The sequence below is a fragment of the Stieleria maiorica genome, from assembly GCF_008035925.1.
Lineage (GTDB): Bacteria > Planctomycetota > Planctomycetia > Pirellulales > Pirellulaceae > Stieleria > Stieleria maiorica.
Genome location: NZ_CP036264.1, coordinates 9,318,958 through 9,434,300, shown reverse-complemented (window position 1 = coordinate 9,434,300; position 115,343 = coordinate 9,318,958). Strand labels below are relative to the sequence as shown.

At 60.8% G+C, this 115,343-nt stretch carries 68 protein-coding genes (1 of these 68 running past the window's edge); 39 read left to right on the top strand and 29 right to left on the bottom strand.

The features are described from left to right. Positions 1-739, top strand: the 3' portion of a protein-coding gene (gene holA / locus Mal15_RS32225; RefSeq protein WP_147871483.1) for a DNA polymerase III subunit delta. 308 nt of this gene lie to the left of the window's left edge; 739 of the gene's 1,047 nt are visible here — the last part of the coding sequence; its start codon lies off the left edge, out of view; it ends in the stop codon at positions 737-739. Here the strand turns inward: holA and Mal15_RS32220 are convergent. From Mal15_RS32220 to Mal15_RS32205, 4 genes are all read right to left on the bottom strand, one after another. Beyond that, a complete protein-coding gene (locus tag Mal15_RS32220; RefSeq protein WP_147871482.1) occupies positions 736-3,147 on the bottom strand; it encodes a suppressor of fused domain protein in 2,412 nt (803 codons plus the stop codon). The genes holA and Mal15_RS32220 overlap by 4 nt on opposite strands. Positions 3,148-3,276: 129 nt before the next feature. Then, positions 3,277-4,215 (bottom strand): ABC transporter ATP-binding protein, encoded by a 939-nt coding sequence (locus Mal15_RS32215; RefSeq protein ID WP_147871481.1) that lies wholly within the window; start codon positions 4,213-4,215, stop codon positions 3,277-3,279. Between the two features lie 44 nt (positions 4,216-4,259). Further along, positions 4,260-6,578, bottom strand: a complete 2,319-nt coding sequence (locus Mal15_RS32210; RefSeq protein ID WP_147871480.1) for a hypothetical protein — start codon at positions 6,576-6,578, stop codon at positions 4,260-4,262. Then, entirely contained in the window at positions 6,575-6,892 is a 318-nt protein-coding gene (locus Mal15_RS32205; protein ID WP_095737597.1) for a MazG nucleotide pyrophosphohydrolase domain-containing protein, read from the bottom strand. Before Mal15_RS32205 ends, Mal15_RS32210 begins: the two co-directional genes overlap by 4 nt. A 160-nt stretch (positions 6,893-7,052) precedes the next feature. Here Mal15_RS32205 and Mal15_RS32200 point away from each other — a divergent pair, with 160 nt between their 5' ends. After that, on the top strand, positions 7,053-8,318 hold the full coding sequence (locus tag Mal15_RS32200) for a sulfotransferase family protein (RefSeq protein WP_233903159.1): 1,266 nt from the start codon (positions 7,053-7,055) through the stop codon (positions 8,316-8,318). A 103-nt stretch (positions 8,319-8,421) separates the two neighbouring features. Beyond that, a complete protein-coding gene (locus Mal15_RS32195) occupies positions 8,422-9,726 on the top strand; it encodes a 3-keto-disaccharide hydrolase (protein ID WP_147871479.1) in 1,305 nt (434 codons plus the stop codon). Between the two features lie 300 nt (positions 9,727-10,026). Here Mal15_RS32195 and ispH read toward each other — a convergent pair whose 3' ends face one another. Next, the gene (ispH, locus tag Mal15_RS32190) at positions 10,027-10,965 is read right to left on the bottom strand and encodes a 4-hydroxy-3-methylbut-2-enyl diphosphate reductase (RefSeq protein ID WP_147871478.1); all 939 of its coding nucleotides are present in this window, start codon (positions 10,963-10,965) and stop codon (positions 10,027-10,029) included. Positions 10,966-10,979: 14 nt separating this feature from the next. Between ispH and hpnC the strand changes: the two genes are divergently transcribed. The 4 genes from hpnC to Mal15_RS32170 all read left to right on the top strand — a co-directional run bounded on the left by hpnC (position 10,980) and on the right by Mal15_RS32170 (position 16,898). Further along, a complete protein-coding gene (gene hpnC / locus Mal15_RS32185; RefSeq protein ID WP_147871477.1) occupies positions 10,980-11,852 on the top strand; it encodes a squalene synthase HpnC in 873 nt (290 codons plus the stop codon). A 2-nt stretch (positions 11,853-11,854) separates the two neighbouring features. Further along, positions 11,855-12,835, top strand: a complete 981-nt coding sequence (locus Mal15_RS32180; protein ID WP_147871476.1) for a phytoene/squalene synthase family protein — start codon at positions 11,855-11,857, stop codon at positions 12,833-12,835. Further along, the gene (gene hpnE / locus Mal15_RS32175; RefSeq protein ID WP_147871475.1) at positions 12,832-14,295 is read left to right on the top strand and encodes a hydroxysqualene dehydroxylase HpnE; all 1,464 of its coding nucleotides are present in this window, start codon (positions 12,832-12,834) and stop codon (positions 14,293-14,295) included. The genes Mal15_RS32180 and hpnE overlap by 4 nt, the downstream gene beginning before the upstream one ends. 152 nt (positions 14,296-14,447) lie before the next feature. Further along, complete coding sequence (locus tag Mal15_RS32170) at positions 14,448-16,898, top strand: FAD-dependent oxidoreductase (protein WP_233903158.1); 2,451 nt, start codon at positions 14,448-14,450, stop codon at positions 16,896-16,898. Here Mal15_RS32170 and Mal15_RS32165 read toward each other — a convergent pair. Both Mal15_RS32165 and Mal15_RS32160 read right to left on the bottom strand, forming a co-directional pair. Then, positions 16,882-17,445, bottom strand: a complete 564-nt coding sequence (locus Mal15_RS32165; RefSeq protein WP_147871474.1) for a peroxiredoxin — start codon at positions 17,443-17,445, stop codon at positions 16,882-16,884. The two genes, Mal15_RS32170 and Mal15_RS32165, sit on opposite strands and share 17 nt — an antisense overlap. Positions 17,446-17,676: 231 nt before the next feature. Further along, positions 17,677-19,143: a sulfatase gene (locus tag Mal15_RS32160; RefSeq protein ID WP_147871473.1), complete on the bottom strand. Its 1,467-nt coding sequence runs from the start codon at positions 19,141-19,143 to the stop codon at positions 17,677-17,679. Positions 19,144-19,344: 201 nt separating this feature from the next. Here Mal15_RS32160 and Mal15_RS32155 point away from each other — a divergent pair, with 201 nt between their 5' ends. The 3 genes from Mal15_RS32155 to Mal15_RS32145 all read left to right on the top strand — a co-directional run bounded on the left by Mal15_RS32155 (position 19,345) and on the right by Mal15_RS32145 (position 25,129). Further along, positions 19,345-20,718 carry a hypothetical protein gene (locus Mal15_RS32155; RefSeq protein ID WP_199773774.1) on the top strand — a complete coding sequence of 458 codons (1,374 nt, stop codon included), beginning with the start codon at positions 19,345-19,347 and terminating at the stop codon, positions 20,716-20,718. A 136-nt stretch (positions 20,719-20,854) separates the two neighbouring features. Further along, positions 20,855-23,824, top strand: a complete 2,970-nt coding sequence (locus Mal15_RS32150) for a PVC-type heme-binding CxxCH protein (RefSeq protein WP_147871472.1) — start codon at positions 20,855-20,857, stop codon at positions 23,822-23,824. 333 nt (positions 23,825-24,157) lie between these two features. Further along, positions 24,158-25,129 (top strand): Gfo/Idh/MocA family protein, encoded by a 972-nt coding sequence (locus tag Mal15_RS32145; protein ID WP_147871471.1) that lies wholly within the window; start codon positions 24,158-24,160, stop codon positions 25,127-25,129. 104 nt (positions 25,130-25,233) lie between these two features. Here Mal15_RS32145 and Mal15_RS32140 read toward each other — a convergent pair whose 3' ends face one another. From Mal15_RS32140 to metH, 4 genes are all read right to left on the bottom strand, one after another. Beyond that, positions 25,234-25,608, bottom strand: a complete 375-nt coding sequence (locus Mal15_RS32140; protein WP_147871470.1) for a hypothetical protein — start codon at positions 25,606-25,608, stop codon at positions 25,234-25,236. Positions 25,609-25,805: 197 nt separating this feature from the next. Then, positions 25,806-25,973: a hypothetical protein gene (locus tag Mal15_RS34325; protein ID WP_167547180.1), complete on the bottom strand. Its 168-nt coding sequence runs from the start codon at positions 25,971-25,973 to the stop codon at positions 25,806-25,808. Between the two features lie 61 nt (positions 25,974-26,034). Next, entirely contained in the window at positions 26,035-27,294 is a 1,260-nt protein-coding gene (locus tag Mal15_RS32135) for a DUF1559 domain-containing protein (protein WP_261344579.1), read from the bottom strand. Between the two features lie 613 nt (positions 27,295-27,907). Continuing rightward, positions 27,908-31,609 (bottom strand): methionine synthase, encoded by a 3,702-nt coding sequence (gene metH / locus Mal15_RS32130; protein WP_147871468.1) that lies wholly within the window; start codon positions 31,607-31,609, stop codon positions 27,908-27,910. A gap of 296 nt (positions 31,610-31,905) precedes the next feature. Between metH and Mal15_RS32125 the strand changes: the two genes are divergently transcribed. Together Mal15_RS32125 and Mal15_RS32120 are read left to right on the top strand one after the other, a co-directional pair. Further along, positions 31,906-33,078: a hypothetical protein gene (locus Mal15_RS32125; protein WP_147871467.1), complete on the top strand. Its 1,173-nt coding sequence runs from the start codon at positions 31,906-31,908 to the stop codon at positions 33,076-33,078. Positions 33,079-33,166: 88 nt separating this feature from the next. Beyond that, entirely contained in the window at positions 33,167-34,591 is a 1,425-nt protein-coding gene (locus Mal15_RS32120) for a P-loop NTPase (RefSeq protein ID WP_147871466.1), read from the top strand. A 174-nt stretch (positions 34,592-34,765) separates the two neighbouring features. Here the strand turns inward: Mal15_RS32120 and Mal15_RS34320 are convergent, their stop codons facing one another. Next, a complete protein-coding gene (locus Mal15_RS34320; protein WP_167547179.1) occupies positions 34,766-37,345 on the bottom strand; it encodes a protein kinase domain-containing protein in 2,580 nt (859 codons plus the stop codon). A 219-nt stretch (positions 37,346-37,564) separates the two neighbouring features. On the opposite strand from Mal15_RS34320, the gene Mal15_RS32110 reads away from it, so the two are divergent. Beyond that, complete coding sequence (locus Mal15_RS32110; RefSeq protein ID WP_147871465.1) at positions 37,565-38,173, top strand: RNA polymerase sigma factor; 609 nt, start codon at positions 37,565-37,567, stop codon at positions 38,171-38,173. 351 nt (positions 38,174-38,524) lie between these two features. Further along, the gene (locus Mal15_RS32105) at positions 38,525-39,226 is read left to right on the top strand and encodes a hypothetical protein (protein WP_233903156.1); all 702 of its coding nucleotides are present in this window, start codon (positions 38,525-38,527) and stop codon (positions 39,224-39,226) included. A gap of 147 nt (positions 39,227-39,373) precedes the next feature. Here the strand turns inward: Mal15_RS32105 and Mal15_RS32100 are convergent, their stop codons facing one another. Beyond that, entirely contained in the window at positions 39,374-40,339 is a 966-nt protein-coding gene (locus Mal15_RS32100; protein ID WP_147871464.1) for a bile acid:sodium symporter family protein, read from the bottom strand. 15 nt (positions 40,340-40,354) lie between these two features. Next, positions 40,355-41,785, bottom strand: a complete 1,431-nt coding sequence (locus Mal15_RS32095; RefSeq protein WP_147871463.1) for a sulfatase — start codon at positions 41,783-41,785, stop codon at positions 40,355-40,357. Positions 41,786-42,198: 413 nt separating this feature from the next. Between Mal15_RS32095 and Mal15_RS32090 the strand changes: the two genes are divergently transcribed. Next, positions 42,199-44,169, top strand: coding sequence for a sulfatase-like hydrolase/transferase (locus Mal15_RS32090; RefSeq protein ID WP_233903155.1), 1,971 nt, complete (start codon positions 42,199-42,201; stop codon positions 44,167-44,169). A gap of 224 nt (positions 44,170-44,393) precedes the next feature. On the opposite strand, the gene Mal15_RS32085 is transcribed toward Mal15_RS32090, so the two are convergent. After that, positions 44,394-44,933 carry a Uma2 family endonuclease gene (locus Mal15_RS32085; protein WP_147871462.1) on the bottom strand — a complete coding sequence of 180 codons (540 nt, stop codon included), beginning with the start codon at positions 44,931-44,933 and terminating at the stop codon, positions 44,394-44,396. Positions 44,934-45,383: 450 nt separating this feature from the next. Next, on the bottom strand, positions 45,384-45,779 hold the full coding sequence (locus Mal15_RS32080) for a VOC family protein (protein WP_147871461.1): 396 nt from the start codon (positions 45,777-45,779) through the stop codon (positions 45,384-45,386). Between the two features lie 90 nt (positions 45,780-45,869). On the opposite strand from Mal15_RS32080, the gene Mal15_RS32075 reads away from it, so the two are divergent. Continuing rightward, on the top strand, positions 45,870-46,610 hold the full coding sequence (locus Mal15_RS32075; protein ID WP_147871460.1) for a GxxExxY protein: 741 nt from the start codon (positions 45,870-45,872) through the stop codon (positions 46,608-46,610). A gap of 297 nt (positions 46,611-46,907) precedes the next feature. On the opposite strand, the gene Mal15_RS32070 is transcribed toward Mal15_RS32075, so the two are convergent. Next, positions 46,908-48,062, bottom strand: a complete 1,155-nt coding sequence (locus Mal15_RS32070; protein WP_233903154.1) for a methyltransferase domain-containing protein — start codon at positions 48,060-48,062, stop codon at positions 46,908-46,910. 37 nt (positions 48,063-48,099) lie between these two features. Further along, positions 48,100-49,131, bottom strand: coding sequence for an arsenosugar biosynthesis radical SAM (seleno)protein ArsS (gene arsS / locus Mal15_RS32065; RefSeq protein WP_147871459.1), 1,032 nt, complete (start codon positions 49,129-49,131; stop codon positions 48,100-48,102). Between the two features lie 185 nt (positions 49,132-49,316). On the opposite strand from arsS, the gene Mal15_RS32060 reads away from it, so the two are divergent. The 16 genes from Mal15_RS32060 (at position 49,317) to Mal15_RS31985 (ending at position 72,243) form a co-directional block, all read left to right on the top strand. Then, a complete protein-coding gene (locus tag Mal15_RS32060) occupies positions 49,317-50,786 on the top strand; it encodes an ArnT family glycosyltransferase (protein WP_147871458.1) in 1,470 nt (489 codons plus the stop codon). After that, entirely contained in the window at positions 50,783-52,054 is a 1,272-nt protein-coding gene (locus Mal15_RS32055; protein ID WP_147871457.1) for a glycosyltransferase family 2 protein, read from the top strand. The genes Mal15_RS32060 and Mal15_RS32055 overlap by 4 nt, the downstream gene beginning before the upstream one ends. After that, the gene (locus tag Mal15_RS32050; protein WP_167547178.1) at positions 52,051-52,755 is read left to right on the top strand and encodes a class I SAM-dependent methyltransferase; all 705 of its coding nucleotides are present in this window, start codon (positions 52,051-52,053) and stop codon (positions 52,753-52,755) included. Before Mal15_RS32055 ends, Mal15_RS32050 begins: the two co-directional genes overlap by 4 nt. Continuing rightward, the gene (locus Mal15_RS32045) at positions 52,752-54,179 is read left to right on the top strand and encodes an aldehyde dehydrogenase family protein (RefSeq protein WP_167547177.1); all 1,428 of its coding nucleotides are present in this window, start codon (positions 52,752-52,754) and stop codon (positions 54,177-54,179) included. The genes Mal15_RS32050 and Mal15_RS32045 overlap by 4 nt, the downstream gene beginning before the upstream one ends. Before the next feature lie 165 nt (positions 54,180-54,344). Continuing rightward, positions 54,345-56,615, top strand: coding sequence for a ribonuclease R family protein (locus tag Mal15_RS32040; protein WP_147871454.1), 2,271 nt, complete (start codon positions 54,345-54,347; stop codon positions 56,613-56,615). Positions 56,616-56,877: 262 nt separating this feature from the next. Next, on the top strand, positions 56,878-58,014 hold the full coding sequence (gene gcvT / locus Mal15_RS32035) for a glycine cleavage system aminomethyltransferase GcvT (protein ID WP_147871453.1): 1,137 nt from the start codon (positions 56,878-56,880) through the stop codon (positions 58,012-58,014). A gap of 159 nt (positions 58,015-58,173) precedes the next feature. Beyond that, positions 58,174-58,575 (top strand): glycine cleavage system protein GcvH, encoded by a 402-nt coding sequence (gcvH, locus tag Mal15_RS32030; protein ID WP_147871452.1) that lies wholly within the window; start codon positions 58,174-58,176, stop codon positions 58,573-58,575. A gap of 4 nt (positions 58,576-58,579) precedes the next feature. After that, entirely contained in the window at positions 58,580-59,344 is a 765-nt protein-coding gene (locus Mal15_RS32025; protein WP_147871451.1) for a lipoate--protein ligase family protein, read from the top strand. 346 nt (positions 59,345-59,690) lie between these two features. Then, positions 59,691-60,404 carry an FHA domain-containing protein gene (locus Mal15_RS32020; RefSeq protein WP_147871450.1) on the top strand — a complete coding sequence of 238 codons (714 nt, stop codon included), beginning with the start codon at positions 59,691-59,693 and terminating at the stop codon, positions 60,402-60,404. Between the two features lie 4 nt (positions 60,405-60,408). After that, positions 60,409-61,077, top strand: a complete 669-nt coding sequence (locus Mal15_RS32015; protein WP_147871449.1) for an RNA polymerase sigma factor — start codon at positions 60,409-60,411, stop codon at positions 61,075-61,077. Next, positions 61,074-61,754, top strand: coding sequence for a hypothetical protein (locus Mal15_RS32010; RefSeq protein ID WP_147871448.1), 681 nt, complete (start codon positions 61,074-61,076; stop codon positions 61,752-61,754). The genes Mal15_RS32015 and Mal15_RS32010 overlap by 4 nt, the downstream gene beginning before the upstream one ends. Before the next feature lie 353 nt (positions 61,755-62,107). Then, positions 62,108-64,531 carry a carboxylesterase family protein gene (locus Mal15_RS32005; protein ID WP_147871447.1) on the top strand — a complete coding sequence of 808 codons (2,424 nt, stop codon included), beginning with the start codon at positions 62,108-62,110 and terminating at the stop codon, positions 64,529-64,531. Between the two features lie 711 nt (positions 64,532-65,242). Continuing rightward, positions 65,243-65,980 carry a hypothetical protein gene (locus tag Mal15_RS32000; RefSeq protein WP_147871446.1) on the top strand — a complete coding sequence of 246 codons (738 nt, stop codon included), beginning with the start codon at positions 65,243-65,245 and terminating at the stop codon, positions 65,978-65,980. Between the two features lie 524 nt (positions 65,981-66,504). Then, positions 66,505-67,929, top strand: coding sequence for a magnesium chelatase (locus tag Mal15_RS31995; RefSeq protein ID WP_147871445.1), 1,425 nt, complete (start codon positions 66,505-66,507; stop codon positions 67,927-67,929). A 5-nt stretch (positions 67,930-67,934) separates the two neighbouring features. After that, positions 67,935-69,644 (top strand): vWA domain-containing protein, encoded by a 1,710-nt coding sequence (locus tag Mal15_RS31990; protein WP_147871444.1) that lies wholly within the window; start codon positions 67,935-67,937, stop codon positions 69,642-69,644. Positions 69,645-70,317: 673 nt separating this feature from the next. Further along, entirely contained in the window at positions 70,318-72,243 is a 1,926-nt protein-coding gene (locus Mal15_RS31985; protein WP_147871443.1) for a hypothetical protein, read from the top strand. A 133-nt stretch (positions 72,244-72,376) separates the two neighbouring features. Here Mal15_RS31985 and Mal15_RS31980 read toward each other — a convergent pair whose 3' ends face one another. From Mal15_RS31980 to Mal15_RS31945, 7 genes are all read right to left on the bottom strand, one after another. Next, a complete protein-coding gene (locus tag Mal15_RS31980; protein ID WP_147871442.1) occupies positions 72,377-72,763 on the bottom strand; it encodes a hypothetical protein in 387 nt (128 codons plus the stop codon). Further along, positions 72,760-73,383 carry an RNA polymerase sigma factor gene (locus tag Mal15_RS31975; protein WP_199773773.1) on the bottom strand — a complete coding sequence of 208 codons (624 nt, stop codon included), beginning with the start codon at positions 73,381-73,383 and terminating at the stop codon, positions 72,760-72,762. Before Mal15_RS31975 ends, Mal15_RS31980 begins: the two co-directional genes overlap by 4 nt. Positions 73,384-73,917: 534 nt before the next feature. After that, complete coding sequence (locus Mal15_RS31965; protein ID WP_147871440.1) at positions 73,918-75,216, bottom strand: esterase/lipase family protein; 1,299 nt, start codon at positions 75,214-75,216, stop codon at positions 73,918-73,920. A 10-nt stretch (positions 75,217-75,226) separates the two neighbouring features. Then, positions 75,227-77,488, bottom strand: a complete 2,262-nt coding sequence (locus tag Mal15_RS31960; RefSeq protein WP_147871439.1) for a hypothetical protein — start codon at positions 77,486-77,488, stop codon at positions 75,227-75,229. Positions 77,489-77,533: 45 nt separating this feature from the next. Beyond that, on the bottom strand, positions 77,534-78,310 hold the full coding sequence (locus Mal15_RS31955; RefSeq protein ID WP_233903153.1) for a hypothetical protein: 777 nt from the start codon (positions 78,308-78,310) through the stop codon (positions 77,534-77,536). Between the two features lie 389 nt (positions 78,311-78,699). Next, positions 78,700-80,310: a glycine--tRNA ligase gene (locus tag Mal15_RS31950; protein WP_147871437.1), complete on the bottom strand. Its 1,611-nt coding sequence runs from the start codon at positions 80,308-80,310 to the stop codon at positions 78,700-78,702. Between the two features lie 376 nt (positions 80,311-80,686). Next, on the bottom strand, positions 80,687-81,484 hold the full coding sequence (locus Mal15_RS31945) for a tetratricopeptide repeat protein (protein ID WP_147871436.1): 798 nt from the start codon (positions 81,482-81,484) through the stop codon (positions 80,687-80,689). A gap of 465 nt (positions 81,485-81,949) precedes the next feature. Between Mal15_RS31945 and Mal15_RS31940 the strand changes: the two genes are divergently transcribed. From Mal15_RS31940 to Mal15_RS31920, 5 genes are all read left to right on the top strand, one after another. Further along, positions 81,950-97,783 (top strand): GEVED domain-containing protein, encoded by a 15,834-nt coding sequence (locus tag Mal15_RS31940; protein WP_147871435.1) that lies wholly within the window; start codon positions 81,950-81,952, stop codon positions 97,781-97,783. Positions 97,784-98,599: 816 nt separating this feature from the next. Further along, positions 98,600-101,152 (top strand): dockerin type I domain-containing protein, encoded by a 2,553-nt coding sequence (locus Mal15_RS31935; protein WP_167547176.1) that lies wholly within the window; start codon positions 98,600-98,602, stop codon positions 101,150-101,152. 263 nt (positions 101,153-101,415) lie between these two features. Beyond that, on the top strand, positions 101,416-105,735 hold the full coding sequence (locus tag Mal15_RS31930) for a cadherin-like domain-containing protein (protein WP_147871433.1): 4,320 nt from the start codon (positions 101,416-101,418) through the stop codon (positions 105,733-105,735). 97 nt (positions 105,736-105,832) lie between these two features. After that, positions 105,833-106,243, top strand: coding sequence for a hypothetical protein (locus Mal15_RS31925; protein ID WP_147871432.1), 411 nt, complete (start codon positions 105,833-105,835; stop codon positions 106,241-106,243). 226 nt (positions 106,244-106,469) lie between these two features. Continuing rightward, entirely contained in the window at positions 106,470-107,858 is a 1,389-nt protein-coding gene (locus Mal15_RS31920) for a VWA domain-containing protein (RefSeq protein WP_167547175.1), read from the top strand. A gap of 298 nt (positions 107,859-108,156) precedes the next feature. On the opposite strand, the gene Mal15_RS31915 is transcribed toward Mal15_RS31920, so the two are convergent. From Mal15_RS31915 to Mal15_RS31900, 4 genes are all read right to left on the bottom strand, one after another. After that, complete coding sequence (locus Mal15_RS31915) at positions 108,157-109,200, bottom strand: hypothetical protein (protein ID WP_147871430.1); 1,044 nt, start codon at positions 109,198-109,200, stop codon at positions 108,157-108,159. After that, on the bottom strand, positions 109,197-110,198 hold the full coding sequence (locus tag Mal15_RS31910; RefSeq protein WP_147871429.1) for a hypothetical protein: 1,002 nt from the start codon (positions 110,196-110,198) through the stop codon (positions 109,197-109,199). The genes Mal15_RS31915 and Mal15_RS31910 overlap by 4 nt, the downstream gene beginning before the upstream one ends. Before the next feature lie 391 nt (positions 110,199-110,589). Next, positions 110,590-110,937, bottom strand: a complete 348-nt coding sequence (locus Mal15_RS31905; protein ID WP_147871428.1) for a hypothetical protein — start codon at positions 110,935-110,937, stop codon at positions 110,590-110,592. A gap of 76 nt (positions 110,938-111,013) precedes the next feature. Then, positions 111,014-111,997 (bottom strand): YheT family hydrolase, encoded by a 984-nt coding sequence (locus Mal15_RS31900; RefSeq protein ID WP_147871427.1) that lies wholly within the window; start codon positions 111,995-111,997, stop codon positions 111,014-111,016. Between the two features lie 35 nt (positions 111,998-112,032). Here Mal15_RS31900 and thpR point away from each other — a divergent pair, with 35 nt between their 5' ends. Together thpR and Mal15_RS31890 are read left to right on the top strand one after the other, a co-directional pair. Continuing rightward, positions 112,033-112,605 (top strand): RNA 2',3'-cyclic phosphodiesterase, encoded by a 573-nt coding sequence (gene thpR / locus Mal15_RS31895; protein ID WP_147871426.1) that lies wholly within the window; start codon positions 112,033-112,035, stop codon positions 112,603-112,605. A 573-nt stretch (positions 112,606-113,178) separates the two neighbouring features. Then, on the top strand, positions 113,179-115,179 hold the full coding sequence (locus Mal15_RS31890; RefSeq protein ID WP_147871425.1) for a LamG-like jellyroll fold domain-containing protein: 2,001 nt from the start codon (positions 113,179-113,181) through the stop codon (positions 115,177-115,179). The last annotated feature ends 164 nt before the right edge of the window (positions 115,180-115,343 follow it).

The window sequence follows — 115,343 nt, the reverse complement described above, 5'->3', positions numbered from 1 at the left end:
GGCGGCGCGGCTGGTGCTGCAGTTCGAATCACTGGCATCCAACACCAAGGTCTACAAGGCACTCGACAAGTCCCACGTGCTGGTTTGTTGCAGCGGCGAAACAGGGCAAAAGACCGGCGCGACGGCGGCCAGCCGGCGCAAGTTCTTGACCCAGTACGTGGCCTCACGCCATCAAACCAAGCTCAACGGCGCGGCGGCCGACGCCTTGATCGAAATGCTCGGCGAGGACATCGGGTTTCTAGACACCGAGATCGCCAAACTCGCCCTCTACCTGCCGCCGGGTGAAACCATCGAAGAGCCGCTGGTGCGAGACGTCGTGGCCGGTTGGCAAGGCAAGACGATTTGGCAGATCACCGACGCGATCTCCTCGGGCAACGCCGCCGAGGCGATCAAGCAACTCGACAAGTTGATCTCCGGCGGGCAACCGGCGATCGCCCTGCTGCCACAAATCGCGTGGTCGCTGCGACGCCTGGGTCTGGCCGCGTCGGCCCACGTGGCGGCCGAACGGGCCGGCAAGCGTCAGACACTGGAAGACTCGCTGGCGCAAGCCGGCGTGCATCGCCCGGCAGAGATCGCGCGTGCGATCGCCGACATGAAACGCATGAAACGCGAGAAAGCGGTCCAGTTGCTCGCCTGGTTGCTGGACGCCGACTTGCGGCTGAAAGGAACCCACAGCGCCGACGGCCGCGACCGGTTCATGTTGGAACAATTCGTGATGCGTCTGGCCAGTGTCGCCTAGCGCCGGAACCAGCGTTTCCGTTTCACATAGCACTCGCGCATCGGGTCAAAGAACACCGCGTGGCTGTTCTTTTCCAGCAGCGAGAGGAACTTGTGGATTCCGCCGGTGTCAATCAGCTTGCGCTCCGCCTCGGTAATCGTCATCAACCAGAACAACTGGATCACGCCGCCGATGCCTGCTTCGGCTTGGATCGGTTTGGAGTCCGATTCGATCACCGGCAACATATAGACACAGTCCTTTTGTTGGCTGTCGGGCAGCAGATCGTGCAGGCCGTCGAGCGACCCGGTGGTGCCGATCGATAGCCCTTTCTTTTTGCGATAGGGTTCTTTGGCCGCTCCGCGGAGGATCTGGATGGCCAAGTCATCCAGGTGGGTGACGTAGAGCAACAATTCGGCCCGCACACTGCGCTGTCCGTTCGGCATCGGAATCGGATAGTCGCTCATCCCGCTGGTCACCAGCGTCATAAAGTCACGATTGCCTTCGGGGGAATGGACCGAGACATCGACGCGCATCGCGGGGTCTTCGTCGACGTCGTAGCGACAGCACGGTCCGAAGCGTTCCTCGAACGCCGCTCGGCGCAGTGGATTCAGCTCCGCGTCGGACGCCGGGCCACCGGGGGCGACCGCCACGTTGCCCTCGGATTCCGCCGCATGAGAAACGCCGTCGTAGTGCGGCAGCTCCGAAGGCAGAATCTCCGACGGCAAACGATCCCGTCGCGCGACATCCGACTCCTGCGATTCATCGTGCCCCATCGATGCATCCTCGGGCTCCGCAAACGCGGACGCTCCGCCGCCCGAATCCGCCGCTTCCTCGTCGGATCGAACGGCTTGGGCCAGTTCGTGTTCATCGCGCGCCGTCAACGGCGCATAGCGAGGGTCGTCGTTGACGGCCAATTCGTAGGCGTCGGCCCGTTCATCCGTTCGCCCCAAAACATCCTCCCAGGATGACGGTGCGGCATCGGCGTCGTGGTCGCGTGATTCGTCCGCCTCGACCATGGCGGGCGGGGGAGTGTCGTCAGGATCATCGTCGGTCGAGGATACATCGCGCCACTCTGTCGTGGCCTGCTCCGGCGTGACCAACTCATGTTCGGGTTCCGGCTGAACAGCAGGCTCTGGGATGACCGACGAAGCGGGTTGCACGGCAATGTCCAGTTCGCGGCGAGTCAGTTCATTTTCGCGACGCATCAAGTCTTCTTCCCGCTGCGACAGGGATGCCTGACGGGCGGCGAATTCTTGCAGCAATTTCCGTTTCTCCCGGAGAATCGACTCGGCCGTTGCGTCGGTGACTTCCGCCGCGTCCGTCGGGCGAGTCGACGGATCCGGGACATCCGCCGGCGGCGCGTTCTGCGCCGACTCTGCGACCTGTTCCGCTTGACGAGCGACCTGATCGCGCATCGCCTCCACCTCACGTTGCAACTGCATCACTTCGGCATGGCGACCGTCGATCTCCGTCTCACGCTCCGCTTGTGAGCTCGCTTGTTCCTGCAACGACACTTCGCGCCGGCCAACGGCTTGCTCACGCTCGACCAGTTCCTGTTCGCGTTGATCCAGTTCGATCGCACGCTGGTCCAACTGCTGTGTTCGCCCGTCGAGCTCCTCCCGCTCGGCCTCCTGTCGACTGTCCGCTTGCCGGACTTCGTCGCTCCGCGCCGCAAGCTGCGACTCGCGCTGTTCCAAATCGGCGCGTCGGGCTTCGCATTCGGCTTGTTGTTCGGCCAACCGTGATCGGTCATCGGCAAGCAATTGCTCCTGGTCCTTCAGCGACGCGGCCTGTTGGGCGGACTGTGAATCCAGACCTTCGCGCTGCTGTTCCAATTCCCCACGCTGCTGTTCCAATTCCCCACGCTGCTGTTCCAGTTCCTCTCGCAGCAATTCGAGCTCCTTGCCTTTGGAATCCAGTTGCTCCTGTCGCGTTTGAAGGCCTTCCTCGCGACGGTCCAGCTCACCGCCACGGGCGTCCAGCTCACTGCCACGGGCGTCCAGCTCACTGCCACGGGCGTCAAGCTCACTGCCACGGGCGTCCAGCGTCTTCGCCAAAACATCGAGCTTCTGTTCCAGCGATTTCAGTTCTGCGGTCCGCCGCTGGTGATCGTCGTCGTCGGCGCGCGTCTGATCGGGCGCGGCGTCGTCTTTTGTTTGGGCGGCACCTTGGGGATCGGCAGCCGCATGATCACTCCCCGGTGATACCGTCCGATGGGCCGCACGCAGTTTGGCAATCGCTTCGGCGGGGAATGTCAGCCCTTTGACCGTTGCCGCCGCGACCCACGGGCCCTGCCCGTCTCTCAGTCCGGCGTTGGGCAGAATCGCGCCGGCATCCACATACCGCTGCAACTTCTCGATCGGATAGGGGCCACGCTCTCCATTGGTGGTCTTGATGTACCACTGGCCGGGTGTCCGCGGGTCTGGCATCAGATGTACTTGGGGGGAGAAGAGTTTTGTCGGCATCAGAGGCAACGGGGAATCGCGATCGCCACCTCGCGTCTCACAATCCTAGCACGCAGCAAGCGTCGCCGGACAACGTCGTCGCCCCCCCAGATGCTACATCCGGGTGCTGGTCCCTTTGGTCAGCGCCATAAAGGCCGACTCCAGATCGAGCTCTTCCTCGGAGAAACGCTTCAAGTCGATGTTGTTTTCGATCAACAGCTTCGGCAGCTCGCTGTACTGATCGACCTCCGGTTTCAAAATCACCCGAACGGCCGCATCGCCCAGCTCACAGTTCTGCACTTTGTCGTGCCCGGCCAACAAGTCGATGATCGCGTTTAATTGTTCCGGCTTGTTGGGTTGGATCACCAAAACGACGTGCTCTCGCACCATGCGAATCACTTCGGTGACCTCGGCATTTTGTTTCAGTTCACCGCGGTCGATGATGCCGACCTTGTTACACACGTCGGCCAGTTCGGGCAGAATGTGGCTGCTGACGATGATCGTTTTCCCCATTTCACCCAATTTGCGCAACAGGTTCCGCATTTCGATTCGCGCCCGGGGATCCAGCCCCGACAGGGGCTCGTCCAGCAATAGAACCTGGGGGTCATGCAACAGCGTCCGCGCAAGGCCTAAGCGTTGCGTCTGTCCCCGCGAGAGCGTGTTGGCGAAGGCGTCGCGTTTGAATTCCAGGTCAACGATTTCCAGCATTTCGTTGACCCGCTCTCGTCGTTGCTGGCCGTTGATCCGATACGCGGCGGCGAAGAATTCCAGGTACTCCACGACGGTCATGTCGTCATAGACGCCGAAGAAGTCGGGCATGTACCCGACCAGTCGTCGGATCTCTTTGGGGGCGGTGTGGACCGAATGGTCGCACACGTAGGCTTCGCCCCAACTCGGTTCAAGCAACGTAGCGATGATCCGCATCGTCGTCGTTTTCCCCGCCCCGTTGGGGCCGATAAACCCGAACAGATCGCCTGCCTTCAGATCCAGATCGATGCTGCGAATCGCGAAGGCATCGCCATACTTTTTGGTCAAATCGACGGTTTTGATCACGGGAGTTCTTTCTCGTAACGTTCTGGCGGATCAGTTCTGGCGGATCAGTTCAAGCGAGTCTCGCGGACGGGCATGACCACGCGGACCATCGACAACACCCGGCCGCCGGGTCGGACGAACCCCTCGGAATCATGCGCCGTGTCTTGGACATCGAACTCGAACAGCGGCGTTTCGGTCCGCCCCATCAACAGGCAGCGATCTTCGACCAGCAACCCGGACAGGTCCAGGTCACCGATCACGTCGTGGCGGAGTCCGGTGTAGAGCTCTCCGCCGGCGGCGCGATGAAACAGAATCATTTCGGCGACGCGTTTGGCATCGGAAAAATCGCTCGGCGTCCACGACGTCGTCGTGCTCGCGCTGTCCTCGGCCGACCGTTGCCGCGTCAATCGCCAGCGAAAATTCTTCTGCCTCAATTCACTCAACTCCGGCACACTCGACCCGGCTGGAACACGCGTCGGCAACAGATACACCCAGTTTCCATAAACCAAAACGCCGTCCAGGATGTCATACGGCAACGGATTGACGAACTTCCCCCGCAACAACTCGCTTCCGGGGCGTCGCGTCACGGGCACGGTCTCGTGCGTCTCGACGGCAAACGTCGCCCGCGTGGCGATCGACTTGCTGCTCCGCGGGGCGATCGTCAATCCACGGACCTCCGTCGCCACCCCTTGCTCACGATCGCTACCGATCGATGCGGGCACCACTGAATAATCGGCGAACACCGTGTTCTCACCGGCCAACTGAATCCCACCGAATTCCCGACCGGGGTACCCCATCGGAAAGACAAATGAACGTGGCGGGGCGGCGTCCGGCGATGGATCGGACGCCGGCGCAAGCGGTAACGAGTTTTCTCCGGCGGAATAACGAACGTCCACGCGGGCCGGATGGTGCGAGTACAGCGAGCACCACGCGAATCCGCGACCGGCGCCGTCGATCAAGTCGATGTCAGTGACTTGAAATTGATTCGCCCGCAACAACGTCGATGTCGGCGACGAGGTCGATGCGGTGTCGGGGATCACCTTGGGCGCCGCCTGAACGACCAAGAACACCGAAAGCGCGACGGCGACCAGAGGAAACGAAACCCAGCCCAACAACGGCTTGCCCCAAACCCGGTTGATCAAGAAATAATCCAGCGGCCCGATCGCGGCGATCAACAGCATCACGATCAACGAAACGACCGAAAAGCTGAATCGCGGCTTGATCGCGAACTGGTCCAAGACGCCGCGCATCTGGCCGGCCAAGTCTGCAAACGCCGTCGATCCCGTCCGATTGTCGCGCTCTGAGGTTTGCTCCTGCAGCAATTCGCCGACGACTTCTTTGACCAAATCCAGTCGTTCCGGCCAAGCTGCAAACGTCGGATCATCCAAGTCCGCCGTGACGACCGTCAGGCGGCCCAATCCGACGACATAGTCCGCGCCCAACACGGCGGCAACACGCCGCGTCGTCCGCCCGGAAATCAGCGTGCGGCCCTCGCGTCGCGGCAGCTTGATGCCACGAAAAATGTCCAGTGGCGTCTGACTGGATGTAAACGTCTCCAGCGCCGCGGGGTCATAACGCGACAACGTGACCTCCTCGACCGGCAACAGGGAAACCAGCCACGGCGCCGCCTGCACCGTCCGCTCGGTCGCTTCGCCCAAACAGACAAACAGATGTCCGCCACGACGCAGCCACGACACCAGCGCCCCCTGCTGAGTCTCCGTCATCGCCTCGAGCACCGGCACACCGGTCGCGTTGATCATCACCATGTCCACGCCGTCATAGCCGAGCGGCTGAAACGGCATACGGCCGGCAATGTCAATTTTTGTCACGGCGATGTTGGCCGCTTTGTCCAGCAACACGTTGGACGCGCCGATCTGGTCCACCCCCAGTGGATCCCCGATCGCGACCACCCAGGGCATTCCGGCAGGGATCATCGACGGACCACGTGACGGGACGCCGGCCGCGGGAAACCGGGTCTTGGCGACGACTTGTGTGCCGGATTCGCCGGTCCGATGAATCTCCAGTGGCGCCGCTTCGGACCCCGGGACCACATACCCCAGCTCGCCCGAGTGAGTCTGGCCGGGCAACGCGGGATAAGCCCCGAATCGCACCTCCACGCCGTCACCGTCGAGCGTGTGCAGCGTAAAATCGGATCGTGACGCATCCTCGGGTAGCGTCGAACGGACCGATTCGCCCAACCGGACCGCGGTGCAGTGGCCGACCCGGTAGTGCCCGTTGATGCCGACGATGACCGCATCTGCCGCGGCATCGGCGACAGTCGATTCGGCGTCCGCGCTCGGTGCGGAGTCCTGTGCAGAGACCGGTGATCCCAACAGCAGCAAGAGGACCGCAGTGGTGGCCGCGAACTTGACGTGATCGGTCATGGTTTTTCTGAATCGGGACACTCGCAGACCAATTTGCCACAACCGGGACATCCGCCGCCGTATTTCGCGACCAGGGCCGCATTGAGGTCGATTTCGGCAACGTTGGCAATCGTCGTCAGCCAAGCAATCACGTCGGCGAATTCTTCGGCCAAATTGGCCCGATCGTCACCCCGCAAGGCGGACGACAACTCCCCGACCTCCTCCATCAACCACATGAACGTGCCCTCCACCCCCCTGGCAACGTCCTTCTCGTGGTACATCTGACGGATGTGCCGCTGAAGATCCGCAAACGATAATTCAGTAGAATCACTCATGTTGGCAGATTGTAGCGCGTGGGTGGCGCTTTCGCGATCGGGGTGGGCTGAGTTAGATTAGGGTTTAGCCATTCGTACAGTCTGCCCAACCATTTGGTTCAGTGTCCCCGATCATTATCCTGCCTTTCGAATCTCTCATTTAACCCCGCAGCGTCCTTCGTTGACTGATACCGAGCACCGCCGGCCGGCCGTCCCCGCCGATACCGCGAACCTTGCCGACAAAGCAACGCCGGCCGACCGAACCAAACGCAACGACAAAGCAGCGGTCAAACCGCAGGCGGAGTTTCACCGCTACCCGTTCTATGCGCCACGGTTCTGGCACGGCATGCGCCCGCGAACCTGGTGGGGGCTGTTGCGTCAGGGACGATTTCGGATCCACCCGAGCCGTTTGCCCAACCTGCTGGGCGTCTCGCTGGCGACCCCCTGGAACACGGTCCTGGCGTGGATTCAGCAGCTGTTTTTCCGCAAACGCCTTGCCGAAGCCGAATTGCACGGCCCCCCGGTGTTTATCATCGGCCACTGGCGCAGCGGCACGACGTTGTTGCACGAACTGTTGGTGCTGGACGAGCGTTACAGCAGCCCGACGACGTTCCAGTGTTTTGCCCCCCATCACTTCCTGGTCACCGAGTGGATCTTCCAACGGTTTTTCGGCTGGCTGCTGCCGGGCAAACGCCCGATGGACAACATGGCGGCCGGCTGGGAACGTCCCCAAGAAGACGAATTCGCGCTGATGAACCTGGGGCTGCCGTCGCCTTACCGGCACATCGCGTTTCCCTGTGAACCGCCCGTCGATCTGAATTACTTGGATTTCCAAGACGTCTCGCCAACCGATCTGCAACGTTGGCTCCGCGCCCTGCGTCGTTTCCTGCTCGGCGTCAGCACGGTCACCGGACGGCCGCTGGTGATCAAAAGCCCCACCCACACCGGACGCATCGCCGCACTGGCCAAAGAATTCCCCGACGCAAGGTTCATCCACGTCACCCGCGATCCCCGCGCACTGTTCCCGTCGACCTGCCGACTGTGGGCCGGACTGGCCGAAGCCCAAGGCATGCAGGTGGCCCGAGATCCGGCAGACGATCCGACCGCGCCGGGAGGCGACGACCAGAAACTGAACCCCGAAAAACAGTACGTCGTCGATTGTCTGCGCCGCATGTACGACGCCTTCCTCCGCGATCGCCCCAATCTCGACCCCAATCGGATCGTCGACATCCGCTACGAAGACCTGGTCGCCGATCCGGTGGCGATCCTGGAAACGGTCTACCGCTCGTTAAAACTGAGCGATTTCGACTCGGTCCGCCCGGTCATCGAATCCTGGGCCGCCAGCGAACATCGCTCCTACCGGACCAATCGCCACCAATTGTCCGACCAAGACGAAGCGACCATCCGATCGGCCTGGAAACACTATTTCGAAACCTATGGGTACTAGCCGCATGAACCCGCGCATCAACGACTCGCTTTGCCACCCTTCGCGACGCACCGACAGGCTGAACTCGCGTCCTTCCGGTCGTCCGAGAGCGAAGCACGGGTGGATGGATTTGACATGCGTCGCCATCCTCTTGCTGGCCACATCGCTCTCGTTGACCGGATGCAACCGAGAGACCTCCGAAACACCGACCGCCCAACAGCCGGCCGCAGAACCGGCCGAGAAATTCCAGCAGGCGACTGCTCCGTCCGAACCTGCGTCAGCTTCGCTGGCATCACAGTCCTACTCGGCCAGCGCCGACGAATTGCTGGCCGCCCGATTGAGCGATGAAGAAGCGGCGGCCGGTTGGGTGCGTCTGTTCGACGGACACACACTGTTCGGATGGGAGATCACCGGCGATGCCAACTTTCACGTCCAGGACGGTGCGATCGTCGTCGACCAGGGCGACCAATGCCTGATGTGCACCTCCTCGACTTGGGGTGACTTTGAATTGACCTTCGATTTCAAGGCAGACGAAAACACCAACAGCGGCGTGTTCGTCCGCACCCCGTTTCGACCGGCAGACATCACGCGTGATTGTTACGAAATCAACATCGCTCCTGATGACAACCCGTTCCCCACCGGCAGCGTCGTCAAACGGCAAAAGGTCGATGCGGAGGCCGCAGGCCCGCAAACGCCCGGCCAGTGGCGAAACATGTCCGTCATCGCCGATGGCAACGATGTCACCGTCTCGCTGGAGGGCAACGTCGTGTGCCGATACACCGACCCGGCCGACTTGGCGCCCCATCGCATCGGGCTGCAACACAACTCCGGTCGCGTGGAATTTAAAGACATCAAAATCCGACCGCTGGGATTGAAACCGATGCTCGATGCGGAACTGTCACAGTGGAAGAAGTACCCGGAAATGCCTGGGACCTTCACGATCAACGACGACGGCGACCTGCATGTCCGTGGCGGCAAAACACAGCTGGAAACCAAACAGTCCTACGGCGATTTCTTCCTGTTGGCTCAATACAAGATCGACGACCCGGAAATGAATTCCGGGATCTTCTTTCGCTGCATCCCCGGCGATGAAATGATGGGTTATGAATGCCAGATCAACAACGGATTCAAAGACGGCAACCGTTTGACGCCTTTGGATTGCGGCACCGGAGGGATCTTTCGCCGCCAAGACGCCCGGGTGATCGCCGGAGAAAACGCGGCCTGGTCAACGGTGCTGCTGCACGCCAGTGGCAACAAGATCGCCGCCTGGGTCGGCGGGGTGCAAGTCAGTGACTGGGAAGACACCCGCGAAGCACACGAAAACCCTCGCAAAGGGAAACGCATCGAAGCGGGAACGATCATGATTCAAGGTCACGACCCGGCAACCGATGTGCTGTTCCGCGGCCTGCAGATCGCCGAGCTGGAGTAAGGGGGAAGAAAGATTGGCAGAATGATTCGGGGCAGAATGATGAAGCGAGCTGGGGGAGGGGGCAAAACGATGGGGGCAAAACAATTTTAGTGCCCGAGCTGCCAAGGCCGCTCCATCGCGTCCCCAACCACCCCATCATCCAACCACCCCATCATCCTGCCTTCTCATCGTTTTGCCCCCATCGTTTTGCCCCGTCTCATCCAGCCACTCCTTCACTCCTTCACTCCTTCACTCCTTCACTCCTTCACTCCTTCACTCCTTCACTCCTTCACTCCTTCACTCCTTCACTCCTTCACTCCTTCACTGCGCCACCGAAATCGCCCGCAACGGTTTCGGCAACGGAAACTCCACCGATTCCTCGCGCACGGTCGCCGTTTCCACCTCGGCCTCGAACTCACGTTGAAGCCACGCGATCGTCTCTTGCACCACCGACTCGGGCGCGCTCGCACCGGCGGTGATCAACACGGTATCGGACTCACTAAAATCATCGCGTTTCAGATCCCCGGGTCCATCGACCAGGAACGCCCGCTTGCCTCGGTCGGCGGCCAGTTCACGTAACCGCGCGCTGTTGCTGCTGTTCTGGCTGCCGAGCACGACGACGACGTCGGCATCTTGGGAGAGAGCTTTGACGGCGTCTTGGCGGTTTTGGGTGGCGTAACAGATGTCGCCTTTGGGCGGGCTTTGGATGGCCGGGAAACGTTCCCGCAACTTGGTGATGATCCGATTGGCGTCGTCGACGCTGAGCGTGGTTTGGGTCAGCAGTGCCAGCTTGGATTCATCGGCGACCTGCAACCGCTCGACGTCCGCTTCATCCTCGACCAACACGATCGCTTCGGGCGCTTCGCCCATCGTGCCGATCACTTCGTCATGCCCTTGGTGCCCGATCAGGACGATGGTGTAGCCCAATTTGGCATACTTGATCGCTTCCAGGTGCACCTTGGTGACCAGCGGACAGGTGGCATCCAGGGCGGTCAGGTTGCGTTGTTTGGCTGCGGCACGGATTTCCGGCGACACCCCGTGTGCGGAAAACATCAGCACACTTCCTTCGGGGACTTCATCGACCGAATCGACAAACACGGCCCCCTTCTGCTTGAACGTGTCGACGACGTACTGATTGTGTACGATCTCGTGATAAACGTAGACCGGAGCACCGAAATGTTTCAGCGTCAACTCCAACGAGTCGACGGCCATGTTGACCCCCGCACAAAATCCCCGGGGGGCGGCCAGCACAATCTTCATCAAATCTATCCTGAATGTCGTCCGGAACCACGTCGCCGATCGAGTTAAAACAAAGCGAGCAGTTTTGCCGTCGGCTCGCCACAGGGCACTACGAGAATTTCCTGGTCGCTTCTATTTTACTGCCGCGACGCATGCGACAACCGTTTTACAACATTTATGCGTTTTGTCGTACCGCCGACGACCTGGCCGACGAATCCGCCAGCGACACGATCGCCCTGCACGAGCTGGACGCCTTGCAACAGCAAATCGACCGGCTGTTTCGCGGCCAATCCCCGGCAGAAGGGCTGTTTCCCGCCTTGGCCGACACGATTGCGAGGTTTCAATTGGACAAACAACCCTTTGACGACCTGCTGTCGGCCTTTCGACAAGACCAACGGATCAAACAATACGAATCGATGCCCCAGTTGTTGGACTATTGTTCGCGCTCGGCCAATCCGGTCGGACGCTTGGTCCTGCAACTGGCCGATGCGCTGACCCCCACGACGGCCGCGTTTTCGGACCAGATTTGCACGGGGCTGCAATTGGCCAATTTTTGGCAGGACGTTTCTCGCGACCATGCGATCGGGCGGGTGTACCTGCCCGGCGACCTCCGCCGACGATTCGGTGTCACCCCGACGATGTTGTCCCAGCCGTCCAGCCCCCCTGCCCTGCGTGAAATGCTGGCGTTCCTTTGTGACCAGGCCGAAGACTGCTTTCGACAGGGATTGCCGTTGGCCGATCATGTCCCGAGGTGGCTGCGGAACGATCTCCTGTTGTTCGCCCATGGCGGCCTGGCGACACTCCAGGCGATTCGAGACATTGACTTCGATGTCCTGAGGGTTCGCCCGACGGTGGGAAAGTTCAAACAGGGGTTGCTGGTCGGCCGCGCGTTTCTGGGCACACTTTAACCATGCCATCTTCCTCGCTCACGAACGACAGCTACCGACGGGTCCGGCGGATTGCTCGCCGAAGCGGCAGCAACTTCTATCGTTCGTTCTGGCTGTTGCCGCGTGAGAAACGGCGGGCGATGTACGCGTTGTACGCCTTTGCGCGGATCACCGATGACATCGGCGACTGCAACGAACCGGCAGCCCTGCGGACCCGTTGGCTGGACTGGTGGCGACAAACCACGGCGCTGAACCTGATCAGTGACGCGCCGATCGACCGAGTGCAGCTCTCCCCGGGGCTGGCCGACGACACCGCGGATTGGCCGATCGATCTGATCCGTCGCGCCCAAGAAATCATGCCGGCCTTGCGCGACTGTACGCGACGTTTTCAAATCCCCACACGCTACCTTTTGGAAATCGTCGACGGGGTCCTGGCCGACCAACAAAAGACGCGTTTCGACACCTACGAGCAACTGGAACATTACTGCTACCTGGTCGCTTCGGCCGTCGGATTGGCTTGCTTGCACATCTGGGGATTCAAGGGGCCGTTGCCGATGCGCGCGGCCATCGATTGCGGGCTGGCGTTCCAATTGACCAACATCCTTCGTGACATCTCCGAAGACGCCGGGCGGGGTCGGATCTATTTGCCGCGACAGCACTTTGCCCAACACGGTTTGTGTGAAGACGACTTGCTGCAACCGCGACCGGACGACCGACTGGTCTGCTTGATCGAAGACGAAATCCGCCGTGCCAAGACGCTTTACGTCAGCGGTTGGAACGTCTGGGATTCCCTCGACCGCGACGGACGCCCGATGTTTTCCATGATGTGGCGAACCTACCGCCGGCTGCTCGATCGCATCGCGGAAAATCCTCGCGCGGTCGCCTCACGACGGGTTCAATTGAGCCCGGGTGAAAAAATCGGGATCGTTTCCCAACACTTCGTCAAACCGATCTTCCATCGGCTGCCCGTCCCGCCGACCGAAGTCACCGAGGTCGGGACGTGACTAGGCCTGTGACCGCGCCGGGACACGTCGTGATCGTCGGCGCCGGATTGGCCGGCATGTCGGCCGCCGAAACACTCTCTCGCGTCCACCCCGAGCTGCGGCTGACGCTGCTGGAATCCAAGCGACTGCCCGGCGGCCGAGCCGGTTCGTACGTCGATCCCCAGTCCGGCAGCGAAGTCGATTATTGCCAACACGCGGCGATGGGATGTTGCACCAACTTGATCGACATGCTGCACGCGTGTGGTTTGGACCAACATCTGCGACGCGATCGATCGCTCACGTTCTTGCATCCCGATCATCCGCCCAGCCGGTTCGCCCCGAGCCGCTGGCTGCCGCCGCCGCTGCACCTGCTGCGGACGGTTCATGCGCAACGTTATCTTTCGCCGCGGCAAAAACGTGAGCTCCGATCCGGGCTGTGGAAACTGATGCGGACGCCGCCGGAGGCATTGCGCGCAAGCCGAGCCCGCCGTTGGCTCACGGACGCACAGCAGAGCGATGACACCGTGCGAGATTTTTGGGACGTCATTCTGGTCAGCGCCTTGGGTGAACACACCGGCCGCGTTTCGATGGCCGCCGCCCGCAAGGTGTTGATCGACGGATTCGCCGCCGCTCGCGGCGCCAGCGACGTGCTGGTTCCGATCGTCCCGCTGGCCGACCTGTTTGGGCGACAGCTGGCGGGCGAACTGACGCGGCGCGGCGTGGAGATTCGGACCGGAGAAATGGTGCGGCAGATCACGCCCGAGGCACGAGTGATCACGTCGACGCAGCCACTGGAGGCCGACGCTGTGATCTGCGCCGTCCCCTGGCATCGGATCGCCGAACTGTTTGATCAGTGGCCCGACGGCCAGCACGACGCGTTGCCAGACCTGCCTGCGATTTCAGCTATTCCGTCTTCGCCGATCACGGGGCTGCACCTCTGGTTCGATTCGCCGATTACCCCGCTGGACCATGCAGTGATGGTCGGCACGGTCGCCCAATGGCTGTTCCGCGCGCCGTTCGGTTCGCAGGAAAAACAGCACTACTATCAAGTCGTGATCAGTGCGTCCCAGGCAGAAGTCTCGGAATCCAAGCAAACGCTTGTCGACACCGTCCTGGGCGAACTTCGCCACGCGTTTCCGGCCGCCCGCGATGCGACGCTCTTGCGTCACCGGCTGGTCACCGATCCCAACAGCGTGTTTTCACTTCGCCCCGAAGTCGATGCGATCCGACCGGCGGCCGCCACTGCGGTTCCCTGGCTGTCGTTGGCAGGGGATTGGACACAAACCGACTGGCCGGCCACGATGGAAGGCGCCGTGATCAGCGGCCGTCTGGCAGCCGCAGCGGCGGTGAACCATCTGCAACGCGACGCTGCTCCACCGTCGCTGGCCCCCGACCGCTTCCTCACCGCCGGCCTGCCCCCCGGACGGCTCGCCCGCCTGTTGATCCGGTCCGATCAACGAGACGGCGATGCGTTGACGTAGCTACGCTCGCCAGAGCGTGGAAATTCACAGCGTGAAACCTTGCACAACCGCCTTCTGGCGAAGGCAGCTACGATTGCCAGCCCTGCTGAACGTTTGACTTTCGCGTACGATGCACGCGGAAAAGCCCAGTTCACCAATGGAGACCAGAACGCTTGGACATCGCGCTGCCCCAACACATCGCCGAGCGTCTTCGTTGGCTCGCGTCGCCCGACCGGGGGGCGTACGAGCCCGGTCAATTCGTGTTGTACTGGATGCACAATGCATTGCGTGCGCACGAAAACCCTGCATTGGACGCCGCGCTTTGCCTGGCCCGTCAAAATGGTCTGCCGCTGCTGGTCTACCACGGGCTTAGTGAAGATTACCCGTACGCCTCCGACCGACTGCACGCCTTCATGCTCCAGGGGCATCGCGACGTGCAACGCGAATTGTCCGACCGCGGCATCGTGGCGGCGTTTCATTTGCAACGTCAGGGCCGACGCGGCCCGTACCTGCGTAACCTGACGCGTGCGGCGGCCTGCCTGGTCACCGAAGAGATGCCGGTGCAGCCGCTGGTCGGATGGCTGGATCGATTGGTCACGACCTGCCGCACCCCGGTGGCGACCGTCGACTGCTCCTGCGTCGCTCCGGTCACGTTGCTCGGTCAAACCTGTACCTCGGCCGCCGAGTTTCGCCGCCACGCCAAACCGCTGTACGACGCGCGATTGAACCTGCCGTATCCCGAGCAGTTCGTTGACGTGCCAATGTGTGACGTCGATGACCTGACCGCTTCGCTGGGATTGGAACCGATCTGCTTGCAAGACGTCGATCTGGCATCATTGATCGGACAGTGTCGCATCGATCACTCGGTCGCCCCGGTCACGGACACGCCCGGTGGATCCCGCGCCGGTTACGCACGCTGGAATCACTTCAAAGAAAATGGCCTGGAACACTACAAACAAGCTCGAAACGATCCGCTGGCCGATGGGAGCGCCAGCCGCATGAGCGCGTACCTGCACTACGGGATGGTCAGCCCGCTTCGGATCGCACGTGAAGCGTCACAGCGAAACGCGAAAAAGTTTCTTGACGAATTGCTGACGTGGCGCGAGTTGGCGTTCCACTACTGCTTTCACAACCGCGACATCGTTGACAGTCTGGACGCGCTGCCCGATTGGGCCCAGGAGTCGCTGCGCCGGCACGGGGACGACCCGCGGGAAGCGGATTGCAGTTGGGAAACCCTGGCGCGGGCCAACACGGGACGCCCGCTCTGGGATGCCGCCCAACGCAGCTTGCTGAAACATGGCGAGCTGCACAACAACGTCCGGATGACGTGGGGTAAAGCGATGCTGCCCTGGCTGGAATCTCCCCATCGCGCGTTACAGCTGACGTTGGATTTGAACCACCGCTACGCACTCGACGGTCGCAACCCCGCGTCCTACGGCGGCGTGCTGTGGTGCTATGGCCAATTCGATCGTCCGTTCACACCCGAGCAGCCGGTGATCGGCAAGATCCGCCCGCGCTGCAGCGACGAGCATGCGCAGCGGATAGATCTGGACGCCTACCGCCGGCATGTCGATCGCCCGATCGCCGCCTCGCTGCCCCGCGTGGCGATGATCGGCGCCGGCATCGGGGGATTGGCGGCCGCTCGGACGCTGACCGATCACGGCATCGACGTGGTGGTGTTCGACAAATCACGCGGCGTAGGCGGACGAACGGCCACGCGACGCGCGACGTCTCCCAACGGTGCCGGCGAGTTGCGATTTGACCACGGAGCCCAGTACTTCACCGCCCGAGACGCGCGGTTTTGCAGACTGGTCAGCAGTTGGATCCACGACGGCTTGGTCGAACCCTGGATGGGACGAATCGTTCACCTGAGCAATCGCGGCAAACTGCTCGGCGAAAAGAACGACATGCCCCGCTACATCGGCATTCCGGGGATGAACGCCGTCGCCAAACACCTGGCAAACGATCTCACAGTCCATCTCGGGAATCCGATCACTCGCCTGATCAAGCGATCGGGACAATGGCTGATCGAAAACGGCGACCGAGAAGTGCACGGTCCCTTCGATGTGGTGCTGTGCAATTGTCCGCCGCCGCAAACACTTGGCTTGATCGACGGCCACACCGAATTGGCTCACGATGTACGCTCGGTCACGATGCGTCCCTGCTGGGCACTGATGCTTGCCGACCCGTCTCTGCCGACGGCCGCCTTTGACGGTGCGTTTGTCGACAACAGCCCGATCGCGTGGATTGCCCGCAACGATCAGAAACCGGGACGGACCACGCCCAACACCTGGGTCGTTCACGCGTCCGCCGATTGGTCGCAGGCACACGTCGAAGACGATCCCGCCGACGTGGCTGCGGCCTTGCAGTCGGCGCTGGCGTCGTTGCTGGGCACAACGATCACACGGCCTGAAGTGGCAACCGCGCACCGCTGGCGATACGCCGTGCCCGCCCGACCGCTCAGCCAAGAATGTCTGTTTGATCCCACCACGGGGATCGGGGCCTGCGGTGACTGGTGCGGCGGTTCGCGCGTCGAGGCGGCTTACCTGAGCGGCATCGCCCTGGCGGGAACGCTGCTGCGCCGTTACACGATCGACCGCACCCCAATCACTTCAGCGATTTGACCACGTCTGCGATCTTCGTCGGATCTTGTTTCGCATTGACCGCCGAATCCTTGTAGGCGATTTTGCCGTCCAAACCGATCACAAAGGTCCAGCGTTTTGCCGTGGCCGTGCGCAACAATTCCGTTTCGATTCCTTCAATCTCCTTGATCACCGTCTTCTCACCCAGCGCGACGGGGACGCCGAACGCTTTGGCGACCTTGCCGTCAGTGTCGGCCAACAAGGTAAAGTTCAACTGGTGTGCTTTCTTGAAGATGCGATGGTTCTTGGCCGAATCGCCGCTGACCCCGACAACCTCGACCCCATCGGCGGTGAATGATTCCATCTTGTCGCGATACCCGCAAGCCTGTGCCGTGCAGCCGCCGGTCATGTCAGCGGGATAGAAGTAAACGACCAAGATTTTCTTACCGACGTGATCGGCCGACTTCCACGTCGCGTCGGTTTCGTCGACCGCTTCAAACGACGGCGCCTTGTCGCCGACATCAACCGCCATCGCGTCGGAGGCAACGAACGAAAGCAACAGACAGGACAGAATCATGAAGGAACGCATCTCAGTGAGACCCTTTTGCTTTTTTTAGATTGAGGTGGGACAACAGGCAGGACACGCCATTGTAAAGGATTCAGCAATCGTTGGTGTTCAGCCTTTACGCGACCCGTTGGTGTTTAGCCTTTAGGCGATTCCCCCTCGCTGCGATCGCAGCGACCCCGGGGCGGCCAAAGCCTTCACACCAACTCGCATGCCGGTGCCGTCCGCATATTTTAGTTGAGCGCCGCCGGGAAACTATTTCGCTAGAAAATACTCGTTGGTCGGGTAACTGTTGTACTTCGTCGGCGAAGCGTCGTGTTTTGGCAATGCGGCCGACAGCTGGTCGATGACGTCTTTCATCGCCGGATCCGACGCGAGGTTCTTCCATTCGTTCGCGTCGACCTGATGATCGTATAACTCCATCGATCCGTCTTCGTAGCGATAAAACCGATAACGTTCGGTCTGGATCGCGTGATTTCCCTTTCCATAGGTGGTCAGGGTGGGCGCCGGCCACGATTGATTCGGGTCGTCCACCAGGGGCACGATCGAACGCCCTTCGTTCATCGGATTGGCCGGCAGACCACACAGGTCCAACAGCGTCGGGTACAAATCGATCAACCCGACCGGTTTTTTGCAGACCTTGCCACCCTCGCGACCGGCGGCGGCAACGATCAACGGCACGCGATTGGCGCGATCCCAAAGAGCTTGCTTGGCAAATCGGTTCTTTTCGCCGACGTGATAACCATGGTCGGACCACAGCACGACGATCGTGTTGTCGGCGTATCGGCTGCCGTCCAACGCATCGAGCACCTTGCCGACCTGGGCATCGACGAAAGTGGTGCAGGCCAAGTACGCCTGCACGATGTTTTTCCACTCATTCTCTTTGATCGCCCACTCGGTCGTCGGCATCGCCGGCAACTCGTTGACCCGTCGCGAAAGCTCCGGGACGTCCTCCAGATCGTTCTTCAAGTACGGCGGCAACTGGATTTGATCGACCGGATGCTTGTCAAACCACTCCTGAGGGCAATACCACGGCACGTGCGGTCGCATGAATCCGACCGCCAGGAAAAACGGCTGGTCATGGGACTTGGAAAGCTGGTCCACTCCATAAGCGGCGATGTGGTAATCCGGCATCAAGTCGTCCGACTCGGGAAACACGCCCCAATCCGTCTGGGTGCCGCCGATCTTTTCGGGAAACCAAGCGGGATCGTACTTGAATCGCTGTTTCGGTTTCGGGCCGAAACTGGAATGCCCGCCGTAGTCGTCGAACACTTTGGCGGCGTCGCCGTTATGAAACAACTTGCCACAGGCCAACGTCGTGTAGCCGTGCCGTTCGAAATAATCGGGCATTAACGTCACCTTGCCGGTGATTTCACTTGCCTGCGGAATCAGTTTGTCTTTGATTTGGGCGTAGATTCCCGACGTCGATGGCAACAGCCCGGTAAACAGGCTCGCCCGACTGGGGCCACAAATCGGCGCCTGGCAATGGGCGTTGGAAAACAACACGCCACGTGCGGCCAATCGGTCGATGTTGGGCGTCAACGCGTTGGGGTGCCCGCCGAGACAGCCGACCCAATCGTTCAGGTCATCGATGGCGATGAACAGCACGTTGGGTGGTGCGGTCGATTGCCGGGACGGTTTCTCTTGGGCCGTCGCGAGATTCGGTATCGCACCGACGACCAATGCGATCAAACAAACTGCGACAAAACGGTGGCGACGCATCAAACGTGTTTCCGGTGAAGTGACAGGCTATGATGGGGAGCCCGATTGTAACCGGATTCCCGCCCAGAGGACTGTATGCCAACCGATCATCATCATCCCCACCAAACGAAACAGCGTGACTCGAACGTAGCTACGCTCGCCAGAGCGTGGAAATCCCTGCGGATCCATCTTCTGGCGAAGGTAGCTACGTTTGACCTGTCGATGACTCTCTTGCTCGCCGTTTTCCTGCTCGGCTGGCTTCCGATCGGAAACGTCGAAGGATTCGCCGCGGAACCCGGTTCGATCCAAGTCGCGACCTTTGATCTGGATGTCACGCCACCGGTCGGTTCGATGATGGCGTACGATCCCGTTCGACGTCACGATGAACTGGGGCTGCGTTGCCGCGGCTTGGTGATCGTCGGAGCCGGTCAACCGATCGTGTTGTGCGCGGTCGATTGGATCGGGATCGCCAACGGTGCCCACGACGCCTTCCGCGATGCCTTGGCTACCGCCGCCGAAACTACGCCCGATCGCGTTGCCGTGCATTGCCTGCATCAACACGACGCGCCTCGCTCCGACTTCACCGCCGAACAGATTCTGCACCACGCCGGGGCGACAGACCTGGGCGGGTTTGAAAGCTCCTTCCAACGCGACGTCCTCCAGCGGCTCAGCCAAACCGTCACCGCCGCCGTTCCCCACGCCCAGACGATCACGCACGCCGGATTCGGCACCGCAACCGTCGAAAAAGTCGCCTCGAACCGACGCCTGCTCGGCCCCGACGGCAAAGTCAAAGCGACACGATACACCGCATGCGGCGACCCCGAACTGCGCGCCGAACCGGAAGGCACCATCGACCCAGAACTCAGTTGCCTGGTGTTCTACAACGGCACCAAAGCGATCGCTTCGCTGACGTACTACGCCTGTCATCCGCAAAGCTACTACCGCACCGGCGTCCCCAGCCCCGACTTTCCCGGGATCGCTCGGATCATCCGCGGCCAAGACGTCCCCGAAACGATGCACATCCACTTCAACGGCGCCGGGGGAAACATCGGCGCCGGCAAGTACAACGACGGCAACAAGGCGAACCGTTTAGTGCTGGCCGCCCGAGTTGCCGACGCCATGAAGCGGGCCTTTGATTCCGCCGAGCGGTTTCCGATCACCGCCGATTTAATTTCCTGGTCCGTCGCCCCCGTCGCCCTGCCGCCGGCCCCGCATTTGGATCGCGATCAGTTGCAAGCGACTTTGGAAAACCCCTCGTCACCCGAAGCTCAATCCGCTCCGGCCAATCTGGCGTGGCTGGGTCGCTGCCAATCCGGTCACAAGATCGACCTGGCGTGTCTGGGTGTCGGCAACGTACGTGTCCTGCACATGCCGGGCGAACTGTTCGTCGAATACCAATTGGCTGCGAAAAAGATGCGTGACGACCTGCACGTCGCGATGGCCGCCTACGGTGACTACGGCCCGGGATACATCGGCACCGAAATCGCCTACGGACAAGGCGGCTATGAAACCAGTCAGCGAGCCTCACGCGTCGACAAAAGCTGCGAACACGTCCTGATGGACAGCATCGCGCTGCTACTCGGAAAGGCCGAATAGCAGACGCATGAAACCCACGGACGAAACACCCCACACCACACCACATCCGTGGGTACGCTCTGCCATCCGTGGGCCCGATCGACTCCCCTCCCCTGCTCTCCCCTACCCTACCTGCCCTCCCCAAAACCGATACCCCATGATCCGTCTGTCCCACCGTTTGTTCCCTCCCTGCCTGGCCGCCCTGCTCTTTTGCACAGTTTCTCCCGCGGCCGACTTTGCCGATCAACTGCCACGGATCGCACCGACCGAACCGGGCGAGACGTTGGACGACTTCCGAATCGCCGACGGCTACCAGATCCAACTCGTCGCCGCCGAACCGTTGGTCAACAGCCCCGTGGCAATCCAGTGGGATGCCGAAGGGGCATTGTTCGTTTGCGAGATGCGCGGCTACAGCGAAGACCGTGATGACCAGCTTTCACGGATCACGCGATTGATCGATACCGACAACGACGGCGTCTTCGATCGACACACCGTTTATGCCGACAAGCTGCTGTGGCCGACGGCGTTGTTTCCTTACGACGGAGGACTATTCGTCGCCGATGCGCCCGACATCTTTTATCTGAAAGACAACGACGGCGATGGCGTCGCCGATTCAAAGCAAGTCGTGTTCACCGGTTTCTCCATCAGCAACGTCCAGGGTCTATTGAATTCGTTCCACTGGGGCTTGGACAACCGCATCCATCTGGCATGTGGCACCGTCGGCGGCAAGGTGCGACGGGCCGACCAAGATGCATCGGCAGCCGTGGAAGTCCGCGGACACGACATGGCGTTTGATCCGAAAACGTACGAATTCACCTTGACCAGCGGCGGCGCCCAACACGGGATGTGCTTCGACGACTGGGGACGCAAATTCGTTTCCTCCAATAGCGACCACCTGCAACAAGTGATGTACGAAGACCGCTACATCCGCCGCAATCCGTTGCTGGTCGCCCCCTCAGCCCGCCAATCGATCGCCGCCGATGGGCCGCAAGCGGAAGTGTTTCGGATCAGCCCGGTCGAACCATGGCGGATCGTCCGAACCCGGCTCCGCGTCGCAGGCTTGGTGGGCGGCCCGGTCGAAGGCGGCGGACGCGCCGCAGGGTACTTTACCGGCGCGACCGGCGTGACGATCTATCGCGGTGATGCCTGGCCGCAAACCGATCACTCCTTGGCCATCGTCGGCGACGTCGGCAGCAACCTGGTCCACCGCAAACGCCTGACGCCATCGGGAGTCCAATTAGTCGGAGAGCGCATCGACCCCAAATCTGAATTCGTCGCGTCGACCGACAATTGGTTCCGTCCGGCCCAATTCGAGTGCGGACCCGATGGTGCTTTGTCGATCATCGATGTTTACCGCGAAGTCATCGAGCACCCCGCAAGTCTGCCGCCGGAAATCAAGCAGCATTTGGACCTGACCTCCGGCCGCAATCGCGGGCGAATCTATCGTGTCGTTCCCGATGGGTATCAACATCGCCCGACGCCCGATTTGAACACGTTCGATTCCGAGTCGCTGGCGGGTCTGCTGCAGCACGCCAACGCTTGGCACCGCGAAACCGCGGCCCGATTGATCTACCAGCGTCAGGACAAAGCGATCGCCGCGACGTTGCGGCGGCAACTGGAACAGAGCCCGACGCCGCAGGGACGACTGCATTCACTTTACGCGCTGTCCGGTTTGGGCTTGCTGACTGCCGACGATGTGATCGGTCGTTTTGATGACGATCATCCCCAGGTCGTCCGCCATGCGGTCCGGCTGGCCGAACAGTTTGCTTCCGACCAAGCCGTCATCGGATCTCTGAAACCGCTTGTAGGCCACGCCTCCATCGACGTTCGTTATCAACTGGCGTTTTCGCTCGGCGAGTATGACTTTGATGCCAAACCACAGTGGCTCGCGGAATTGCTGCTCAATGCCCCCGGCGACCATGCCCCCGGCGACCATGCCCCCGGCGACCGCTGGATCCAATCCGCCGTCTCGAGTTCCACCGGCGGCCAAACAGATCAATTGTTTGCGGCGCTATTGAATTCTGATTCGGTTGGCCGGCTCGCTCCGTTTGTGCTGGAACTTGCGACACAAATCGACCGCGGCGATTCCGGCGACCAACGCCGTCGTTCGCTCGCCGCGTTGGTCGATGCGACGCCGCCCCCCAGTCTGTTGCCGGCGATCGGACGTTTGCATCGGTCGGATCGACGAGCGGACATCGGCAAGGATCTTTACAACCGCGCCGAGTCGCTTGCCGCCGATTTGATCCCGATCGCGTTGGACCAGGTCGCCGATACAAAGCGTACCGATTCCGACCGGATTCGGGCGATCGGATGGCTGACCGATGCCCCGATCGACCAAGTCTTTCCGACGCTGGTGAAGGTCTTGCGTCAAAGCGAATCGTCCGAGTTACAAAGCGCCGTGATCGGCGCGATGGGCCGCAGCGATTCACCCGAATTGATCGACATTCTGCTGGAACCGTGGCCGACCTGGAGTCCTCGGCTTCGAAGTGCCGCCGGGGATGTTCTGTTCGCGACGGCCGAACGATCGACCGCGGTGTTGGACGCGATCGATGCGGGGACGATCGATGCCGCCGACATTTCATTGACGCGTTGGAACACACTCGCATCGAGTCGCGATCCGGAACTGCGAAAGCGCGCCCAAGGCTTCTTGGAGACGACGAAAGGACCCTCGCGCGAATCGATCATCGAGCGGTACCAAGAAACGTTTCAGTTGACCGGTGATGTGGAGCGTGGAGCCGAAGTTTTCAAGACGCAGTGTGCCGGATGTCATCAATCGGGCGATGTCGGACATGCGATCGGTCCCAGCTTGGCCGCCGCGGCAACACGCGGAGGAGAGTCGATTCTGACAAACGTGCTGGATCCCAATCGTGAAGTCAATCCGCAATACGTCAATTACGTCGTGTTGACGACCGACGGCCGAACGATCGCGGGGATGATCGCATCGGAGAACGCCAACAGCATCACGCTGCGTCGTGCGGAAAACGTCTCCGACACCATCTTGCGACAGGACATCGAATTGCTGCGAAACACCAACCAATCGATCATGCCCGAAGGTTTCGAAAAAGCGATCCCGCCCCAAGCCATGGCCGACCTGATCGAGTACCTGATCAAGAGTCTGAACCGCTAATGCCAGCGGGACGCGTCACGGCCTGTTGGTTTAATTCGATCACACGTGGGATCAGCCGTTTCGCGCAAGCGTACGGGCCTCCAACACCAAGAAAAACGCACTGTCGCCCGTAGGCTCGCGCCAAACGGCTGATTTAATCAACAGACCGGTCAGCGAGCGGCCCGCGTTCACCCAATCACCAACGCCCGCCACTGGCTTACGGGACTTTTTCCGAATCTGAGCTGCGGCTCCGGATCAACACACTTGACAGTTCCCACCCCAAAAGCGATCAAGAAGTCAGGGTGACACTGTCACTGGCAACCGACGACTTTTCTAGGAAAACTGAAGAACATCATGACGATACGCTGGGGATTGCTGGGGTGCGGCGATATCGCCAGCAAACGGGTTGCCGACGCGATCATCGCCGACGAAAGGTCAGAGCTGGTGGCCGCGTGCCGGCGAACCGAACACCTGCTTCAGGACTTCGCAGACCGGTTCAACATCCCGACGCGATTGACGTCCGCCGAGCAATTGTTTGCCCGCGAAGACTTGGACGCCATCTACATCGCCACACCGGTGTTCCGGCACTGTGCCCAGACCATTGCCGCGGCCGAGGCCGGGAAACACGTGCTGGTGGAAAAGCCGATGGCGTATTCGACGGCGGAGTGCCAGCGGATGATCACCGCCTGCTCCACGGCTAAAGTGACGTTGGGGGTCGCTTATTACCGGCGTTTCTACCCCGTCGTGTTGCGTCTGGCGGAATTGATCGCCGACGGATCGCTGGGGCGTCCGCTTTCGATCCTGGCGACCACGGGAAACCCGAAGCGGTTTCCGACCGAAGACTGGCGCGTGGTCAAGGCGCTCGGTGGCGGCGGCCCGCTGATGGACATCGGCAGCCACCGCTTGGACTTGTTCCTGCAATTGTTCGGACGACCGCGGCATGTCCAAGCGGCTTGTGCGCCGTCGCCGGAACATGACACCGAAGACATGGCGTCGCTGTTGATCGAATTCGAAAACGGCTGCCACGGCGTCTTGCAGTGCTACTTCGGCACGCTCGACACCCCGGACCGTTTGGAAGTGATCGGCACCGACGGTCGGGCCACGACCGAAGACCTTAACGCCGGCGACTTGACGATCATCACCGCCGACGGTCGCCGCACCGAGTCGCATCCGCCACACGCCAACCTGCACGCCCCGCTGATCAGCGACTTCAGCGACGCGATTGTTTCCGGCCGCCCACCAATCGTGACCGGCGAACTCGGCATGGCGACCAACGAAATGATGGCCATCGCCTACCGCGAATCCTCGGGCAACCGACGGCAGTAAGCCCACCGATGGCAGCGCGTCCCCACGGATGTCTTGCAGCCTGTTATCCGTGGGTACGCTTTGCCATCCGTGGGTTGTCTGCAGCGAGGAACCCCGCAGCTAAATCACCACCACTTCGTCCACGCGGCCCTGCACATCACAACCGTGATGACAAACAGCAGCAACGACGAATCGACTTCAATCAATAACTGCGGCACAGCGGCGACCGGCACGATTAGCAGCCCAACGATCCATCCGCTGATCGCTCCTTTGCTACTCGCCAGAACGTAGCCAATGGCCGACCCGGCGAATCCACCGATCAGGCACCAGGTCCACGACGGAGGATACAGGTAGATCAACGGATAGACAAAAAAGGCCAGCGCACAGCAAGTCGTGACGTAGATCAGCTTGCCAATGGTGAGCCGCTCCTCAATGCGAAATCGATGGCTCACGCGGGCGTGATCGTGGCAAACTTCCGATCCATCGGGTAGATCGAGCATCGGTCACTCCTTAGCAAGTCTTGTCTATGGTCGTTGGCCAAACCGATTGTGCACGATCCGAAAACCAAGGGCGTTGCCCTAGGCTAGGGATGTGAACGGCCTTTGGCCGATCCAATCCGATCAACGGACGAGATTACCGAATTGACACCGTAAATCATTGGCCAACGGCCATGCCCAGCGATTCCCCGGCGCAGATTCTACTGCGCGTCCGGATCGACTTCTTCGGGCTCGGGGTTCTCGTCGACCCACTGCGCCAACTCGTCATGCTCGGCGGTCGTCTCCACTTGCTCTGAAGAACCCGCACACCCGACGCACATCGTAACGGCAAACGTCATCACCATCACACACGAAACCCACTTCTTCATCGCAATCCTCAACGGGAAAAAAGAGACACTGACTCATCAACCGCAAACCCGTCACCGCAACCTAGAACTCCGCGGAGATGACTTCCGACGACGCGCGTGTGCCGAGCGCTCCCCACAGACCGAACGGACTTGGTCTGCCCGGTGAGACCATGTTTGCATCGATTCCGACTTGGGCACTGGTCTGATCTCCCGCCTCGATCGAATCGGTGATGAAGCGGACCGAACCATCGGCCAACAGGATGTGGCAGCCTCCCTGGTGTCGGCTGCTGGGCGGCAAGATGCCCGCGTTAAAATTATTCCAGTCCGTGCAGAGTGGAGAATTCGGGGGCGAAATCGTGGTGAACATCCCCCACAACGATCGGCTGTGTGCCCAGCGGAACCCCCGTTTCTGTTCCGGGTGGCCGCCGGGCCCGTGAGGGTTGGTGAACGTGGCGGTGGCCAACCAAAACCGAGGCCGATCCGGATCGATGTAGATGTCGCATTCCTGCACGCCGCCTTCCAGCCAGATCGTGTCGCGACCGCTCGGTGCCAGCGCGGCGCGCGTGCGGACATCGTTGTCGCCCAAGCTGGTCGCGATCTCGCCGGCAGCGATCGTGTTGGACAAACCGTCCAGGATGTCGCGGATTTTCGAATCGAAACGATGAACAAACACTCCGCGGCACGATGCCTGTCGATGCTGCGGACCGTTTGCGCCAAAATCGGTCCCGTTGTCGCGACGACCTCCATGCCAGCTCCTCATCGAATCGCCGACACACGCGATGTAGTTGGTTCGCCCTTGCGCCGGCAATCCGACGCCGGGATCACTCGGACAGCGAAACATCGGGATCTCCGTCAGCCACGGTTCGTACCGCGCGTTGGCGTGCTGGGCAAGCGAGCGGCGAGGGCACGGCCCCATCGGAGGAAACACCGCTCCGGTGCTCGCGTCGGTCAGCGGATTGCCGATGCGGTCCCAAAGCCCCTGCTGCTCGACGTAGGGCAACATCGAAACCAACCAGCTGACTTCCAAACGATTACTTGAGCCGGCCGAAGTGCCGGGGTTGGGCGCCTCCGGGTTTCCACCGTTCCCGCTGGGCGTTCCCGTGCCGTGCTTGGGCAACTGCTTGAACGCCGAATGATAGTTGTGAAGCCCGATCCCGATCTGCTTGAAGTTGTTGCTGCAACTCATCCGGCGAGCCGCCTCACGCGCCGCCTGGACCGCGGGCAACAACAGCCCGACCAGGATTCCGATGATCGCGATCACGACCAACAGTTCGACCAAGGTGAACCCCGACCGTTTGGAAAAACGACGGGATCTTTCGGAACGATTCTCTCTAGCAACCACAACACTACCCCCTGAGACCCGTGAAAACCGAACGCCAGCGCATCCTCTTGCGGTGGCTTCTGAAGACACCAAGGGAATATAGCGGGGCCTGAAACACCCCTGCTGAAAAAACATGCGAAATATTCGCATAAAGAAAACCTTCGTACCTCAATCGCCGGTCAAACGTAGCTACCTTCGCCAGAAGGTGGATCCCCGGGGTTTCCACGCTCGCATCGAGCGGAGCTAAGTCTTCGAGGCGCGATCCATCGAGAATCCAGCGCGCTGGTGTACAGGCTTCAGCCGCCCCGGGGCGCTGTGGGGGAAGTCGATTGTATAAGTGACGGATTTGATCGTAGCGGAAGCACTGGCGCCCGTAGGCTCGCGCCAAACGGCTGATTCAATCAACCGGCCGTTGACGAGTTCCGCTACACCATTGATTCAATCGATCCTCTTCGTGCATCAACGCCGGCGGCGGATTTGTAACGCGGGCCCCCTCTGGCGTTTGCGTGCTGCGCAAACGCCGTCTCTCCCAGAGGGAGAGAATCTAAACTGGTTGCCAAGAGCCGCAGTAATACGTTCGACGTCCCGAGTAGCGAGGGGAGTCGCCTGAAGGCTAGACACCAGCGCGTCGCGTCTACTCTGGTTCGTAGGCCAGGTTGGGCATCAGCCACTTTTCGATCTCGGCGACCGGCTTGCCCTTGCGTCGGGCGTAGTCTTCGATCTGGTCCTTGGTGACGCGATCGACGGTGAAGTACCGGGCGTCGGGGTGGGCGAAGTACAAACCGCTGACCGCCGCGCCAGGTGTCATCGCATACGAACTGGTCAATTCCACCGACGCGTTGGCTTCGGCGTCAAGCAAGTCGAACAACGTCCGCTTCTCGGTGTGGTCGGGGCACGCCGGGTAGCCGGCGGCCGGGCGGATGCCACGATAGGCTTCGTCGATCAGCTGTTCGGTGGACAATGATTCTTCGGCACCGTAGGACCAATCGCGACGCGCCTGCTGGTGAAGCATCTCCGCCAGCGCCTCGGCACAACGATCGGCGACCGCTTGAACCATGATGGCGTTGTAATCGTCGTGCTTGGCCCTGTAACTGGCCGCCAACTCCGCCGCACCGATCCCTGCCGTGACGGCAAAGCCGCCGATGTAGTCCTTCCGTCCGCTATCGACCGGAGCGACGTAGTCGGCCAGACTGCGGAAGTCCTTTTGCCCCTTTCGCTCCCATTGCTGGCGGAGGAAATGGAAACGCGTCAGTTCGGTTTGACGGGTTTCATCGGTGTACAAGATCACGTCGTCACCGTCGCTGGCGGCCGGCCAAAATCCGTACACCGCACGGGCCTTCAAACTGCCGTCGGCGATGATTTGGTCGAGCAGTTTGTTGGCATCGTCAAAGATCTTCTTCGCCTCTTCACCGACCACGTCGTCGTCAAAAATCTTGGGATACTTGCCTTTCAATTCCCAAGTCATGAAGAACGGTGACCAGTCGATGTAGTCACGAATCTCGGTCAGCGGCACATCCTGCAAGACGCGGATTCCGGTGAACGAGGGCTGGTCGATGCGGACGTTTTCCCAATCGGTTGCGAAGCGTTTTTCGAGCGCCTCGGTATACGGCACCAGCTTTTGTTTTCGTTCCTTGAAACTGGCGACCAGCTTGACCTGTTCCTGGGCGTTCTTTTCGATGAAGTCATCGCGCAGTTCATCGCTGAGCAAGCGTTCGACGACACCGACGCTGCGGCTGGCATCGACGACGTGCACGACGGGCGGATCATAAGCCGGTGCGATCTTCACGGCGGTGTGCTTGGCGCTGGTGGTTGCCCCGCCGATCAACAGTGGCACCGTCAGGCCGCGACGCTTCATCTCGCGGGCGACGTTGATCATTTCGTCCAAGCTGGGCGTGATCAATCCGGACAGCCCGATGATGTCGGCGTTGTGCTTGGCCGCTTCGTCCAGGATTTCGTCGGCGTTGACCATCACGCCAAGATCGACGACTTCAAAGTTGTTGCACTGCAACACGACGCCGACGATGTTTTTACCGATGTCGTGCACGTCGCCCTTGACCGTGGCGATCAGGAACTTTCCGCGCGCCGAAGCGTTTTCCAATCCCGCGACACGTTTCTCTTCCTCCATGAACGGTTCCAGGTAGGCGACCGCCTTCTTCATCACGCGCGCCGATTTGACGACTTGGGGCAGGAACATCTTTCCTTCGCCGAATAGGTCACCGACGACTTGCATGCCGTCCATCAAGGGGCCTTCGATCACTTGCAGACACCGGTCAAAGCTCTGTCTGGCCTCTTCGGCGTCCTCTTCGATGAACTTGTCGATGCCCTTGATCAACGCATGTTTCATCCGCTCTGCCACGGGCGCGTCACGCCAGGCCAATTCCTCGCCGGCCTTCTTCTTGCCGGTTCCCTTGAACGTTTCGGCCAGTTCCAACAAGCGGTCGGTCGCATCGCTGCGACGGTTCAGCAGCACGTCTTCGACGTGTTCGAGCAAATCCTTGGGGATTTCTTCGTAAACTTCCAACTGACCGGCGTTGACGATGCCCATGTCCAAACCGGCTTCGATGGCGTGGAACAGGAACGCGCTGTGCATCGCTTCACGGACGCGGTCGTTGCCGCGAAAGGAGAAGCTGATGTTGCTGACACCACCGCTGGTTTTCGCCCCCGGGCATTCTTGCTTGATCCGGCGGATCGCGTTGATGAAGTCGACGGCGTAGTTGTCGTGCTCGGAGATGCCCGTGGCGACGGTCAGGATGTTGGGGTCAAAGATGATGTCTTCGGGAGGGAAACCGACTTGGTTGACCAGGATTTCGTAGGCGCGTTTGGAAATCCGCACCTTCTCGTCTTCGGTCGCCGCTTGGCCGTGTTCGTCGAAGGCCATCACGACGGCCGCGGCACCGTACTGACGCACCAAATTGGCTCGCTCGATGAACGCTTCTTCGCCATCCTTCAGCGAGATCGAATTGACGATCGCTTTGCCCTGGACGTTTTGCAGCCCCGCCTCGATGACTTCCCATTTACTGCTGTCGATCATCACCGGCACCGACGCGGTCACGTCGTCACCCGAGATCAAACGCAGAAAACGGACCATCGCCGCCGCACCGTCCAACAGCGCGTCGTCGAAGTTGATGTCGATGATCGTCGCGCCGTTTTCGACCTGTTCACGGGCGATTTCGACCGCGGTGTCGTAGTCTTCGTCGCGAATCAGTCGAGCGAACTTGCGGCTTCCGGTCACATTGGTCCGTTCGCCGATCATCGTGAACGGCACTTCGGGCCGCATCACCATCGGCAACAAACCGGACAGACGGGTGTAGACCGGACCAGGCGTTTCCTGCTTCGGTTTCAGCCCTGCGACGCGATCGGACATCGCGCGGATGTGGTCGGGCGTGGTGCCACAGCATCCGCCCAGGATATTGATCCAGCCGTTGTCGGCAAATTCGCCGACGATGTCCGCCATCGCTTTGGGGCCGAGATCGAATTGGCCCATTTCGTTGGGCAAACCGGCGTTGGGGTGACAGCTGATCGGGACTCCCGCGACGTGAGACAACTCTTCGATGTGGGGACGCATCACATCGGGTCCGAGGGCGCAGTTCATTCCGACCGACAACATCGGGAAATGCTCCAGCGCTGTGAAAAAGGCCTCGACCGATTGTCCGCTGACGAACGTCCGGCCGCCCTTGTCAAAGGTGCCGCTGACCATCACCGGCACGCGGCGTCCGCCGGCATTGAAAAAGTCCTGGATCGCGAACAAACACGACTTCAAGTTCAGCGTGTCGATCGCCGTTTCCGGTAGCAGAATATCGACGCCGGCGTTCACCAGCGATTCGACTTGGGCGCGATAGCTGGCTCGCATTGCTTCGAAGGTCGTCGGGCGAAACGACGGATCGTCGACTTTGGTGCTGATGGCCAGCTGCATCGTCGTCGGCCCGATCGAACCGGCTACGAACCGCGGCTTGTCGGGCGTCCGTTCGGTCCACTCATCGGCGGCTTTTCGCGCGCACGCGACCGCGGCCCGGTTGATCTCATCGACCAACTCCAGCGGCAGATCGAACTCCACCATCCCCACCGGCGACGCGCCGAACGAGTTGGTTTCGACAATGTCCGATCCGGCTTCGTAATAGGCTCGGTGGATGTCGGTGATCTTTTCGGGGTGCGTCAGACACAGGATGTCCGAAAAGTTTTTCAGGTCCTTGTGGTGATCGGCGAAACGCTCTCCACGCACCCCGGCTTCATCTAGCCCCAATCGCTGGATCATCGTCCCCATCGCCCCATCGAGCAGTAGGATGCGTTCACGGACGAGTTCGGACAGCAGGTCGGCGGTCGAATTGGCTTGCAGCATTCTCAAAATCGCAATGTTTAGGTTGGGTTCGACGAGGGTGTATTGTCCTAGTCCCGTGGAAAATCACAAGGCGAACCACGAAAGTGCGCCACAACACCACATTCAGCCTTGCTGTAACCGGCCAAGTTTCGCTATTCCGCAAAAGCCTGAAGACAGACACAGTTAAACACCGATGAACCCTTCCAGGGCCGGTCGGTGGTCCCCATGGGAAACGGATCCACGGATGGGTCAATTCCGGGGACTTTTTTGACGTTCTTGCCCAAACAGGCGTGGAAACTCGCTGCGGAAGATCACTGATGGACCAGGAACCAGACACGACGAATCACGCTCGAAGTTCGCGACCGGGACGGTTTCGACCCGAAAAACCCACCACGCGCGGTACATCGGCCAGCGACGCACCCCAGGGCACCCCCGAAGGATCTGCCAGCGCCAGCGGGCCCGGCAACGAACACCACCACAGCGGGGGCTTCCATGAAATCCCCGCCCCGGCGACCGACCGAGTCGATCCGGAAACCGAGGCCTTGCCGACCCTGTTCGAATTACCCGACCGAACGCCGGAGGGATTGCAGCGCAAGCGACAATCCGACCCGTTCTTCATCCACGACGCCCACAACGGTCCTCCGGCCAGCCACGTCGATCCGCCCTCGGGAAACCATAGCTACCTCAGTCACCCCGAACCGTTCTCGCCGGTCGGTTCGGATTCCGCATTGCCTGGCGGTGCCGATCACGGATCCGATCACGGACAGGGTTACATCAGTTCACCTGCGGAAGCAGCAGCCCCCACGGAGGAATCACGCGTCGCAGCTTTCCATGGCGAGCCGATGAAGTGGGCCACGGCCAAGGCGTCGTGGGCCACACGTTCGGCGATCGTGATGTTGGTGTTGCTGTTGGTCAGCGTGGCCTTCCTGTTCGGGCGAAGTTCCAATTCACCCAGCGATCCGACGCAGCTGACCGATGTTGATGGCGACGACCTGGGCGAAACGGTCGTCGTGATCACCGAGGACTTCGACATCAGCGACGATCCGTCGTCGAGTGATCCGATCCAGCAGATCGCCGCGACAGACGACATCGTGACGCCCGAGGTTGCCACCCAAGAAAACCAAACACCGTCGACCGAGGCTCTTCCCAGCTACATCGCCGAAGCCCCGACACCGTCGGGCGGACTGGGCGAACCGTCGGCATCGTTGCCAGCCGAATCGCTGCCAGAGGAAATCGCACAAGCACTCCTGGATACTCCCGGTCCTTTGGCGACCGACGACATTCCCGAAGTTCCGCCGAGTCTGGATTCCAACCAGTCCGTCGTCGCCTACCGCTCGTCCGAAACGGACGCAGTCTCCGACCCGCTGCCGGCAGGCATGGAAGATCGGTTGCGACTGGAGGATGGTCTGCGTTACAGCGACACCCCCTACGCGATCGGCAACTTCTTGGAGATTCTGAAAGCCTGGGAAGAATCGGCGACGCCACAGTAAAGCCGCGTTGCCCATCAACAGCATTGATCGCGGCATTCTCATTGTCGCAGCGCCCCTGTTTGTCACTTGTATTAATAACAGCAGAACCATGAAGACCGACCAGACGTTCATCGGCGCTTACACACGCAACCGCCGTCGCGCAGGCATGCAACCAACGGCTGCGTCCGCGCCCGATGCCACGGTCGATTCAACGGCCGGGCAGGTCACCGAGAAACGCCTCGACCGGATGACCGAACAGGTCACCGAACCAGTCACGGAACAGCCCACCGAACAGGTCGCTGACCGGGCGCACCCGTCGCCCCCGCCATCGCACCTGCACCCGACGCCCGTCGATCGAGCGAAAGTGGTCGAGCAATTGCTCGGCCAATCGATGACAATTTCTGACACCTTTGTCGAGCTCCGTGAAGTCTGGAGCGAACAGCCAGCCGGACAGGTTTTGCGCATCGATCGCCCCGTGACGACGCCGGTCGAAACGAAATCTGCCGCGCCGACACAGCCGGTTGCGAACACGGAAACGATCACCAACGCCGATCCGCCCCAGCCGGGAACTGACGTTCGTGAAATGGAGGCGATCGCCGACAAGATTGACGAATTGTCCGTTGCGATCGACGCGTTGGCGGAACCCCCTGCGAACGCGGAATCAAATCCTGCCGCGACAAAACCGACGCATCAGGTTCAAACGCCGACGCCACCGGCCGCACCCATCGAATCGCCTGCCCCGGTTCAGACGCCTGCCCCGGTCGAGTCCGACACGGCGATCGAGTCCGCTGCGGCGATCCAGATTCAAGCCTCACCGGCCCCTCAAGCTGCCGCCCAATCACGAGCGACAGTCGAGCCCCAGGCTACTTCGCCCGAGCCGCCCGCCCCGCGTTGGGCCGGCGCGACCTGGGAAGTCGACGCGTTCGATCTTCCCTCCACCGTCGCGGAACTGTTTTTCGACGAAGCCTTCTTTCGCTCGATCGCCGAACACCTCGGTCAATCGGTTCGCGAAGGACTGCGCAGCGTCCTGGTCACCAGCCTGTCCGCCGGCGAAGGGCGTTCGACGGTCGCGATCGGAACCGCGATCGCCGCGGCCGCCACGGGAATCCGTGTGGCACTGATCGACATCGATCTGCACACGCCCAGCCAAGCGGACTTGTTGCGGTTGGAAGTCGAAGCCGACTGGGTGACCGCGATCCGTCAGGGCACGCGGATCGAAGACGCCGCGATCGCATCGATCGAAGACGGCGTGACACTGTTGCCGTTGGTGCTGTCACAGCATCGCGGCATGCCGATCACCGCGACCGAAATCGATCGGCTGTTGGAACAACTCGACGGCTGTTTCGATCTGCTGTTGTTCGACGGCCCGGTCGCCGCCGCGTGGGCGACCCCGCAAATCGCGTCGGCCGTCGATTCCAGCCTGATCGTCCGCGATGCCCGAACGACCAGCAAACACGCCGTCGCAACGGCCGCCGTCAAGCTCCGCCGCCAAGGCGTTCAAGGCATCGGCGTAGTCGACAACTTCTGCGGGTGATGCAGAGACAGGTGACAGAAAAATAGCGGGCAGAAAAATGAACGGTCCGCCTGTCAGTGTTCGGGGTACGACGGCCCTTCCGGGCTGTCGCCTGTCGCTGCGCGGCAGCGACGGGGAGATCGCCTAAAGGCTAGACACCAACGACGCCATTTTTCTGTCATCCCCGGCAATCCCTCAACGATCAATCACTTCGCCGCCGTCGCGGGTGATCAGCTTCTTGAGCAGGTCGCGATCGAGATTCTCGGTCATCCGCGTGCTGCCGTCGGCCATCAGGTACGTCACCGGATCAAAGTACTCGATGTCATCACTCCAGGTCAGGTCCTCCGGCTTGGTCCACGGCACGCTGTTTTTGGTTTCAATCAACAGCAACGTGTTGCTGGTGCCGTCACGGAATTCGCTGAGTCCGACGCCGCCTTCGGTTCCGAGTGCGCTATTGCCGGCCGTGAATCCCAGGTAGTTCGTGTGACCGCTGGGCTGATCCTCCGGCGCGCTCGGGCTGCGGTAGATCTCAGGCATTTGATCGAGCAGCTTGAGGTTGTTTTCGCTGTCCCATGGTTCGTCGAACCTGTACCGCTCGTACAACGCAGCTCCTTCGACAAACGGCAAAATCGCGACGCGCCAGCTGAAGGGATAGATCTGTTTCTTTCCCGCCCGCATGGCGCCTTCGAGCACGTTGGCCGAACCGGGGAACTTGCGATAGACCGACTGGAAGTTGTGGAAGGCGAGTCCGATCTGGCGGAGGTTGTTCACCGAACCCTGTGGCGCCACCGGTACAGCCGACTTGCCATCGCGTCGCTTGTGATATTGTCCGCGTTGTTTGAGATACTCTTCGACGCCCAGTATTTTCATCATCCGAATCATCGAAAGAGCCTTGGCCTCATCCGAACCAGGACCTCCCGGCGGTGTTTGATCGATCTCGGAGAATGCCCCCAACTTTTTGAATCGATAGACAACCTGTCCCTCTTCATTTGGCAGCCCGCCTTGAAACGGCATCTGGGCAATCCGCAAAAAGGGATCGAATTGAAACAACATGGTGGATTCATCGGGGAACTGGCAGACGACTGGAATGGTATTGCCCGTCACTTCGTCGTACGCGGTCAGATACAGTTCGGGGCGACCCTTCTGAAATCTCGTGAACTTGCCGGCTGAGACCTGCCAGTCCGTCTGGGCGTTTTGTTTCGTCACGGCATAGAATTCAGTCTGGTCGATGGCCAGCAGCATGCCGTCAGGCAGGATGCTGTTAGGTTGTTTGTATCCGACCAACAGCCAGATCCCCGACAGTTTTTCGAGCACTTCGTTGTGCCGTGCCATCGCCCGCTCGGCCAACGTTTCCTTGGCGGCCGGCGGGGCGACGTCTGCCGCTTTCTGATCCTGGACGCCTGCATCGTCACCCTCGACGACTTCGATTTTCGCCCCATCCAGTGGTGCTTGAAACACCGTTCCATCGGGGAACGTGATCTTGATGAACAGGCCCATCAGCAGCCCGATGAAGATGCCCAACAGCCCAGATGCGATCGCGATGGTCAACGGGACCGAACGCCGGTACCACGGACGAGTTTGCGCCGACGTCGAGGGCGGCAGGGGTTGCGTTTGTGCTTCGGCGGCGGACGCTGCTTGTACCAAACGCACCAAGTCATGCCCGGAGCCCCAGGTCGCCAAGGCGGCCGCGACATCGCTGGGCGATTGCGGGCGTTTGGCGGGATCCTTGGCCAACATCGAATCGACCAACCGCACCAACGCAGACGGGCACTCCGCGGCGCGTTCGCCAAGACTCGGCGGAGGTTCGGACACGTGCGCGGTCATCTTGGCAAACACGGTCTGATGCGATTGATCGTCGAAGGGCGCGTTGCCAGAGAGCAGTTTGAACAGCGTGCATCCGAGCGAATAAATGTCGGACCGACAGTCCACCTCGCGGCCATCGGTCACCTGTTCTGGCGAAACATAATCGGCGGTCCCGATCGCCTGCCCCGCGGCGGTCAATTCCTGCTCTGGTCCAGATTGGTAGCGTGCCAGTCCCAGATCCAACAACTTCACTTCGCCGTTGCGGCTGACCATGATGTTGGACGGTTTGACGTCGCGATGCACGAAGCCTTGATCGCTGGTGTACTGAAGCGCCGCGGCGACTTTGAGAATGATCTCGCAGGCGTCAGCGATCCCCAGCGGTCCGGTCCGCGCCACCAACTCGCCCAGATCCAATCCGTCGATGTACTCGGTGACCAAGACCGCTGTGCCGTCGATTTCGCGGGCATCGTGCGCGGTGACGATGTTCGGATGGCTCAATTGTCCGACGGCACGCATCTCGGCGTCAAACCGGTCACGCATGCGTTGGTCGGCCAAACGATGCCGCGACAACAATTTCACGGCGACCTCGCGCCCGAGCTTGGTGTGCCGAGCGAGCAAGACTTTGCCCATCCCGCCGCGGCCGAGCAGGCGTACGATTTCGTATTCACCGATCGTGCGTGGGATGGCGTGCATCCCGGTCTCGGAGAGTTCATCGGAGGCCGCGAGAGCGCCGAGCGCCTTGGCCATCGCGAGCTTGCAATCGGGTTCCTCGAACAGGCCGGCGTGGGGATCGCGCTGGCGGAGCTCGCTGATCAGCGAATCCTCGGCATCATCGACGGTTTCCAGTTCCGCCTGGCAACTGGAACAGGAGCGCAGGTGCTGAAAAAGTTCGTCGTTTTCGGCGTCGGGAAGCCGCCCGAGCGAATACGCTCTCAATCGTTCCACGGTCGGGCACTCGGTCGCTGTCATCATCGCATTCTCCTTGGGTTTCGGATCAGGTTCAAGCAGTTTGTGGGAGCGGAGTCATGCCAGTCATGCCAGCGGGAAGCGTCAGCGAGCGGCCCGTGGGCTCACCCCACCACCAACGCCCGCCACTGGCTCACGCCACCTGCTGTCATTCGGCCTCCACTCAGATAAACGCAGACGTCTGACACCACTTTTTCCCAAGAAGATTCGGTTAGACTTTTCCCTATGAATGCCACCCCCGACGACCGACGCCGCCCCGAGCACCCGACGCTGTCCCACCCGTTTCTCGAGGGCGTCAAGCAGAACGATCCGGCCCAGTGGAGTCGGCTGGTGGAAACGTTCGGGCCGATCGTGTACCGCTGGTGCCGAACCTCGGGTGTCGCCGAAAGCGACGCAGCGGACGTCGTCCAGGACATCTTCGCTTCGCTCGCGCGAGGCATTTCCGGATTTGAACGCCAAAAGGAATCGGGCAGCTTTCGCAGCTGGCTGGCTACGATCACCCGCAACCGTGTCCGAGACCACTTTCGTCGACTCGCCGATCGACAACCGGCCGAAGGCGGCACGGAGGCGTTGACGCGATTGCAACAACAAGCTGACTCATTGGATCAATCGATCGATGGCGATTCGATCCACAGCCCGCTGGTCCGTCAGGTCCTGAAGTCGGTGGAGGCCGAGTTCGAACCGACGACCTGGGACGCGTTTTGGTTGACGACGATCGAAAGCCAACCGGCGTCGCTGGTGGCCGAAACGACCGGTCTGTCGGTGGCGAGCGTTTATCAGTCCAAATCGCGAGTGCTGCGTAAACTGAGACGGCGGCTGAGCGAATTGCCGTGAAGGAAAACGGGTAAGAAGATTTTGGAGGTAAGAAAATGATGAAATGCATCATCCGTTCGAGTCGACAAATTTTCCTACCTTCAAAATCTTCCTACCTCTCCCAGCGGCCTAGGCCTCTCAATCGCGGAACCCTCGAAGCGATGGCAGAATGATACGGGGGCAGAATGATGGCCCCTGTCTACATGATGCCCCGTTGTGCTGGTGCCAGACGGCTGATCTCACGAAGATCGATGGGATTCTTCGCCTACGCAGGATTGCCAGCAGCGATTGACCCCGCCCCGCCCCATTTGCTAGGGATGATCGTGAAATCATTCCCCCGTCCATCGCCAACGAGAGTTCCGAGACTGCATCGTGATCCCCAAGCAAGCCCCCGCTCTGATGCTGGCGATCTGTGTCGCCGTGATCACGCAGAGTGGCTGCGCGCTGCCGACGGGGATTTTGCGTTCGCGTTGGGCCATGGACGACCCCGAATACGCCGAAAAATACTGTGACGGGGCGGAAAAAAGCGACCCGTTGGGGAAACTGAAGCAGGCCGTCGACGCGCGCTTTCTCGAAGACGCCGACGGCATCTTCGTCTCCGGCGGCTACACCCAACGCGCGGATGCCGACAACGGCCTGTTCGCGATCGACATCGGTGCGGAAACCTACTTCGCCAGCTACCTGACGGGCCGGGCCTCGTTGATGGGCATGGGCAACGGCGAGGACTGGTTCACCGGCATCGACACCGGATTGCGATTGCAGACGCCCAGTCGATTGGCGCCGTTCGTCGGCGCGGGTGTCTACGGCGGGTTCGCCAAAGAAGTCGTGTCGGCCGATGATGACTGGAAAGACAACGACGACGACGGCTTCATCGACGAACACGGTGAAGACGAAGAACGCATCTCCGGCGCGTTGGCGGCGTTCTATCCCGAAGTCGGCGGGCACTTTTGGTGGACGCCCCAAATCCGTTTGACCAGCTACGGACGCTACATGATCTCGACCGAAGGCCGCGACGCAGACGACTGGATCTTCGGCGTCGGATTGGCCATGTTCACCAACCCCAGTCGCCCCTAGTATTCCGCCGCAGCTTGGCTTAACGGTAGCGGAACTCGCCAAGAGTTTCGCATGGGTGCGGCGACGCCGCACCGGAGGGCCGAAAGCCTTGGCGGCTTCCGCTACGACACGAACCCAAACATTGAGCTGCGAAAAACCACTGCTCCCCTATCCCACGTTTCTTCTCCCCGCCCAAGCGGCGGCCAGCACGGTGCCGGTCAACATGCAGCCGAACGTGTACGCGGCCGTCGGAATCTGTGCCGCTGAATCCGCTCCCAACAGCGTGGCCGCCAGCATCGTCCCCAGCCCCGCGTTCTGCATGCCGACCTCCAAGGTCAGCGCACGGCGCATCGCTTCGGGCATCCGCGCAACCCGGCCGACCGTGTAGCCACTGAAATAGCCGAGCAGGTTCATCACCAGCAACCCGGCCAGCAGACTGATCGCGACCTGCGACAAACGATCCCGATTGCCGGCGACGACCGACGCAATGATCCACAACAACGCAACGGTGGCCACCGGCGGCGCGAGCACCGGTGCATGGTTCCGCACGAACAAATTAAGTCGTTTCACCCAATAACCGGCGATCACGGGAACCACCACGGTCAACAACAAAGTCACCGCCATCTTGGCCGGCTTGAACACTTCGTATCCCGTTTCCAAACCGGAAACCACCATCAACGCAGCCGGAACAGTGACGGGCGACAGCAACGTGGCCACGGAGGTCAAACTGACGCTGTAGCTGACGTTTCCTCGCGCGGTCATCGTCAACACATTGGACGCCATCGCTCCGGGAACACACCCACACAATAAAACGCCATAGGCCAAGGGGCCTTCAAGTGCCAACACACGCACCACCAACCACGCCAGGACTGGCATCGCGGTGCATTGAACGACCACCCCCAGAAACACGGTCAGGGGACGTTGTCGCAGCTCCGTCAATTCATCCTGCCGGACGACCAAACCCAAACAGAACATCGTGACGACGACCAACCCCGAGAGTGCATCGGGATTCAAACGGAACGGGTCAAACGTCTCCGTGAAAACCGGCCAGAAAAACGCCAGGGTCGAGCTGACCACCAGCGCCGCCAGGACACCGGCACCGCCGAATCTCGATTGGGACTGCGTGCTGGGCATCAACCGACTCAAGGCTCAGTTTGAATTGGGCAGACGCTGATTGATCATCCCGATCAACTCCTGGATCAACGCGTCGGGGCGATCCTCCGACGTCGCCACGTTGACCGTTTCGGCGTCCGGATTCCGATGGTCGTACAACTCGACAAACCCGTCGTTGTGCACGGTCAGTCGATGTGTGTCGGTGCGAATCGTTCTCGCATTGTTGCGATAGGCGATCGCCGGATGCCCCGCCGCCGATTCGTCTTCCAACAACGGCCGCAGCGACTGGCCTTGCACGAAGTCCGGGATCGGCACGCCGGTCAAATCACACAGCGTGGGAAAAACGTCCAGGGTTTCGACAACGCCATCGGTCGATTCTCCGGCCCGATTCATTTCCGGGTAGCGGATGATCAACGGAGACCGCAACGATTCTTCGAACAGACAGTGCTTTCCCCAAATCGCGTGCTCACCGAGATTCCAGCCGTGGTCGCCCCACAACACCACGATCGTGTTGTCCACTTGTCCGGTTTCTTCGAGTCGCGACAGCACCCGCCCGACCTGTGCGTCGGCATAGGTGACACAGGCGGCGTAGTGCCGACGGACTTCGGTGGCGAACGCGTCGTCCTTGTTCGGATCACGTCCCCAGCGGTTGTACTTCATGAACTCGCCGGAAGAATGCCAGGTCGTTTTCCCTTGCGGTTTTTCGGGATGTGGAATCGGCGGCAACTGCACATCGGTGTATGGTTTCATGTACTTGGCCGGCGCACCGAACGGCAAATGGGGACGCAGAATTCCGACGGCCAAAAAGAACGGCGGCTGATCCGGGGCGGTCAACTGATCCAATTGACGAAGTGCTTCGTCGACCGAGATTCCGTCAGGATAGATCGAATCATCACCGACGACCGACTGGTACACGTCCATGTCTTTGGCGTTTTTACGGATCTCGCCGTGTGCCAGCCCGTGCATCCATCCGCGCGGATGCTGCCAGGGTCCGGCCGGCAACACGTGCCGATCCCATGACTCCGGCATTTCGGGCATCGCTTCGTCGTCCCAGTCCGGACCGCCGCGGCCGCCGGGATGATGCGACACCTTGCCGACCGAAACCGTCCGATAGCCGTGCTTGCGAAACCACGCGGGCATGCTTGGGGGCACGGCTTCCGCATTCCGCTGCATTTGTTTCGCGCGAGCAAACAACGCTCCGTTGCTGGGCGGACCATACAAACCGGTTAGCAAGGTGTAGCGAGACGCGCCGCACGTCGGGGCTTGGACATAGTGCCGATGAAACGCACGCCCCGATGCCGCGAGCTGATCGATGTTCGGCGATTTGATATACGACTTGCCGAAACAATTCAGCTCCGGGCGAAGATCGTCGACACAAATCAGCAGAACGTTGGGACGGTCGGCCGACAGGGTGGATGCCGTGAGCAGTAAAACGACGAGGGCGGAAATGAATCGGAAGCGGTGCATCGATTTGGGGAATTTCGCGTGCGGGGGAAGTTCGGGCTGGGACTATGGTAGCCGGAGAGCGGGTCAAAAAATGGGGAGGTCAAAAAATGGGTCCCGAGAAATGGTGGGCATTCGATGGAGGTCAGCTCAGATCAGCGGCTCCGGCGTGGGACTGCGGGGGGAATGATCTGACCGGATGGGAGTGGCGGAAAACGGACCACGGATGGCAAAGCGTACCCACGGATGCCAGCGAACGAATCCGGGTCCGCACGATTTCTGATATTTTTTGACCACCCCATTATTTGACCAACTTCTCCCCACGCCCTGACAATAGATCAAAGCAACAATACGCCTGATTGCATGGCACCTGCAACGACAACAGGCTGTAATGGAGCGTCTCGCTCCCATCCATCTCTCTTCCCCACACGGCGCCGATGAACACCCGCCCCAGCTTTTTCTCCCTGAGACTATGGTTCTTGCTCGTCGTTGCGCTGACCGCCGCAACTGCACCGGCCGAGCGGCCCAACGTGTTGATGATCTTGGTCGACGACTTGAAACCGGCGCTGGGGTGCTACGGCGACCCGATCGCCAAGACACCGAACTTGGACGCCCTGGCGGCACGGGGCATGCGGTTCGACGCGGCCTATTGCAACCAAGCCGTCTGCGCGCCGTCGCGTTTCACGCTGATGCTCGGTTCGCACTCCACGTCGACGGGGCTTTATGGTCTGGGCAGCCAGCTGCGTCAGGTGATGCCCAATGCGGTCACGCTACCGCAACACTTCGCCGATCACGGTTACCGCACCGAATCGCTGGGCAAGATCTTTCACATCGGCCATGGCAATCACGGCGATCCCGAGTCGTTTTCGGTCGAACACTTCAAAGAGAAAGTGATCGAGTATGTCGATCCGGAAAGCACCGACGGCGGACAACTGACGCGTGAAGAAGCCTACTTTACGAATCAACAACTCGACCGGATCAAGTCGCTCCCGCGCGGCGCGGCCTATGAATCGCCTGTGGTTGACGACGAAGCCTATGCCGACGGACGCGTCGCCGCCGAAACGATTCGCCGCCTGCGTGCTGCCAAACAACGGCGTGATGCCGAGGGGACTCCGTTCCTGATCGCAGCCGGTTTCGCTCGCCCCCACTTGCCGTTTTCTGCACCCCAGCGGTACTGGGACCTGTACGATCCAGACTCGTTGCCGATGCCGATCCACGAGGACCTGCCCAACGACTCACCGACCGTTGCCCACAAACGTGGCGGCGAAATCACGAACTACAAACCCGTCCCCGAGGATCGCGATGCGGAGTACCCTGACGAACTGAAACAAAACCTGATTCATGGATACTATGCCAGCGCCAGTTATGTCGACGCACAGATCGGCAAAGTGATCGATGCGTTGGATGACCTTCAACTTGCCGACAACACGATCATCGTGCTGTGGGGAGACCACGGCTTTCACCTCGGTGATCTCGGCATCTGGACCAAGCACACCAATTACGAACAAGCCAATCGGATTCCGATCTTTATCATCGCGCCGGGAACGACGCAGCCGAATCAGTCGACCGGCCAGCCCGCCGAGAGCGTCGATATTTACCCGACGCTCGCCGAGTTGGCCGGATTGCCCCAGCCCAGCGGTCCCCAACCGATCGACGGCGTCAGCCTGGTACCGGTGCTGAAAAACGCCGACGCCCGCGTGCGGGGCCACGCCTACCACGCCTACCCCAAACGCAAGATGGGCCGAGCGATTCGCACCGATCGTTACCGGTTGGTCGAGTGGAAGACTCCGGGAGAAAACTCGAAAGACGCCGAGTACGAACTGTACGACTATCAAACCGATCCGCACGAAACACAGAATCTGGCGGAATCGAAACCAGACGTCATGGCAAAACTGAAAGCGATCCTTGCGACTTATCCCGAGGCCGTTCAGAAAGACCGTCGCGCGCCGTCACGATCAGCCCAGAAGAACCTGCCTGTCATCAAGACGCCTCCGATCGCGAATCGAACGTTGACGATCAAAGCGACCATCAAAGGTCCCAAACCGCACGGCGTGGTCGTGGCGCAAGGTGGACGCGAGCACGGCTACGCGCTGCACCTGATCGACGGCGAACCCGTGTTCGATATCCGGCGGTCCGGCACGGTGACGCGTCTGAAATCGAACCTCAAAGTCAGCGGACAAAGTCGTTTGGTTGCCACGCTCGACGGCCAATCGATCAGCCTGTCGATCAACGGCGGAACGCCGACCACGCTGCCTTCGCCCGGCTTGATTTCGGTGCAACCCAAAGACGGACTCTCGGTCGGCTCGGACGACCTCTCAGCCGCCGGAGACTACGAAGCCCCCAACGCCTTCACCGCAACGATCGTCGCCTGCGACGTCACGACCGGCACCTCAGCTCACTCACACTGAAATGTAGCCCTGCCTCCCCAGCATTCTGCCTCCCCATCGTTCTGCCTCTCCATCGTTCTGCCTCTCCATCATTCTGCCTCTCCATCATTCTGCCTCTCCATCATTCTGCCTCTCCATCATTCTGCCTCTCCATCATTCTGCCTCTTCATCGTTCTGCCTCTTCATCGTTTTGCCCCCATCGTTTTGCCCCCATCGTTTTGCCCCCATCGTTTTGCCCCGCCTCATTAACGCAACATGCGTTTCACATCGAGAGACAATCGGCAGTCACTGCAGATTTTAACGGCGAGGGATTCGGTTGTGGGAACCGACTGATAGCTTCCGTCGGCGTCAAGCGACCACGCTAACAGGCTGTTCGCCTCGGGGTCGATGACCAGATACCAACGGACGCCTTGGTCGCGATACAGGCCTTTCTTTTCTCGGACATCGCGACTGCGGGTCGCATCCGAAAGAACTTCCGCGATGAGCGCGGGCGGCTGTTCGACATGCCTGATCGGGACGTCTCCACAAACCACGGACACATCGGGTCGCACGACCGTATCGTTAGAAATGATCCAGTCAATCTCGGCGAGCACCGCGGCCTCGCATCCGCTCTGCTCGACCGCAAGCTCCAGTTGGGTTGCGATGCGAACGAGCAACTGAGCGTGCCGACCGAAAGGGCTGGGGCTCATCGAAACAGGCATCCCATCCCAAAGCTCCCACTCGCCTTCCCATCGCGCATAGTCCTCCACGGTGTAGGTCGGACGGTATCGAGGCGCGGAACTCATGCGAATACGGACGTACAAGGGAAAAGCGGCCGGATGCCCTCAGTTTATCTGCCTCAGCGAGTGGACGCCAATTGACTTCAATATGGCGTCCGCTTTCATCCGGTGCCACCACCAGTCGCGGCGTCGACGACGCACCACCCGATCGCCAACGGGTCAACGCCGCTAACCCCTCGTGGGATCAGCCGTTTGGCGCCAGCCTACGGGCCTCCATCCACGGTTGGGCCCGAACGCTGCTTGGGCCCGAACGCTTGCGCGAATCGGCTGATGTCACTCGTGTTTCGTCGCCCGATGGCAGCTGTGAGTCGACCATCCATCGCGAAATGATCTCGCTTGAACTCTAAACCACCGCAGAATCCAGGATTTGCGCAGCCCCGCTCTCCCATCATTCTGACTCCCCATCGTTTTGCCCCCATCGTTTTGCCCCTCCTCCATCCACCACGTCGAACTCCCTTAACCTCCCATCGGCGAACAGATCTCGACCAAGAAGCCGTTGTTGTCGCGGACATAGGATACGGTTTGTCCCCACGGCTTTGTTTTTGGCGGTGACACGGCGAGGGCGCCGTTGTCGATCGCGCGATCGTAACCGGCTTGCACATCCTCGGTCGTCAGCGCGATTTCAAACGCCGCGGCGGGGCCATCCGGACGCGTCTCGGCATAGTCGAAGCCATGCGATTTGGCCAAGGCATGGGAGACAAAACCGAGTGTCACCGCACCGGTATCCAGTTCGCCATACGCCTGGTCACCCTCGGTGTGAATGAATTTGCGAGCAAAACCGAAAGCGGCCTCGTAGAACTCCAGCGTTTGTTCAACGTCGGCGACATAAAGCAGCGTGTATCCAAATTGCATTGAAACTCCCAGGGCAACGTGTCGGATGATCGAAGACTGCGAGAATTCTATAAAATGCGATCCTCTTCTGCGCGATAAAAAGGATTGCCCATGCCCATTTCATGCCCGCTGTCGATTCGTAGTCCCTCCACAGATGATTTCCGTGAATTTGACTACGCGGTCATGCGACATGCATTTGAGACCCATAAAAACCTCGGACGCCTGGCAGACGAATCAGTCTGCCAAAATTATTTTGCACAGCACTTAAGAGAGTCAAGATTCAGGGTTCACCGAGAGATCCCGATCGACGTTCTCTACGAGACGTTTCATAAACAATACCTCGTCGACATGGTTATCAATCACTTCGGTGTTTATGAAGTGAAAATGGCGAGCGAACTGACAATGGAACACGAGATGCAGCTATTAAACTATCTGTTGCTGCTTGACGTTTCACGCGGCAAACTGATCAACTTTCGCCCACAGTCGGTGCAATTCAAATTTGTCAATGCGCCGGCACGCAGGGAAACACGCAAGCAATTTAAGGTCTCGGTCGACCGATGGACCGATCAGTCGTGCTTGAGATCAAAAACACTTGGCGTGCTCCGTGACTGGGGTACGGGTCTCGCGTTACCGCTTTACACCCAGGCGGCAACTCATTTTCTTGGTGGCGAATTGCATGCGATTCGAAATGTCCCAATGGATCGTGATGGGCATCCGCTCGGCAGACAAAGATTTCACATGACCAGCGAGAATGAAGCGTTTCGTATCACGGCTCTGACGAAAGGACTTGATGAATACAGATCGAGCCTTCGCAAATTGCTCCGGCACAGTGCCCTGACTGCGATTCATTGAATCAATATTACGCTTTCCGAAGTGACGCTTATGTCGGTGGAATAGTGGCTGGGAGGGTAGGAAGATTTTGAGGGTAAGAAAATTGAGTATGCCCGAAGAGATCCCCGCCGATCGAACTTCCCCGCCCCAAAATCTTCCTACCCCAAAATCCTCCTACCCCAAAATCTTCCTACCCCAAAATCTTCCTACCCCAAAATCTTCCTACCCCGAAACCTTCCTACCCCGAAATCTTCCTACCCCGAAATCTTCCTACCCCGAAATCTTCCTACCCCGAAATCTTCCTACCTCAATCGCCCCTCAGCAACACCCGCCTTCCCCGCAGCAATCTTCGGCCGGTTTTACCGTCCTGCCGCCGGCTTTGGTGACGCTTGGCGGGCGTAGGACTTGACCGCCGGTGCAGTTATAAAGCGCAGCATCTTCGGGCTGGATTTCGGTCGCCGGGGAGATGCCGAGGAAGTCCTGGGCGTAGGGCTCGCTCTGCATCTTCTCGAACGTTTTGCGGCACACCGCGGCTCGGACGCCGCGGGTGAACTCGTGGCCGTCGTCATCTTTCACACTGGCATAGGGTCCGCGGTACAGGACCGCTTCGTTGTGTTCGTAGCAAGGTGTCTCGGGGTACTTGTAGGCGATGACGGTGACCGATCGGAACTCGATCCCCTCGACGATCTGCCAGGGTTCCATCTGATAAACCGGCATTTGGGCCCCTTGAAAGCCGGCCCGAACGAACGCATCGATGAAGTCCTTTTCCTGCAGCGCCCCGCTGATGCATCCACTCCACAGCTCGCCGTCCTGCTGCAGGTGCGACGGCACCGGTTCGTCGCTGACGATGTCGCTGATCACCGCCCTGCCGCCGGGACGCAAAACGCGAAAGATCTCGGCGAACAGCTTCCCCTTCTCCGCCGCGTCGACCAGATTCAACACACAATTGCTGACCACCACGTCGACCGAGTTGTCGGGAATCATCGGATTCTGCACGCGCATCTCGGCCAGAAACGCCTCCAAGCGTTGCAATGCGGCTTCGCTATCGACGGGGTTCTCGCTCAAGTATGCATCGACACGATCGCGATCGATCTGCATGTCTTGGATCTTGCCTTTGCAGAACCGGATGTTGTCGTACCCGATCCGCTGGGCAACGACCGGTTGGCTTCTGCGCGCCAACGCCAGCATGTCGTCGTTCATGTCGACGCCGATCACGGCGCCGGATTCCCCGACGACTTGCGACGCGATGAAGCAGATTTTTCCGCCACCGCTGCCGAGATCCAACACCGTCTCGCCCGGGCGGACATACTTCGACGGGTCGCCGCAACCGTAATCGCGATCGATCACTTCCTGGGGGATCACTTTCAAGTAGCTGCGGTCATAATCAACCGGACAGCACAAGGCGGGTTCACGAGCCTCGGCGGCCGATGAATAGCGCCTGCGAACGGCGGATTCGGTGTTCAAGGTCGACATGTCGGGCGAAGGATGATCGGGGTAAAGATGGAATGAATTACAACAACGCACCGCTGCAGCTGCTGCCTGCGCCGGCCGTGCAGCCGTAGCAATGGTCTGCGGTAGCGATTTTGCGGTTGGCAAACTGGTGCAGCGAATCGGTGTTCCAGACCGTGGGCGGCTGAGACACGTCGCGATGGGCGGCCAGTCCGCCGGCGGGCAGGTCGATCATTTGATTGAAATCGCAATCGTAGATCGTTCCGTCCCAGGCGATCGACAACAATGATCGACACATCACCGCCTCGGCCGCATCAGAATTAAAGTTCGCCTCCAGCAGGTGCATGTACTGTTCCAAGCGTTCCTTCTTTGCCAAGAACATCGCGTAGCGTTTGATCGGAATGTTCGTGATCGTCAGCAGGCGATTGAAACGAATCTCGTAGCGGGCGAACAGTTCTCGTTTGTAGTCCGCCTGCAAACTCGCCTGGTCCGGCGGCAGCGAGGGTCCGGTGGGGTTGTAGACCAGGTCCAATCGCAGCGGAGAGTGTTCGTCGCCGTAGCCCAGATCGTTCAGCTGGCGCAGCGCATCGATACTTTGACGAAACACTCCTTCGCCGCGTTGGCCGTCCACGTTTTGCTCCAAGTAGCACGGCAACGAAGCGACCACGTCGACGCCTTGTTCGGCCAAGAACGGCGCGGCCCATTCATACCCGGGCTGTTGCAAAATCGTCAGATTACAACGATCGATCACGCGGATCCCACGGCCTCGAAACTCGCGGACCAGGTCTCGAAAATTCGGGTTCATTTCCGGCGCACCGCCGGTCAGGTCGACGGCATGCAGGCTGAGACAATCGCGCGACAACTCGACCACGCGTGCCGCCGTCTTGGCGTCCATGTTTTCGCGTTTTTTCGTCGGCCCGGCTTCGACGTGACAGTGGGTGCAGGTCTGATTGCACAGTTTGCCCAAATTGATTTGCAATTGTTCCACCGCGGCGCGCCGCATCGGAGACGCATCGCGGGCCACGCGGGCCGCGAAGGGTTGAACCAGATTGGTCGGCAAACCGGTGTTGATCACCGGCAACAGGGACTTCATAGACGCAGCAAACTTGGGAGCAACGGACGAGGGAGAGAGTTTCAAGGATAAGATAATGTTCACGCCGCGTGTGCAACCGCCAGGGAGGTTTTGCGGCCGATCACGGGAGAGAACATTCCCGGCCCCCGCGGCGTAGCATTCGCCAAACGCACCTCGCCCCTCCATTGTTGACCGATTCGACGAAATTGTCTTTGCCGCGCAAACTGGCGTTCACCCTGCTTGTTTTCCTCTTGATCGCCAAGGTCGTGGGTGTTGTGTTGCGTGGGCCCAGCCCGCTGGTCTTGGACGCCGCGGGCTACTGGGAACTGGGTGGGTTGGTCGCCGAGGGCGATTGGCTGATGATGCAGCGTCCGATCGCGTATCGCACGCCGGCCTATCCGTGGTTGATCGGGTTGTTCCGAGCTGTTTTCGACAATCCGCTGCCGGCACTGGTCTGCTTCCAAAGTCTGCTTTGGATCGCCACGATCGGATTGATTGCGGCGCTGGCCGCGGAACTGTCGCGGCGACGGCAGGCCGCTTGGATCGTCGTGATCTTGGCGATCCCGATGCTTTCGTCGGTTGTGTACGTTGCGACCGTGCTGACGGAAACCCTGTTCGTCTTTTCGCTCGTCCTGCACCTGTGGTCGGTCGCCCGGCTGACCCGACGGCCTTCGGTTTGGGGCGGGTTGTTCGTCGGATTGACGCTGGGATTGGCGATCCTGACCCGTCCGGTGGCGATGTTGGTGTGGATCGCCGATCTGATTTACGTGATCACCTGTTGGTACTGGATCCCGACTCGGTCGGCGAGCGTGATCTGTCGTCGGCGTGGCTGGATCAGCGTTGCATTGGCGGGGATCGTCACGGTGGGCTGTGTCAGTCCCTGGCTGGCCCGCAATCAGGCGTTGTTTGGCAAAGCGATGTTGACCGAATTCGTGGGCCGCAACATCTGGATCGTCACCTTTCAAGACGGCAGCGGTGCCGGATTGGATCTGCCCGAATCGGCTGCTGCGGCACAGTTAAAATCGCAATTGGGAGATCAGGCGTGGGAACAACTTTCCGCCGACGGACGTTGGCGGGAGACCTGGACCGTTTCCAAGGCACTGGCGGCGTCGGGGATGGACGACCCCTCGGGGGACCGGCTAATGAAGGCGGTGGCGGCCGATGCGATCGCTGCATCACCACTCGCCTTTGGCAAAAAAACCCTCCGTCGCTGGGTCAACTTTTGGCGGACACGGGCAACCGAACTGCCGGACCAGGTGGCGGATCTTGAGTCGGGGCGAGAAGGGTCGCGTGAAAAACTCTCCGCAGACCTGTTTGCGAGACAGACGGTCTGGGGCGTTAAAGTCGCGCCCGTCGCTACAGCCCTCCGCCATCGGTGGAGCAATTCGCTGGCGGGCAACACGTTCCTGATGTTTGTCACGATCGCCTCAACGATGCTGCTGGTGTGGCGGCGACCGACACGCGCGGCGGGTCTTTGGCTGGCAGCGATCACCGGTTATTTTTGCACCGTCACGGCGGTGCTGGAAATCCCAGCGTATCGTTATCGATTGGTCGTCGAACCGATCGTGCTGCTGGCCATCGCGTCGGCAATGGCCCCGTTCCTGTTCCCCAACGCCGATATCAATGCCGCCAATCTCAATGACGCCGCCCCCGAGGAATTGACCGAGCCCGCATGAGCAGTCCAAAGGTGAACGGTTCGGATGCATCCGGACCGATTGAGTTGTCGGTTGTCATGCCGTGTTTGAATGAAGCCGATACGGTGGCGATCTGTGTCGAGAAAGCTGTCCGGGCGATGACCGAAGCGGGGATCGTCGGTGAGGTGGTCGTCGCCGACAACGGCAGCACCGACGGGTCACAGGACTTGGCACTCGGGCAAGGTGCACGCGTCGTCGACGTCCCGCAGCGAGGCTATGGTGCGGCATTGATGCACGGCATCGAAGCCAGCCGTGGCACATATGTGCTGATGGGCGACGCCGACGACAGCTATGACTTTTTGGAGATACCCAAGTTCGTCGACTCGTTGCGCGAGGGACACGACCTGGTCCAGGGCTGCCGTCTGCCCCGGGGCGGCGGGAGGGTCCTGCCCGGGGCGATGCCGTTTTTGCACCGCTGGTTCGGCAATCCCGTACTCAGCTGGCTCGTCCGACTGATGTTTCGCATCCCGATCAATGACATCTATTGCGGGATGCGAGGTTTCACACGCAAACACTATGACCAATTGGACCTGCGTTCGCCGGGGATGGAATTTGCGACGGAAATGATCATCAAGAGCGGGCTGCACCGGGATTCCCATGGCACGTCATGGAGTCAGGTTCCGATCACGCTGCATCCCGACGGCCGCCAAGCACACCCGCCACACCTGCGGACGTTTCGCGACGGCTGGCGGACACTGCGATTGTTTTTGGCCTTCAGCCCCAACTGGACCTTCTTTCGTCCCGGGTTAGTTTTGCTGGGGATCGGATTGGTCGGCTACGCATTGGCGCTTCCCCAAGTGAAGGTGTTCGGCGCGGCGTTGGACGTGCACACGCTGTTGGTCGCCAGTTTGTTCGTGTTGATGGGATGGCAGTGCGTGTTGTTGGCGACGCTGGCCAGGATTTTCACCGGCCGGGAAGGCATGATGCCGCCGCACGAGAAACTGGAACATGTCACCGTCGAACGCGGATTGGCGTTCGGCATCGCCGCCGGAGTCCTCGGGGCGGCGATGATCGGCGCGGTGGTTTGGCGATGGTCGCAACAAGATTTCGGAGCACTCGACTACCCACAGACGATGCGATGGGTCGTGCCCGGTGTCACGCTGGTGGCGATCGGATTCCAGACGGCGATGGCATCGCTGATGAGCGGTGTGTTGATGATGCAACGTTCGCGGCGACTCGACCGCCCCGTCGTGACGATGCCCGATGGCGCCCCGATGCCCGCCCACCGGTCACAGGAGGTTTCGCCATGAATGCCCCGGTGCAACCGCCCATCATCCGTCACGTCGCCGCGGGACAACTGTGTTGCGACCCGGTTTGGGAAGCCGCGTACAAGCGGTTTGAGACTCCGGAGCAAGAGATCACAAAATTCATTGCCCGGCTGCGGCGGTTCGGTTTCGAATCGCTTGATCGCAACAGCCGGATCGTGGAAATCTTCTGCGGCCGAGGCAACGGACTGGTCGCCCTGGAGCAGATGGGGTTCAACAATCTCGAAGGCGTCGATCTGAGCGACAGTCTGCTGGAGGAGTATCACGGGCCGGCACAACTTCATCTGGCCGATTGCGTGGATCTGCCGCTGGAAAGCGACGCCTACGATGTCGTGATCGTTCAAGGCGGCCTGCATCATCTGCCGGACATGCCGACCGATCTGGACGGCTCGCTCGCCGGAGTCCGCCGCATCCTGAAACCCACCGGCACGTTTTACGTCATCGAACCGTGGAGGACACCGTTTTTGGTCTTTGCCCACGCCGTCACCGATCGATCCATCGTGCGAAAGCTGTACGCCAAAGGGGACGCATTGGCGGTCATGACAGAGCGGGAACGTGTGACTTATGATCAGTGGCTGGGGATGCCCGAAGTGATCCGCGAGACGTTTGACCGACACTTTGACATCCGATCCTGGACGACGTCTTGGGGAAAACTTGCCGCCATCGGATCACCGAGAAAACCTTGAACCAACCCACCATCGATCACTGGATCGGAGGCACGCACCACGCCTCGCAATCCGACCGCACGTTCCAGTCGCTCGACCCCGAAGACGACTCGGTGATCGCCCGGGCCGCCCGCGGTGATGCCCGCGATGTGGCACTTGCCGTCGATTCGGCTGCCGCGGCCTTTGCAGCCTTTCGAGAAACCAGCCCGTCACAGCGGGAATCCATTTTGCTGCGTGCGGCAGAACTGCTGCAGCAGCGATCGGCGGAGTTTCGCGACCTGCTGATTCGTGAAATCGGATCGCCCGTCGCAAAAGCCATGATGGAAATCGGGATCGCGACGCGGGTGCTAAAGGCGAACGCGGCGATGGCCCGGCGGATGACCGGACGGACCTACAAGAGCGACGTGCCGGGGCGTTGGAGTCTGGGGTTTCGCAAGCCGATCGGTGTGGTCGCCAGCATCACGCCGTTCAACGTCCCGCTGGTCAAGGGCATCAAACACAGCAGCATGCCGCTGGCCACCGGCAACACCGTCGTCTGGCTTCCCTCGGAACAGACTCCCCAGATCGCCGACGCGATCGCGCGGTTGTACCACGACGCGGGATTGCCTGCGGGAGCATTGAACGTGGTGCAGGGACGGGGGGCGGAGATCGGCGACGACTTGGTCAGCGCGGCGCCGATCCGTGCGGTCAGCTTCACCGGATCGGCGGCGGTCGGACGGCACGTGCAATCGCTGTGCGGCAGTCTCGGAAAACGGGCGACGCTGGAACTCGGTGGCAAGAATCCCCTGATCGTGCTCGCCGATGCGGACCTGGATGCAGCGGTCGGCGCGGCCGTTCGTGGTGGGTTCATCTATCAAGGTCAGATCTGCATGGCGTCCAGCCGCGTGATCGTCGACCAGTCGCTGGCCGATGCGTTCACCGCGCGGTTCGTCGCCGCGGCACAGGCGCTGGGGAGGGGCGATCTGACCGATCCGACGACCATGATCGGTCCGATCATCAGTGCCAAAGCGCGGCAGCGAATCCGTGACCATTTGGCAGACGCCGTCGATGGCGGGGCAAGAATCTTGTGCGGAAACAGCTGGACCGGAAATCGAGTGAACCCCACCATCGTTTCCGGTGTCACGTCTGCCATGAAGCTGTTTCGCGAAGAAACCTTCGGGCCGGTCGTCTCGGTCGAAACCGCAAACGATCGCCATCACGCATTGGAACTCGCCAATGCCTCCCCCGGCATGCTCTCAGCCGCCGTCTTCACCAACGATCTTGATGCGGCGATGATCTTCGCCGACTCGCTGGACACAGCGATGGTTCACGTCAATGACATGACGATCCAGCAGGAACCCGAGGTCCCCTTCGGAGGCGACGGCCCCGCCGGCTTCGGCCGCGAAGGCATGGAAACCGGGATCGAAGACTTCACGACCTGGAAATGGGTCACACTGCGGAGATAGCATTCCCGGTCCTGGTTTCTGAGAGTTGCGATTCAAGGGCCAGAATTCGCTGACGGCAACCGGATCCTTGGATGCCGTTTTGTTGCATCGTTCGCACTGCCGCCAGGAAGGTGAATTCAGAACCCACAACTTGGAACTTAAATCCATCCCCGTTACCTTCACGATATGGAAATCTCACAAGACCTTGCCGACCGCGTGATGCGGTTGGTCGTTTCGGCGGAATACCGGCCGAGCAAACCCAAACAGATCGCCGCCATTTTGAACCTCGGTCCGGATGATTACCGGGAACTGCGGCGAACGATCAAACAACTCGTCTTAGAAGGCCGGTTGATTTATGCGTCCAACCACCTGGTGATCAGCACGGGGGCCATCGGCGGCCCCCTGGACCGCATTCGCGGCGTATTTCGGATGGCCGCTGGCGGCCAATTCGGATTCGTCCGCCCCGGGGACTCCGGTGACGGAGCGGTCAGCGAAGACCTGTTCATCCCGCCGGGACAGACCGGCGGGGCGTTCGAAGGCGACCTGGTCGAAGTCAAGGTTCGGCCGAGTCGTCGCGGCGGAAGCGAAGGCAGCGTGTGCCGAATCATCGAGCGATCGCGGCGCCAATTCACCGGCACGTTCACCCCGGTCAACGGCCGCCCGGCGGTCTACTTGGACGGCACCCCGCACGACGCCCCGGTCTTTATCGGCGACATCCAAGGCTTGCCGATCGAGAAAGACGACAAAGTGTTCGTCGAAGTGGTGACGTTCCCGGGCGAAAACGGCAAGGGCGGCGAAGCGGTCCTGTTGGAACGACTCGGCAGCACCAACAACCCCGGAATCGACACGCTGACCATCATGCGGCAATTCGGTTTGCCCGATGAGTTCCCCGAAGCGGTGATCGCCGAAGCGAGGCAGCGTGCCGATGAATTCGACGAAGACAATCCGCCGGCCGATCGGCTGGATCTGACCGGACATCTGACGCTGACGATCGACCCCTATGACGCGCGTGACTTTGACGACGCGATTTCACTGGTTCGTGAAGACCAAGGCCGCTGGCGATTGTGGGTGCACATCGCCGACGTCGGCTACTTCATTCATCCCGGCGGCCAGCTGGACCAGGAGGCTCGTCAGCGGGCAACGAGTGTTTATCTGCCCGACCGCGTGATCCCGATGGTGCCCGAAATCATCAGCAATCACTTGGCCAGTCTTCAGCCGGAAAAGGTCCGCTTGGCCAAATCGGTCGAGATCGAAATGACCGACGACGGCACCGTGATCCACACCGAAGTTCACAACAGCGTGATCCGCAGTGACATGCGGTTGCACTATCAGTTGGTCGACCAGTTCTTGGAGAGCCCCGACAAGTATCGCGAGAAATGGGGCGATGCGATTTGCGACATGTTAGGCGACATGCACGCGTTGGCGATGACGATCCGCAAGCGACGATTTAAACGCGGCGCGATCTCGATGGACATGCCCGAAGTCAAATTGCAACTCGATCGCAGCGGTAAGGTCAAAGGCGCCTACCGAACGGAGAACACCGAGAGTCATCAATTGATCGAAGAGTTCATGCTGGCGGCCAATCAGGCCGTTGCGACCTGGCTGGATGATGCCGGGTTGAACTTCCTGCACCGCATCCACCCGCCACCGGAACGACGCAAGCTGCGTCAACTGTCGCACTTTGTTCGCGACCTGCGACTGGGGATCGATTCGGTCGAAAGCCGTTTCGAAATCCAGCACGTCCTGGACCGTGTGGCCGGCACGCCGCTGGAAGACGCCGTCAATTTCGCGGTGCTCAAGAGCATGAACAAAGCCGTCTATGGCCCTCAGACCGACGGCCACTACGCACTCGACATGCAGCACTACTGCCACTTCACCAGTCCGATCCGTCGCTACCCGGATTTGACAGTGCACCGTCTGATCGATCGGCTTCGCGACGGCGAAAAGACTCCGGACGAATCGGTCGGTGCGTTGCTAAAACTGGGGCACCATTGCAGCGACATGGAACGCAACGCGGCCCAAGCCGAACGCGAATTGACCGAACTGAAGCTGCTGCACTACTTGAAGAAACACGTCGGTGACACCATGACCGCCGTCATCAGCCGGGTCTTTGCCGACGGTTTTCTGGCCCGTTGCATCAAGCTGCCCGTCGACGGTTATGTCAGCGTGGACCAGCTGCCATCGGACCAGTATCGATTCGAACGCCGCGGCCAAATGCTGGTCGGATTCAAGGCCCATCACCGCTATCGTCTGGGTGATCAATTGACGGTCAAAATCAGCCGCGTCGATCTGATCCAGCGTGAGCTGTTCCTCGAGCCGGTCAAAAACCACTCGGTCGGCAAGAGCAACCCCAACGCCCGCAGCGGGAAATCCGCCACGAACCACCGCGGCAAGTCGACGCACAAAGCCAAACGCAAAAAGGACCGCCGACAAAAAGGCAAACGCAAACGACGCTGATCAACATCAACAGGCCGCAAAGGGGACGACAGCCCCAAACGGGGACGGGGGTCTTATTTCGCAATCAGACAGCGAATCCAAATAAAACCCCCGTCCCCGTTTTCGATCGTCCTGGAACGTCGTTCGTTATTCGGTACACTTTCGGCCGGGCGGACGCCGTGGGAGCTCTCTCGGCGTGTTGTTCCTCGCGCCCCAACCGATCATTGACATCTTCGCCCCGCTTTCTGAGCGACCACGCCATCACCCATTTTACGAGTGACGCATGAGTCAGGCCGATCCTTCATCCCAAACCTACGCGCAAACTCCACTCGACGCCTGGCATCGATCGGCGGGGGCCAAGATGGTCCCGTTCGCCGGATACGAAATGCCGATTCAATACGAATCGATCGTCAGCGAACACCAGGCCTGCCGAAACGCCGCAGCCCTGTTTGACGTCTCGCACATGGGGCGGTTGCGATTCGACGGCGAGGGCAGCGAAGACCTGTTGGACCGCTTGCTGACGCGGCGTGTGACGGACCTGCCGATCGGCGGCGTGCGATACGGCATGGTTTGCAACGAGGAAGGCGGCATTCTGGACGACGTTCTGGTTTCCCACCTGAAAACGCCCAGCGAATCACGTTACCACCTGCTGGTCGTCAACGCCTCCAACCGGGCGAAGATCGTCGAGTGGATCAAACCCCACCTCGACGATTTCCCCAAGGTCACGTTTTCCGATCGCACCGAGCTGACGGCGATGATCGCGGTCCAGGGGCCGCTGGCGATGGAGACGTGCAAGAAACTGTTCTCGTTCGACCCCAGTCGGCTGAAATACTACCAGGCGCGGATCACCGACCAGTTTTCCAAACCGGCCATCGTCAGCCGCACCGGATACACGGGCGAAGACGGGTTCGAATTGGTCGTGCGGGCCGAAGAAGCGACGCGAATCTGGGAAAACATTCTGCTGGCCGGTCGCGACGCCGGTTTCGCTCCGGCCGGCCTGGGTGCCCGCGACACGTTGCGGATGGAAGCCGCGATGCCGCTATACGGGCATGAACTGGACGAATCGGTCGACCCGATTTCCGCCGGTTTAGGTTTCGCCTGCAACCTGGACGATCGAGAGTTCATCGGTCGCGATGCGATCTCGGCGGTCAAATCCGCCGGCCCCGCCCGCGTCCGCATCGGATTGCTGCCCGAAGGCCGCCGACCGGCCCGCGAAGGATGCGACGTGCTGTCGACCCATGGGCAAGTCGTCGGCAAGATCACCAGCGGTGGCCCCTCCCCCACGCTCGGACATCCGATCGCGATGGCGATGGTCGATGTCAAGCATGCCGAGGCAACCGAATTCGAAATCGATATCCGCGGAAAACGATCGCCCGCGACCCGCACCAAGTTGCCGTTTTACCGGCGTGCCAAGAAGTAACGTCATCTGTCATACTAGTATTCCGTCTCGCCTTAAGATTCGGGTCAACGGTAGTGGACGACGCGAGGAGTCCTCGCGGCTGGCAATCCGAAAGGACTCGTCGCCTCGCCCACTACCCCGAAAACCATTCCAAAACCACTTCAAAGGGAATCCACCACCGTGTCACGCGACAAGAGCAAGCTTCTGTATGCCGAGACCCATGAGTGGGTCGATGTTGCCGAACAAGGCGGTCAGAAGATCGCGACGATCGGCATCTCGGGCTTTGCACTCGAACAACTCAACGACCTGGTCTACATGGAACTTCCCGAAGTGGGAAAGACGATCGACGCCGGGGAGGAATTCGGTGAAGTCGAATCGGTCAAGGCGGTCAGTCCGCTGTACAGCCCCGTCGGTGGCGAAGTCGTCGAGGTGCACGCGGAACTGCCGGACAATCTGGAAAAGCTCAACGACGACCCGTATGACTTCGGCTGGATCGTCAAACTGAAGATCGATGATGAATCGGCGCTGGGAAATCTGATGGATTTCGCGGCTTACGAAAAACAGTGCGCCGAATCCGGTTGAGCCGATGACAGCCCCGACCGCCGGACGCTTGCTGTTTCACCGCGATGGCGAATCGGCCTGGAACATGGCGGTGGATCAGGCGATCGCCGAATCCGTCGGCGACGCCGCGGCCTCGGATGCCGCACCGCCGTACACGTTGCGGTTTTACACCTGGGCCGAACCGACCTTGTCGCTGGGATACTTCCAGTCCAGCCGCGATGCCTCGCCACGTTTCGACGGTGTGCGACGCGTGCGACGCAGCACCGGGGGCGGTGCAATCGTGCACCATCATGAATTGACGTACAGTTTGACCGTGCCCACGCGAGCAGGCGAGCACGGCGCTCGAACGGATCTGTACCGTGGATTCCATGCGGCGGTCATCCACGCGCTGCACCGACACGGGATCGATGCCCGGCCGAACCATTTGGACCCGTCGGGCGCCGACAGCGATGAAGCGTTCCTGTGCTTTGGGCGCCGCACCGACGAGGACCTGATCGTCAGCGGATACAAAGTCCTGGGCAGCGCCCAGCGGCGTGCCAAACGTTCGATCCTGCAACACGGCAGCCTGCTGCTGCGTGCCAGTGGTCACGCCAGCGAATTGCCCGGGATCGAGGACTTGACCTCCGTCTCGCTGCAATGCGATGCCCTGCTGAAGCGAATCGTTGACGAATTCACCGCCATGACGGGCATCGAGTTCCAGACCGATGCGCTATCGAACCAGGAACTGACGCGGGCCGAGAGCATCGCGGAGCGCCGCTTTAACCGGGACGATTGGTGGCAGCGTCGTTAGAAATCGCCGGGTTCGATCCGGAACCGAGCGACTCCGCGCCTAGAAATCGGCTATCCTTTGACCAGCACACGGCGGTTCGAACTCCGTGGGAAAAGCGAATTCGAGGCTGAGTTGCAGCTGCGCAAACTCGCCAGCCCCCTTCCAAGGGCGGGTATCGACGAGTCTGTGGGTTGATGCAAAACGCCCATTACGACATTTTCCCAGCCAGCACAACCGTCTACAATGCAACACCGGCGTGTCAGCAGCGGTCGCGCGTTTTCCGCGATCCCACCACTTTTCAGCCGCTGACGGGTCATAATGCTCCAACCGTGATGAATGCGGAAGACAAGATAGGAACAGGTGCCGTATGCAAGTGAAGCTCAGGGTGATGACGGGGAGTCACGAGGGAACGGAAATCCCTATCAGCGGCGAGAAGTTCCTGATCGGTCGAAGCGAGTCTTGTCAGCTGCGTCCCAAGAGCGATTCGATCAGCCGAAAGCATTGCATTCTGGTCATCCGAGACGGTCGCCTGTTGATCCAGGACCTGAAGAGCCGCAACGGAACGTATGTCAATGAGAAACGCTTGCCCAGCGATCGCGCCAAAATCCTCTCCGCCGGCGATTCGCTGAAAATCGGCAAGTTGCTGTTCGAGGTCGTCATCGAACACGGGCTGAAGGGGCAGAAAAAACCGCAGGTCGCCGACGTGGGTGAGGCCGCCGCACGAACCGTCCAGGACAGCGACAGCCGATTCGAAGAGGTCGACGTGACCGGCTGGTTGGACGAAGCCGACCAAATCGACCGCGTCCGCAAGCTCGCCGACCCCGACACCCGCCAGTTCCGGATCGACGACCTCAAACGCGCCGAACAGGAAGAGGAAGAGGAAGACAGCGAGGAAGACTCCAAAGATACCTCCGGCGACAGCACCGAGCTTTCGGTCAATGACAGCTCCCTGCTGGAACGTTTGCGTGAACAAAAGAAAGCCAAAAAAGGCAAACTTCCCGAAGGCTTCAAAAAGGCGATGACGGACAGTTCCAAAGCCGCCGCCGACGACGCTTTGAAACGTTTCTTCAGCGGACGTTAACGTTTTGTCGCGTCGCCACAACCAGCCGACGCGCGGCCGATCCGACGCCGCCGACCTGCAACGCTCGATCACCAGCTCCGGCGGTGCGGTCCTGGAATCCGATGCCTCGCTCGCACGTCGCATCTTGGCCCAAGAAAGCGGCGCCTTCGCCGTCCTGGTCGACCGCTATCACGATTTCGTCTTTCGAATCTGTTTCGCGATCCTGCGTCATCGCCAAGACGCCGAAGACGCCACCCAAGACACCTTCAGCCGCGTCGCCCGGTACCTGGACCGTTGGGACCCGCGACGACCGCTGCAACCCTGGCTGGCCACGGTCGCCGGCAACCGCTCGCGCAGCCAGCTGGCCCGCCGCAAAGTCTACGCGCCGTTGAGCGCCGCCGCCGAACCACAATCGCTGGCGACCCGCCAAAACCATGCGGCCGATGCGATGCGTGAAGAAATCGTGTTGGCCCTGGGAAATTTGCCGGAGCGACAACGAATCGCGTTTGAGTGTTTTCATGAACACGCGATGCCCTATGCCCAAATCGCCCGGCAGATGCACTGTCCGATCGGAACGGTCAAGACGCTCGTCCACCGCGCCCGGCTTTCCCTGATCGAACAACTCCGTCAGCGAGAGGTTGTTCCAGGTGAATCAGCCGACACCCCGCCGCAGCCCAAAGGAGCCTCGCAATGAGATGCGACCAATTTCAAGATCGTTTGGATCTTCTGTTGGACCGGCGCGCCGATGTCCGCCGAGACGCCTTGCTGCGTGACCACGCCCACAAGTGCCCGACCTGTCACGACAGCCTGCAGATCTGGTGCACGATCGACGAACACATCAGCCCTGCCGCCGAACCTGATCGCGACGGGGCGTCCCACCCCAGGCCCCTCCCCTTTTCGAACACGGCAATCTGGGCCGTGGCCTGTGCGGCCGTCCTCATCGTCTGCGTCGGCCTGGCCGGTCTCTGGCGATCCTCCTCCCCATCAAACGACCGACTGATCGCGTCGACGAACCTCGGGCAACCCGTCGACCTTGGCCACGGCATCGACCCTGCCGATGACAAGCCTGCTGACGAAAACGTCGCTTCAACGCCCGATCCATTGCCCCCCTCGGCGGCCCTCAGCTGGCAGACCAGTCAATGGTGGAGTGCGATGTCGGACGAACCCTGGGTGGACCACACCCTTCCAGCCGTTAACTCCGTTCGAATCGGAGTCGCGCCGATCGGTCGTTCGATGAAACAGGCGATGGCGATCCTGATGATCCAAACCCAGGCGACTACGATCGACGCATCCAGCCTGGCACCGTCGGTCCAAGCCAAACCGTTCCAAGAACAAACCTCGACGGTCGCCCCCGAAACCGGACTCGCCTAGTCAGCCCGTAGCGGAAGTCGCCAACGGCTTATGGGTTTAATCGGATCACAGGAGGGGTCAGCCGTTTCGCGCAAGCGTACGGGTATCCGGCTATCCGGCATGAAGATGACTCACCAGTGCCCGCAGGCCCCGCGCCCAATGCCACCTACCCGATGAGCCGACGGCGCTAGCCGCGGGCCTTGGAGACGGCGCTAGCCGCGGGCCTTGGATTGCCCTTCCAGCTCCGTAAGGCCCGAGGCTAGCGCCGACGGCTCAGTTTGTGATCGAAAGGCGGATTCAATCAACAAACCGTTGGCGAGTCCCGCGACGCTACAATGAAGAGACGAAAACACATTCGCCGAGGCCATCCCACGATGACGCGACACTTGCCGCAACGACGCCATTCTCGCTGGACGACCACCGCCTGCGCTTTGGCAGCCGTCCTTGCGCTCAGCTCCATTGCCGACGCCGACCAGCGGATCGTGCTCAAGAGCGGGATCGCGTTGGAAGGCCTGTTCGCCGAGATCGCCTCGCTGAACGAAAACCCGTTCCAAGCCGGTGGTCAGGGCCAACCCAAATCACGCCCCATCCTGCTGGTCGACGATGGGTTGCGGCGTATTTACATCCACGAGCGAGGGATGGTCGCCGGTCCGCCGCAAGACGTTCGGGGGATCGAACGAACGATCGAATTCAAACAATCCGTTCCGCTGGGCGGCAGCCCGATCCAGGGCATCGGCGACATCCTGGGCGTGTCGGATTTCAATGAATACGGACGGAGGACGATCACGATCCGCGGCCCGACCGGCGAAGCGATCGACATCGTTCAAGGCATCACGGAGCTGAACTCGCGCTACGCCAAGGTCGAGGCGCTCAAGGCAAAACCGTCGTACGTGTGGGACATGCGGGTCGCGACCAGCTCGATCATGTCCGAAACGCTGCAAAACATCTTCCGTCAACGGATCGACCAATCCGATGTCAACGAGCGACTGACCGTCGTCCGTTTCTTCATCGAAGCCGAACGGTTTCGCGCCGCCGAAGAGGAACTGACGCGAACGATCCGTGCGTTCCCCGAACTGAAAGACATGAACACCCAATTGATCGGCATCGTCAATCGACAAGCCAATCAATTGATCGACGAAGCGGCACTGCGGGCCAGCGTGGGTCAGGAACAGTATGCCCGCAGCGTCTATCAACGCTTCCCGATGGACGCCGTCGGACGGATCACGCGCGAGAAAGTCAAAATCGCGGTGGAGAAACTGAGCGAAACCGACCGCCAAGTCAAAGAGCTGGTTGACGCCTTGCGCACGGACCTGGAGCAACTTCCCGAAGGCCAACGCGAGTCGCTGCAAAGCGTTTTTGCAGAGATCGAAAATGGCCTCAGCTCGGCAACCCTGCCCCGGCTGAACGATTACTCACGGTTGCGAAAGTCCGACACGGTGTCGCTGGATGAACGGGTCGCACTGGCAGTGGCCGGTTGGTTGATGGGGCCGGGATCGGGCGAACAGAACCTGGTCGTGGCGACGTCCTTGGTCAAAGTCCGCGATCTGGTCGCCGAATACCTGGGGCCGGCCGATCTGGTCCGACGGCCACAGATCCTGGAGGAATTGCGAACGATCGAAGGCGCACAAATCGAGTACGTCGCGCGGCTGCTGCCACAACTGCTGCCGGTCAAGTCATGGCCCGAGGGTTCGGCCGATCCGGACATCCCCGGCCTGTTTCGGATCGGCAGCACTGCCGCCACGGAGGCCGCAGAGCAGTCGCTGATTGACACTCCCGACTATGTGGTTCAGTTGCCGCCGGAATACGATCCGCTGCGCGAGTATCCGTGTTTGGTCGTGCTGGCACCGCCGGGCGCGCCGCCGGAATTAGAACTGGCATGGTGGGCCGGCGATTTTGCCCCGTCGCTGAATGCTCGGATCGGCCATGCGACGCGGAACGGTTACATCGTCGTCGCGCCGAAATGGGGACGCGATACCCAGCGAACCTATGAATACACGCCGCGCGAACACCATGCGGTGCTCTCCTCGCTGCGTCATGCGATGCGCCGCGCGTCGATCGATGCCGATCGAGTCTTTTTGGCCGGACACGGTGACGGCGCGACGGCCGCCTGGGACATCGCATTGTCCCATCCGGACCATTGGGCGGGCATGGTCAGCATCAACGGCGAACCGTCCAAAACGATTCAACATTACTTTCCCAACGCAGAACACATCCCGCTGTACTTTGTGATGGGCGAAGCGTCCGGCCCCAAACCGCCCTTGATTCGCATGGGCGCGGTCTTGGACGACTACATGAACGCGCGAAACGATGCCACCGTGGTGATGTACCGGGGGCGCGCTCGAGAGGATTTTTATGAAGAGATCCCCAAACTGTTCGAGTGGCTGAATGTTGCCACGCACGTTCGCAAACCCATGCCCCAGGACATCGACGCCCGCACCATGCGCAAGGGCGACCAGTACTTTTGGTGGTTGGAATTGGGACCACTGAAACCACTGGTGGAAATCAACCCGGTGCTCTGGGACCAGGCCGAACGCAAACGGGCCGGGACGGTCAATGCGTCGGTCGGCGGCGGAAACCAAGTCCGCATCGACGGCCCCAGCGACTCCTACATGCTCTGTCTGCGCCCGGAAATGGGAGTCGACCTGAACGAGCAAGTCGTCATTCGGCGCTCCCGAGATCGCGTCCCGGACTACTTTCGGTTTGACGGCGAACTGGAGACCATCCTGGAAGACACCCGGCGCCGCGCCGACCGCAAACGCCCCTTTTGGGCCAGAGTCCCCGTTCCCCTGAATGACTAGCCGGGAGCGGAAGCCACCAAGGCGTTCCCAGTCCGGTTGATGCCAGCGGGAAGCGTCACGGCCTGTTGATGTAATCAGCCGTTTGGCGCGAGCCTACGGGCGACAGTGCATTTTCTTGGTATTGGAGGCCCGTACGCTTGCGCGAAACGGCTGATCCCACGTGTGATCGAATAAAATCAACAGGCCGGTCAGCGAGCGGCCCGTCGATCACCCCGCGACCAAACAGTGGCCACTCGCTCACGCATCGTGCTAGCATGGATTTTGACGCGGCGATCAACCCGCCAAGCCGCGGCGGGTTTCGCGGACCAATTGCGGCAATCCACAACGGGGGGAAACTTGGGCAACCGAATTCGCTAAGGCCCTGATCCGCACCCTGTCGGGGCTGTGAAGGCGAGACCGATCACTCGCGGACAAAAAACTGGACGAACCTATTCCCGCCACCGACAATATGGCACTAAATCTGTCGAATTGCGTTTCAGAAAAAAGGGTGCATCCTTGACCGCGAACCGTTTCCCGGTTGTGGGGCTCCCTGTAAGTGAAGGCGATTGCCTTCTGCGTCGGCGGTGCCGCCCAGCGATCACCATGCTGCGAACACCGCCCCCACCATCCCATCAGTTGCCCACCTCAAAGATCGTCCCCTTCACCGGTCTTCCAACGACTCGGCGAGCGGCCTGTGCGGCAATCTGATTTCCTTACAACGCGACTGTCATTTTGTGCAAATCGGCTGAATTCGAATTCCTTTCCCCACCGGTCGGCGACGCCGACGCGGCGGATGATGTGGTGACATTGGGTCCCGATGATTTTCAACGAATCGGGATCCAACCCAAGGAAACTCGGCTTGCGGTGATCCGACGCGCGGCCAGCCGCGCCGCCGAATCATTGGCCAAACGACAGCTCCATGCCCCCAACGCGTTGACCGAGCAGCAACTTTCTCGGATCGCCGTTTCCACGTACCGATTGCTGGACCCGCGTCAGCGAACCGACCAGCATTCCCGCGCCCATGTCGGTCGAATTCGCCCGGCGGCCTTGTATCGAGCCGGTCGTGCGGAATTCGCCGACGGCCGGATTTTGATTCAGTCCTGTGAATCGTGCGAGACCTCGGTGGCAACCCACCACATCGACGAGGTCTGCAACCGACGCCCCCACGCGATCACCCCGCCGCCCTTGGAATGCCCGTTGCCGTCGGCCAAGCAATCGTTGACGCGACAACCGGTTGAAGGGAACTTGGTGGGTGCGAATCCGACCGGCCAGCCCGCCGATGGCGAGCTTCTGGATCGCGCCGTCGCACCCCGCGGATGGATCAACCGGCTGCGTCACCAGTGCACCCGCCCGGGTTTGATTGTGACCATGATCGTGGCCTTGTTGCTGACCGCCGGCGCGGTTTGGAATTGGGGACACAATCTGAACGCCTGGCCAGGAAGATCGCTGCCCTCGGCAAGTAGTCGTTGACACAGCAGCCGTTCCGACCTGTTGATTTAGTCATCGAATTCCAGAAGACACCCTCCCTGGAAGAGGTCGTGCGGTTTTTAACCTTAGAGATACTAGGCGTTTACACGCCCCCCCCTTGGCAGGAAGATTGCTTTGAGGTGGTGCGTTCAGGCAGGCTGTCTGAAGAATCGAAAAGGCCCACGGATAGCAGCGCGAACCCACGGATGTGATACGGCCTGGGATCCGTGGGTTCGCGCTGCTATCCGTGGGCAATCGACCTCCATGTGGTTCAGGGCAGCCGGAGAAATTTGGAAAAACCCCTTGGGATGAAGGACTTGTAAACCGCACGACCTCTGCAAGGGAGGGTGGCCTCCATCGCTTGAGACGCGAAGCCTTCACTTGATGCGTATGGGGTTTCGCCCTGACTTAGCGTGCTTGGCGTGGATGCCCCGTCGATCAGGCTTGAAGCGTGGCGGTCTTTGCAGCAGGTTACAATCAGACGCAGACAGAAGACTCGCTTCTTAACTTCATACGGACGATGGTGAATGAACGTCGCGACGGCAACGCCCACCGCTACGACTTTAAAAGAGTTGATCGAGAGCGGTTGGGAATCGAAAACAGTCAAGCAAGAGATCCGCGATAACTTCACGCGAATGCTTGCCGGCGGCGAGGAGCTGTTTCCGGGAATCGTCGGCTATGACGACACCGTGATCCCCGAGATCAATCTGGCCCTGCTGGCCGGCCACGACATGCTGTTTCTGGGAGAGAAGGGGCAAGCAAAAAGCCGCATCATGCGGATGCTGACGCGTTTCTTGGACGAGTGGATTCCCTACATCGATCACCCCGACCTGCCCGTCCACGAAGCCCCCACCCATCCGGTCACATCGCTGGGCAAACAACTGGTCCACACACTGGACCCCGACGAGATCAAGATCGCTTGGTGGCATCGTGACCACCGCTACTCCGAACGGTTGTCGCCGGGAACGAAGTTTGCCGACATCATCGGTGAAATCGATCCGGCCAAACTGACCGGCGGGGTCAGCATGAGTGCCGAAGAGGCGTTGTCGTTCGGGCTGATCCCGCGGATGCACCGCGGCATCTTTGCCATGAACGAATTGCCCGAGCTGGACGATCTGGTTCAAGTCGGCTTGTTTAATATTCTCGAAGAACGTGACGTCCAAATCCGCGGCTATCCGATCCGATTCGACCTGGACATCATGATCCTGTTCTCGGCCAACCCGGCGACCTACAACCGCAGCGGCAAGGTGATCCCGCAATTGAAGGACCGAATCGGGACGATCGTCCAGACACATTATCCGACCGAGCGCGATCAAGGAATTGACATCCTACGCCAAGAGATCGGTGAGGACTTAGGCGGCGAGTATCCGGTCCAAGTGCCCTACTTTATGTTTCAGTTGATCGAAGAGATCACCGAACAGGCGCGGCGCAGCAAGTTCATCGACCAGGCCTCAGGCGTTTCGGCACGATTCTCGCTCGCCAATTTTCGCACCATGATCGCCTCGGCCCGCCAACGCGGCATCCTGCACAACGAACGACCGGCCGTGCCACGGATCAGCGACTTGGGGCATCTGTACTCCAGTTCTCTGGGGAAACTGGAATTGGATCTGATGGGGACGCACCAGATGAGCGAACGGCAAGTCCTGGACGCCGTCGTCGCCAAAGCGGTCTCGGTGATCTTCGCTGAATACGTCGAAAAGCACGGGCTGGGCGAGATCGCGGAGATCTTCCGCAGCGGCGTCCGGGTCGAAGTCGGCGATCTGTTGCCCAGCAGCCAGTACGCCGAGCGATTGCAAAGTGTCCCACCGGCATGGGATCTGGCTTTTGAGGTCAACGCCAGTGAAAACGAAGCCGTTCGCGCCAGTTGCGTCGAGTTCGTTTTGGCGGGACTGTATAGCATGGATCGCATCAGCCGCGCCCAACGCCACGGCAAAATCGAATACGAAATCTAATTGCAATGAACCAGCAACGCGGCGGCCGAATCGGCGGCATCATCCACGCCTACCAAAAGTACGATCCGGCCACGTTCCCGCCGCCGAGCGAGCCGCCGCCGGATTTGGTCTCGCCCGCCTTCGAACAAGCGTTGATGTACGGCGAATTCCGTGAATTGAGCGAAGAGGAACTCGCCCGCGCGGTCCGTTTGGACCCCAGCCAGATCCAAGGACTCGGCCCGAGCATCGATTTTCTCAAGGCGATGCTGGAAGAGCGCAAACGCAAGATCTTGGAAACGTACGAAGCGAGGTCGGTCCAAAAGAAGGCCCGCAAGGCGTTTCACTCAGCCGCCAAGGATGTGCGCGTCCCCCGAAAGCTTGCCGAAACCTACCGCCAAGCGATCAACCGCGAACAACCCTACCTGCTGGAATCGCTCTGGTATCGCGCCGAAGACCACGGCGGTTCGCTGTCGACCGACCTGCTGAAAGTCGCCGCACGGATGGGTGACAAACACAACATCGAAGAACTGGCCAGCAAGTACGAGTTCACCGGCAACGAATCGATGTCGGTCCCCAAGGCACTGGAAATCAAGGAAGAACTCGAAAAAATCGACGAGCTGCTCAAACAACTCGAAGAGGCAGCCAAGTCGGCCCAGATCGGGCTGATCGATATGGACATGCTGGGCGAGTTCGCTCAACCGGGCGACATGGAACAACTCGAAGAGATGCGGCGGCAGGTCGAAAACCTGATCCGCGAAGAAGCCGAACGCCAAGGGTTGCAGCGTGATTCGGCCGGACAATTTCGCCTCACGCCCCATGCCTACAAGCTGTTCCAAGGCCGACTACTGGAGCGGATCTTCAGCGAACTCGCCCCCTCGCGAACCGGACGACATCAAGGCCCGGTCGTCGGCGAAGGTGTGGTGGAACTGCAGCAGACCAAACCGTACGAATTCGGTGATTCGGTCACCAACATGGACATCCCGCAGACGGTCATCAACGCCCTGCTCCGCCAAGGCGACCAGCGGCCCCTGCGGCTCCGCAGCGACGACATCGAAATCCACAAGACACGCAATCACCCCAAGTGTGCCACCTGCGTGATCATGGACATGAGCGGGTCGATGCGCTACGACGGCCAGTACATGAACGTCAAACGCATGGCGCTGGCCCTGCAGGGATTGATTCAATCGGAGTACCCCGGCGATTTTTTGCGTTTCATCGAAATGTACACCTTCGCCAAATTGAGGGCCCCCGGAGAAATCATCAATCTGATGCCCAAATCGGTGACGATCCACGACCCTTGGGTGCGATTGAAAGCCGACCTCAGCGATCCCGAAATCAGCGAAGCACAAATCCATCCCCACTTCACCAACATCCAACGATCGCTGCAATTGGCCCGCCAAAATCTGGTCAATTGCGACACCCCCAACCGTCAGATCGTGCTGATCACCGACGGATTGCCGACCGCGCATTGCGAAGGCGAATGGCTGTACATGCTGTACCCGCCGGACCCGCAAACCGAGCAAGCCACGATGCGTGAAGCCATGTTGTGCAGCAAAGACGGCATCACGATCAACATCTTCCTGGTGCCCAGTTGGTCCCAATCCGAAGAAGACATCCGGTTCGCCAACCGGCTGGCGCAATCCACCTCCGGACGCGTGTTCTTCACCAGCGGAAACAACCTGGATCGATTCGTCCTCTGGGACTACGTCCAAAACAAACGCGAAATCATCGCCTGATGCTAGGTGCGACGCGTCAGCCAGTGGCCGGCGCAGGCGGTGGTGTCGACTGCCCGGCCGCTCGCTGACCGGTCTGTTGATTTAGTCCGATCACACGTGGGATCAGCCGTTTCGCGCGAGCGTACGGGCTTCCAATACCAAGAAAACGCAGTGGCGCCCGTAGGCTCGCGCCAAACGGCTGATTAAATCGACAGGCCGTGACGCTTCCCGATGGCATGGATTGCCAGCACGTGGCGTCAGCCAGTGGCCCGCGCTGGCGGTGGCGTTGACTGACCGGCCGCTCGCTCACGCGTCGCACCTAGCATAGACAGTCTCCGTCCTCTCCGAGGTCCACGCGGAGCAGAGCTCCGCTTTTTCGAGCACGCCGAGTTCGGAGAACACGGCGCCCCTCCAAATGCATTGCCAAGGATGCAAATTGAGCCGAGGCGGGCGGTTAGTGTATCCCCCATACCCAACCCGCCATCGACTCAGGTTTGACATTGCTGGTCATCGGGCAGATTTTGTATTGAAAGTTCTGAATTGCGTTAAAGCCGTTGACGGGACGTCGAACTGACGTCACCGATCACGAAAAAACCTAATGAATTGGACCTGCGAGGCACGGATGCGCTCGGCGAGACACAGAGACGACAGCCAGAAATATTCCGCTCACGCTGCATCTCATGCGGCCGTCTGCATGACCGCCATCGCGACGATCAGTCTGGCGCTGTCGGGGTGTCGGAGCGGAAACCCGATCCGTTCGACCGTCCAAGTGACCGAGGATCCGACAGCCGTAGTCAGCGATTTGCAGGCGCCGGAGCAACGACTGGCCACGTCGACCACCGGCAAGGAACGGGGACTGGTCAAGGTCACCCGCGATTCGACCAAGGCGAACTTGGCCAGTAACGTTCAGAAAAAGCCCAGTGATGCTGCGGTCAAACCGCCGGCGCGGCAAGAAACATCTTCGCCCCACGCGAAGGCCGGGGCTCCGCAGACACAGATGAGTCTGACAGATGCGTCGCCCCAGAAGCGTGCAACCCACCCGACGCGTGCAACCGACGTCGATGTCTCCGACGCCGGTCTCGTCTCGGCGTCCCTGAGCGATCTGAGCGCGACGCACCAATCCAATCGGCCGAGCGATTCCGAAGCGACAGTCGGCGCGCGTCCTGTAGCGAGCCCCCGAGAACTCGCCAACGTATCGTCGCAGCGGCGAGCTGCCACGCAGCGACAGACCTTCAACCAGACCGAGCTTCCCCATGCGTTGACCGCAGCAATCGAACAATCGCTGAACGAACTTCCTGCGTTGCCCGATTCGCGGATGGTCGCAGGCGACCTGACCCCGGTACGTCTGGGAACCGGCGCCGACCAATTGGCACAGCTGGACGACCTGAGACCCGAACCCCAATCCGAACCGCGGGACAAAATTGCCGAAACATCGATCAATGACGCCCCTGTCGACGATCTGGTGGCAAGCCCATCCGCAGTTGCTGCGAACAATACCGCTGCGAACAATACCGCAGCGAACAATACCGCTGCGAACAATACCACAGCGAACCACTCTCAAGCCGGCAAACCCGCGTCCGGCAAACCGGATACGAATGAGCCGGTCGCCAATGAGCCCCTCGTCAGCGAAGCGGTCGCCAAGGTGCCCGTGACCGCTGACTCGTTGGCCAGCCAACCTGCGGTCGGCGAGCCTGTGGCGCCGCCTCCGTCAAACACACAGCGAACACCCGCGACCGAGCCATTACTTGCCGCTCGGGAATCTGCCCAGGAAGATCCCAGCGTCGTGATGAATGCCAACCAGGTACAACCGGCATCGCACGCCGGCGACGCCGGCAAATTGGAGGTCGCCAGCCACCAGCAGGTGGCAGACGAGGAACGGATCGCCCCCGAAGTTGTGACTCCCGAGGCCATGTTGGCCGATTTGTCCGAGACGGAGTTGTATCAACAGCTTTTGAATCGAATTTCACAACCCCAGGAGGGTGAAAGCCCGACTCAACGCGAACGACGGCAGATCGTGATGCGTCACCTGATGGTGTTGGCCGGTCAGCCGGAAGACGCGCTCCAATCGATGCAGGGATTGAACCCGACCGAACAACTGTACTTGCAGAATCAGTTGATGGGTCTGTGGACGATGATCGATCCCGAGGGCCATCCGTCATCCGGTCGGCGGATCACCGAGGCCTTGCCGAAGTTCCGTGAAGCGACAAGACACATGGCGACCGCAACCGACTCCCTGTCCCTGAACAGTTTGGAGTTCTGCACCGAGATCGAATCGTATGGCCAGATCAAGCCGTTCGAGGGCAACCGATTCGTCGCCGGACAGCAGGTGATCTTGTACTGCGAAATCGAGAACTTTGCCGCCGAAGATCACGGCGGTTACTTCCAAACACGCTTGCAAGGAAGCTACGACATCTACAACGCCGACGGGACCAAGGTGATCAGTCAGTTGTTGCCCGTCGATCAACAACGCTCACGCAATCGACTGCGCGACTACTTCGTCGCCTATCAAATGAACCTGCCCAAAGGCTTGCCGCACGGGACGTACCGATTGCAACTGACGATCGAAGACGTCGTCGGCAAAAAGTACGGACAGTCCAGCATCCCGTTTGAGATCCGCTAGGGCAATTGTCAGTGGGATACTGTGCCGATGCGCTCCGATTGGTCGCCGTGTTCTCCGAACTCGGCGTGCGCGCAAAAGCAGAGCTTTTCCATGCGCCGACCTCGGAGAGGACGGCGACTGTCCGGCCCGAATCTCACCGTCCGCCGGCCCGCTTGCGCTCGCGGAATTGGCGAAAAATGTCGACCAGCGCCCAGTCGAAACTCATCTGACTGGCTTCGGCGTGACGAAGTGCGGCGGCATTGGTTTGATCGGCCGTTTGCGGGCGGGGAGGCTGGACGCGCGTCAGGGCGCTGATCAACGGCGAGCCCAATACCAACAGCAACGCCATGACCAGGGTCACCTGGACCGTTCGTCGCTGGTTGCGTGTTCGTCCGACCGAATCGGAGGTGTGCTCGAGCACTTCGTCGCGATGGCGGCGTCCGGGCAGGATCGCGCCACCGAGCGCGGCAATCTGACGCTCAACCGACGCATAATCATCGCCGAGCGGCGTCCCTTTTCGTCCATCGTGATGCATCGTCATCGCACCAGCTCCGCAATCGGTTGCGACGACGCCGCCGGTTGGGCCTCCGGATCGGCCGCACTGGTACGAGCGAGTTTGCCGGCCAGTTTCTCCAACGCATACCGATAGCGACTGGCGGCGGTCGAGGGGGTGATCTGCAAGACTTCGGCGATTTCGGCAAACGTCAATTGTTCCCAAATCTTCAACACCACGACCTCGCTTTGCGGCGCGGGCAACGATGCCAACGCGTCCCAGACCAACCGATTCTCGTCATCGCGTTCAACGACATTGATCGAGCGGCCGATCAATCGGTCGGCGATGGAACCGATCGCGGACCAGCGCGATCGCGAACGCAAGATCACCAGCGACTCATTGCGGACCATCCGCAACAGGTAGTGCCAGGGACAGTCGGCGGACACCAGCAACTTGGGCCGCGAGGCGACTTTCACCATGGTCGCGCTCACCGCGTCTTCGGCGTCGTGCTGGCGGCGCGTGATGGAGGCCGCAAAACGGACCAGCCGATCGGCCGTCAAATCGTACAACTGGGCCATCGCCAGCGTCTGCGCAGACGATTCTCGCTCGCCCGCAATCTGGCGGGCGGCTTGGCGGATTTGGGCGTTCAACGGGGCATCGTTAGGCATGACGCCCTCCATGATGCGCCTCGGCCGCCGATTTGTCTAACAAAATCCGATTTTGGTCAGATTCCTCTCTTTCGATCACAAACTGAGCCGTAGACGCTAGCCTCGGGCCTTACAAATCTCGAATGGCAATCCAAGGCCCGCGGCTAGCGCCGTCGGCTGATCGAGTAGGTGGCATTGGTCGCCAGCCTACGGACCTCCATCGACGCTGGGGCCTCCATCGACGCTGGGGCCTCCATCGACGCTGGGGCCTCCATCGACGCTGGGGCCCGAACGCTTGCGCGAACCGGCTGATGTCACTTGTGTTTCGTCGCCCGATGGCTGCTGTGATTCGACCAGCCATCACGGAATGATCTCGCGGGAATTCTGAACCAACGCAAAACCTCGATTTTGCACAGCCCAACCTCCGCCTCAAATCGCATCTCCGTGTGTGGCGGGAGCCACGCCTGCAGTGCGTTCCGAGGCAGAGCCTTGGAACGAGGTATCCCCGCTTTCCCCCGTACCGGACGTCGCGACGCCAATCCAGCGAGACCGCCCCTACAACAGCGTGTCGCCCAGGAACTTGGCCGTGTCGCTCTGGTAGAAATAGTTCAAATGGTGCACGGTCGCGGACTGGCCGAAATCCATGACTCGCGAACCGGGGATCTTCAATTCGTCGGCCAAGTTGATCATCGAAGGGGTGTCGACGACCAAATCGTTGGCACCGTCAAACAATGCATCCGCGGCGGCGTTGACCACACGTTCTTTGCGGAACATCCGCCAAAACTTCCAGGCCGGATCGACGGGCTGGAAATCCGACCGGACCGCATAATAACGTTCGGTTTGCGACAGCGGCGTATCCAACAACCGCCGCAGTTCGGGGTTGTTGCCGACGCGTGACATGCCGAACAAACCGGGCACCATCGCCATCGCCGCATCGGCCACCGGCGTTCGTGCCGCCAGGTTGGTGATCGACGTGACGACGCGCAACATCGCCTCGACGACCGAAAAGACTGGAATCGCAAGCGCGGTCAATCCGGCCGCGGTCTTGAGCGCCCGCGAGAACTGTGTCAACAGATGAATCGTCTCGCGGATATTCGGCGGTGCGGCCAAGCCCGTCCCCGCCAACGGCGAACCGACGAAGATTGATTTATCGCAGCGGCGGGCCAGCGGATCAAACGTCTCGCACCACCACCGCGACACCAACCCGCCGCGGCTGTGGCTGACCAGATGGATCGTCGCTTCGCTGGCACCGATGGCACGCTGCAGATCAAACGCGTTCAAGATCGGCCCGACCGACAGCGTCGGATGATCGAAGGTGAAGACGTTGCCGTTGTAACGCCGCAGGGCCTGATCAAGAAATTCGCCACCGCGTTCGTTTTTTTGGTCCAACAATCCGGCGATCATGTTCTCGCTGTTGCTGAACGTCCCGTGCACGAACACCAGTGCCTGCCCCGAATCGGGAAACTCCGCCGGCCGCAGCGTCTTGGTGTCACCGTCCAGACGCCGCAAACCTCGATGGGGCGTCAATTTTTCGTCGCGATGGGTCAGGAACTGGGTGATCTTGGACGGCGGCAACCGCTCGAATTCCAACTCCATCGCATCGAATGTCTCACGGGCCTTGATCGACGGCGTGCCGCGAAAGCGTCCCAGATCCGGCGGCATCGCGGTGACGTCTTCCCAGTCCAAGATGCCGTCGTCGTCGACCAGTTGCAGACGAACCACGGGCGTCCGCTGATCCGCCGGTACGCTGGTTGTCGTGCGAACCCGTGTCCGCTCGGGTTGCTGCACCAGCGGCTGAACTTGGCTGCTGCCGCCGGTGGCCGCACGCGCGATCTCAAGAAACTTGCCGTCCATGTTGGACCTCCTAGCCGACGTGATGATCGGAAAATCGAAGGGGCAGCGGTGTGACACCGTCGTCGGCTCGGGCACTGACCAAATCGATCATGGCGCGAAACGCGCGACTGCGTTTTTTGTAGAAGTGACCGCGCCCCTCGTCAATCGCCGCGCCGAATCCTTTTCCCGTCGTCAACGCCACCGTCTCGATCGGCACCAATTCACCGCGATCGACAAACCCTTTGATCTCCGCATACGTTTTCGGACCCGACACCCAACGCTGCGATCCGTCATCACGCGGCAGTTCACTTTCACCGGTCTGGGCCGGCAGATCTTCGGTGACCACATCCAAAAAACGGCGATGGGCACTGACGTCTTTCCAATAGCCGACGAAGACGTGTCCGTGCAACAGGAACAACACGGGATGCACTTCGATCCACTCCAAACACGACGCCATCACGATCGCCAAATCGACACAGGTGCCGAAACCGCCGCCGATGGTTTCACCGGGTGTTCGTAACCGCTGGGTAAAGTCGGCGTACGACGGCGGCGGATTGATGTAGCGCAGCTTTGCACCGAGCAACAGCGCCGCCCAAATCGATCGCACTTGCCGATCCACACCCGCCCAACACTCCAGCCCCGAGGCGAACCCGTCGTAGCTTTGGTAGCCGTCGAATCCGGCTCCGACCCGATCGTTCAAACATTGCAAATAGCCCTGGGCGACGTCGATGGTCCGTGCCACCGCCGGGTCGCGAGGTTGCACGAACGATGGCAACCAGCCGATCTGCGAAGCATCCAACGTCCACTGATCCATCGGGGCCAACCAGATCGAATGGGTGTGACGGTACAACACCTGGTCGTGCCAACGCAGATCGACGAACAGGCTGGTTTGGACACGTTCGTTGATCTCGCGAAACACGTCGCCGGTCAGCGGCAACGTCACCCGGTCGGCCAGATCGTAGCGATAGGTCCGCGTGCTCAAATCCAATCTTGATCGAAACGGATACGAATCGACGCCGACGTGCAATTGGACCTCCAGTTCCAAGTCATCGATCTGGGTGATCGCGTCGCGCTGGTCATCGTTCGGGTTCAACCGCAACGTCAGCTGGTCAAAGACGCTCTGGCCGTTGTGGAGCGACGAGTAGTTGATCTGCTTGTGGGGCCGCACCGAAACCTGCACCAAATCGCGGATGCGCACCTGATCGGGATCGGCCGAACGCGCGACAGAGCTCCGCAGCGGCCGCGGCGGCGACTTTGACGCGGCCGCACCAAAACATTCCCGCCCGATTTCCGCCGCCGCAGAAACCAACGAATCGGCCGACCAAAGCACGATGCTGCTGCCGCGAATCCGTGGTCGATAGGCCGCGATCGATTCCCACCCGCTGCAAAACGCCGCCAGGATGTTCCACTGGGAATCAGCATACGCGCGATAGAAGTGCAGGAAGAAAATCTCGGCGACCGCCTCGTCAAACGTGTGTTGGAACCCGATCGCCGACCGCGCACCGGCGTGAATCGTCATCGGGGCCAATCGCGCCGCGGAGTCCCAACACTGCAATCCGACCAACAACGGATTCGGCGAACCGCGGTTCAGCAACCGTGCGATCACTTCGGCGCGGTATTCCTTGGCCTCGCTGGAAGGATCGGCCAGATACAGCCCGTCGCGGACCCCTGACAGGTTGCCGCCCAACCGCTCGCGACCGCTGCGATTATCGAACCCGGTCACGTGCACGATGTCCGGGGCTACCGATTGAATCTCCTGACCGAATTGCCTTTCGGTCGGGTTTTCCAAAACCGAGATCGTTTCGCAGTCGAGTGCCTGAAGCCCTCCGGTGACCAGCTGGCGTTGGGCGGAGAAATTGAAGTGCCGCGCCAGTCCACCCGGCGCCGTCTCGATCACCACCAACCGTTTCGGTGTCCGCGTGCGTTTGCGACGGCCGGTTCTCAGATGCCGAACCACCAAGATCGCGTCGTCAACACGATAGGGTTTGGTCGCCGCCGCCAACACGTACTCCCAGGGCAAGATCCTGGATTCCCAGTGCTGGTCGGTGTCGGAATCGGGCACCGAGACCTCCACGATGCCCTTGAGCCGGCGGAGATGTTTGGCGGTGACGCCTAGCGAGCGGAGGTCGCGCTGCAACCGCATCGTCTGTCGCTTTCGAGCCGCCGGATCATCGGCCCAACGATGCCGTTGGCGAACGACATAGTTCCAACGCATCGCGAACGCTTGCAGGGGCGGCCCGCAGCGGATGCGACAAACCTCGGACTCGCTGGTGCGTAAGACGACGCTGGACATCGGTCCTCCTGGATCGGGATCGACCGCGCGGCCGATCGCCGCCGATCAGTTTTCGAAGAACGGGTTCACCATGCTCCCGTCGGCGGCGCGCCGGGGCGTGACGGTTGGTCGGTCCGGTCGAACGCTGGACCGAGGCTTGATGCGGATCGTCGAGGCAGCTGGCGTCTTTTGGTCGGTCGCATCAGCGTCGATTGATTCGCTCGGCTGCGACGGTTCTGCGTCTTCCTCGGATGGAAAACTGACTTCGACGATTTCGGGAACCTCGATCTGGTCGAGCGTCTGCTGCTGTTCGTCCAGTTCCGCGATCATCGCGTCCACTTTCTCAAATTCTGCCTGCAGCCGATCACCGCCGACATCCAACCCCGCCCCCAGAATCGAAAACGGAATCAGCGCAACCAAAATAATCGCCGCCATTCCGAACGCGGATAAGAACGAATTGACGATCCAAATCCCCAGCGCGCGGAACAGTCCGCAATTGGCGGCCGTCGAAACCATGTACAGCGTCACGAACCAGGTGAGCGGCGTGACCAGCAACACCGCGGTTTCCCCGAACAGGCTTTGCGTCCCGACGACAAGAAAGCAGTTGACGAAGGTGATCGCCAACAACCAACCGAAACACGCCAGATAGCTCGGGGACGCTTTACCCAGCCAAGCGATCGACAGCTTCAGTGTGCCAGCCATCATGGCAAAGGTCACGAAGAGGACAGCCCCGATGATCGCAAACCCGATCGCGCCGAGGGCCAAGTACTGTTCCTGTGGGATGTCCTGAGCGATGTATTGCATGGAAACACTTGCCGGCGAGTGAAGAAGGACGGTTTTCAACGGAAGGTCGAAAACCGTACGTCAACAATCTCGCCTCGGGGCGGACAACTCATCCGCCCGCTGGGTGGGCAGCGTCAGAGGTGCAAGTGTGAAGCGGCAGAACCGTCACAACCGGTAAAGTGCGAGCGTTTCGTCAACGTTTGATTCTGCAGTAGCGGAACTCGCCAAGAGTTTCGCCAAGCGATACAAGCACGACGCGCAAGCGAGTGAGCTTCCGCTTTTGACGTGTCGATGGAGATTGATTTCTCGCTGGACAGCGCCACCTTGACGTCGCGACGCTCGATGCGACTGTGGAAAGCGCCGGGGATCCACCTTCTGGCGAAGGTAGCTACGTTGGCACAGCGCATCGATGGTGCAATGACAGGCTTGAAGCCTGTCCCACGCTGCGTTCAGCCCAGTCGCTCGATCAGCGCGAACGATAACTCGTCGATCTTGACCCGCGTCTGCTCGAGCGAATCTCGATCGCGGATCGTGACGGTCTTGTCGCTCAGCGATTCGCCATCGACGGTGATGCAGAACGGGGTGCCTGCTTCATCCTGACGGCGGTATCGTCGGCCGACGGCACCCTTGTCGTCGTAAAAGACGTTCATGTGCTGCTTGAGTTCGCCATAGATCTCCTGAGCGACTTCGGGCATGCCGTCTTTTTTGACCAACGGGAAAACGGCGGCCTTGATCGGCGCCAGCCGCGGATGCAGCTTCATCACCGTCCGCGTTTGCATGTTCCCCTTGTCATCGGGCGCTTCGTCTTCGGTGTACGCTTCACACAAGAACGCCAGCACACCGCGATCGGCACCCGCGGACGGCTCCACCACGTGCGGCACGAATTTTTCGTTGGTCGCTTCATCGCGGTACGAAAGGTCTTTGCCGCTGCCGCGATACTTCGGCTTGCCGTGCTCGTTCAGCTCGACCTGCATCGGCTGGCCTTCGGGCGAATCGGGATTCAACTTGCCCTCCATATGGCTTCGCAAGTCGAAATCACCGCGGTGGGCGATGCCTTCCAGCTCGCCGTACTCACCCGGCGGCAAGAACGGGAACGCGTACTCGATGTCCGCCGTCCCGACGCTGTAGTGGGCCAACTCGGCCGGTTCGTGTTCACGCATGATCAACGATTCGCTGGACAACCCCAATTCGGTGTACCAGGCCATCCGGCGATCACGCCAATAACGGTACCAGGCTTGCGACTGATCCGGCGGGCAAAAGAACTCGATCTCCATCTGTTCAAACTCACGCGACCGGAACGTGAAGTTACGCGGCGTGATTTCGTTGCGAAAACTCTTTCCGATCTGGCCGATGCCGAAGGGGACTTTCACGCGTGACGAATCGAGCACGTTCTTGAAGTTGACAAAAATCCCTTGAGCGGTCTCCGGACGCAGGAACGTGGTGTCGTCCTCACCGCCGAGCGCCCCGAGCGTCGTTTTGAACATCAAGTTGAATTCACGCGGCTCGGTCAACGTGCCCAGGGACTTCGCGTCGGGGGCGAGCACCGATTCGGTGTCATCGAGCTGGTCCAAGGTCAACGATTCATCAGAAATCGTCAGCTCGTCGGCGTTCTTGGCGCGAAGCTTGAAAAACTTCATCGCACGGCGCCGGACTTCATCGAGCTCCTGTTCGACTTCGGCCAGCGTGGAGACGAAGATCTTTTTGTCGCCCCGCTCGCACCAGCGGCCGCGAACCTGGTCGAACCGGTAGCGTTTCTTGGACTCCCGGCAATCGACCATGTGATCGTGGAACAGGTCGTAGTGGCCGCTGCACTTCCAAACCTGGGGGTGCATGATGATCGTGCAATCCAGACCGACCATCTCGAAGGGCGCCGGGGCCCCCGCGGGAGCCACCAGGTCGTTGTGGCCGCGGATCATGTCCTGCCACCACGCCTCCTTCAAATTCCTTTTCAGCTCAACCCCCAGCGGACCGTAGTCCCAAAACCCCTGGACGCCGCCATAAATCTCGCTGGATTGGAAAAGGAAGCCACGTCGCTTGCACAGCGACACGATTTTGTCCATCGATTTCATGGTCAGACAGATCGAAAGGTTGGGGAAAGGGGGAGGAAGAATCTCGAATTGGAAGAATGTACGGGCAACCGCTGACGAGCGGGAGGTCAGCTCGGCCCCGGCATGTGGTTTTGGGGAGGCTGGGCCGAAAAAGAGTCAAAAAATGGGCTAGACAGTCGCCGCCCTCTCCGAGGTCGGCGCGGGGCAAAGCTTCGCTTTTTTGATCCGCCGAGTTCGCAGAACACGGCGACCCTCGGAACGCATCGTCAAGTGCGCAGACAGAGCTGCGATAGAACACTTGGTTGCTTTCGCACGGCGATTCCCGGCCGCTGCTTCGCAGCCACGGTGAGCGGCTGAAGCCTATACACGAGCGCGTCGGACTCGATTCCTAATACCGCGAGGTCGTCGGATAGGGCAGCGGGGTGGCGATTTGGCTGTTCGCGTTGGTCCGGGCGGCATCCAAATTGGAATTGATTTGGCGGCTGAGCGCCGCGACGCGCTCGGCGATCATCGGCTGGGTGTTGTTCAGCGCCAGTGCCCGCTGATAGTTCTGCAGCGCCTGGGGCAGATCCCCATCGGTTTCTCTCAGCCGCGCCAGCGCCAGCCAGGCCCGAGAATTGTTGGCGTCCAGTTGCACCGCATCCTCCAGGTATTTTAGCGCCGTCCCCGACTCCCCGGCCTCTTCGTACAACCGTGCCAGCTCCACCCGCGGCTCAGACGCCTGGGGGTTGCTGGAGGCCCAGTTCTTGATCAAGGCGAAAGCGCGGTCCGGCCGCCCGGTATCCATCAACAACACCGCCAACCCGCGGTGGCACTCGATATGGTTCGGATCGTGGTCGAGACACTGGTTGTAGAGCGCCTCGGCATTACGGAAGAGCGCTTCGTCATTCCGCTGGCTGGCCAATCGGTGAGTCGTCGCGGCAAGATTGTAATAGCCATCAGGATTAGTGGGGTCTTCGGCCACCACCTGCTGAAATTGCTGTAGCGCCGCAGTGTACTGTCCCTGCTGATGAAGCTGGGCCCCCAAGACGTTCTTGCCACTCGCGGTCCAGCTACATCCGGCCGATACCAGCAGGGGCGCCGCCGCCAGCAACAGGATCGCCGCGCGTTCAACGAGGAAAAAACGATTCCGCGAGCGGGAGCAACCACCCCGACGGGCGGTTTTGCATTCGGCTAGAAGAGTCATTAGGCTGCCATCCTGACATGGTGCGACCGCATCCAACGAGGGGGAACATCTCTACCCCGCGGAGGATTCGCGGCCAAAAGGGCGTCGCATCGTGCAGTGGGACGGTATCAACCGGCGCGGAAAGCTCGCAAGAGAGGAACTTTCCCGCGTCAGAACACGTCGAACGGGGCACGCGTGAGCTCGTGATGCGAATCTGCAAGGATTAGGACGGTCGTAACGCTCACTATCGACAGCCCAAACCCCGTGAGAAACGCGTTTTTCGTTGCGGATCGACACGGCCTAATTACACTTCGTGCCAGGTACCGCCGCGCAACCGCGCAGATCCCCTAGCTTATCGAATTTGCAACTTTTGACCTAAGACGGGTCAACTCCGACAACCGAACCGGCGTTGTCGGACTCAACCCCACAAGTGCTGCCCCAACAGACTGACTGCCCGCACCACGGGCATAATGACGAGGCCTCTGGATGACCTTCCGCAAACCATCGCATTCCCTTCGCACACATCTCAGCCGTAACTCCGGGTTGCCGACCGATGGTACGACTTCGCCCGCGGCCCATCGTGCCGGCCGCAATCGCCGCAGCGGGAAACGCCGCGACGAAAAACGGCGATCACTGATGGAAAGCTTGGAAACCCGGCAATTGCTGGCCGGTCCCGAGCTGATCGGGATTCAGCCCAACGAAGGCGACTTGCTGTTCAACGGTGACACGTTGAATTTTTCGCCCAAGGAATTGGTGTTCCGGTTCGACGACAACACGCGAATCGACGAGAGCACCCTGGATGCGATTCGGATCACGCGTGCCGGTGAAGACCGCACCTTCGAATCGGCCTCGGTCACAAGCGACTTGGGCACCGGTAGCACGGCGTTATTTGAGTTTCGCGCCCGGCAATCGGGCAGCTTGGGCAACGGGATCGAGGTGGAGTTCACCGAGACCAATCGCGTCGGCACGTCGGCACCGATCATCACGACGGACCTGAGCGACGGACGCAAAATCACGATCGACATCAACATCAATCCGCTGCAGCGGACGTTGGCTCGTGACTTGGTGTCGGCAATCAATCGCGACTTGCGTACCAATCCCGACGCCCCGATGCGGGCCGGCGATTTGATCGAAGCGATCCAGATCAGTGGCCCGTCGGGGCAGCGGATCGGGTCGGTCGACAGCGTGCAGGACAAGACGCTGGTGCTGGACGGTGCCAACGCGGCCCAAGCGGTCACGGACTTTGGGACCAACGGTGCGGTGCGAGTCCGCTTCATTTCGCAGCTGCCCGGTTTGGACGGCCGCGGAACCAATCTGGTGATCGAGCAGCGAAACTTCGGCGCGCCGGCCAACCCGGTGATCGTCGTCACCGATCAATCGATCCGGATCCAGTTGAACAGCTTCCCAGGCGCCCCGACGACGGCCGACCAATTGGTCGCCCAGCTCAATTCCAACCCGCAAGCCAACCAACTGGTTCAGGCCACCGTTCAAGAAGGCAACGGGACGACAACGATCGGCAACCTGCCGGTCAACTATTCCCCGATCAACCTGAGCGGCGTCAGCGACGTGGTGGTCGAGCCGGGTTTTGTCGGCTTGGGCGATTCATCGCGTGAAGTGATCTTTCGGTTTTCCGAACCGCTGCCGGACGACATCTATCAGATCGATGTGTTGGGTACCGGGGCATTCGCGCTGCGTGGTGAAGACGGCGAAGCGTTTCAAGACGGCACCGATTTGACGCGGACCTTCAACATCAACCTGGGCCCCCAGGTGGTCGCGGTCGTGCCCGAACCGGTCCGTCGCCAACCCAACGGGACGCTCAGCACCGATACCGGCATCATCGAAGTTCACTTCAACGACGACGACCTGCTGCAGTCGGCGGCAGAAAACGAAGACTTCTACCAGTTGATCTTCACGCGTGATTCGGTCGACAACACTGACGACGTGATCGTTCGCCTGGACCCGAGCGTCAGCGGCATCGTCAACACCAAGGTCGGGGACGGCTGGATCGTCCGTGTTCCCGGCCGAGCGACGTACAGCAACATCACGAACATCGCAAAGCTGGATTTCAAGATCCCCTTGTCGCGAATCCCGGATCCTGAAACCCCAGGACAACTGCTCGAGGGGAACGCGCGACTACGCGTCGGAACGACCGAAAACCTGCCGATGGTACCGCAGGAGATCATGTTGCCGACCGGCACGCCGGCCGCCCCCGATGGTGCCGGCGACAGCTTTGAAACGGCGTACAACTTGAACACGACGTGGAGTCTGAGCGGTGCGACGACGACGCGTTCGGCGACGCTGGTCAGCGAGATCCGCAACGAGACGGCGTTCGAATTGGACCTGCCCGGCCCCGACGTTCCCGGCACGCGAACCATCCGCGCCGAAGACCCCTCGCGACTCGACCGCGTCGTGCCCTTGGACTACGTCCGTCAGTTTGCCGACCGGGTCGACGGGATCACGACCATCGAATACGACTTCGTCGCCAGTTGGTTGGGCGACGACCCGAACCGTCCGGGGATCAACGCGGACACCAATTACTTCAACATCATCAGCGAAGAACAAAAGCAGCGGGTTCGCGAGGTGATGTCGCTGTTCAGCGAATACCTGGGAGTCGCGTTCGTCGAAGTTTCCGACCGCGACCCCGCCGACATCGCTGGTTTTTCGATCGTCGTCGGCGACTTGTACGGCGGTGATGAACGCGAAGCCAGCGCCCAAGGCGGTCTGGCCGTTGTCACGCGTGACCGCAACGGTGACGGCGTGGACGACTTGGTCGTGATGGATTTCCAGGACTTCGACGAGTCGGTGGATGACCAATTCGGCGGCGAGTTCTTTCGCGGTGCGATGTTCGGCGTCGGCCAGTTGCTCGGATACGGATATGCCGACGACCTGCCCCAGCCGGTCACCCAAAGCACCGACTTTATCTTCCAACCGGGCACGGACAACGAGCCGGCGTTCCCCAGTTATGCCGACATCGTCCACGGGCAGTATCTGTATCGCCCGGACAGCACCGACATCGACATGTATCGATTCCAGGTCGACCAGACCGGATCGGTCGCGATCGAAACGATCGCCGAACGATTGGGCACGCCCAGCCTGCTGGACACCCAGCTGCGTCTGTACGTCGAAGACGCCAACGGCCAGTTCGTCGAAATCGCTCAGAACGACGACTACTTCAGCAACGATTCGCTGATCCGGATCGACAACATCAATCCCGGAAACTACATGATCGGGGTCAGCGCCAAGGGCAACGACACCTATGATCCGGCGATCCCCGGCACCGGCTTTGGCGGTCTCAGCCAAGGCAGCTATGAACTGCGCGTGGATTTCACGCCCTCGGCCATCAACACGATGACCGACAACACCGGCATCCCGCTGGACGGTGATTCCGACGGCCGCCCCGGAGGCACGTTCAACTACTGGTTCAAGCCTTCCGATCCGTCCGAAACCCTGTACGTCGACAAAGGCAACGTGACGCTACGCCAAGCCAGCGGTTTTGTGCCGTCGGGACTTGGCGATCTGGCATTCATCGAAGCGTTCCAGACCCGAACGATCGGCTATGTGAACAGCGCCTATGATGAAATCGACCTTGCGATCGCCGACGCCAGCCGGATCTCGGTCCTGAAACAAAAAGCGTTCAACGGAACGCTGACCGAACTCAATCAGCTGCGTCTGTCCGGAAATCAGAACGACATCCAACGCGCCGAAGCGATCACCAACTACCTGACCGACCTGGATTTGACGATTCGTGTGCTCGGCAATGGCGGTCGTGACGGATTGTTGCACACCGCAGGCGACAACTTCAGCTACAACATCGGCGTCAACGATAGCGGCTTGCCGCTGGAAGACGGCACCACGTTGAATCTGCCCGCGGGCATTCAAATGATGGTCGACGCCGGGGCGATTTTAAAGTTCAGCAACACCCGACTGGGCGTGGGCAGCGTCGCACCGACGATCGACTTGAGTGGTGCCAACCTGCAAGTGCTGGGAACGCCGACGATCGTGACCAGCAACGGACTGCCCGCCCGCGATGCCGCCGGCGGGATCATCCCCGGCAGCGTGTTCTTGACCAGTGTCAACGACGACTCGATCGGGACCGGAAACCAGGTCGGCGTTTTGCCGGCGGCCCAGCCCGGCGATTGGGGCGGCATCGACTTCCGCGGCGACCTCGACGCGGCCGACGAGCTCCGCACCAACCCGGAAGACCAAGGCGTCTTCAACAACCACGTCCAATACGCCGACATTCGTTACGGCGGTAGCTCGGTCAGGATCGGCGGCCGCGACGTCGTCGTTTCTCCGATCGACATGGCGATCACCCGTCCGACGATCATCAATTCGACGATCACCAACAGCAAGGATGCGGCGATCGCGGCGACCCCGGACACGTTCCGCGAAGACCGCTTCACCGATCCGAAGTACCAGCAAGCGGGACACTTCACCCCCGATTACACCCGTGTCGGTCCGGAGATCCACGGCAACACGGTGATCGACAACAGCATCAACGGCCTGTTCATTCGCTTGAAGACCCGCAGCGGATCGACGCTGGAATCGGTCACCACCAGCACCCGTTTTGATGACAGCGACATCACGCACGTGTTGGCCGAAAACCTGGTCGTCGCCGGTACCCCCGGTGGCCCCATCGTCCAAGCCGACGCGCCGTCTTCGTTCCTGATCCGGTTGTCCGCCCGCCCGACCGACGGTGCGGTCCCGGCCGGAACCTACGTGTACCGCCTGACCAACGTGACCGACGCCAATTTGGAATCGGCCGCCAGCGAGACGACCGTTTCGATCACGACCAACAGCACCGGCGGCATCCGCCTGCAACAGCTCCCCACGGTCGAACCGGGCAGCGCGACCGTGGCCCGACGACTGTACCGGGCGACCGTCGTCGGCGGCGTCCCCGGTCCGTTCGAACTGGTCGCCGAGCTCAACGCCAGCAGCACCACGTTCACCGATCGCATGGCCACCGGCGGCGCGGAACTTCAACTGTCCGCCAGCCCGCTCCGCAGCCGATTGGACGCCAGCTTGGTGATCGATCCGTCGACGGTCTTGAAGGTCGACGCGGCACGCATCGAAGCCCGCTTCGGCGCCAACTTGATCATCGAAGGCACCTCGGGCAACCCGGTCGTGATCACCAGCTTGGAAGACCAGCGCTACGGTGCCGGCGGGACTTTTGACACCAACGACCGCGGCAACGCGGCTGAAATCGCCCCCGGTGATTGGGGCGGACTGTACATCGGCCACGGATCGACGGCCAGCATCGACAATGCCGTGATCGCCGGCGGTGGTGGTACGACCCGGATCGAAGGCGGCTTTGCCTCCTTCAACTCGATCGAAGTCCACCAGGGCCAATTGCGTCTGACCAACAGTCGCATCGAACAAAGTGCCGACGGCCGCGGTGCCCTGAACGGCACCCGCGTCGGACGCAGCGACAATGCATCGGGTGCCGTGTTCGTTCGCGCCGCAACCCCGATCATCGTCGACAACGACTTCATCGACAACGAAGCCGCTGCGATCTCGATCGACATCAACTCGCTGAACTCCCAAGAGGTCTTTGACGGCGGTCGATCCACCGGCTCGATCGACAAGTTTGACATCATCGGCAATAGCGGTCCGCTGATCGAAGACAACTCGATCACGCGCAACGCGATCAACGGCATGGCGGTTCGCGGCGGTGAACTGGTCACCGAAGGGGTTTGGGACGACGTCGACATCGTCCACGTCGTCACCGAGATGATCGAGATCCCCAACAAGCACATCTATGGCGGTCTGCGACTGATCAGTGATGCCCGGGGGTCGCTGGTCGTCAAACTTCAAACACAGGAAGGCGAGGAAGAAACGAACCCGGCCGGGATCGTTGTCGGTGGATCACTGCTCACCGCGGCCGATGAATTCGTCGACATCGCCGACCGGATCGGCGGCTCGTTGCAATTGATCGGGCACCCCGATTTCCCGGTGATCATGACCGCACTGTCGGATGACTTCTCCGGTGCCGGATTCACGATCGACGGCTTCGCACAAGTCGACACCGACAACGACGGTGTGATCAGCGGCGTCATCACCGGCGACGACGATGACGACGACACCGGAAGCGGCGGAAACTTCGTCGGAACGCTTCCGACCGGCCCCGAAGTCAACCTGGGCAACACGATCGACAACGACGTCGCGGCGACCATCACCGGATCATTCACCGCGACGATCGGCGATGCCAACGACGTGCAGTCGAGCGCCACAACCGTCCAGACCCCCACCGGGCAGCAACTGGTCAACCAAGACTTCGTCTTCCAGTACAGCACGTTCCTGACCAGCGGCGGCACGACGACCGCGCTGGCGGCGACGACGATCACCCAGCCGGCGACCCTGATCGCCGACGACCGCGTGGAAAGCCGCGGCACCTACGCCGGCCCCAACGGAAACGTCGACTGGATCGCGACCAGCTACTTCATCAACGGCTTGCCCACGCTGTTCTCGACCCTGGACCTGCAATCGACATCGCCGCTGGGCGACATCCGCGTCGTCAGCTACTTGGACGAGGATGTTCAAGGGGTCTCGGACGACCTGCTGTACACCGTCGGAACCCCCGGCCAATCCGATTTCCGGGTCTACACCGTCGACGGTCCGCTGCGTGTCGGTTTCTCCCACGGCGGATTCTACGCCAACGACGGCGTCAATCAGCTGGGCGCGACCTACGAAGGCTGGGCGGCCGATCAGTTCGCCGATCTGCGGACCCAGATCACCGCCGGCACCCAAACCTACTCGATCCCCGGCGTGATCGACCTGGGCGACCTGCCGCAAGGCAACGACCCGGTCTTCGGCACCACCTTCGGCCCCAACGACATCACCACCGCGCACTCTTGGGTGGTCAACTCGAACGCTTCGAGCGCGCGGGTGACCAGCTTCCTGGAACTGTTGGCATCGGATCCGACCGCCGCGGCGCCCGGGACGACCGTCCAAGCCGGCCAGTGGAACGGCGTCACCATTCGCGAAGGTGCCGATGACCGCAACGTCGCCGCCGTGGCCGAACAAGAACCGGTGCGGACCACGGTGTTCGACACCAACTCGTTCCCCGGTCAAGCACAGTTCCTGGGTGAACTGGCCCCCGACGAGCAATCGGGCGATGAAAATCGACGACTCGGGTTCATCGTCGATGGTGCGATCACGACTCGCAATGACGTGGACGTGTACACCTTCATCGCCGAGAGCAACACCGAAGTCTGGTTGGACATCGACCGCACCAGCAGCGGGCTGGACACGGTGATCGAATTGATCGACTTCAACGGCGACATTCTGGCCGCGTCGAACGACTCGCTGTTGGCCGAACGCGACGTCGCGACGGGAATCTACGTTTCGCCGCGGCTGGACAGCGATGCCGCCCAACCGCTGACGGTCAACGAGGAACGCATCCCCGTCCAACGCATCACCGTCGATTACGACATCGTCAACGCGACCAGCGGCAACCTGACGTTCGGCTTGGCGGGCATGCCGGGCACGACCGTCAATGTCGCTCCGGCCGACTTCGTTGCCGATCCCGCCGGTGCGATCGCCGACGCGCTCAACAGCACCTTCGCCGGCGAACTCGGCTTCGTCACCGCCCAGTTGCTCTCGCGTGGCGACACCAGTGACTTTGTCGTCGAGGTCCGCTTCGACGCAAACTTCTTCACCGCCCTGCAAGTCCCGGAAATCATCGGCACGGCCAACCCGATCTTCCCGGCGATCAACAACCTGCGTTTTGAAACCGACATTCTGGACTCGGTCCTGCAAGACACGTATTCCTACAACCCGAAAGACGCCGGGATGCGAATCCGTCTGCCGGGCGAATCGGGAACGCTGAACCAGTACCACGTGCGAGTCCGAAGCAGCAACGTCCGTGACGGCAGCGATCTGGACGGTCTGGTCAACGGGAACGTCCTCGGCGGTCTGACCCAAGGCCGCTACTCGATGCAGATCCGCTTGGGTGAAACCGATGAAAGCGCCGGCACGCAGATCCGCTTGACCGACGTCCGCTACGCGACCAACGGCGTGCAAGTCATCGGCCAACCGCTGCACTCGCCGTTGACCGGTGAAGAAGCCGAGACGACCGCACCGAACGACACCGCCTCGGACGCGCAACGACTCGGCTACTTCGGCGTCGGAGCCGATGCGGGCGTCGAAGCCGGACCGCTGCAAAGCGATCGGCTGGCCAAGTCCTTCGCCGGAACGATCGACTCGGCGACCGATGTGGACTGGTATTCCTTCGAGGTCCAGTACGAGAACCTGACCCGTGACGGATCGCCGCTTTACCTGTCGACCGTCATCGACCTGGACTACGCGTCCAATTTCGCTCGCAGCGACATGGCGTTGTATGTCTTCAACGCCCGAGGCGACTTGATCTACACCGGTACCGACAGCAACATCGCCAACGACCTGCCGGCATCGCGATCGAACAACAGCACCGACGACCTCAGCCGCGGTGGTGCGGGGACTCAGGACCCGTACCTGGGCAGCGTCGAATTGCTTGAAGGCACCTACTACGTCGCGATCTCCAATCAGACGCAAGTCCCGATCGCGATGGACCAGTTCTTCAATCCGGCCAGCAACAACCCGCTGGTCCGATTGCAGCCGCTGCAATCGATTGACCGGATTGCCGAAGACGACATGAACGACCGTGTGTTGTTTGACGAAAGCTCGATCGTCCCCTATTCGCTCGACGACGTCGTCCTGTACGTCAACACCGCGTCTGGGCTGCACGTCGTCAACCCGTTCACCGGCCAAAACTACGGCCAAGTCGGCTCGTTCGGCAGCGACGACATTTATGACGTGGCGTTCCGCAGCAACGGCGAGTTGTTCGCTTACACCGGATTCGGAAACCGTGTCCGCAGCGACAACACCTGGTTCTACGTTCAAATCGACACCGGATCGGCGGCGTTGAACCAGATCAGTGCCGGTGCCGGAATCACGACCTACGGCGACATTTTGGTCGAGGTCAATTCGCAACAAATTCTCGATGCCGTCGCCAACGAAGGGGTCTTTGTCGAAGCGATTTCGATCCGCGAATACAAGAACGTCGAACGCGGCTTGTTCGTCGGCAGCCGCCCGACGTTCAACGGTGCGTCGGGACTGGAATACCGCGACAACGTGCTGTGGGAATTCAGCCCCCAGACCGGTCTGGCCGTCGGCCCATCGTTCAACCGTTTCCTGTTCAACTCCGGTGCGGGGACGATTCCGCGTGAAATCGGCCAGATCGACACGACCGCCCCGGCGACCGCTCGGTCGACGCAACTGGGCGTGACCGATGTGGTGGGCGTGGTCGGCAGCGGATTGTTGCAACAACAGCTGTTCGACGGAGACACGTTCACGCTGGTCAGCGGGATCGACACGACGACCTTCGAGTTCGACTTCGCCGGCGACGTGGCCGTGACCGGATCTCCGGTCCTGGACGGCGACACGCTGACGATCGGATCGACCATCTTTGAATTCGACACCGGCCCGCGACTGCGTCTGGCCGGCGTCTCGGCCAACGGCGGACTGGACGTCGGACAAACGCTGACCGTCACCGACGCCAGCAACGTCAGCGCGACGTTCGAGTTTGTCAACCAAGGCGATGCGCCCTCGGCCGGGAACATCCCGATCGACATCCGATTTGCCAGCGGACAAGCTCGTACCGCCGTGCAAATCAACAACGACTTGGAGTTGGCGATCCAGAACGCCCTGTCGGGCGTCACGACCACCGTCCTGGGCGCCGATCTGGCGTTCGACAACGCGACGTTCACGTTCGACGGGGCCGGCATGTCGGTCGTCGGCGGCGACGGCGTCAACGCCGGCAACATCGCGATCGAAGTCGACGAGTCGTTCGGTGCGACCCAGGTCCTCAACGCGATCTTGGCAGCCCTGACCGCCAACAACATCCCCTTCACCACCGTCGGGCAAACGTTCTCGGTCCCCGGTGCGACGTCGATCGGCGTGAATTCACAAGCACTCGTCAGCGGCGGCAGCCCCGGTGTCCAAGTCGGACGCACGGCGATCCCGCTGGATCTGTCGGACACCGCCGCCGATGTCGCCCAGAAGGTTGCCGACGCGATCAACAACCTGGGTGGTGCCGCGACCGCGGTGGCCCAGAACCGCAGCGTCACGATCAACGGCGGATTCATCGGCAGTGCGACCGGCAATCTGGTCGCCGGCGGCGTCCCCCGCGGCGGCACCGTCACCGGAGTCGAAATCGTCGGCAATGACATGTACGCCATCACCGACGCCGGCGGCCTGTTCCGTGTCACCGATGCGGAATTGACCGGTGGCAGCAACCAATTCCTCAACGGCAACCGCCAGATCGGAACCTACGTCGAAACGGCAACCGACCTGCTGCGGGTCCCCGGCGGATTCACCGGCCTGCGGGCCGGCCCCAACAGCGTCGACGGAGGCCTGTACTCGGACGTGCTGTTCGGCATCACCGGCAACGGCGACATCTATGCGTTCAACTCGGCCGGTGAATTCCTGCCCTACTTTGCCGGTGGGCGGTCACGCATTTCCACGGGCATCGCAAACGCCGAAGGCCTGGACTTCAGCACGCTGGACTACAACCTCTGGCACTACACCGGCACCCGCAGCGGCGATGCCGGACACGGCGGCAGCACCTCGCTGGCGTTCACCTATGAAACAACCTACAACTCCAACTACGCCAGCCCGGCAGAATATCCCTTCCGTCCGGATGTCAACGGCAACCCCTTAAACCCTCGCATCGACGGCCAGAGCGTCAACCGCACCTACAACTTCCCAGGCGGAGCCAAGGGGCAGGTCCAAAGCAAGACGTTCTCGTTGGAGAATTATTCGCCGAGCGATGTCCCGGTCCTGTACTTCAACTACCTGATCGAAGCCGATGGCGGCGGACGCACCGACGCACTACGTGTCTACGTCGTCCAACCCGATGGCACCGAACACGCCGTCGCGTTGAACACGACACTCCGCAACCCGCTGCCGGGTGCGAACGACGAATTCGACGATCCGGATCCGGTCGCGCCGTACAACGACGTGATCGACGTCGACAAACAGCAACTGTTTGACAACACGCCGACCTGGCGACAAGCCCGCGTTCCGCTGGCGGAATTCGCCGGTCAGTCGGGGCTGAGTTTGCGGATCGAATTCGCCACCGCCGGACGACTGGACACCGGATCGACATCGATTCGCACCGTCGCGGCGTCGGATCTGGTCGAAGGGCAAACGATTCGCGTCAGCGGTGAAACCTTCACCGTCGACTTCCCGCCGACCCTGATCGCCGCAGCCGGTTCGCAAATTGCCGCCGCCTATCTGGCCGATCCGAACACCCGTGCGACGTTCGTGCTCGACGGCCAGACCTACGTGCTCAACGACGGCACCCGTACGGTCGACACCTCACCGTCGGATCCGCTCGACCCCAATTCGCCGCCCACCGAAGTCGAAATCGACTTGACCGCGGGGCTGACGGGGACGGAAACGGTTGCCGACCTGACGCCTGCGGAAATCACCCGCTTGATCGAAACCGCCGTCAACACGACGCCGCCGGCGACCTTGAGCCTGTATGACTTGGTGGTCGACAGCAACTCGCTCGAGTTCGGTGAAGCGGTCAACTTGAGCTCCAATTCGAGCCTGCTGACCGTCCGCAACACCACCGCCAGCGGGACGAACTCGATCGAAGTTCGTGCGGCCATGAGTGCCAGCGACGTCGCGGTGGCGGTGCAATCCGCGATCCTGGAACGTTTCCTGCCGGGCACGCTCGGCTCGACCGGTCCCAACTACATCCCGACGTCCAACGCGATCGTCACCTTGCCCGGGTTCACCGTTTCCGACGCCGGACCGTTTGCCAACACCAGCCAACGCTACGCCGACCAATTCGGTGCCACACCGGTCAACGGCTCGCGCGACAATGATTTCGAGGGCGTCTTCCTGGACGACTTTGTCATCGGACTGGCCGAACGCGGCGAACAGGTGACCGACCCCCGCGGCGCGAACCCTCCGCTGGACACCGCGTTCGTAACCGACACGCGGTTCGCGTTCCCCGAACCCGATGATCCCCGCAGCGATCTGGTCACGGGATCGTATCAGGTCGAAATCCGCGACGGCAGCGAATACGTCGCCTCGGCCACCTCCTCGCAATTCCGGACGTTCAACAGCAACGACCGCTTCGGTTCGGCGATCTCCATCACCGCGCGGGGTGCGGCGGACATTTTGGACGGCCAAATGTTCTCGATCACCGACGGTCGGGCGATCGTGGAATTCGAATTCAACTCGGACAATTCGGTCACACCGGGACGCGTGCAGGTTCCGTTCTCGTTGACCGTCCCCGATGAAGACACCGGACTGATGCGTCCGCAGACGGCGACCGAAGTCGCCGCGTCGATCATCGCGGCGATCAACCGTTCGGATGTCCGCAGCGTGTTGGACGTGCAAGCGGTTCCCGCCAGCGGGTTCGAGAGCGAAGTGGTGGCCCAGCCGGGTATCAAACAGATCACTCGAATCGACCCGCGGATCAACCTGGTCGGCGACGTCGTCGTCTCCGATCCGACTCGGTCGCTGGCGTCGGTGGACCGCAGCGAACTACGCGGAGACAGCAACCGCGATCGCGTCGCCCAAGGCGTGATCATGATCGAAAACAGCCGCTTCCTGTTCAACGAAGAATACGGCATCAACATCCAGCACGACATCTCCGCGACGGTCGCCGGAAACGACACCGATTCGATCGTCCGCTACCCGCGAAACCTGATCGAGCTGAACAGCGAGAATCTGGTCCCCGGCGTGGTCGTGCAAAGCAACATCATCGCCTTCAACACCGTCGGCGGGATCAACCTGCAAGGCATCGACAACACGCTCGATGAAACCTCCCAGGACCCGGTCGCGATCGAACGCATCGTCAACAACACCATCATCGGCGGAACGATCACGCCCGGCGTGGATGCACCCTCGGAGACCTTTGCGGGCATCCTGTTCGATCAAGGCCAAATCTCCTTTGCCGACGCCGTGGTCGACTACTCGCCTGATGCCGGTGGCGACGCACCGACCCTGATCCACCAAACGCCGACGTCGGCGCTCGGAGCGCCCGAAACGCTCGGCCGTGGCGTCGAACCGATCGACGGTCAATTCACCGTCTCGCTCGGCCTGGGCGGCACGTTGACCCTGCAGTTCGTCGACAACTACCTGACCGGCAGCGGTGATGCGACCAACGACCTGGTAGTCTTTGAAACCGGTGACATCGAATCGGTCCGCGTCGAAATCAGCCGTGACGGCATCGATTTTGTCGACGTCGGCATCGTCGGCGGTTTGACCAACCAATTGGACATCGACCGCTTCGGATTCGGCCCCAACGATCGCTTCGCGTTCGTCCGATTGACCGACCTGCGACAAGGCAACAGGACGGGCAGTTCGCTCGGTGCGGATATCGATGCGGTCGGTGCGATCAGCTCGGTTCCGGTGGACAACTTCACTCAGGGCGGTATCGGAATCAACATCGTCGGTGGCTCCTCGCCGACGCTGCTCAACAACGTGATCGCCAACACGGAAACCGGCGTTGATCTCAACGGCGGCAACGACGGCATCGTGTCCGGTGGCAACACCTATTACCTGAACACCGCCAACACCGGTGCCAATGTCGGCCTGGGCACGCTGGCCCAAATTCTGACGCCCAGCGAAGCGGTCTTTGTCGATCCGGGCAACTTCGTGTTCTCGCCGGCCTCGGGTTCACGCATCATCGACAGCTCGATCGACTCACTGCCCGACCGGGCGAGTCTGACGACCGTCCGCAATGCCGTCGGCATCGACCCGTCACCGGTGCTCGCGCCACGCTTGGACGTCAACGGCCAGTTCCGTGTGGACGACCCGAACGTGGAACCGCCTAGCGGACTCGGCGAAAACGTCTTCAAGGATCGCGGCGGCTTCGACCGTGGTGATCTGGAAGGCCCGCGTGTCACGCTGCTCTCGCCGTTGGCCCCCGGAATCGGACTCGACGCCGGACGTGCGACCGTGCTCGGCGCGGCCCCCCAAGCGTTCGAGATCCAGTTGGTCGATGGCATCCCGCCGGCCGACATCGTTCCCGGGACCGGCATCGACGATCGATCGGTTTCGACCAGCTCGCTGATCCTGCTCAAAGACGGCGTGGCCTTGGTCGAAGGCACCCACTATCGATTCGCGTACAACCCCAGCACGAACATCATTCGCCTGACGCCGATCGCCGGCGTCTGGGAAGATGATTCGACCTACGTGATTCGCATGATCGACAGCAGCGATGCGATCATCCAAGCCGCCGACGGAGTCGTCTATCCCGACGGCGAAACCGTCACGATCATCGATGAACTGAATCAGCGCACGGTGTTCGAGTATGATTCCGGAATCATCATCGACATGCTGCCCGGATTGACGTCGACCGCTGCCGATGGATTGACCATCGAAGTCTACGACGGTGCGGTCACCCGTTCGTTCGAACTGGATGTCAACAACGCTTCCACCCCGATCTCGACCGCGGTTACGATCCCAGAGGCCGGTGACACCGAAGACTTCATCGCCGCTTTGGCCGCGGCCATCAATGCGGATACTTTGTTGAGCTTCACCGCTCGCGCATCCGGCGAAACCCTGCAACTGGTCGGCGGCACCCCGTTGTCGACCGCGACCAGCACCAGCGGTTTTATTCAAATCGCCGGACGCATCGGAACGGCGACCGGATTCGGCTTTGAAATCCCACCGCTGCCCGGCAGCACGATCGCCGACGTGGCCGACGGGCAAACCATCGTCGTCCGCCTCGGCGCGGTCAACGAAGTCGTCTTCGAATTCGACAACAACGGGTTGCTCAACGATCCGACTTCCACCGCCGTCCCCTTTGCCACCGGCGCCTCGCTGGATCAGGTCATCAACGCCTTGGTGATCGCGATCGGCGGTTCGGGGCTCGGCCTGGCCCCGACCAATGCCGGGTTCGGACGGATCTTCCTGGGCGGCGACAGCACCTACTCGATCGATCTGACGAACTCCAACGCCACGCAAATCGGATTGGCCGGCGACCAGCCGACGGTCCCGATCAACATCCCGATCGACCAGCCGGCCGAAGAGATCGTCAAGATCATCCAAGCGGCCATCGACGCCGAAAACCTGCCCGGCGTCAGCACCTCGCTGGTCGACGTCCGCGTCTTCCTGGAGGGCACCGGTGGGGTCTCCGGTTTCGGTGCGGTCGACATCGTTGTCGTCCAGGACCAAGTCGGTAACCTGCTGCAAAGCAACCAAGCCGACGGGCGAACCGAGCTGACGATCTTTGTCGGCACCGGGTTCGATTACGGAGACGCGCCGGCACCGTACGTCAGCGAACTGGCCGACGGCGGAGCACGTCACCGGGTCGACCCGACACTCAGCCTGGGCCAAGTTGTCACGGCCGACTCCGACGCCGAATTGCCCAACGCCGATGCCGGCGACGACGGCGTGACCTTGCCGACCACGTTCCAAGCCGGCTTCGAAAGCAACATCAGCATGTTCGTCCGCAACACCGACGCCGGACTGCTGACCGACAACCCCGTCTACGTCGACGCGTGGTTCGATTGGAACCAAAACGGTGTGTTCGAAGCCTCCGAGCGACGACGATTCGGAACTCCGGGAACGAACCGCACCCCCGTCTTCAACAACACCGCCACGACGGTCTCGATCGATGTTCCCGCCAATGCGGCGCTCGGTGAAACCTACGTGCGATTCCGAATCAGCGAATCGGCCACGACCGGTCCGACCGGTAGCGGCGGCATCGGTGAAGTCGAAGATTACTCGATCTTTGTGACCAACAATCCGTTCCAAAACCCCAACGGACGCTTCGATGTCAACAACAGCGGCAGCGTTACCCCGTTGGACGCACTGAACGTCATCAATGCGATCGCACGCAATGCGGCCGGCACCGGATTCGTCGACCTGCAGGTCACCCCGATCACCAATCCGCAGTACCCCGACGTCAACGGCGACGGAATTCTGTCGCCGATGGATGCCAACGGAGTCATCACCGAACTCGGTCGGCTCGTCAACCAGGGCGAAGGCGAAGCGGCAGCGATGAGCTACCTGGCCGCCGCGCCGGGGGTCCTGGCCAGCGGCCCGACCGTGTTGGGCGATCTGATGATCCACCAAAGCGTCACCAGCGATGTGCTGCCGTCGACCTCGGCGGATGCCGACTCGGATTCCGATGCGGTTCCCGCCGCGACGGACTTCGTCGACCCGCCGAGCAAGACCAGCGTCTTCGACTCGCCGGCGTCGATCGAACTCGATGCGATCGTCGACGACTTGGCTGCCGACGTGTCGGCCAGCGACGCCAGCGAAACCTCGGAGAACGAAAACGGATTGGACCTGTTCTTCGCCTCGCTTTAACAGGCGCGATGCCGATCGTTTGCCCTTCGTGGAGGACATGAATCATGCCTCGTTCCCGGGCTCCGCCCGGGAACCGAGCCTGGCTCGACAGCGCCACCTTGGCGTAGCTACGCTCGCCTGAGCGTGGAAAACCCCGGGGATCCACCTTCTGGCGAAGGTAGCTACGTTCGACCGGCGATTCACGGTGTTTTTTGAGCAAAGTGGCGCTGTCCAGCCAGGCTCCGCCTCCGGTTGCACGAGGGGTGCCGTCTGGCCCCGCGCTGACCCATCGGATTAACATGGAGGCCCCCTTCAACGGAGACGTCGCGCAACTCAATATGCCGTTTACCGCCCAACGTGCCCAAAAAGCGCAAGAATTCGACAAATAAATCGAACGATTCGCTGCCCAAAATCGTCTGATTTCGAAGGCGCGTCGCAGCCCATCAAGCCGATACAAACCGTCAGCCTGCGACCGGACCCGCGGGCATTCTAACCTATGATTGGGAAGCCACCGCATGATTAGCGGGGCAGCCGATTAGCATCGGGACGTGACGCCTGGTGATCAGGCAGTGAGATTTCCCCACCATTGAGAAGAGTCCGAGATCTGACCGGCCTGTTGATTTCATCGTTTTTGATGAACGAATAGAACAGTACGAGCCCGAAGCGGAAGCGAGTGGTCGCCCCTTGCTCGCGCTACGGCTATTGAATCAACAGGCCGTGACGAGTCCGGCATGAGTTACTGAGCCGCTGATGAACCGTGCAACGACCAGCCGATCCCGACGACGCCATTCCCGCCGGAAACGCCTCCAGCGGCGACGGCGGTTAGCGATCCAAAAAATGGAAGAGCGCCGGCTGTTGGCCAGTGACTTGCCCTTCGGCGCCACCCCCGTCGACACCGCCGAATTCATGCTCGGTACCGTTACGGTGACGCCGGTGTTCTTCGAAAGCGACGGATCGATCGATCCGCAGACACAGGATTGGACGGAAGCGGAAATCGACGAAATCCTGGCCAAGATCCGTGACAGCGTCGATTGGTGGAGCGACCTGCTGGCGACGCAAACCTCAGTCCACACACTCGATTTTGTGATCGACGATCACTATGCCCGAAACCCGGTCCGAACGGGCTACGAACCGATCGACAACAGCAGCCTGACCTTCAAAAATTACGTCGGCAACTGGCTGACCGACCTGGGTTATGGCGATGCACCGTCGATCGAACGCGCCGTCGCACTGTTTAACGATTCACAGCGACAAACCCACCAAACCGATTGGGCATTCACCATGTTCGTCGTTGATTCCTCCGATGACGAAGATGGTTTCTTCGAAAGCGGCGGCTTCATCGGGGCGTTTGCCTATCCCGGTGGGCTGTTCATGGTGGTCCCGTCACATCGCCCCACTTCGACCTTCACCCACGAAATGGGACACATCTTTTGGGCCCGTGACGAATACCCTGGGGCCGGCAGCTGGACCGACCAACGCGGCTACTACAACGCGCAAAACCTGAACGCCTCGGACAACCCGACCCCGGGATTTGAACAACAGGACAGTATCATGCGGGGCGGCGTCGTCGTCACCCGCGCGTTTGACAACTTGGTTTCCCCCGAATCGACGCTAGCCATGGTGGGCTGGCGCGACAGCGACGGCGACGGCATCTTTGATCTCGCTGACGTCCCACTGGTACTCGATGCGATCGGTTCGTTTGACGTCGAAGCCGGTGTTTATTCGATCCGCGGATCCGCCGCCGTCGACACGCTCGCCAATCAAAACTCGGCCGGCATGCAAAGCGACATCACGCTGGCACGAATCGGCGAGTTGCAATACCGACTCGATGACGGCGACTGGCAAACCGCCTTGTCACCCGATGCGACACAGGTCGAATTCGACCTCCAAATCCCGATCGAAACGCCCTTCGACCAGATCGCGTGGCGGGCTATCGATACCAGCACGGGAATCACCAGCGACGTTTTGACCGGCGATCAGTTGACGCCCGTGTGGTCCGGCATCGGCGGCGGGTATGCGTATCTGGATGGAAACACCGACCAGCAGCGCGACAGCGACGAAACCTTGCTCGCCGGCACGCGATTCACCGTCCGTCGCGGCGACGGATCGGACCTGTTTCATCACTCGATTCAGGCCGTCAGCTTGCCCACCGGCGTGGTGACGACGACCGACGACATCACGCTCAGCGGCGTCGGAGGCGATGCCGACGGACGAATCGCGTCGCTGCCCGCCACCACCGGCCCGCACGACGGACCCGTCTTTCACTACTTTGACGACTCGGCCGACCAGTGGATCGACACTTGGGACGCGACGACCCGGCTGGCGATCAACGCAGCCGCGTCGACCGGACGCGTGGAAATCGATGTCCTCGGACTCGACACCGGCAGCTATGGGCTCGAAAGCGGCAGCTATGCCCGCGTCGATGTCTTTGATTCCCAAGGGAACCGTATCGACCGGGTGACCAGCGACTTGGTGCTCGCCGGCGATGAACAAAAACTGGTCATCGAAGATTCGCTTGGACGCATCACACGCGTCGTGGTGTACGGCCACGCCGAAACCGAAATCCTGGTCTCCGGGATCGAGTTCGGACAGGCCGCACTGGTTTCGGTTGGTCACAACGGTGCGTTCTCCGTCGACGGTCTGTCCGACGGTGATTATGCCGTCGAAATCGTCTCGCCGAACCTGATTTATCAATTTCCCGCCCAGCCGGTTTCGTTCCAAATCGCTGCCGGAACGCTCGCGCCGCTGGCGATCGCCGCACAGCGAGTCGACAGCCCCCGATACAACGCCTCGTTGCCGGGAGACGTCGACGGCGATCAAGATGTCTCCATTCGTGACGCGTTGATCGTCATCAACGATTTGGGACGACTGGGAAATCGCACCCTGGGAGCCGGCGAAACAAGTGGCTTTGACATTGATGTCAATAACGACGGAATTGTCAGCGCGATCGATGCGCTGCGTGTCATCAATGCGATCCAACGCGCCACCGAAGGCGAAGGCGAATCGATTTCCAATATTCCCCCACAATCACCCCAGACATCCGGCTCAACCCAAGAAACCAGCCCCGCGCAATCCCCCTGGACCACCCAGCCGATCGCCGCAACGGCCGTGGACCGGGTTTTCGGCCCACATTTTCCGCACACCGATTGGGACAGGAATATCGGTCCGAATCACCAAAACCAGAAAATGTTGAACTATGAGGGCCAACGGACATCTGATCAAAGTCCGGGGGAACTCCCATCCGATAGACCCACCCAGGCGGATGTTCAGCAACTCGACGAAACCGGGGAAAACACGGGTTTTGAGCGTCCTTTGTCGGGTTTTCTTAGTGTCGAGGGCGAAATCGAGAGCAGATTCGCCCCCCACCCCGATCCCGAACAACTGTTTTGATCGGAATTACTGGAACTTTGCGGTCTGGTCTCGGTCTAACACCCCAAACCGATCGGCCCAAAATCCCATCAAATCGAAACGTTGATAAAGCGGGAAAGGGAAATAAGATAGGGCCAATATTCAGGCTGGAGAGCTTTTAGCCCCTTCTTGTCTGTGAATATCCGGGCTCTGTGCCTGCAGAATCCGACTCCTCCGAATCGCCAATTGACCGAACCCCCAGTCACCGGCAATCCACGTTCTACTTCATCTTTCCGGAACCCCAGATGAAAAGCCTGCGTCAGTTGCTCCGCCGCCGTTTGCACGCCTCCAGTGCGGAACGTTCCCAGAAGCGTCGAGCCACCAAGCATCCTCGCGGTGGCGAAATGAAACGACGGCTGACCACTCAAGCACTTGAACAGCGTCAACTGCTGGCAGGCGATTTGCAGCCCGCCCACAACTACTGGCACGGTCACGACGTCAATCAAGACCTTCAGATCACGCCCAGCGACGCCTTGAGTGTGATCAACTACCTGGCCACGACCAGCGCCGGCGCCAGCGGCGAGCAGGTCGCGAGCAGTTCCGCCGAAGACTTTGCCGGCCGGAAGGTGGACGTCAACGCCGACGGCAACGTCACACCGAGTGACGCCCTGAGCGTGATCAACGCCCTGGCCCGCGGCGAGCAATTGGGCGAGTTGGTCGAATTAATGCTGAGCGCTCGCGACGAGGACGACAACTTGCTGACGGTCAGCAACGGCGTCGTCCAAGCCCCCGGCGTCGGCATCGAGAATTCGTTCTACCTGGAAGTCTCTTACGACGACCTGCGAACGTTCGGTGACGACAAGGGTGCGTTCTCGGTCTTCCCCGACCTGGGCGTCAGCACGGGCGGAATCCTGCAACCGGTGTTGCGTGAAGCACAGCAGATCGTCATCGACAGTGCGATTCGCCAGACCCAATCCGGGTTTGTCACCGTCGGACGTGAAGGCACCACGGACACCGTGGACATCAGCATCGGTCAGATCCAGGGCGGGTTCTCTGCAGCCCTCAGCGACGCGTTGATCAACACCTTCGGGATGCCCGCCGGCAGTTTCGAAATCACCGAACCGACCGCACTCAAAGGCGAAGACGGCCAGGACCTGGGCTTTGAAATCTTCTACAGCGCCGACCAGTTCGGCAACGTGGACATCGCCGACCTGACCTTCACGCCCAACTTTGACAACACGGTCGCAATCGACTTCCGCGAGTTTGCCCCGCTGGAGGCCGATGGCACGACTCCGAATTCGGCCGCCGTGCGATTCAACCTGGACGCGCGAAGCCGCACGCTGCCGAACAATCAGGAATTCTACAACCTGCTCAACCGCGGCTCGTTTGACTTTGCGACCGGATTCACCGACATCGGTGGCGTCGGCGGCGCGTTCCCCAACGGGATCCGCGACGTCAACGGCGGGGTGATGCCGCCAACGGTTGACGTGTTCCGCATCGAAGTCTTTTTGAACGCCGAAATCTCCGACTCCAATCCGTTGATCATCGACGTCAATCCCGGCGAAGGCGTTGATCCGTTGACGCTTTACGGCAGCAACGACGTCGTCACCGAAGACCTGATCCTGCTGGATGACGACGCCCGCGTGACGATCAGCACCGGTGCCGTCGCGGTCAACAATCCGCCGACCGTTTCACCGGTTCCGTTGGAGATCACCGTCAGCGAAGACGACGGCGTGTCCATGCCCAGTTTGCTGACCGGGGCCGATGACATCGACGGCGACACGCTGTCGGTCGACTCGTTCAACTTCACCGGCGGCGACACCTCCGGTGTGGCACTCAACGGCAACACCGTCACGATCACCCCATCGGCCTATAACGACTTGCAGGTAGGTGCCACGGAAGTCGTCACCGCGACCTTCAACATCATCGACGGCAGGGGCGGCAGTGTTAGCCAAACGCTTTCGCTGACCATCAACGGTGCCAACGACGCTCCCGTGGTGAGCGGCCCGATCTCGGAAACACGCAGCGAGAATGCCGAAACGTTCAATGTGGATCTCTTGCAGAATGCCAGTGACCCCGACGGCGACACCTTGGATGCGATCAACATCGCCCCCCAAGCCGGCACCGGGGACACATCGGGCATCACCGTCGATGACGCCCAAAATCGATTGATCGTGGATCCCTCGGCCTACGCCGCCCTTGAAGATGGCGAGCAAGAAGTCATCGTCTACGATTTCACGGTTTCCGACGGCAACGGCGGCACGGTGATGTCGACCGTGACCATCACCATCAACGGCGACACCCCCAACAGCGACCCGGTCGCCGGCGACCCGATAACCCTGACGGTCTCCGAAGACGACGCCGATACCACGCTGGACCTGCTGACCAACGTCACGGACGTGGACCCCGAAGACACCTTGAGTGTCGACGCGGCGACGATCGTGACCACCGGCGACACCGTCGGCTTCACCGTCAACGGCAACGTGCTGTCGATTTCACCGGCGGCCTACAACGCATTGGCCGCCTCGGACACCGAAACGGTCACCTACAACTATGACGTCATCGACGGGGAAGGCGGACGCGTCGCCCATTCGGCGACCATCACCATCAACGGCGCCAACGACGCGCCTGAAGTCGATGCCGCAGTGTCCGTCACCGTCACCGAAGACGACGCCAGCACGAACGTCGATCTGCTCGACGGAGCCTCGGATCCCGACAACGGCGACAGCGTTGCGGTCGACTCCCTGACCCTCCGTTCCGGCGACGACAGCGGCATCTCCGCCAACGGCTCAAACGGATTGACGATCGATCCCTCGGTCTACAACTCGCTGCCGGTCGGCCAGTCGGAAGTCATCATCTATGACTACAACCTGATCGACGGCAACGGCGGGACGACCGCCCAGTCGGCGACGATCACGATCACCGGTGTCAATGACGCCCCGACCGTCGGTAACCCGATCGTATTGACCGTGACCGAAGACGACTCGGCACAATCGCTGAATCTGCTCACCGGTGCGGCCGACCCGGATACCGGCGACACCTTGGTTGCCGAAAGCCTGACCTTCAGCGGCAGTTCATCTGCATTCACGCTGGTCAACGACACCACGCTGACCTTCGACCCCAACTTCTTCAACGGACTGGGGGCGACGGAAAACGAAGTCATCACCGTCAACTACGACGTCGCCGACGGCAACGGTGGCACCGCCGCCCAGACGGCCACGATCACCGTCACCGGCGTCAACGACTCCCCGGTCCTCTCCGGACCGATCGATGAAAGCTACAGCGAAGACGCCGGCACCCAGGCACTCTCGCTGCTGCTCGGTGCCAGCGACCCGGACACCAACGACGTCCTGACGGTCGAGAACGTCAACGTGAGCGGTGACGACAGCGGCATCACCCGCAACGGAGCCGATCTGAGCATCGACACCTCGGCCTACAGCAGCTTGGAAGAAGGCGAGTCGGTCGAAATCGTGTTCACCTATGAAGTCACCGATGGAACGGTCAGCTTGAACCAAACCGCGACGGTCACCATCACCGGTGGTGCGGACACGCCGATCCCCGGTCCGGACATCTCGCTGACGCTGAACGAAAGTGACGCCGCCCGAACGGTCGATCTGCTCCAAGGATCCAGCGACCCCAACGGCGACCCGCTCTCGGTCACCAACGCAACCATCCGCAGCGGTGACGCTCGCGGTGTGACGATCGACGCGGCCAACAACCGACTGTTGGTCGATCCGGCAGCCTATGTCGATCTGGAAGACGGCGAATCCGAAGTCATCATCGTCGATTACAACGTCAGCGACGACAACGGCAACTCGGCCCCGCGGACCGCAACCGTGACGATCATCGGCCAGACCATCGTCCCATCGACCATCTCGGGCCAGCTGTTCATCGACCACATCGAAAACAGCGAAGCGGTCCGCGGCGGAGCGGCCCCGATTCGCAACGGCGTAAAAGATGCCGACGAAAAAGGACTCGCCGGTGTGACCATCCGCCTGCACGAAGTCACCTCCTCGGGCGAAACTCCGGTCGCTTCGGTCCTGACGGACATGAACGGTGCCTACTCCTTCACCGGCATCTTCCCGGGAACCTACGTCGTCGAGTATGACGTTCCAGACTCGGTCCACTTTACCGGCAGCACCCGCGGCCGGATCGTGATCAGCGACGCCGGCGGCCAATCGGCATCCGGCCCCATGCTCGACGCGATCGGTTTGATCGGCGTCCAGCAGCGGTTGGACTTGTTGGCCAAGTCCTACATCGCTGCCGGGATCATTGACACCTCGGAACTGCCCGAGGGCTTGGGCGGCGGCTCGGTCCACCTGAATGCCGACGGCACGATGAAAATGTTTGTCGCCGGTGAAGGCTTCGACCCTGAATTCGCCGAAGTCGTGCTCAACGATGCCCGTGACGCCGCGTTGCTGACGATCATCGATGCGGTCGACGGCAAAGTGAAGTCGGCTCGATTGAACCTGGATCAATTCGTCGTCACCAGCGACGGACTGGGGGTTCGATTCTTCGGCGGCATGGACGACTTTGACTTCGTCGAAACCAGCGAAGAACTGGTCCAGGATGAATTCGAGGACTATCGCAACGCGATCGACAAGATCATCGGGTCCGAGTTCTGATCGCAGCATCCGATCCCTTTCAAAAAACGAAACCGCTGGTGACAATTCACCAGCGGTTTTCTTATTTGCTGCCCCCTTTGACCTCCTTTCCAGCCCCGTGCACACGATTCGCCTTCGCCGCCCCTGGTTGCGTTCCCTCGACCCACAATCCCCTCCGCAGAAGGTGGATGTGCCCGACACCGCACCAGCAACCGCGCCCGAAGGTTCTGTCATCAGCTATCGACGCGTCTTCAACCGACCGACCGGCCTGACGCCGGCAGATGTCGTCTGGCTGTCCCTCCCGCACCACACCGCCGAATCGATTGAGATCCGGATCAACGACGCGCTCGTCCACCAGTCTGTTCACCAGTCCGTCCAGCAGTCGAAAACGACCGCCCCGATCCGCATCGACATCACCGCCCGCTTGCAGCCTGCCAATCAATTGGTGATCACGCTGACGACCGGCAGAACATTCCCCGCCACACTTGACGCCCCGGTGACGCTAGAAATCGAATCCGATGCCCCCTAGCCCACGTTGGTGTCTAGCCTTCAGGCGACTCCCCCTCGCTGCTTCGTAGCGAACCGCGACCGCCCGGAAGAGCCGTCGTCCCCGAAGCAGAAACCGCGGACGGCGAAAGCTTGCACACCAGCGTGGTTCCGCTTTACCCTAGGGTGTCCGAGGCGGTAGGATGGACACGTTTGCAAACGCGTCCTGCCTCTCGCTCTGGGCAATCCTTCCAGCGGAGAACGCCTCCATGCCACCCGGTCCAGCGACGACGATTCGCTTTGTCGCACATCGGCACGTCCTCTCGTTCGCGGCCGCTCTGACAGTGATGCTGGCGACCTTCCCGCCAAACGCGGCCGCGGCGGATCGAAATGAAGCCCGTTTCCGGCGGCTGCTGATCGGCCGACACGACCAAGCACGTGTTGCGGCCCTGCAGTCGATCCCGAGTGACTTTCAAAGCCGCTTGTATGCGTTGCCGATCATCATCAACGCCCTGGAGACACTCCGCAAGGATGGCCGCTTCGACCGCGCCGAACAACTGGGCCAGCCAGAGCTTCCCGGTGGCGTGCGAATGATGATCGACTTCGTCGGAACAATCGATCGTCCCGAAGCGACACAAGGGCTCGTTGAGCTGCTCCCTTGTGAACGAGTCACCTGGGCGATGGCGGCGATCGGAACCTTGAGCAAGAACCAACATCATGCCGCCATTGATGATCTGATCGGTCTGATCGAATCGGAACACTTTGAAAACAGTTACGGGTTTCGGTTCACGCTCGCACGGGGGCTGAAACAGATGAACCACCCCGACGCCTGGGAAGGCCTGGCCAAATTGTTTGATCGCGTTGATGGGCAATTGGCTCACCGTTTGGACCAGGAGTTTCAAGACATCACCGAAGACGACTTCGGGGGTGATGCGAAACGATTTCAAGCCTGGCGAGGCTTGGTCGGATTGTCCGCGGAGAACGATTCCCCCGAACCAGATGGTTTGGCGAAAGCAAACGCAATCCTCAGCCAGGATGGCAAATCGTCGATGCCGCTGCCGGAGCGGATGGGGCTGCAACCGTCCAAATCCGCCGCCTCCTACGCCCGTGAAAAGCGGCTGAAACCGTCGCACTATTACGGCATCGATATCTTTGCCAAACGCTTGCTGTTCGTGATCGACCGCAGCGGCAGCATGCGGACGGTCGTCGGCGGCCGCGCACGCATCCAACGCGCGAAAATGGAACTGATCACGGCGATCAATGGCCTGGATGAACAATGCGAATTCGGAATCCTGGTGTTTGACAACGAAGTCCGCGCGTGGCGCGAGGATTTGGTCCAAGCGACCGAAGAAAACAAACGCAACGCGACGCGTTTTGTCGAATACCTGTCCGCCGGTCGCTCGACCAACACCTACGCGGCGCTGCGACAATCGCTCAGCTTTGACCCGCAACTGGAGGCAGTGTTCCTATTGACCGATGGCGAACCGACGGCCGGTCAGATCGTCAATCCCTCGGCCATTCTGTTGGATATCCTCCGCCGCAACGAAGTTCACAACGTGACGATCAACACGATCGCGATCGCCGTCGAACCGCTGATGGCCACGTTCCTAAGAAACCTGAGCGAACCGAGCAACGGCGAATTCCGCGAGGTGCGGTGAGGGAATTTGAAAATCGGAGGTGAGCGGGGAGGCAGAATGATACGGGGCAGAATGATGAAGACTGGGCGTCTGATCGTGGTGTAGGACCGAATCAATCGCCTCGAACGAAACCTGTAGACGCCCACTGCCCCCTATCGTTTTGCCCCTATCGTTTTGCCCCTATCGTTTTGCCCCTATCGTTTTGCCCCTATCGTTTTGCCCCCATCGTTTTGCCCCCATCGTTTTGCCTTCTCTCCATCGAGCGCGGGCCGCTCGCTTACGCTTCCCGCTGGCATTCCACCCATCGACTTGCCCCGTATCATTCCGCCTTCTTCTCCACCACCGATCCCTCGATCGTCTCCGGTTCCCGCAACATCCCCTCGATCAACAGCTTTTCGCGTTGATGGGCATGCCACAATTTCAGCAACATGAACAGCGTGGCAAAGGTCACGACAAACGCGATCGCGGTCAGCAACAGCGGTTGGAGATAGTTGACCGAAACATGTGCGAGAGCTTCTCCGCCGGCCTTCATCGTTCGTCCCGCGATGCCGGCCTTGCTGACGACGATGGGGTTGCCGTCGGCATCAAAGACGATTTCGTCACCGCCGAGTATCCGTTCGGATTCCGCCAGAATGATGGTGGTCGTCGCAGCGGTGAACAACGTCTTGCCGGGGTTATCCGCGGCGAAACGGCCCATGAAGGCGACCATCCGTTCGGTATCGTTTCGCAACAGCGCCAGCACGCCTTGGCGAGGCGCCGAGGGCAGCGCGGCCAGATCGTCGGCGTGCCGCCCGACGGCGATGGCTTGGTCGCCGGTCAGCTTGGTCGCCAATTCCGCGCCGTCATCGCCCAGCGTACGTGCGAGCATTCCGCCGACGCCGGGGTGTTTCAGCTCGCTTCGCAGCGCCGAAGCGCCCACGCGGCTGACGGTTTGGGCGAGTTCGCGTCCGGCGGTTCCGGCCGACAGACGAGCCAAGGCGGCACGCACCTGCGACTCCGGCAATTCGTCCAGCGCGGCCAACAGCGGTGCCAACTCGGGCGCGTTGTCCAATGCCGCTAGCGCTTCGGGGCCATACTTGCCGGCCAAACGGCTAACTTGCTCGGCCGCTTCCTGGCCGCCTTCGCGGACCGCCGCCGCCCCGACCCGTTCGGCGATCTCACGTCCGCCTTGACGCGCCAAATACTCCGTCGCCTCCTCGGCGCCTTCCTTGCCAAAGTATTTCATGATCGCGCGTGCGACCGTCGTCCCCGACATCACTCCGGGCAGCGACGCGGCCTGGGCGACAGGCGACTCGATCGCGCCGACCACCAACAACACTCCGACGAACAGTAACGTCAAACGACGGTTGGTATTAACGATCACGACGATTCTCCGTCGACAATTTGTTGATAAAAACGATCACGATACGCATTGCGCAGTTGGCCGCACAAATTGGGCAAGGCGTGCTTCAGCCCGGAGGTCGGCTCGGCAGCCGCGTCCGCCCTTTCCTTTGTCGTCTCATCGGAAGCTGACGTCCCGCCGGAAATCAGTGTCGCTTCCAAATCATTCAGGTACACGTGCATTTGACGGGTCAATTCCGCTTCGAACTGTTCGGTCATCCACCAGTCGATCACCAGTCCGATCGCCAGTCCCGCCCCAAAACCGACCACCGCGCCGACCGGCCCGCCGATCGATCCGCCACCGGCACCGGTTGCCGAAGCCCCCACGGTCGCACTCGCACCGGCCGCCGAGCTGATCGCGACCGAGGGTGCGAACCGGACCAACAAACCGGCCACGACCGATCGGGCGGCAAACGCGCCGACTTCGCCCAGCACCAGCGCGCCGAGCATGTTTTCCACACTGGTCGCCCCCTGACCGGCCGCATAGCTCCCCAATTCGGTCGACAATTCTCGAAAAAAAGTGTCGTGCGGCTGCAGTAGAACGTCCGGCAAATCCGAGGTCGACAACGCGGCCTGGACCCGCGTCAGCATCAGCGACTGATTCGCGTCGACGTCCCTGCGGAATTGCAGCAACGCACCGGAGATGTCCTCCAGCAGCGTCTGCTGGGAAAACAAATGCGTCTCGAATTTATCTTGCACATAGGCTTCGACTCGCCCATCGCTGGTCCACCATCCGCCGGGCATCCGCTTCAGCACGCCCAGCCGTGTGGAGATGCTGGTCATGTCGGCAACAAACGGTTCGACGCCGGCATGGTATCCCTGCAGAATTCGGTCGATCCGATTGAGACAGCGATCGGCCGCCGCCAAGTTCAGCGCGTCCACCTCGGCGATCAAGGGCAAGACTTGGGCGTCATAAAACCGCGCCCGAGCGACACGTTTTGCCGTTTCGGTGGTCACGACGGGGCTGGGACTTGGCGGCATCGTCGTCGAACGCGTCGACGATCGATTCTGTTCCGCAAGCGGCTGGAGTGTGACACCCAACGTTACCAAGGCGACGACACTAGCAACCGTCAGCGGTACCTTCAGGGGCGTGCGTGTAGGCGGCACACGTTGCGTTGAATCGGATGGCAGCCGGACCAAATGTTTTTCCCCCGATGATGAAGTGGCGTGCGTACGAGTCTCTCTCCGCAGTTCAGTTTTCGGAATCGCGTCGTCGCGGAAGCCGCCAAGGCCTTCGGCCCCCGGCGTGGCGTCGTCCCGCCAGTGCGAATCTCTCGGCGAGTTCCGCTACCAGAAAACCGAGTGAGGTCGTTGCGTCCGTGCGAAACTCTTGGCGAGTTCCGCGACCGGAAAACCAAGCCGCGGGCGAAGCCTACGACGCCCAGAACTTCCATTTGGAACGTTTCGGAGTCGGCTTTCGGGTCTGAACACCCAGCACCCCCCATTGCTGCGTGTCGCCGACCTTGATGTCGGCAACCCTCAACAGCGACGCCTCTCGGAGCTTCTTGATCAATCGGTCATTGCGATCCGTCTGAACGACTTGAACACGTTGCTTGAATTGAGCCATCGCGGACATGATTGCGGAGAGTGCCTGGCGGGCGGATGTCGGTTCACCGAAATCCTCGATCAAAAACACCGTCTCATTCTTGGGGCGCCCCACGGTGTCCGCGAAACGCCATCGTTCGCCCTCCTGGTCCCAGCCGTGGTATTCACCAGCCATTGGATATGCCTCAGTCCCAAACGACCCGAATCTCGATCTCCCCAGAGAGTAGCTTACACGAAGAATGACGACACAATCAAAGTCGATTCAGCCAAGCGACCAAACAATCGTCCATCCAATGGTTCCGCCGCCGGGCGACGAAGCCCGCATGCCCCCCCGTTGCCGTTAAAACGAGCTGAGTTTGCTCCGGCCAGCGGGCGGTGGTGAAGCAATCAACGGGGACAATCGGATCATCCTTGGCCGCCAGAACCAGGGTTTTCACCGGATTGGACTCGGTCACGTGGATCGCCCCACACTGCTGGTAATACTCTGACGCCCCCTGAAAACCGCTCAACGGGGCGGTCAACCGATCATCCAGCTCCAACAGGGTTTTGGGACGACCGAGCGAGGCGATTGCTTGAAACTGCTGGCGATCGCGGACCGCCGGTGCGATCCGCTCAAACAACGTGCGGATGAAGTAGTAGTTGTACAACCGGCGGGAGAGCCGCTGCATGTTTTCGCTGCATCGGATCAGGTCGATCGGGGGGGCCACGACCGCGATCCGGTCCAAGCGGTCAAACCACTGCGGACGCGCGTCCAGCCCGGCGCCGATCCGGCCGGCCAGACGCAACAATTGGTTTCCGCCCAACGACACGCCCACGGCGGACAGTGTCGTGGCGGGATGACGCCGCGCGATAAAATCGATCGCCGCCAGCACGTCGTCGCTGCGGCCGGCATGGCTGAGCTGTCGCGCCAAATCCCTGGCCGCGCCACAGCCCCGCATGTCGACGCGGTACACCGTCCACCCCAGAGAGACCAGTCGCATCGTCAAGCGAACCATGTACGGCGATCCGTGGCATCCGCTCAATCCGTGAAACAATGCCACCGCCGGGCCGGATTGCCCACCATCGACCGCCGCGTTTTCATGCAGCACAATGGCATCCCCGTCCGGCAGCTCGACGACGTGCTGATGCACCGGGGCGATCTGCTCGGCCGGCGCCCGCAGCGACGCGAGCGTCTGCAAATGCCCGCCACGCATCAGCAGGTCGGGTTTAAACGGTGGGGGCACAAAGGGTTTCATTTCGTTAATCAAGTGTAAAGACACGCGTTGGATTCATGCAAACGATCCGCTCCTTCATCTCCATCCCGGTCCCCCCCGCCGTGACCGCGGCGGCCGGCAAGATCATGAAACGACTCAAGCCGCTTGACTCGGGTTTCAAGTGGGTGCCGATCGACAACTTTCATCTGACGCTAAAGTTCCTCGGGGAAGTCGACAACGTCGAAATCCCAGACGTTTGTAAAGCGATTCGTCGAGTGACCGATCCGATCGAACCGTTCGAATTACGTTTCGCAGGTACCGGCGGTTTTCCCAACGCCGAAAAACCACGCATCCTGTATGTCGGCGTCGATGATCCGACCGGCAATTTGGTCCGGCTGGTCGCCGGCCTGGAAAAACAGCTCGCCGAGTTGGGGTTTAAACCCGAACCGCGTGACTACACGCCCCACCTGACCCTCGGCCGCACACGCAGCAATTCGCGGCGGGCCGGCGAGGAATTGGTCGCCGCGATGAGCGATCTGGCAGACACGCAGTTGGGCGAAATGGTCGTCGACGAAGTGCACTTGATGGCCAGCTTTCTGGACAAGGCCGGCCCGACCTATCAAGTCATGGACACGATCGAATTGGACTGATGAAAAGCCGTCAGGAACCAACGGCACGGGCTTAGTGAGCTGACGGCGCTAGCCGCGGGCCTTGATACGCCTATAACACGGCGGTAAGGCCCGAGGCTAGCGCCAACGGCTCAGGTCGCTGGTGTCTAGCCTTTAGGGAACGTCCAACTTAGGGCGATGCCTGTCTCGTACGTACGATGGCCCTTCCGGGCCGTCGCACGTGAGGCTCTTCGCGACGACCTAAAAAGGACGTCGTACACCCCATTGCAGGACCACCGGCGCTCGTTTGCCGCCCGACACTCCGCCGGACTAAACTGGTGGCATGAGCACCGCACACAATTCCGATGCATCGCCGCCGATCAACCCCGCCGTCACAGGTTCGCCGCCTGCGAAAGCGGCGCCGGACGATTCTCCATCTCTCCATCGGCCGGGGAACCTGTCCGTTTCCGATCGTATCGCGGAATGAAGGTTCCGTTTAGTTTTACCGACAGGCGTTTCCCGATCTCCTCCCCGCGTTCTAATGACCGACTCGACCGACAGGTGAGTCGGAAATCGTTTCCCACCTCACTCGCCCACCCCGATCCGATTGCATCCATGAATCTATCCATCCGCGTCACGCTGTTCGTTGCCGCTACCCTTTGCAGCGCCGCTATCTCACCAGCTCACGAAACCGCCGGCGGTCTCCCACACAATCACGACACACCCGCGAGGGTTTTGACAACGCGATCGACGGCAAAGGTCATCGCGCCGACGGTGGCCGAAGACGGGTTCCAGTTCATCGTCTACGGCGACCGGACCGGCGGCGTTCCCGCCGGACTGAAAGTGCTCGAGCAAGCCGTCGCCGATACAAATTTGCTGGACCCCGATCTGGTCATGACGGTCGGCGACTTGATCCAAGGCTACAACGAAACCCCCGAGTGGCTGGCGCAAGCCGACGAGTACAAAGCGATCATGAACCGCCTGAAGATGCGTTGGTTTCCGGTCGCCGGAAACCATGACATCTATTGGCGTGGCGAAAACCCCGCACCGCCGGGACATCATGAATCCAACTATGAAAAACACTTCGGACCGCTCTGGTATTCGTTCCGCCACAAGAACGCCGGCTTCATCGTCCTGTACAGCGACGAAGGCGATCCGTCGACCAACTTGAAAGCGTTCAACGCCGGGGCGCTGCAACAAATGAGTCAGCAACAATTGGACTTTCTTGACAAAGCCCTGGAAGACCTGGCCGATCAAGATCACGTGTTCGTGTTCCTGCATCATCCCCGCTGGATCGGCGGCGGGTACACCGGTTCCAACTGGGACGACGTGCACCAACGTCTAGCCGACGCGGGCAACGTTTCGGCCGTGTTTGCCGGGCACATCCACAAGATGCGATACGACGGCGTCAAAGACGGCATCGAGTACTATGCGTTGGCGACCACCGGCGGACACATCCCGAATGACACCCCGATCCCCGGCGCCGGTCATCTGCACCACTTCAACATCGTCACCGTGCGGCCCAAACGCATCACCGTCTCGTCACTGCCGGTCGGTGCGGTGTTCGATCCCAAGCAATTCACGCCGGAGTTTTTAAAAGAACTGGAACTGGCCCGGTCGATTCGCCCGAAACAGGTTTCCGATAAGGTCCTGCTTTCGGTCGACGGCTCGGCCCGCGGAACCGTCAAGCTGGACGTCACCAACCCGGCCGAGCATCCTGTCGAAGTGACGCTGCTGATGTCTCGTGAAACACTGCAAAGCGGGTGGTTGTCCACACTGGATCACCAACACATCACGCTCGATGCCGGCGCCAGCCAGACGGTTGAGTTCCTGATCCGGCGTGATGCGAGCGGAGACGTCGGCAGCGCCAACCCCGCCGTCACCGTCGCGCTGCGTTACCTGGGCGACAAGGCCGCCGTCGACTTGCCGCCGACAGACGTTCCGATCGGGATTCGATTGGATCAGGTCCCCGCCGACTATTTCGCCTCGATCTCCGACCAGGCGTTGTTGGTCAGCGACGAAGCCTCTGCGATCGCGGTCAACGACGACGCGTTCGAATTGCCCGCCGGCCCGTTCACGATCGAAACCTGGATCAAACCGACACAACACAAAGGTTTTGATGCGATCATCGCCAAGACACAAAGCTCGGAATATGCCTTCTTTTCCGATCACGGCGTCGTCCAGTTCGACGTGCATCTGGGCGGCCGCTACGTGTCGGCCATCGGCAAAGAAGCCTTGCCACTGAACCAATGGTCGCACTTGGCCGGGGTCTACGACGGCAGCAACGTCGTGCTGTATGTCGACGGCAAACGGGTCGCGTCCAAGTCGGCCACCGGCAGTCGCAAATCAAACCAGTTGCCGCTGTACTTGGGTGCCGATCCCGACCACGGCGGGAACCCGACGCGGGCGTTTGTCGGCCAGCTGAACGAGTTCCGACTTTCGACCGGCGTTCGCTACGATGGCGACTTCACGCCTGCCAAACGACACCAACCCGATGATTCGACCGTGCTGCTGCACCACTTTGACCGCAGCGTCGGCCCGTTCCTGTTGGATCACAGCGCTTCGGCCGCCAACGGGCGAATGGGCAAGTCCAGCCGACTGGTGCCGGTCGAGTAGGGCGCGCTGGCATCGCAAGCGTCTCTGGATCGTAGCGGAAGTCGCCAAGACTTTCGGCGGGCCGCTGGTGAAGCGAAACTCTTGGCGAGTTCCGCTACCCCGACCTCGCTCTGGCCAGGATTCACTTCCCCCCCGCGGAGAATCTCCACGGTTTTTTCAACCGT

Coding starts and splice junctions, on each gene's coding strand:
- Mal15_RS32220 (WP_147871482.1), bottom strand. CDS start 3,147: ATGCCAGACCCGCGGACACCCGGCCAGTGGTACATCAAGACCACCAAT.
- Mal15_RS32210 (WP_147871480.1), bottom strand. CDS start 6,578: ATGACCGATCACGTCAAGTTCGCGGCCACCACTGCGGTCCTCTTGCTG.
- Mal15_RS32205 (WP_095737597.1), bottom strand. CDS start 6,892: ATGAGTGATTCTACTGAATTATCGTTTGCGGATCTTCAGCGGCACATC.
- Mal15_RS32195 (WP_147871479.1), top strand. CDS start 8,422: ATGGATTTGACATGCGTCGCCATCCTCTTGCTGGCCACATCGCTCTCG.
- ispH (WP_147871478.1), bottom strand. CDS start 10,965: ATGAAGATTGTGCTGGCCGCCCCCCGGGGATTTTGTGCGGGGGTCAAC.
- hpnC (WP_147871477.1), top strand. CDS start 10,980: ATGTCGTCCGGAACCACGTCGCCGATCGAGTTAAAACAAAGCGAGCAG.
- Mal15_RS32180 (WP_147871476.1), top strand. CDS start 11,855: ATGCCATCTTCCTCGCTCACGAACGACAGCTACCGACGGGTCCGGCGG.
- Mal15_RS32165 (WP_147871474.1), bottom strand. CDS start 17,445: ATGCGTTCCTTCATGATTCTGTCCTGTCTGTTGCTTTCGTTCGTTGCC.
- Mal15_RS32160 (WP_147871473.1), bottom strand. CDS start 19,143: ATGCGTCGCCACCGTTTTGTCGCAGTTTGTTTGATCGCATTGGTCGTC.
- Mal15_RS32155 (WP_199773774.1), top strand. CDS start 19,345: ATGACTCTCTTGCTCGCCGTTTTCCTGCTCGGCTGGCTTCCGATCGGA.
- Mal15_RS32150 (WP_147871472.1), top strand. CDS start 20,855: ATGATCCGTCTGTCCCACCGTTTGTTCCCTCCCTGCCTGGCCGCCCTG.
- Mal15_RS32145 (WP_147871471.1), top strand. CDS start 24,158: ATGACGATACGCTGGGGATTGCTGGGGTGCGGCGATATCGCCAGCAAA.
- Mal15_RS32140 (WP_147871470.1), bottom strand. CDS start 25,608: ATGCTCGATCTACCCGATGGATCGGAAGTTTGCCACGATCACGCCCGC.
- Mal15_RS34325 (WP_167547180.1), bottom strand. CDS start 25,973: ATGAAGAAGTGGGTTTCGTGTGTGATGGTGATGACGTTTGCCGTTACG.
- metH (WP_147871468.1), bottom strand. CDS start 31,609: ATGCTGCAAGCCAATTCGACCGCCGACCTGCTGTCCGAACTCGTCCGT.
- Mal15_RS32125 (WP_147871467.1), top strand. CDS start 31,906: ATGGACCAGGAACCAGACACGACGAATCACGCTCGAAGTTCGCGACCG.
- Mal15_RS32120 (WP_147871466.1), top strand. CDS start 33,167: ATGAAGACCGACCAGACGTTCATCGGCGCTTACACACGCAACCGCCGT.
- Mal15_RS34320 (WP_167547179.1), bottom strand. CDS start 37,345: ATGATGACAGCGACCGAGTGCCCGACCGTGGAACGATTGAGAGCGTAT.
- Mal15_RS32110 (WP_147871465.1), top strand. CDS start 37,565: ATGAATGCCACCCCCGACGACCGACGCCGCCCCGAGCACCCGACGCTG.
- Mal15_RS32100 (WP_147871464.1), bottom strand. CDS start 40,339: ATGCCCAGCACGCAGTCCCAATCGAGATTCGGCGGTGCCGGTGTCCTG.
- Mal15_RS32095 (WP_147871463.1), bottom strand. CDS start 41,785: ATGCACCGCTTCCGATTCATTTCCGCCCTCGTCGTTTTACTGCTCACG.
- Mal15_RS32090 (WP_233903155.1), top strand. CDS start 42,199: ATGAACACCCGCCCCAGCTTTTTCTCCCTGAGACTATGGTTCTTGCTC.
- Mal15_RS32085 (WP_147871462.1), bottom strand. CDS start 44,933: ATGAGTTCCGCGCCTCGATACCGTCCGACCTACACCGTGGAGGACTAT.
- Mal15_RS32080 (WP_147871461.1), bottom strand. CDS start 45,779: ATGCAATTTGGATACACGCTGCTTTATGTCGCCGACGTTGAACAAACG.
- Mal15_RS32075 (WP_147871460.1), top strand. CDS start 45,870: ATGCCCATTTCATGCCCGCTGTCGATTCGTAGTCCCTCCACAGATGAT.
- Mal15_RS32070 (WP_233903154.1), bottom strand. CDS start 48,062: ATGTCGACCTTGAACACCGAATCCGCCGTTCGCAGGCGCTATTCATCG.
- arsS (WP_147871459.1), bottom strand. CDS start 49,131: ATGAAGTCCCTGTTGCCGGTGATCAACACCGGTTTGCCGACCAATCTG.
- Mal15_RS32055 (WP_147871457.1), top strand. CDS start 50,783: ATGAGCAGTCCAAAGGTGAACGGTTCGGATGCATCCGGACCGATTGAG.
- Mal15_RS32050 (WP_167547178.1), top strand. CDS start 52,051: ATGAATGCCCCGGTGCAACCGCCCATCATCCGTCACGTCGCCGCGGGA.
- Mal15_RS32040 (WP_147871454.1), top strand. CDS start 54,345: ATGGAAATCTCACAAGACCTTGCCGACCGCGTGATGCGGTTGGTCGTT.
- gcvT (WP_147871453.1), top strand. CDS start 56,878: ATGAGTCAGGCCGATCCTTCATCCCAAACCTACGCGCAAACTCCACTC.
- Mal15_RS32025 (WP_147871451.1), top strand. CDS start 58,580: ATGACAGCCCCGACCGCCGGACGCTTGCTGTTTCACCGCGATGGCGAA.
- Mal15_RS32020 (WP_147871450.1), top strand. CDS start 59,691: ATGCAAGTGAAGCTCAGGGTGATGACGGGGAGTCACGAGGGAACGGAA.
- Mal15_RS32010 (WP_147871448.1), top strand. CDS start 61,074: ATGAGATGCGACCAATTTCAAGATCGTTTGGATCTTCTGTTGGACCGG.
- Mal15_RS32005 (WP_147871447.1), top strand. CDS start 62,108: ATGACGCGACACTTGCCGCAACGACGCCATTCTCGCTGGACGACCACC.
- Mal15_RS31995 (WP_147871445.1), top strand. CDS start 66,505: ATGAACGTCGCGACGGCAACGCCCACCGCTACGACTTTAAAAGAGTTG.
- Mal15_RS31990 (WP_147871444.1), top strand. CDS start 67,935: ATGAACCAGCAACGCGGCGGCCGAATCGGCGGCATCATCCACGCCTAC.
- Mal15_RS31985 (WP_147871443.1), top strand. CDS start 70,318: ATGACCGCCATCGCGACGATCAGTCTGGCGCTGTCGGGGTGTCGGAGC.
- Mal15_RS31980 (WP_147871442.1), bottom strand. CDS start 72,763: ATGACGATGCATCACGATGGACGAAAAGGGACGCCGCTCGGCGATGAT.
- Mal15_RS31975 (WP_199773773.1), bottom strand. CDS start 73,383: ATGCCTAACGATGCCCCGTTGAACGCCCAAATCCGCCAAGCCGCCCGC.
- Mal15_RS31965 (WP_147871440.1), bottom strand. CDS start 75,216: ATGGACGGCAAGTTTCTTGAGATCGCGCGTGCGGCCACCGGCGGCAGC.
- Mal15_RS31960 (WP_147871439.1), bottom strand. CDS start 77,488: ATGTCCAGCGTCGTCTTACGCACCAGCGAGTCCGAGGTTTGTCGCATC.
- Mal15_RS31950 (WP_147871437.1), bottom strand. CDS start 80,310: ATGGACAAAATCGTGTCGCTGTGCAAGCGACGTGGCTTCCTTTTCCAA.
- Mal15_RS31945 (WP_147871436.1), bottom strand. CDS start 81,484: ATGACTCTTCTAGCCGAATGCAAAACCGCCCGTCGGGGTGGTTGCTCC.
- Mal15_RS31940 (WP_147871435.1), top strand. CDS start 81,950: ATGACCTTCCGCAAACCATCGCATTCCCTTCGCACACATCTCAGCCGT.
- Mal15_RS31935 (WP_167547176.1), top strand. CDS start 98,600: ATGGAAGAGCGCCGGCTGTTGGCCAGTGACTTGCCCTTCGGCGCCACC.
- Mal15_RS31930 (WP_147871433.1), top strand. CDS start 101,416: ATGAAAAGCCTGCGTCAGTTGCTCCGCCGCCGTTTGCACGCCTCCAGT.
- Mal15_RS31920 (WP_167547175.1), top strand. CDS start 106,470: ATGCCACCCGGTCCAGCGACGACGATTCGCTTTGTCGCACATCGGCAC.
- Mal15_RS31910 (WP_147871429.1), bottom strand. CDS start 110,198: ATGCCGCCAAGTCCCAGCCCCGTCGTGACCACCGAAACGGCAAAACGT.
- Mal15_RS31905 (WP_147871428.1), bottom strand. CDS start 110,937: ATGGCTGGTGAATACCACGGCTGGGACCAGGAGGGCGAACGATGGCGT.
- Mal15_RS31900 (WP_147871427.1), bottom strand. CDS start 111,997: ATGAAACCCTTTGTGCCCCCACCGTTTAAACCCGACCTGCTGATGCGT.
- thpR (WP_147871426.1), top strand. CDS start 112,033: ATGCAAACGATCCGCTCCTTCATCTCCATCCCGGTCCCCCCCGCCGTG.
- Mal15_RS31890 (WP_147871425.1), top strand. CDS start 113,179: ATGAATCTATCCATCCGCGTCACGCTGTTCGTTGCCGCTACCCTTTGC.